Source organism: Microbulbifer variabilis (assembly GCF_056232115.1).
The window spans coordinates 3,645,298-3,760,226 of record NZ_CP174325.1; the positions used below are offsets into that span (position 1 = coordinate 3,645,298).

General features: G+C 47.3%; 121 protein-coding genes and 1 tRNA gene (1 of these 122 running past the window's edge). 82 read left to right on the top strand and 40 right to left on the bottom strand.

Annotated features, from left to right (window positions below):
* Positions 1-152: 152 nt before the first annotated feature.
* Complete coding sequence (locus ACJJI7_RS16255) at positions 153-1,226, bottom strand: 3-deoxy-7-phosphoheptulonate synthase (protein ID WP_020415149.1); 1,074 nt, start codon at positions 1,224-1,226, stop codon at positions 153-155.
* Positions 1,227-2,199: 973 nt separating this feature from the next.
* Here ACJJI7_RS16255 and ACJJI7_RS16260 point away from each other — a divergent pair.
* Positions 2,200-2,583, top strand: a complete 384-nt coding sequence (locus ACJJI7_RS16260; RefSeq protein WP_020415150.1) for a hypothetical protein — start codon at positions 2,200-2,202, stop codon at positions 2,581-2,583.
* A 212-nt stretch (positions 2,584-2,795) separates the two neighbouring features.
* On the opposite strand, the gene ACJJI7_RS16265 is transcribed toward ACJJI7_RS16260, so the two are convergent.
* On the bottom strand, positions 2,796-4,049 hold the full coding sequence (locus ACJJI7_RS16265) for an NRAMP family divalent metal transporter (RefSeq protein ID WP_444901732.1): 1,254 nt from the start codon (positions 4,047-4,049) through the stop codon (positions 2,796-2,798).
* Between the two features lie 4 nt (positions 4,050-4,053).
* Positions 4,054-4,959: a LysR family transcriptional regulator gene (locus ACJJI7_RS16270; RefSeq protein WP_282950789.1), complete on the bottom strand. Its 906-nt coding sequence runs from the start codon at positions 4,957-4,959 to the stop codon at positions 4,054-4,056.
* A 185-nt stretch (positions 4,960-5,144) separates the two neighbouring features.
* Here ACJJI7_RS16270 and ACJJI7_RS16275 point away from each other — a divergent pair, with 185 nt between their 5' ends.
* The 6 genes from ACJJI7_RS16275 to pyrF all read left to right on the top strand — a co-directional run bounded on the left by ACJJI7_RS16275 (position 5,145) and on the right by pyrF (position 13,096).
* A complete protein-coding gene (locus tag ACJJI7_RS16275) occupies positions 5,145-6,812 on the top strand; it encodes an amidohydrolase family protein (RefSeq protein ID WP_020415153.1) in 1,668 nt (555 codons plus the stop codon).
* 18 nt (positions 6,813-6,830) lie between these two features.
* A complete protein-coding gene (locus ACJJI7_RS16280; protein WP_282950788.1) occupies positions 6,831-7,967 on the top strand; it encodes a dipeptidase in 1,137 nt (378 codons plus the stop codon).
* A gap of 16 nt (positions 7,968-7,983) precedes the next feature.
* On the top strand, positions 7,984-8,568 hold the full coding sequence (locus ACJJI7_RS16285) for a hypothetical protein (RefSeq protein ID WP_020415155.1): 585 nt from the start codon (positions 7,984-7,986) through the stop codon (positions 8,566-8,568).
* Positions 8,569-10,021: 1,453 nt separating this feature from the next.
* Positions 10,022-11,188 (top strand): iron-containing alcohol dehydrogenase, encoded by a 1,167-nt coding sequence (locus ACJJI7_RS16290; RefSeq protein WP_282950787.1) that lies wholly within the window; start codon positions 10,022-10,024, stop codon positions 11,186-11,188.
* On the top strand, positions 11,185-11,622 hold the full coding sequence (locus ACJJI7_RS16295) for an acyl-CoA thioesterase (RefSeq protein ID WP_020415158.1): 438 nt from the start codon (positions 11,185-11,187) through the stop codon (positions 11,620-11,622). Before ACJJI7_RS16290 ends, ACJJI7_RS16295 begins: the two co-directional genes overlap by 4 nt.
* Positions 11,623-12,403: 781 nt before the next feature.
* The gene (pyrF, locus tag ACJJI7_RS16300) at positions 12,404-13,096 is read left to right on the top strand and encodes an orotidine-5'-phosphate decarboxylase (protein ID WP_444901731.1); all 693 of its coding nucleotides are present in this window, start codon (positions 12,404-12,406) and stop codon (positions 13,094-13,096) included.
* Positions 13,097-13,369: 273 nt separating this feature from the next.
* Here the strand turns inward: pyrF and ACJJI7_RS16305 are convergent, their stop codons facing one another.
* Positions 13,370-14,224, bottom strand: a complete 855-nt coding sequence (locus tag ACJJI7_RS16305) for an SGNH/GDSL hydrolase family protein (RefSeq protein ID WP_444901730.1) — start codon at positions 14,222-14,224, stop codon at positions 13,370-13,372.
* A gap of 540 nt (positions 14,225-14,764) precedes the next feature.
* Here ACJJI7_RS16305 and ACJJI7_RS16310 point away from each other — a divergent pair.
* Positions 14,765-15,019: a hypothetical protein gene (locus ACJJI7_RS16310; protein WP_282950784.1), complete on the top strand. Its 255-nt coding sequence runs from the start codon at positions 14,765-14,767 to the stop codon at positions 15,017-15,019.
* A gap of 175 nt (positions 15,020-15,194) precedes the next feature.
* Positions 15,195-15,557: a hypothetical protein gene (locus tag ACJJI7_RS16315; RefSeq protein WP_282950783.1), complete on the top strand. Its 363-nt coding sequence runs from the start codon at positions 15,195-15,197 to the stop codon at positions 15,555-15,557.
* Between the two features lie 832 nt (positions 15,558-16,389).
* Here the strand turns inward: ACJJI7_RS16315 and ACJJI7_RS16320 are convergent.
* Positions 16,390-17,442 (bottom strand): DMT family transporter, encoded by a 1,053-nt coding sequence (locus tag ACJJI7_RS16320; protein WP_282950782.1) that lies wholly within the window; start codon positions 17,440-17,442, stop codon positions 16,390-16,392.
* Positions 17,443-19,239: 1,797 nt separating this feature from the next.
* Complete coding sequence (gene trmA, locus ACJJI7_RS16325) at positions 19,240-20,328, bottom strand: tRNA (uridine(54)-C5)-methyltransferase TrmA (protein WP_282950781.1); 1,089 nt, start codon at positions 20,326-20,328, stop codon at positions 19,240-19,242.
* Positions 20,329-20,382: 54 nt separating this feature from the next.
* Here trmA and ACJJI7_RS16330 point away from each other — a divergent pair, with 54 nt between their 5' ends.
* Positions 20,383-20,787, top strand: coding sequence for a secondary thiamine-phosphate synthase enzyme YjbQ (locus ACJJI7_RS16330; protein ID WP_282950780.1), 405 nt, complete (start codon positions 20,383-20,385; stop codon positions 20,785-20,787).
* 74 nt (positions 20,788-20,861) lie between these two features.
* Here the strand turns inward: ACJJI7_RS16330 and ACJJI7_RS16335 are convergent, their stop codons facing one another.
* The 10 genes from ACJJI7_RS16335 to ACJJI7_RS16380 form a co-directional block, all read right to left on the bottom strand.
* The gene (locus ACJJI7_RS16335; RefSeq protein ID WP_282950779.1) at positions 20,862-21,902 is read right to left on the bottom strand and encodes a Gfo/Idh/MocA family protein; all 1,041 of its coding nucleotides are present in this window, start codon (positions 21,900-21,902) and stop codon (positions 20,862-20,864) included.
* Between the two features lie 184 nt (positions 21,903-22,086).
* A complete protein-coding gene (locus ACJJI7_RS16340) occupies positions 22,087-22,422 on the bottom strand; it encodes a TusE/DsrC/DsvC family sulfur relay protein (RefSeq protein WP_020415167.1) in 336 nt (111 codons plus the stop codon).
* Positions 22,423-22,430: 8 nt separating this feature from the next.
* Positions 22,431-22,724, bottom strand: coding sequence for a sulfurtransferase complex subunit TusB (gene tusB, locus ACJJI7_RS16345; RefSeq protein ID WP_020415168.1), 294 nt, complete (start codon positions 22,722-22,724; stop codon positions 22,431-22,433).
* A 1-nt stretch (position 22,725) separates the two neighbouring features.
* A complete protein-coding gene (tusC, locus tag ACJJI7_RS16350; protein ID WP_444901729.1) occupies positions 22,726-23,088 on the bottom strand; it encodes a sulfurtransferase complex subunit TusC in 363 nt (120 codons plus the stop codon).
* A gap of 2 nt (positions 23,089-23,090) precedes the next feature.
* The gene (gene tusD, locus ACJJI7_RS16355) at positions 23,091-23,522 is read right to left on the bottom strand and encodes a sulfurtransferase complex subunit TusD (RefSeq protein ID WP_444901728.1); all 432 of its coding nucleotides are present in this window, start codon (positions 23,520-23,522) and stop codon (positions 23,091-23,093) included.
* A gap of 26 nt (positions 23,523-23,548) precedes the next feature.
* Positions 23,549-24,232: a Bax inhibitor-1/YccA family protein gene (locus ACJJI7_RS16360; protein WP_020415171.1), complete on the bottom strand. Its 684-nt coding sequence runs from the start codon at positions 24,230-24,232 to the stop codon at positions 23,549-23,551.
* 193 nt (positions 24,233-24,425) lie between these two features.
* A complete protein-coding gene (locus ACJJI7_RS16365) occupies positions 24,426-26,849 on the bottom strand; it encodes an endonuclease/exonuclease/phosphatase family protein (protein WP_020415172.1) in 2,424 nt (807 codons plus the stop codon).
* Between the two features lie 9 nt (positions 26,850-26,858).
* Positions 26,859-28,133, bottom strand: coding sequence for a glycosyltransferase (locus tag ACJJI7_RS16370; protein ID WP_020415173.1), 1,275 nt, complete (start codon positions 28,131-28,133; stop codon positions 26,859-26,861).
* The gene (locus tag ACJJI7_RS16375; RefSeq protein WP_282950776.1) at positions 28,130-30,373 is read right to left on the bottom strand and encodes a hypothetical protein; all 2,244 of its coding nucleotides are present in this window, start codon (positions 30,371-30,373) and stop codon (positions 28,130-28,132) included. The genes ACJJI7_RS16370 and ACJJI7_RS16375 overlap by 4 nt, the downstream gene beginning before the upstream one ends.
* The gene (locus ACJJI7_RS16380) at positions 30,373-31,080 is read right to left on the bottom strand and encodes a TVP38/TMEM64 family protein (RefSeq protein WP_020415175.1); all 708 of its coding nucleotides are present in this window, start codon (positions 31,078-31,080) and stop codon (positions 30,373-30,375) included. Before ACJJI7_RS16380 ends, ACJJI7_RS16375 begins: the two co-directional genes overlap by 1 nt.
* A 368-nt stretch (positions 31,081-31,448) precedes the next feature.
* On the opposite strand from ACJJI7_RS16380, the gene ACJJI7_RS16385 reads away from it, so the two are divergent.
* The 7 genes from ACJJI7_RS16385 (at position 31,449) to ACJJI7_RS16415 (ending at position 39,575) form a co-directional block, all read left to right on the top strand.
* Positions 31,449-32,771 carry a TolC family protein gene (locus ACJJI7_RS16385; RefSeq protein WP_020415176.1) on the top strand — a complete coding sequence of 441 codons (1,323 nt, stop codon included), beginning with the start codon at positions 31,449-31,451 and terminating at the stop codon, positions 32,769-32,771.
* A gap of 78 nt (positions 32,772-32,849) precedes the next feature.
* Positions 32,850-33,878: an efflux RND transporter periplasmic adaptor subunit gene (locus tag ACJJI7_RS16390; protein WP_157533703.1), complete on the top strand. Its 1,029-nt coding sequence runs from the start codon at positions 32,850-32,852 to the stop codon at positions 33,876-33,878.
* A gap of 16 nt (positions 33,879-33,894) precedes the next feature.
* On the top strand, positions 33,895-37,590 hold the full coding sequence (locus tag ACJJI7_RS16395; protein WP_444901727.1) for an efflux RND transporter permease subunit: 3,696 nt from the start codon (positions 33,895-33,897) through the stop codon (positions 37,588-37,590).
* A 132-nt stretch (positions 37,591-37,722) separates the two neighbouring features.
* Entirely contained in the window at positions 37,723-37,989 is a 267-nt protein-coding gene (locus tag ACJJI7_RS16400; RefSeq protein ID WP_020415179.1) for a hypothetical protein, read from the top strand.
* 317 nt (positions 37,990-38,306) lie between these two features.
* Positions 38,307-38,795, top strand: coding sequence for a hypothetical protein (locus tag ACJJI7_RS16405; protein ID WP_282950772.1), 489 nt, complete (start codon positions 38,307-38,309; stop codon positions 38,793-38,795).
* A 197-nt stretch (positions 38,796-38,992) separates the two neighbouring features.
* Positions 38,993-39,214 (top strand): Rossmann-fold NAD(P)-binding domain-containing protein, encoded by a 222-nt coding sequence (locus ACJJI7_RS16410; protein WP_444901726.1) that lies wholly within the window; start codon positions 38,993-38,995, stop codon positions 39,212-39,214.
* A 73-nt stretch (positions 39,215-39,287) separates the two neighbouring features.
* Positions 39,288-39,575, top strand: a complete 288-nt coding sequence (locus ACJJI7_RS16415) for an NAD-dependent epimerase/dehydratase family protein (RefSeq protein WP_353375467.1) — start codon at positions 39,288-39,290, stop codon at positions 39,573-39,575.
* A 371-nt stretch (positions 39,576-39,946) separates the two neighbouring features.
* On the opposite strand, the gene ACJJI7_RS16420 is transcribed toward ACJJI7_RS16415, so the two are convergent.
* Both ACJJI7_RS16420 and ACJJI7_RS16425 read right to left on the bottom strand, forming a co-directional pair.
* Complete coding sequence (locus ACJJI7_RS16420; RefSeq protein ID WP_282950771.1) at positions 39,947-40,501, bottom strand: hypothetical protein; 555 nt, start codon at positions 40,499-40,501, stop codon at positions 39,947-39,949.
* A 469-nt stretch (positions 40,502-40,970) separates the two neighbouring features.
* Entirely contained in the window at positions 40,971-41,339 is a 369-nt protein-coding gene (locus tag ACJJI7_RS16425) for a putative quinol monooxygenase (protein WP_282950770.1), read from the bottom strand.
* A gap of 446 nt (positions 41,340-41,785) precedes the next feature.
* On the opposite strand from ACJJI7_RS16425, the gene ACJJI7_RS16430 reads away from it, so the two are divergent.
* Positions 41,786-42,640: an FAD-dependent oxidoreductase gene (locus tag ACJJI7_RS16430; RefSeq protein ID WP_475717085.1), complete on the top strand. Its 855-nt coding sequence runs from the start codon at positions 41,786-41,788 to the stop codon at positions 42,638-42,640.
* Positions 42,641-42,915: 275 nt separating this feature from the next.
* On the opposite strand, the gene ACJJI7_RS16435 is transcribed toward ACJJI7_RS16430, so the two are convergent.
* Positions 42,916-43,716, bottom strand: a complete 801-nt coding sequence (locus tag ACJJI7_RS16435) for a potassium channel family protein (RefSeq protein WP_282950768.1) — start codon at positions 43,714-43,716, stop codon at positions 42,916-42,918.
* A 165-nt stretch (positions 43,717-43,881) separates the two neighbouring features.
* On the opposite strand from ACJJI7_RS16435, the gene ACJJI7_RS16440 reads away from it, so the two are divergent.
* From ACJJI7_RS16440 to ACJJI7_RS16460, 5 genes are all read left to right on the top strand, one after another.
* A complete protein-coding gene (locus ACJJI7_RS16440) occupies positions 43,882-44,184 on the top strand; it encodes a hypothetical protein (protein WP_282950767.1) in 303 nt (100 codons plus the stop codon).
* A 960-nt stretch (positions 44,185-45,144) separates the two neighbouring features.
* Positions 45,145-45,672 carry an SMI1/KNR4 family protein gene (locus tag ACJJI7_RS16445; RefSeq protein WP_282950766.1) on the top strand — a complete coding sequence of 176 codons (528 nt, stop codon included), beginning with the start codon at positions 45,145-45,147 and terminating at the stop codon, positions 45,670-45,672.
* Positions 45,673-46,059: 387 nt separating this feature from the next.
* Entirely contained in the window at positions 46,060-46,797 is a 738-nt protein-coding gene (locus ACJJI7_RS16450) for a hypothetical protein (RefSeq protein ID WP_282950765.1), read from the top strand.
* Positions 46,798-47,057: 260 nt separating this feature from the next.
* Entirely contained in the window at positions 47,058-47,741 is a 684-nt protein-coding gene (locus tag ACJJI7_RS16455) for a hypothetical protein (protein ID WP_282950764.1), read from the top strand.
* A gap of 30 nt (positions 47,742-47,771) precedes the next feature.
* Positions 47,772-48,035 carry a hypothetical protein gene (locus ACJJI7_RS16460; protein ID WP_282950763.1) on the top strand — a complete coding sequence of 88 codons (264 nt, stop codon included), beginning with the start codon at positions 47,772-47,774 and terminating at the stop codon, positions 48,033-48,035.
* A gap of 145 nt (positions 48,036-48,180) precedes the next feature.
* Here the strand turns inward: ACJJI7_RS16460 and ACJJI7_RS16465 are convergent, their stop codons facing one another.
* The 8 genes from ACJJI7_RS16465 to ACJJI7_RS16500 form a co-directional block, all read right to left on the bottom strand.
* The gene (locus ACJJI7_RS16465) at positions 48,181-49,332 is read right to left on the bottom strand and encodes a hypothetical protein (RefSeq protein WP_444901725.1); all 1,152 of its coding nucleotides are present in this window, start codon (positions 49,330-49,332) and stop codon (positions 48,181-48,183) included.
* 102 nt (positions 49,333-49,434) lie between these two features.
* On the bottom strand, positions 49,435-50,286 hold the full coding sequence (locus ACJJI7_RS16470) for a DUF2971 domain-containing protein (protein ID WP_444901724.1): 852 nt from the start codon (positions 50,284-50,286) through the stop codon (positions 49,435-49,437).
* Position 50,287: 1 nt separating this feature from the next.
* A complete protein-coding gene (locus tag ACJJI7_RS16475; RefSeq protein ID WP_282950758.1) occupies positions 50,288-50,761 on the bottom strand; it encodes a hypothetical protein in 474 nt (157 codons plus the stop codon).
* 458 nt (positions 50,762-51,219) lie between these two features.
* Positions 51,220-51,435 (bottom strand): hypothetical protein, encoded by a 216-nt coding sequence (locus ACJJI7_RS16480; RefSeq protein ID WP_282950757.1) that lies wholly within the window; start codon positions 51,433-51,435, stop codon positions 51,220-51,222.
* Positions 51,435-51,953 (bottom strand): hypothetical protein, encoded by a 519-nt coding sequence (locus ACJJI7_RS16485; protein WP_282950756.1) that lies wholly within the window; start codon positions 51,951-51,953, stop codon positions 51,435-51,437. The genes ACJJI7_RS16480 and ACJJI7_RS16485 overlap by 1 nt, the downstream gene beginning before the upstream one ends.
* Before the next feature lie 621 nt (positions 51,954-52,574).
* Positions 52,575-53,744, bottom strand: coding sequence for a PIN domain-containing protein (locus ACJJI7_RS16490; protein ID WP_444901723.1), 1,170 nt, complete (start codon positions 53,742-53,744; stop codon positions 52,575-52,577).
* Between the two features lie 84 nt (positions 53,745-53,828).
* Positions 53,829-54,857 (bottom strand): phage integrase, encoded by a 1,029-nt coding sequence (locus ACJJI7_RS16495; protein ID WP_444901722.1) that lies wholly within the window; start codon positions 54,855-54,857, stop codon positions 53,829-53,831.
* Positions 54,847-55,179: a helix-turn-helix domain-containing protein gene (locus ACJJI7_RS16500; RefSeq protein WP_444901721.1), complete on the bottom strand. Its 333-nt coding sequence runs from the start codon at positions 55,177-55,179 to the stop codon at positions 54,847-54,849. The genes ACJJI7_RS16495 and ACJJI7_RS16500 overlap by 11 nt, the downstream gene beginning before the upstream one ends.
* Positions 55,180-55,383: 204 nt before the next feature.
* Between ACJJI7_RS16500 and ACJJI7_RS16505 the strand changes: the two genes are divergently transcribed.
* From ACJJI7_RS16505 to ACJJI7_RS16535, 7 genes are all read left to right on the top strand, one after another.
* A complete protein-coding gene (locus ACJJI7_RS16505) occupies positions 55,384-55,596 on the top strand; it encodes a hypothetical protein (RefSeq protein ID WP_444901720.1) in 213 nt (70 codons plus the stop codon).
* Positions 55,597-55,606: 10 nt separating this feature from the next.
* On the top strand, positions 55,607-58,339 hold the full coding sequence (locus ACJJI7_RS16510) for a toprim domain-containing protein (RefSeq protein WP_444901719.1): 2,733 nt from the start codon (positions 55,607-55,609) through the stop codon (positions 58,337-58,339).
* 256 nt (positions 58,340-58,595) lie between these two features.
* Positions 58,596-58,868: a hypothetical protein gene (locus ACJJI7_RS16515; RefSeq protein ID WP_444901718.1), complete on the top strand. Its 273-nt coding sequence runs from the start codon at positions 58,596-58,598 to the stop codon at positions 58,866-58,868.
* Positions 58,865-59,305: a hypothetical protein gene (locus tag ACJJI7_RS16520; RefSeq protein ID WP_444901717.1), complete on the top strand. Its 441-nt coding sequence runs from the start codon at positions 58,865-58,867 to the stop codon at positions 59,303-59,305. Before ACJJI7_RS16515 ends, ACJJI7_RS16520 begins: the two co-directional genes overlap by 4 nt.
* Entirely contained in the window at positions 59,298-59,540 is a 243-nt protein-coding gene (locus ACJJI7_RS16525) for a hypothetical protein (protein ID WP_444901716.1), read from the top strand. The genes ACJJI7_RS16520 and ACJJI7_RS16525 overlap by 8 nt, the downstream gene beginning before the upstream one ends.
* Positions 59,541-59,559: 19 nt before the next feature.
* Positions 59,560-59,799: a hypothetical protein gene (locus tag ACJJI7_RS16530; RefSeq protein ID WP_444901715.1), complete on the top strand. Its 240-nt coding sequence runs from the start codon at positions 59,560-59,562 to the stop codon at positions 59,797-59,799.
* Positions 59,800-60,023: 224 nt separating this feature from the next.
* Positions 60,024-60,578, top strand: coding sequence for an SMI1/KNR4 family protein (locus tag ACJJI7_RS16535; RefSeq protein WP_444901714.1), 555 nt, complete (start codon positions 60,024-60,026; stop codon positions 60,576-60,578).
* Positions 60,579-60,633: 55 nt separating this feature from the next.
* Here the strand turns inward: ACJJI7_RS16535 and ACJJI7_RS16540 are convergent, their stop codons facing one another.
* Together ACJJI7_RS16540 and ACJJI7_RS16545 are read right to left on the bottom strand one after the other, a co-directional pair.
* Positions 60,634-61,311 (bottom strand): hypothetical protein, encoded by a 678-nt coding sequence (locus tag ACJJI7_RS16540; RefSeq protein ID WP_444901713.1) that lies wholly within the window; start codon positions 61,309-61,311, stop codon positions 60,634-60,636.
* A 299-nt stretch (positions 61,312-61,610) separates the two neighbouring features.
* The gene (locus ACJJI7_RS16545; protein ID WP_475717086.1) at positions 61,611-61,904 is read right to left on the bottom strand and encodes a helix-turn-helix domain-containing protein; all 294 of its coding nucleotides are present in this window, start codon (positions 61,902-61,904) and stop codon (positions 61,611-61,613) included.
* 316 nt (positions 61,905-62,220) lie between these two features.
* Here ACJJI7_RS16545 and ACJJI7_RS16550 point away from each other — a divergent pair, with 316 nt between their 5' ends.
* Positions 62,221-62,469 carry a hypothetical protein gene (locus ACJJI7_RS16550; RefSeq protein ID WP_444901711.1) on the top strand — a complete coding sequence of 83 codons (249 nt, stop codon included), beginning with the start codon at positions 62,221-62,223 and terminating at the stop codon, positions 62,467-62,469.
* Here ACJJI7_RS16550 and ACJJI7_RS16555 read toward each other — a convergent pair.
* The 3 genes from ACJJI7_RS16555 to ACJJI7_RS16565 all read right to left on the bottom strand — a co-directional run bounded on the left by ACJJI7_RS16555 (position 62,466) and on the right by ACJJI7_RS16565 (position 65,632).
* Positions 62,466-62,753, bottom strand: a complete 288-nt coding sequence (locus tag ACJJI7_RS16555; RefSeq protein WP_475717087.1) for an Ogr/Delta-like zinc finger protein — start codon at positions 62,751-62,753, stop codon at positions 62,466-62,468. The genes ACJJI7_RS16550 and ACJJI7_RS16555 overlap by 4 nt on opposite strands.
* 50 nt (positions 62,754-62,803) lie before the next feature.
* Positions 62,804-63,745, bottom strand: coding sequence for a phage portal protein (locus ACJJI7_RS16560; RefSeq protein ID WP_444901709.1), 942 nt, complete (start codon positions 63,743-63,745; stop codon positions 62,804-62,806).
* Positions 63,746-63,871: 126 nt separating this feature from the next.
* Positions 63,872-65,632 carry a terminase large subunit domain-containing protein gene (locus ACJJI7_RS16565; RefSeq protein ID WP_444901708.1) on the bottom strand — a complete coding sequence of 587 codons (1,761 nt, stop codon included), beginning with the start codon at positions 65,630-65,632 and terminating at the stop codon, positions 63,872-63,874.
* 14 nt (positions 65,633-65,646) lie between these two features.
* On the opposite strand from ACJJI7_RS16565, the gene ACJJI7_RS16570 reads away from it, so the two are divergent.
* From ACJJI7_RS16570 to ACJJI7_RS16705, 28 genes are all read left to right on the top strand, one after another.
* Positions 65,647-66,654 (top strand): GPO family capsid scaffolding protein, encoded by a 1,008-nt coding sequence (locus ACJJI7_RS16570; protein WP_444901707.1) that lies wholly within the window; start codon positions 65,647-65,649, stop codon positions 66,652-66,654.
* A gap of 49 nt (positions 66,655-66,703) precedes the next feature.
* Complete coding sequence (locus tag ACJJI7_RS16575; RefSeq protein WP_444901706.1) at positions 66,704-67,750, top strand: phage major capsid protein, P2 family; 1,047 nt, start codon at positions 66,704-66,706, stop codon at positions 67,748-67,750.
* A gap of 70 nt (positions 67,751-67,820) precedes the next feature.
* Positions 67,821-68,528, top strand: a complete 708-nt coding sequence (gpM, locus tag ACJJI7_RS16580; RefSeq protein WP_444901705.1) for a phage terminase small subunit — start codon at positions 67,821-67,823, stop codon at positions 68,526-68,528.
* A 111-nt stretch (positions 68,529-68,639) separates the two neighbouring features.
* Entirely contained in the window at positions 68,640-69,395 is a 756-nt protein-coding gene (locus ACJJI7_RS16585; RefSeq protein ID WP_444901704.1) for a DNA-methyltransferase, read from the top strand.
* A 4-nt stretch (positions 69,396-69,399) separates the two neighbouring features.
* On the top strand, positions 69,400-69,864 hold the full coding sequence (locus ACJJI7_RS16590; protein WP_444901703.1) for a head completion/stabilization protein: 465 nt from the start codon (positions 69,400-69,402) through the stop codon (positions 69,862-69,864).
* A gap of 2 nt (positions 69,865-69,866) precedes the next feature.
* A complete protein-coding gene (locus ACJJI7_RS16595) occupies positions 69,867-70,355 on the top strand; it encodes a phage tail protein (protein ID WP_444901702.1) in 489 nt (162 codons plus the stop codon).
* Positions 70,356-70,374: 19 nt separating this feature from the next.
* A complete protein-coding gene (locus ACJJI7_RS16600) occupies positions 70,375-70,992 on the top strand; it encodes a phage virion morphogenesis family protein (RefSeq protein WP_444901701.1) in 618 nt (205 codons plus the stop codon).
* Between the two features lie 8 nt (positions 70,993-71,000).
* Entirely contained in the window at positions 71,001-72,110 is a 1,110-nt protein-coding gene (locus tag ACJJI7_RS16605) for a DUF2586 domain-containing protein (protein WP_444901700.1), read from the top strand.
* A gap of 56 nt (positions 72,111-72,166) precedes the next feature.
* The gene (locus ACJJI7_RS16610; RefSeq protein ID WP_444901699.1) at positions 72,167-72,613 is read left to right on the top strand and encodes a phage protein; all 447 of its coding nucleotides are present in this window, start codon (positions 72,167-72,169) and stop codon (positions 72,611-72,613) included.
* Between the two features lie 9 nt (positions 72,614-72,622).
* Positions 72,623-72,832, top strand: coding sequence for a TraR/DksA C4-type zinc finger protein (locus tag ACJJI7_RS16615; protein WP_444901698.1), 210 nt, complete (start codon positions 72,623-72,625; stop codon positions 72,830-72,832).
* A 5-nt stretch (positions 72,833-72,837) separates the two neighbouring features.
* Positions 72,838-73,422: a hypothetical protein gene (locus tag ACJJI7_RS16620; RefSeq protein ID WP_444901697.1), complete on the top strand. Its 585-nt coding sequence runs from the start codon at positions 72,838-72,840 to the stop codon at positions 73,420-73,422.
* Entirely contained in the window at positions 73,419-73,901 is a 483-nt protein-coding gene (locus ACJJI7_RS16625) for a hypothetical protein (RefSeq protein ID WP_444901696.1), read from the top strand. The genes ACJJI7_RS16620 and ACJJI7_RS16625 overlap by 4 nt, the downstream gene beginning before the upstream one ends.
* Entirely contained in the window at positions 73,901-74,164 is a 264-nt protein-coding gene (locus tag ACJJI7_RS16630; RefSeq protein ID WP_444901695.1) for a hypothetical protein, read from the top strand. The genes ACJJI7_RS16625 and ACJJI7_RS16630 overlap by 1 nt, the downstream gene beginning before the upstream one ends.
* A 34-nt stretch (positions 74,165-74,198) precedes the next feature.
* Complete coding sequence (locus ACJJI7_RS16635; protein WP_444901694.1) at positions 74,199-74,507, top strand: putative phage tail assembly chaperone; 309 nt, start codon at positions 74,199-74,201, stop codon at positions 74,505-74,507.
* Positions 74,508-74,521: 14 nt separating this feature from the next.
* Entirely contained in the window at positions 74,522-74,689 is a 168-nt protein-coding gene (locus ACJJI7_RS16640) for a DUF6890 family protein (RefSeq protein ID WP_444901693.1), read from the top strand.
* A 4-nt stretch (positions 74,690-74,693) separates the two neighbouring features.
* Positions 74,694-76,610 (top strand): phage tail tape measure protein, encoded by a 1,917-nt coding sequence (locus ACJJI7_RS16645; RefSeq protein ID WP_444901692.1) that lies wholly within the window; start codon positions 74,694-74,696, stop codon positions 76,608-76,610.
* Positions 76,610-76,933 (top strand): DUF2590 family protein, encoded by a 324-nt coding sequence (locus ACJJI7_RS16650; RefSeq protein ID WP_444901691.1) that lies wholly within the window; start codon positions 76,610-76,612, stop codon positions 76,931-76,933. Before ACJJI7_RS16645 ends, ACJJI7_RS16650 begins: the two co-directional genes overlap by 1 nt.
* The gene (locus ACJJI7_RS16655) at positions 76,930-78,099 is read left to right on the top strand and encodes a baseplate J/gp47 family protein (protein ID WP_444901690.1); all 1,170 of its coding nucleotides are present in this window, start codon (positions 76,930-76,932) and stop codon (positions 78,097-78,099) included. The genes ACJJI7_RS16650 and ACJJI7_RS16655 overlap by 4 nt, the downstream gene beginning before the upstream one ends.
* Positions 78,096-78,620: a phage tail protein gene (locus ACJJI7_RS16660; RefSeq protein WP_143732637.1), complete on the top strand. Its 525-nt coding sequence runs from the start codon at positions 78,096-78,098 to the stop codon at positions 78,618-78,620. Before ACJJI7_RS16655 ends, ACJJI7_RS16660 begins: the two co-directional genes overlap by 4 nt.
* Positions 78,621-78,629: 9 nt before the next feature.
* Positions 78,630-80,408, top strand: coding sequence for a phage tail-collar fiber domain-containing protein (locus ACJJI7_RS16665; protein ID WP_444901689.1), 1,779 nt, complete (start codon positions 78,630-78,632; stop codon positions 80,406-80,408).
* An 8-nt stretch (positions 80,409-80,416) separates the two neighbouring features.
* On the top strand, positions 80,417-81,061 hold the full coding sequence (locus ACJJI7_RS16670) for a hypothetical protein (protein WP_444901688.1): 645 nt from the start codon (positions 80,417-80,419) through the stop codon (positions 81,059-81,061).
* A 3-nt stretch (positions 81,062-81,064) separates the two neighbouring features.
* Complete coding sequence (locus ACJJI7_RS16675; RefSeq protein WP_444901687.1) at positions 81,065-81,265, top strand: hypothetical protein; 201 nt, start codon at positions 81,065-81,067, stop codon at positions 81,263-81,265.
* Positions 81,266-81,271: 6 nt separating this feature from the next.
* Entirely contained in the window at positions 81,272-82,177 is a 906-nt protein-coding gene (locus ACJJI7_RS16680; RefSeq protein ID WP_444901686.1) for a hypothetical protein, read from the top strand.
* Positions 82,174-82,731, top strand: a complete 558-nt coding sequence (locus tag ACJJI7_RS16685; RefSeq protein ID WP_444901685.1) for a baseplate complex protein — start codon at positions 82,174-82,176, stop codon at positions 82,729-82,731. The genes ACJJI7_RS16680 and ACJJI7_RS16685 overlap by 4 nt, the downstream gene beginning before the upstream one ends.
* Positions 82,718-83,428, top strand: a complete 711-nt coding sequence (locus ACJJI7_RS16690; RefSeq protein WP_444901684.1) for a hypothetical protein — start codon at positions 82,718-82,720, stop codon at positions 83,426-83,428. The genes ACJJI7_RS16685 and ACJJI7_RS16690 overlap by 14 nt, the downstream gene beginning before the upstream one ends.
* Positions 83,404-84,363, top strand: a complete 960-nt coding sequence (locus ACJJI7_RS16695; protein WP_444901683.1) for a hypothetical protein — start codon at positions 83,404-83,406, stop codon at positions 84,361-84,363. Before ACJJI7_RS16690 ends, ACJJI7_RS16695 begins: the two co-directional genes overlap by 25 nt.
* A 356-nt stretch (positions 84,364-84,719) precedes the next feature.
* Positions 84,720-85,265, top strand: coding sequence for a carboxymuconolactone decarboxylase family protein (locus ACJJI7_RS16700; RefSeq protein ID WP_444901682.1), 546 nt, complete (start codon positions 84,720-84,722; stop codon positions 85,263-85,265).
* 170 nt (positions 85,266-85,435) lie between these two features.
* On the top strand, positions 85,436-85,678 hold the full coding sequence (locus tag ACJJI7_RS16705; RefSeq protein ID WP_444901681.1) for a hypothetical protein: 243 nt from the start codon (positions 85,436-85,438) through the stop codon (positions 85,676-85,678).
* Between the two features lie 126 nt (positions 85,679-85,804).
* Here ACJJI7_RS16705 and ACJJI7_RS16710 read toward each other — a convergent pair whose 3' ends face one another.
* From ACJJI7_RS16710 to ACJJI7_RS16730, 5 genes are all read right to left on the bottom strand, one after another.
* Positions 85,805-86,881: a hypothetical protein gene (locus tag ACJJI7_RS16710; protein ID WP_444901680.1), complete on the bottom strand. Its 1,077-nt coding sequence runs from the start codon at positions 86,879-86,881 to the stop codon at positions 85,805-85,807.
* Positions 86,882-86,911: 30 nt separating this feature from the next.
* Complete coding sequence (locus ACJJI7_RS16715) at positions 86,912-87,370, bottom strand: hypothetical protein (protein ID WP_444901679.1); 459 nt, start codon at positions 87,368-87,370, stop codon at positions 86,912-86,914.
* A 434-nt stretch (positions 87,371-87,804) separates the two neighbouring features.
* A tRNA-Ser gene (locus tag ACJJI7_RS16720) sits at positions 87,805-87,892 on the bottom strand.
* A 165-nt stretch (positions 87,893-88,057) separates the two neighbouring features.
* A complete protein-coding gene (rne, locus tag ACJJI7_RS16725) occupies positions 88,058-91,075 on the bottom strand; it encodes a ribonuclease E (protein WP_282950755.1) in 3,018 nt (1,005 codons plus the stop codon).
* A 625-nt stretch (positions 91,076-91,700) separates the two neighbouring features.
* The gene (locus tag ACJJI7_RS16730) at positions 91,701-91,880 is read right to left on the bottom strand and encodes a hypothetical protein (protein WP_157533707.1); all 180 of its coding nucleotides are present in this window, start codon (positions 91,878-91,880) and stop codon (positions 91,701-91,703) included.
* Here ACJJI7_RS16730 and rluC point away from each other — a divergent pair.
* A complete protein-coding gene (rluC, locus tag ACJJI7_RS16735; RefSeq protein ID WP_444901678.1) occupies positions 91,879-92,874 on the top strand; it encodes a 23S rRNA pseudouridine(955/2504/2580) synthase RluC in 996 nt (331 codons plus the stop codon). The two genes, ACJJI7_RS16730 and rluC, sit on opposite strands and share 2 nt — an antisense overlap.
* 13 nt (positions 92,875-92,887) lie before the next feature.
* The gene (locus tag ACJJI7_RS16740; protein WP_282950753.1) at positions 92,888-93,532 is read left to right on the top strand and encodes an HAD-IA family hydrolase; all 645 of its coding nucleotides are present in this window, start codon (positions 92,888-92,890) and stop codon (positions 93,530-93,532) included.
* Here the strand turns inward: ACJJI7_RS16740 and ACJJI7_RS16745 are convergent.
* The gene (locus ACJJI7_RS16745; RefSeq protein ID WP_020415199.1) at positions 93,507-94,121 is read right to left on the bottom strand and encodes a Maf family protein; all 615 of its coding nucleotides are present in this window, start codon (positions 94,119-94,121) and stop codon (positions 93,507-93,509) included. The genes ACJJI7_RS16740 and ACJJI7_RS16745 overlap by 26 nt on opposite strands.
* A gap of 108 nt (positions 94,122-94,229) precedes the next feature.
* On the opposite strand from ACJJI7_RS16745, the gene ACJJI7_RS16750 reads away from it, so the two are divergent.
* The 21 genes from ACJJI7_RS16750 to ACJJI7_RS16850 all read left to right on the top strand — a co-directional run bounded on the left by ACJJI7_RS16750 (position 94,230) and on the right by ACJJI7_RS16850 (position 112,114).
* Positions 94,230-94,772 carry a YceD family protein gene (locus ACJJI7_RS16750; protein ID WP_444901677.1) on the top strand — a complete coding sequence of 181 codons (543 nt, stop codon included), beginning with the start codon at positions 94,230-94,232 and terminating at the stop codon, positions 94,770-94,772.
* Positions 94,773-94,846: 74 nt separating this feature from the next.
* Positions 94,847-95,041, top strand: coding sequence for a 50S ribosomal protein L32 (gene rpmF, locus ACJJI7_RS16755; protein WP_020415201.1), 195 nt, complete (start codon positions 94,847-94,849; stop codon positions 95,039-95,041).
* Positions 95,042-95,044: 3 nt separating this feature from the next.
* Positions 95,045-96,091, top strand: coding sequence for a phosphate acyltransferase PlsX (plsX, locus tag ACJJI7_RS16760; protein WP_282950751.1), 1,047 nt, complete (start codon positions 95,045-95,047; stop codon positions 96,089-96,091).
* Between the two features lie 53 nt (positions 96,092-96,144).
* Entirely contained in the window at positions 96,145-97,089 is a 945-nt protein-coding gene (gene fabD / locus ACJJI7_RS16765; protein ID WP_282950750.1) for an ACP S-malonyltransferase, read from the top strand.
* A 46-nt stretch (positions 97,090-97,135) separates the two neighbouring features.
* A complete protein-coding gene (fabG, locus tag ACJJI7_RS16770; protein WP_020415204.1) occupies positions 97,136-97,891 on the top strand; it encodes a 3-oxoacyl-ACP reductase FabG in 756 nt (251 codons plus the stop codon).
* A 223-nt stretch (positions 97,892-98,114) separates the two neighbouring features.
* Positions 98,115-98,351, top strand: coding sequence for an acyl carrier protein (acpP, locus tag ACJJI7_RS16775; protein ID WP_020415205.1), 237 nt, complete (start codon positions 98,115-98,117; stop codon positions 98,349-98,351).
* Positions 98,352-98,542: 191 nt separating this feature from the next.
* On the top strand, positions 98,543-99,784 hold the full coding sequence (gene fabF / locus ACJJI7_RS16780) for a beta-ketoacyl-ACP synthase II (RefSeq protein WP_444901676.1): 1,242 nt from the start codon (positions 98,543-98,545) through the stop codon (positions 99,782-99,784).
* A 47-nt stretch (positions 99,785-99,831) separates the two neighbouring features.
* Positions 99,832-100,602 (top strand): aminotransferase class IV, encoded by a 771-nt coding sequence (locus ACJJI7_RS16785; RefSeq protein WP_282950747.1) that lies wholly within the window; start codon positions 99,832-99,834, stop codon positions 100,600-100,602.
* Positions 100,599-101,660: an endolytic transglycosylase MltG gene (gene mltG / locus ACJJI7_RS16790; protein WP_282950746.1), complete on the top strand. Its 1,062-nt coding sequence runs from the start codon at positions 100,599-100,601 to the stop codon at positions 101,658-101,660. Before ACJJI7_RS16785 ends, mltG begins: the two co-directional genes overlap by 4 nt.
* A 5-nt stretch (positions 101,661-101,665) precedes the next feature.
* Complete coding sequence (gene tmk / locus ACJJI7_RS16795) at positions 101,666-102,289, top strand: dTMP kinase (protein WP_020415209.1); 624 nt, start codon at positions 101,666-101,668, stop codon at positions 102,287-102,289.
* Between the two features lie 78 nt (positions 102,290-102,367).
* Positions 102,368-103,390: a DNA polymerase III subunit delta' gene (locus ACJJI7_RS16800; protein WP_282950745.1), complete on the top strand. Its 1,023-nt coding sequence runs from the start codon at positions 102,368-102,370 to the stop codon at positions 103,388-103,390.
* A 126-nt stretch (positions 103,391-103,516) separates the two neighbouring features.
* A complete protein-coding gene (locus ACJJI7_RS16805; RefSeq protein WP_020415211.1) occupies positions 103,517-103,870 on the top strand; it encodes a PilZ domain-containing protein in 354 nt (117 codons plus the stop codon).
* 7 nt (positions 103,871-103,877) lie between these two features.
* Complete coding sequence (locus ACJJI7_RS16810; protein ID WP_282950744.1) at positions 103,878-104,654, top strand: TatD family hydrolase; 777 nt, start codon at positions 103,878-103,880, stop codon at positions 104,652-104,654.
* Between the two features lie 28 nt (positions 104,655-104,682).
* On the top strand, positions 104,683-105,309 hold the full coding sequence (locus ACJJI7_RS16815; protein ID WP_020415213.1) for a dUTP diphosphatase: 627 nt from the start codon (positions 104,683-104,685) through the stop codon (positions 105,307-105,309).
* 131 nt (positions 105,310-105,440) lie between these two features.
* On the top strand, positions 105,441-106,421 hold the full coding sequence (locus ACJJI7_RS16820) for a malate dehydrogenase (RefSeq protein WP_282950743.1): 981 nt from the start codon (positions 105,441-105,443) through the stop codon (positions 106,419-106,421).
* Between the two features lie 173 nt (positions 106,422-106,594).
* Complete coding sequence (locus tag ACJJI7_RS16825; protein WP_040629442.1) at positions 106,595-107,116, top strand: DUF2244 domain-containing protein; 522 nt, start codon at positions 106,595-106,597, stop codon at positions 107,114-107,116.
* 85 nt (positions 107,117-107,201) lie between these two features.
* On the top strand, positions 107,202-107,678 hold the full coding sequence (gene bcp / locus ACJJI7_RS16830; protein WP_020415216.1) for a thioredoxin-dependent thiol peroxidase: 477 nt from the start codon (positions 107,202-107,204) through the stop codon (positions 107,676-107,678).
* Between the two features lie 413 nt (positions 107,679-108,091).
* On the top strand, positions 108,092-108,538 hold the full coding sequence (locus ACJJI7_RS16835; protein WP_020415217.1) for a helix-turn-helix domain-containing protein: 447 nt from the start codon (positions 108,092-108,094) through the stop codon (positions 108,536-108,538).
* Positions 108,539-108,649: 111 nt separating this feature from the next.
* On the top strand, positions 108,650-108,982 hold the full coding sequence (gene yajC, locus ACJJI7_RS16840; protein WP_020415218.1) for a preprotein translocase subunit YajC: 333 nt from the start codon (positions 108,650-108,652) through the stop codon (positions 108,980-108,982).
* A gap of 338 nt (positions 108,983-109,320) precedes the next feature.
* Positions 109,321-110,346 carry a D-cysteine desulfhydrase family protein gene (locus tag ACJJI7_RS16845; RefSeq protein WP_020415220.1) on the top strand — a complete coding sequence of 342 codons (1,026 nt, stop codon included), beginning with the start codon at positions 109,321-109,323 and terminating at the stop codon, positions 110,344-110,346.
* Between the two features lie 109 nt (positions 110,347-110,455).
* A complete protein-coding gene (locus ACJJI7_RS16850) occupies positions 110,456-112,114 on the top strand; it encodes an alanine/glycine:cation symporter family protein (RefSeq protein ID WP_020415221.1) in 1,659 nt (552 codons plus the stop codon).
* 113 nt (positions 112,115-112,227) lie between these two features.
* On the opposite strand, the gene ACJJI7_RS16855 is transcribed toward ACJJI7_RS16850, so the two are convergent.
* Positions 112,228-114,360 (bottom strand): M4 family metallopeptidase, encoded by a 2,133-nt coding sequence (locus ACJJI7_RS16855; RefSeq protein WP_444901675.1) that lies wholly within the window; start codon positions 114,358-114,360, stop codon positions 112,228-112,230.
* 425 nt (positions 114,361-114,785) lie between these two features.
* Positions 114,786-114,929 carry the end of a glutamine synthetase family protein gene (locus ACJJI7_RS16860; RefSeq protein ID WP_020415223.1) on the bottom strand. 1,191 nt of this gene lie beyond the right edge of the window, so 144 of the gene's 1,335 nt are visible here — the last part of the coding sequence; its start codon lies beyond the right edge, outside the window; its stop codon occupies positions 114,786-114,788.

Sequence of the window (114,929 nt, forward strand, 5' to 3'; positions counted from 1 at the left end):
TCACAAAATGGTAACTCCTGCTGCAGCATACTCCTGTAAATGAAGAATGTCAGCGATTGTTAGGTGGAGGACTAGGGAAGGGAGGTAGTGGGAGTTGATAGAGCGAAGGTATCAAGACCTCTAGAAGGCCCTGATACCATCAAAGGGTTTGATCAAGCGTTACGCCGCTTTAGCGGGTCATGCAGTTGCTCTGCCATTCCCAGCAGTAACGACTCGGTAGTTTCCCAATCGATGCATTTGTCGGTAACGGAAACGCCGTATTCCATATCATCCAGCTTCGGCAGGATTTTCTGGTTGCCGGCTTTCAGGTTGCTTTCCACCATGATACCGATGATTGACTGGTTGCCGTCGAGGATTTGATGGGTCACATTGTCCACAACAAGGGGCTGTAATTCGTGGTTCTTGTTGGAGTTCGCATGGCTGCAATCCACCATAATATTTGGCACGATATTAGACTTGCGTAACTCCTGCTCACACATTGCAACACTTACCGAGTCATAATTTGGCTTGTCATTACCACCGCGCAGTACCACATGGCCGTATGGGTTGCCGGACGTGTGAATGATCGCAACTTGACCGCGCTTGTTGATACCGAGGAATCGGTGGGGATTAGCGACAGACTGCAAGGCGTTAATCGCCACTTCCAAGCCGCCGTCGGTACCGTTCTTAAAGCCCACAGCGGAGGATAGGCCGCTGGCCATTTCTCGGTGAGTTTGGGATTCGGTAGTACGCGCGCCAATAGCTGACCAGGAAATAAGGTCTTGCAGGTACTGGGGTGAGATTGGGTCCAGCGCTTCTGTAGCGGTGGGTAACCCCAGCTCGGCGACATCCAGGAGCAGTTTGCGGCCGATGTGCAGACCTTCCTCAATCTTAAAAGAATCATTAAGATGAGGGTCGTTGATCAGCCCCTTCCAGCCAACTGTGGTACGCGGTTTCTCAAAATAGACACGCATCACTATCAGCAGAGTATCTGAAACCTTATCAGCTACCGCCTTAAGGCGCTTGGCATACTCCATCGCAGCGCCCACATCGTGAACGGAGCAGGGTCCGATTACCACCATTAGGCGGTGGTCTTTGCGATCCAGGATGTCACGCACGGCGGAACGCCCTTTGGCGACAGTTGCTTCGGCGGCATCACTGATGGGGAGTTCTGATTTCAGCATCTCCGGGCTGATCAGAACTTCCTGGGAGACGACATTCAAGTCGTCGAACTGCTGTGTGGTCATAGCGTCTTCTGATTACTCTGTTCCATAGTACCGCGCTGCACTTGCAGGCGGATGACTTATCCTACTGTGCCACAAAGAATAGGGCGAGGGTTTCATTTGCAACCAAATATTTGGCCCGATTTTGGGATATTCATTTACCTTTATCCTGTGACAGTTTGGCACTTTGACAGAATTTAGGGAGCTCAGTTGAGTCCGTTGTGGCGAATAGGGCCTGCGAACTGAGAAGATAATCACGTGCAGCTTGGGAATGCTGCCACTGAGGAAAGGAGACCTTGAGGGAGTGAACTACTCGTTCACCGGTAGGGTTGGTTGGAAGGGCTGCAGTAGAAGGGCCTCTGGCTTGGTAGATTAAAAGTCACAAATTTGAACCCCTTTGAGCAATCAGGAATGAAATTGAAGTCGATGGTGTGGATGCTCTCATATGAATCTTTGCAGTTGCTTTAGGTATTAGGCTTGAATCAGCACTCAGAATCGTAGTTGGGCTCTACCTTTCCGAACATGCGCCATTCTGACTGTTTTCAAGAATGTGCTCTACTTTCGTGGCTGGATTGAGGGGAGGATACTCTGCACATGAAACGATGTTTGCGAATAATCGCTTGCCTAAAGATTGCGGAATTCTGAAGTTTCTGCCCATGGGCTTGGTGACCCATTCGGAAAGGTTAAGATGCTAATGGTCAATTGGTCAGTTTATGAAAAATAGCTTCAGGGATGATGTGGAATCAGAAATCAAACGGAATCAAGAGCCAAACGGACTGCTGAAGATCTAAGAAGGCTCGTGAGGCGTGACCTTCGCGGGAATATTTGTACTGCTTTTAACCCGCCCTTAATAAGACATTAAGTTAGTCTTGTTCTATAATTTTACTGATCTATGCTAACGCATCAATTTGCTTGCATATCTTGCTAAATTCAAATGTGGCAATCCTAGTGAATCACTGCTACCCCTTTGCTTGAATAAAACTTTGAGTAAAAAACTATGAGGCTACCGATACTTTTAATGCTAGTTATTTACTCCAGTGGCCTTATTGCCGAAACATTCAAGGAAAAAGCAGTTAGTAAAATATCCGCATATTACTGCAGTGGAAATCAAAATTTTCTTTACTGTATCAAGCCTGAGATACTATCAGACTTACAAGATTGCGTTACATATTTTGTAAAAAATACAACTGAATGTTCTTCGAAATACCTGGATTTAGGTATGAGTCTATCTGATGAAGAGCAGATGAATATTACGATGGAGTTTGGGCAGTGCTCATTGAGAGAGTTAATGAAGGCAGAAGATATAAAGGAATCGGATTTTGATGAGTGTTTTAGTAGAAACTATGATGAATCTAAACGAAGTCCAGTCCTTGATAGATAGCAAAAAGGGTGTATTAGCTAGCATGAGTGCATTTAAATTTTTCATGTAAAATATGCTTAGGGAAAAGTTAATATGTGGGTGTTATAAGAATAATTATTTTTCTTAGAAGTCTTAATGAGACTTCTAAGAAAAAAGTAGAGACATTAATGGTGTGTGGTATGGCGATGTTATCCATTAGTGAGGAATACTGATGGAGATTCCATGATTAGTAATCAGTCACTCAGAAAGCGCCAATAAACAAAATATAAACTAAAGCAGATCAGCAAGCCCAAGCAGGCAAAAGTATAAGCCAAATACCAGCCTTTTAAGTGATACTCTCTTGGTACCCATTTACCATTCATGACCAAAATATTGAGTAGTGCAAAGATTGGTGCGCAAACGAAAGATAAAGTGGTGACAAAGTCGATAAGGCTTTTTAGCTGATTGGCAAATAGGGAAATAATAAACCAGCTTATAAGGCTTAGCGTAACTAGGCTTATTATGTAGACCCTATGCTCAGAAATCTGGTTGCCACCTGAGCCTTTTAGGGCGCTTCGCCAAACTTGAGGGAATCCATCGGAGACCGCAAATGTTGTTGAAAAAAGTGCGAAAAAACAAATAATACTGATTATTAAGTGGCTCCAATCACCTAGAGATTCGGTATAAATATTGATTAGTTGTCCGGCAAAAATGCCAGCAGACTGGGATAGTTCTATACCTTTCCCAAACATTATTAATGCGCCTAACCACACAAATACTATTGCTAATAGCAAGCTGGTGAAATAACCAACTTTAAAGTCAAATACTAAAGACTTCTTAGCATACTCTCTTTCCGGAAGTTCTTTTATTTTTCGTTCTGACCAAATAGAGTGCCAAACAGAAACTTCAATAGATGTGGGCATCCAGCCGACTAAGGCAACGACAAATGCGATACTCATAGCTGGGCCTAAATCAGTCAATAAATATGTTTTAGGGGGGAGAAGGCCGTACTGACTTATTGCAGCAATGAGCGTGATTAAGCTGGCGATAGCTAGTATAAGTACCATCCATTTTAAGGATTCATTTAGCCACTTAAATTGGCCAGCAATCAGTATTCCGCATGTGATGATCAGAATGACGGCGGACCACTCCGAAACATTTAAGACATCACCAAATAGATTCAGAGCCAAGGCTGCAGTGACAATCGTAACCGCCGCCTGTACAAAGAACATTGTTAAAAATGTGAGTACCAGATAACTATAAAAGCCCAATCGACTGTGTTTTTTGTAGCCTTCTAATAGACTCTCGCCAGTTACAGCAGCATATTCTGGACCGATTTTGAAAAAAGGATACTTGATTAAATGAGCCAGAAAGATAAATCCAATTAAAGCAAAAGCGTAATCCGCTCCTGCCCGGGTAGACTGTACGATATGAGATACGCCAATACTGCTTGCAGCCCAAATGATTCCAGGGCCCAGATTTGAGAAAGTGCGTTTAAATACATCCATTAAATTAGAACTGCTCAGAATGGTGTTTTGCAAAATAACTTTTTGCCATGTCGATAAAAGTTTTAACTTTCAAAGATAGTTCACAACGATGAGGGTAGAGCGCAAAGACTGTTAGTGGTTTTATTGTGAATTCAGGCAAAATTTCAATTAGTTGCCCAGATTCGACATAAGATTTGACTGAATAAAATGGGGCTTGAATAATCCCTTGTCCTTCTGCGGCGGCTTCATTTAATAGTCTTCCATTATTGGATTGCCATGCCCAGGGAAGTTTTATTTTCTTGACTTCTTCTTTATCTAGAAATAGCCAATGGTCGCCGCGGATACTGTGGTTAAAGAACAGTAATTGGTGCTTCTTTAGTGATTCCAAGCTTTCAGGCAGTCCATTTTCTTCAACGTACGAGTCACTCGCCCAGAGTGCTAACTTGGTCTTTGCGACAGATTGGACGATATAGCTAGAATCGGGTAACTCTGGTGCGATCCTAAAAACAAGATCGATTTTATTGTCAAGTAAATCGAGAGGATCATTGCTAAGGTGAAAATCCAGAAACACTTGAGGATAAAGCTCGCGATAATTTGCGATCAATCCGGAGAAGTATTGACTGCCCAGTTCTACGCTAGTGGATATCGAAAGTCTACCCTTGGGCTCTTGATTATATTCTGACATCGCCTGATTGACGGTATGGAGTTTTTTTAGTATTGGTGAAATCTGTTTATAGTAGTTCTCGCCTGCTTCGGTTATCGATACTTTGCGCGTATTGCGCATCACCAATAGGCAGCCCAGCTCTTCCTCTAATTGCTTTATGTACCTGCCAACCATCGCTGCGGAGATTCCGAGCTCACGAGCAGCAGCTGCGAAGCTCTGCTTTTCGCAGGCCAAGCAGTAGGCTTCAAGTGCGTGTAATTTATTCATTGACTTTCCTCGCGGCCAGTCAGCTTCATCTCTTATCGTCGTGGACCGGAATTGAGTATACCGATACACCAAATAAACTTATAGTTTATACACTATAAAATAATATGGCATTTCAAATATGACTTTAGTGGCGCAAAATAGCGCGATTAGATTAAAATCCTGCAAGCTTCCCTTTAGATAACTCCATGAATATAAAGAAAATATTGACTCTGGTAGTTCTATTTATCACCACCAATAGCTACGCCTTAGCTTCCGAAGATACTCTAGAGCCAGTTTTGCTCATTAACGCCAATATAGTGGATGTTAAATCACTTAAAATCGCCAAAGATCAATCGATCCTCATCGAAGGCGACAAGATTAAGAGAATCGCTTCTACGAAGAAGCTGTCCAAAGTGAAGGGGGCGAGCGTTGTTGATTTAAAAGGTAAGTTCGTTATACCAGGTCTAATAGACGCTCATGTTCATCACGCTACAGATCCGGATGACTGGGATAAGCTTTCGATTACTACTGAGCGACTTAGATATCTGCTTCGCGGCGGCGTCACGTCTGTGAGAGATATGGGAGGCGATGCGAGAGCACTGGCGTACTTAAAACGTCAAGCTGAGGTGGATTCGATCGCGTCGCCGGATATCTACTTTTCAGTCATAATTGGTGGAGAATCCTTTTTCTCAGATCCTAGAACCATTGCATCAGCCAAAGGGCGCGAACCTGGGCACACCGTCTGGATGAGAGCGGTAGGCGAGCATTCCGATATGGATTCAATAATGCTCCAGGCTAAAGGTGCTGGTGCAACAGGCATCAAGATATATGCAGACGTTGAAGCTGAGACGGTTCCATTACTCGCTAGCGCGGCCAAAAAACACGGCTTAAAAGTCTGGTCGCATGCTTATATTGGCCCTTCCAAACCCCTACAAACCGTTAATGCTGGCGTTGAGACTATTTCACATGCCTCTGATATATCCGCACAGTTAGTTGACAACTTCAAGGAATGGCGAAGAAAAACTGCTGAACTGGATGGCTCAAAGTGGGAAGAAATCCTACAAAAAGATAGCTATTTAGATCTTTTTGACGCAATGAATGAGAATGGAACAATTCTAGATGCAACACTCACCGTTTTTGAACAAAGGAATGAATTAAACGAAAAATATAGGCTGCTTGATCAGCTTAGTACAAAAATGACACAATTTGCCTATCAAAGCGGCATTACTATTGCCGCGGGCACAGATGCATTTAGTGACCTGGAAAATGACACAACACCGATGATTCACCATGAGTTGAAGCTACTCGTAGGTGAGATAGGTATGAAGCCTCTCGAAGCAATTCAAGCAGCTACTTTAAATGCCGCAAAGGTGATAGGAATCGAAGACTCTGTCGGTAGTGTTGAAGAAGGTAAGAAAGCAAATTTGGTGGTGCTTTCAGAAAGTCCCGAGAAGAATATTGAAAATAGTAAATCGATAGTTCATGTTGTAAAGAATGGTCGTTTTATCTTTATCGGCGACGACCCACAGTTGCCTTTCTCTTCTTCACGTGAAATGAATGGAACTATTTGGCTATCCGGACAGATCGGCAATCATCCTTCAACTTTAACCTTGGCAGGTGAAAGCCTAGAAGTTCAGATGCATCAAACAATGAAGAATATTGGCCAAGTTCTTGAGAGCAAAAATCTGGGTTTTGATGATGTGGTTAAATGTACTTTGATGCTTGCTGATATTGATGACTGGCCAGAGGCGAATAAAGTTTATATTCAGTACTTCAATGGAAAAAAGCCTGCAAGGAGTGCTTTTGCAGCAAGCGGACTTGCACTTGATGCAAAAGCGGAAGTTGAGTGTATTGCTTCACGAAGTACTGATTAATTCTGGCGAGGGGGTTTTATGAGCGATATAAATAGAAGAGCATTAATTAAATCTCTGATGTCAGGTAGTCTTGGTTCTTATCTGGCTATTAATTCGGGCATATTAAATGCTTTTTCAGGGGTTGATGCAGGAAAATCAGTGTGGAATCAATACGATTCATCGATTGTAATTGATGGGCTCAGTGTAGCATTCTCGCTCAAGGAGCCTGTTTCCCAGAAGTCGCTGGGGATATTCAAAAGCTCAGGGATTAGTGCCTTGAATATGACTGTTCCCTACCCAGGTGATGACTATGGAGAGACTTTAAAAAAGGTCGAAAAAACTAAAGCTATCATTGAGCATAATTCGAACTACTTAAGCTTGATTCTATCCGCATCAGATATTCTAAAAGCTAAAGAGGAAAAAAAGCTTGGTATCATAATGGGATTTCAGTCAACTGAAATGCTTGATGAAACACTTTCAGGTATTTCAGAGTTTGCCAAGATGGGTGTTAAGATCATGCAGGTCTCTTACAATGGCCCTTCAATTCTTGGTAGCGGTGGTCTTGTCAAGGAGGATTCAGGAATTACCTCGCTCGGCAAGAAAGCCATAGAGATAATGGAATCAGAGAGGGTGCTGGTCGATCTATCACACTCAGGAAAGAGAACTGTTGCCAGTGCCATCAGGCAGTCAAAAAGACCGATTGTGATCTCCCATACTGGCTGTAATACGATTTATAAGCATCCTCGAAATAATGACGATACAGAGTTGAAAGCAGCAGCAGACACCGGCGGCTTGGTTGGTATCTATTTAATGCCATTTTTGGAAGGCGGTGAGCATGAAATTAAGGCTGATATGGTAATTAAACATCTATTGCATGCCTATAATATATGCGGTGAAGATCATGTTGCTATCGGTAGTGATCAAGGCGTAGTGCCAGTCAACGACGGCCCTGAGTATCGGGAGAGTATTCGCAAAGAAGTTGAGCGTCGTATTGCGGCAGGAATTTCAGCGCCAGGAGAAACCCCACATCGTCCTCCATTTATTCCCGAACTGAATTCTGAGAGACGAATGGAGCTTATTGCTTATAAGCTAAGTCAAAAAGGGATCTCTGATCGAGTAGTAGAAAAAATAGTTGGTAAAAACTGGTTGCGTGTTTTTTCTAATGTATGGAATTAAAGGAAGATAAGCTTAAATGGATAAATATCTAAAATTTGATAATATTTTAACTCGGCTGGTTGCTTGTGTTACGCTTCTCTTTTCACCTTTGCTCTCTGCTGAAGAGCTTAGCACTTACTCTGAATTCCCAAAAGGTTCAAAGACTGAAGTAATTCCTTTCCCGATCGAATTTGCTTCAGATATCACCTTGAATGGTATTGAAGAGCTTGTGTTTTTACCTGGCATGTATAAACAAGAAAAAGAAGATTTTTTTAGTTATGCTTTTTCATGGACCCATAAGCCTGAGAAGAATCAAGTTATTGGAAAGACCAAAATTGAGAATTTTATAGCCTCCTACTATAGGGGGTTGTACAAAGCCGTCACTGAAGGCAAAGAATATGAGCCTGCTATTACAATTGAGCAGGTTGATGGCAAATATACTGGTCAGATAAGCTGGATTGAGCCATTTGTAACCAAAAAGGAACAGACCCTCCACTTTAAAGGGGACCAAATCCATTGTGAAAAAATTAATGAGCTTCGCTGGTTTTTCCTTGTCTCTCCACAAGATTCTTCTCATCCCGTTTGGAAAGAACTTCAGTCGATAAAACCCTCTGATTGTTAGTGGTAGAACCCTAGATTTAATCACCTCTTTGACAAATACGTCACTAAAGAGGTGATAGCGGATAGAGAGTTTGGTTTTTATAGTGAGATGCTAGTTCGTTTGTTACTGGGTCCCACAGGTAGGCAGGCCCTTGGCGCTCCCACACCTTGAGTCAGACCAGGTTATCTGCATGAGGGACTAGGACGGCTAAGCCAAAAACTCGACCCAAAAAATAGTGGACTTGGCTGTTGGTAAACTCATTTCTGTGTAAATTAGTACTTAATTTTACCGGTAATCTACCTTATTTCTATCCTTTTAAGCTCGGATAATGGCCAGCTGGGTTGCTATGTGAGGTATGCTTGTCTTGTCTTGTCTTGTCTTGTCTTGTCTTACTCTGTATTTTGTATATCCCAATTGTGTGTATTTAGCACAATTCAGTTACAGTCCTCTATAGGAAAGCTAAAGTAACTGTCAATGGCAGTCCGGTATGGAAAAAAGTACATTCGATTCCATAGGGCCAAAGAAAGTAATGAGAGCTATCGCTATGGGTACCGGAGCCCTAGACAGTTACTGCGGGGGGGTACTTATTGCGGGCTGGGCACAAAGTGCTTTTTGTCGCCCGTGGAAGCAACTGCGTACTTCTAGGAAGCGTGGTTTAATGGTGCTGCTTTTTAAGGCGGGAGCCCTTTACAATTCAGATTGATGCTTCGGAGAAGGTTACTTTATTTGGGGTAGGAGATCTGATCCTATTTTGCAATAAGGTCTACGATACTGGAAGTGTCGTGAAACTTCCCCTCGACGCTGTAGATGAAAGTGCAAAGGTCCTTACTCCCGAATGGGCGCACCTCAAGGGTTAATAGAGTAGTTTAAGAGCCAGGCTTAGTAGGGCAGGGCCTCTCGTCTTTATCAATGTAAATGCAGCAGATTTTTCAATCGAGGTCACATTTTCCCTATCTGGAATAGTTGATCGTTGGTAATACCGTCGAGCTTCCACTCCAGCATATGAAGGCTGGGTTGCCTGCTGGAGTGCTTCATAAGATACTCGGCTCTATGTACATCAATATATCGTTTTAAAGGCGTCTTTACCCCGCGTGCCTCAATGGTGGAGTAGCGCGAAGGGGAAGAAAACTAGGTATTAACCTCGGTTAACAGTCCAGTCTATACGGCATTGAAACCTTGGGTCTATCGCTGGCCCGTACCCAATCTCGTGGGGCAAGTGAAGAAGCCTTATCTCCAGATACGCTGGACGCGGGCTCACGTTGGGAAAGAAGGCTGGAGAGGGAGGTTTAGCTGCCAGATAATCTAGATACGTCAGCGTATCTACACTGGTGACTTGGTGATTAATTTATCGTAGTCTTTACTGATAACTGATTAGTACCAAATTTACTCTGAACTAATCAGAAGTTCCCTAGGGTTTGAAATGGAACTATTGCCAAACGAATCAGCACATAATAATTAAGGCGGTGACAATCCTATGTTAAGTTTTCAATTTAATACTACAAAATCGATTATAAATGGCCCTGGTAGGTTAAATAGAATTAGTGAGATATGTGACCAACTAAATATAACTAAGTTGTTAGTGGTCACTGATCAAGGTATTGTAAATTGTGGCTTGGTTGAGAAACTGAAGGAGCAATTACATAGTAAATTTGCGACCATTGTCTTTGATGAAGTTAGTGCTGATCCTAGAGAGCAGATAGTATTGTCGGCAGTAGCCTTAGCAAAGCAGCATAATGTTGATGGTGTAATTGGATTTGGTGGTGGCAGTTCAATGGATACCGCCAAAGTTGTTGCTGTTATGATGGATTCTCAGCAATCTCTAGAACAGCTATATGGGCTTGAACGAGTTCAAGGAGGTCGCGTACCCTTGGTTTTAATACCTACCACTGCTGGCACCGGTTCAGAAGTAACACCCATCGCGGTTTTAACAACGGGAGAAACCACCAAAGATGGCATCGTCTCCAAACAATTATTGCCAGATGTTGCCTTATTAGATGCACAATTAACTCTAGGGTTGCCAGCTCATGTTACTGCTGCAACGGGCATTGATGCTATGGTGCATGCCATAGAGGCATATACGTCTAAGCACAAGAAAAATGCCTACTCAGATATGCTAGCCAAGCAGGCGTTGCTATTGCTTTCAAAAAATATAGAACAGGCCACACATCATGGAGAGGACATAGAAGCAAGACAAAATATGTTATTGGGTGCCTGCCTTGCAGGTCAGGCTTTTGCCAATGCACCAGTTGCCGCTGTACATGCGCTAGCATACCCATTAGGGGGGCATTTTCATGTACCTCATGGATTAGGCAACTCGTTAGTATTGCCACATGTGATGCGCTTTAATCAGAGTGATACAGCCAAGCTCTATAGTGAATTGGCGCCATATATTTGTGAACACATAAATACGTCTCAATCAGATCAAAAAGTGTGTTCTGATCTCATTATCTTTATTGAGCGGCTAATTGAACGATTAAAATTACCCCGGACCTTAAAACAGTTAGATATTGGCGAGCATCATTTAGAGATGCTCGCCACCGATGCAATGCTACAAACTCGCTTACTAATCAATAATCCGAAACCGCTGTCTCATGATGATGCACTCCTGATTTATCAGGCTGCTTATGAGGAGGCTTTGTGAGTAAGCAGGCTGTGTTACGTACAGATTATTTTTGTTTTGAAGAGTTAACTACCAGATGGATGGATAATGATGTGTATGGGCATGTAAACAATGTCGTTTACTACTCATATTTTGACACTATTGTGAATAGCTTTTTGATTAATAAAGCTGGATTGGATATTAAATCCAGTGAGAACATTGGTTATATAGTAAAATCTGAATGTAATTATTTGGCTGGTATTTCATATCCTGAAAAAATACTTGGTGCTTTTAGGGTTAATCGAATAGGCAATTCTTCAGTAGAATATGGTGTCGCAATTTTTAAAGAAAAACAAGAAAATGCATGTGCGCATGGCTCTATGACGCATGTCTTTGTTAATCGGAGTACCGAACAGCCGAGTAAAATTTCTGGTCAATTGCTAAAGGCATTACAAAGTGCATGTATTAAGAATTGAAAATTAAATATATGTATTAAGCTGGGCCATATACAATACAGAACAAACGGTTTTGATAAAAGACTGCTGATTGCCTGGGGCTTTTATATGACATTTGTCTTGCCCATGTGAAAGTTTATCAGCCTATCGCCAACTAGTTTCTGGCGTTCTTTCAAGGTACGTCGGTAACTACATAAAATGTTGAAATGAGCTTTAAGAGGCCACCAGGAGAGGGCAATTAGGATTGAAGCGAAGTATCCGTGGTTGGTACATTTCTTGAGTAAATTTGGGCTGTAAACGGTACCCTTTGTATGGACTGATCCATGTTGCATGCTGGTTTTATCTTGAGAATATGCTAAGAGCCACTTACTGTGCATTTAGCCAGGCTAATTCTAGCTGCAATTTGATATACATTATCTCTCAAACCTTGATATGTTAATGGTGATAATTACAGCTTGGATGACCAAGTCATATTTATCGCTAGCGATTGGGCGAAGTTAATTGGGCTATCTGACTATGGATGATTTCAGCAAACCCTGGAGCAAATCCTTAAATACCTTGTGCATGAAGGTTTGCCTGGCGGAGTGGAAAATATTACGCTTAATCAGGTGATGAATATGCTTTCCATATTTAGAGTAAGTGGCGATCATCTTGAGCTCATTTGGGGTAATAGCTCAAAACTTGAGGTGATAATATTGCTCAAGTTTTTTTACAATTTAGTGAGGCTATTTCCGCTAGGAAGTACGTTCTATGTTTTTATTAAATTTCATAGAGTTACAAAGAGGAATTGAAGTTGTTAATAGTGGCCCTGGATGTATTTACTCTGAATGAAATGAAGGATATCGTTGAATCAATAAAATCAGAAGTTAATATTTATAAAATTGGCCTACAGCTGCTTACTTCAGAAGGCCCTGAAGCTATCCGATACCTCAAGAGTCATGGAAAAACAGTATTTTTAGATCTTAAGTTGCATGAAATATCTAGCTCTGTTTCATCCGCAATCAAATCTGCAGGCAGACATGGAGTAGATATGATTACCGTCCATGCTTCTGGTGGTCAAAAAATGATGGAGTCAGCAGTAGAGGCCGCATCAGAGTTTCCCCGTATGAAAGTGCTAGCTTTAACCGTTGTAACGGGGCTAAATGATCAGGATCTGATCGATATTGGTTTTAGCCGTAAAAGCCAGGATCAAGTTATAAGGCTAGCTCAGATTGCGCAGCGTAGCGGCTGTCATGGAGTTGTCGCTTCCCCACAAGAAACGGAAGCCCTTCGAGCGCTGCTGGGTAAGGATATGATTATGGTTACCCCAGGAATTCGCCCAGAAGGCGGCGATATACAGGACCAATATAGAATTGGTACACCTGCCCATGCAATCAATAGTGGAGCTTCATATATTATTGTTGGGCGGCCTATAGTTCAGGCAGACAATCCTGAAAAAGCGGCTAAGGAAATTAACCGGCAAATATATCTGGTGGTAACAGATATATACAAATAAATGAGCATCTTGATCCGCTTGCTGAAAGGCTGTAGTGTTCTCATGTAACTCACCGGAGTTCTTGGTGGAGGTTATGACATATTAAATATTACAACCGACCCGATTAAGCACTGTCAACTTCGGTAAAACTCATGACAAACCGCTGAATGTAAAATCATGTTGAGGTAGTGAAAGAAGAATCGTCTTATCATTACTATCAAGAAGGTACTATCAAGAAGGTACTATAAAGGCAGTCACTTGGCTGCCTTTATATTCCGCATTAATATCAAGGAGCTATTCAGAAACTCCTGAATTGTGAAAGAGAATATAGTTGGCGATTCGGCGGGCTGCTTTCTGTGTAGTTTTGTCTGTTGGGTGCAGTCCATCAGGTAAAGGGTGAAAGCCCTCCCATATATTCAATACCTCCGCCCCAGGGAGCTCACTGCTTAAACGGTTATAATGAAGATCCCGCAATTCGTTATACTGCTGTTCATTCATAATCCAATGCAAACCGAATAATGCTGCGGTTGTTGACAGGTCAATATCCTCCCAAGCTGGCATTATGTCATAGATAGGCGTGATACCTTTATTGAGGGCAGTCTGCCCAACAGCTATTAATCTATCGATATAGGCATTCAGTTGACTTGTATCACATGGTTGAGCCTGGTCTTGAGGAATACCAAAGGCATCCGAGTGTAGGCAGTCATTTGCTATGGTGATAACAACATAACTCGCATTGTATTTTACGCCAGATGGTTGGGAGGGGTCAGGTACAGCGACTCTCATTAGCGCTCGGTTAAGTTGGTTTTCATAACCAAACCAAAAACCTGGACCACAATCCGGTCCAGGGTTACAGCCTAGGCGGTTGAAGGTTGTCGCCCCGGCCTGGGCTTCATTTATGACATAGCCGGATAGACTTTTCTGCCGAATAAGTGCTTGATGTAATGATAGATATTTACCGGCACTAATCGCGATTCCACCAAGGGGGGAATTGAAATCATCATTAATTGGTATTCTGCCATCGGTGAAAGATGCTCCAATAGTTAGGATAACGGTATCATCTCTCATCTCCGCCAAGAGACTTTCACTTAGAATGATACTGCCAATGAAAGCAAGAAATAAAAATTCTTTATTCAATTTTAATTTCATAATAAATCCTTTTTCGTAAAAGTCGGTAGTGAAGCGTCTGGACAACTTAAGCTCGATAGAGTGTGATATTTCATTTGTCTAGCTTATCTTTAAAAGTATATTAAGTCATTATTTTAAATGTAAATAGCACATAAATTGACGGCTAACTCACCAATATGAGTATTCTATTAAATTGAATGTGCTTCTATTTCGAAGTTTTTTGTTTGTCAGTAACGAGTAATCCTATCTGAAGGTTGATGAGCTAAACAGCTTTGTCCGTCTGACATTGTGTTATGTATGTTCTACCAACAGCTTGCTTGAAGAAAACCAATAATTTCATTGATTCTTAATGGCTTCTCGATAAGGTATGTGGCAATGAAAGTACGGAATTATAATATCCTTCTTTCTTAATATGTGTAATAGTTAAAGGTAGCTATTGAACTTCGGTACCTTTTTGGATGGTTAGGCTGAAGAGCTTTGGAATTAAAGAAAAGGATGATATATTGATACTGCTTTGAATTAGCTATTATGTTTCAATTAATATCAGTTAGTTGTTAGAAAATGAGTAGTATAAAAAAGAGCCTTGATGAAATAAAGGCAAATAATGAGGAGTGGCGAAAGATAGCGTTTGCATTCTATTCAGTTGCTCATAATGATCTAAGAGAATGGCAAGAGCTACCTGATGATTTAAAGGCAAGTGAAGTCGGTGATATCTGTCAAAAATACATCGAATCTAAAGACATTAAGTATCTTGAGGAAGCAGGTCAAATGATTGCTGGTAAAGACTGGTTTATAGCGCTCGGTAGATCATTTTGATACTTTAGACTATTTTACAAACATAAACATAAACATAAGAAGTCGCAGCAACGGACCGACAAAAGGCGTCACTCAAATTCCTACGCAATTACGAACCCCTTTTTTGGCGGCTGTATGTGACATTATGCAATTTAATTTTTAATTCTGATTTTGCTAGATATACACGAGAAGAACTATGGCCAAATACCCGGAAGCTCTTGACCACATGCTGGCAGCATGGAACGAACCTGACTCTTCTAAAGTACGCCTCCACCTTGAAAATGCCCTGAGCAGCGATGTTCGGTTTGTTGATCCGTCTATTGATGTCTCTGGCATTGATGGATTTGAGAAAAATGTCCATGAAGTAAAGTCTAAGCTCCCAGGAGCTATTTACTCTCGAACTAGTGGTGTAGACTCCCAACATGGGTTTCATCGGTACCATTGGGCAATTCATCAAAACGATAAGTTGCTCCTAGCCGGGTTTGATGTAACAGAAATAGATGAGAACGGTAAAGTTTGCTGTGTAATTGGTTTTTTCGGCGAAATTCCCGAAATCTAAGGGCGATGGCGTTAGCTGTGACAACGATTTGGTGCATAAAAAACGCTGTTGTCAAAAAGCTTTATGCTGCGCTCCTAATTTGTCACAGCGTTTGACGTTAGTGCGATAATCGGAGCTTGATGTTTCTTACTGTCTAATAAGGTTTGAGTTCTATAACTGAGGTCCGGGTGGAGTCTCCTTATTAATCGTACCGCACTCTCTGGCCCTGCTAAACTTTTAAAGCAGCCTCCGAAGTCTCATTGGAGGTGAAGCCAGTATTTTGATGATATCTTCCAGCTGCTTGAGGATAGAGGAGAGTTTAAGTAACAGCATACAGCCTTTTAGGGGCTAGATAGCGACCACAAAAATTTATTATCTATTCATATGAACAGGTAAACTTTTAGCATATTCGGGCGCTCATCTTGCACAAGAGGCAGTGGACTTCTGGTCTGCTCACCTATGATTGCTGTATGAATACGTTTTTGAATAGAAGGGTAATCAGAATTATTAGGAGTCTCGGCATACAGGCACGGTTAGGATTGAAATCTCAATTGGCCAAGTAGTTCCAAGGACCTTTTCATTCAGTAAAAATAGCCGTCCTAGAAGCGGCTGGCACAGGCGCCTTCAATAAAGACCCGGCGAGTGATTGATTTATTTAAACAGCGCATGAATCGGCTAGTATCAATCAAGCGTTCTAGTCATAAATAGTCTGAAAGCAATAGCTTTACGTTTAAATTATGCACATTGTTTCTTACCCTGCTTTGCCACTGTTTACTGATCAGCTGCACTGTTCTGCTTAACGAGGCTTCCTAAGATACTAAGTTACCTAATAAGGCGCTGCTGCTTGAAAGCGCTATACCCCCTTAAATGAGCACGGTTTTTCATACTTAATTTCGACGACTTTTTGTTCTCGATATTGGCCGAGTAGTGAGATTCCTATTCCTGCCATGATGATGATTCCTCCAACGATTTGAGCAAAGTTGGGAATCTCTTGAAGAATCAGAAAGGCGAAGAAAGTGCCTGCTACGGGAGTGATGGCTGTAGCGATAGAGATATCGGCAGAGCTGGCCCCTCCTTGGAGTCCTTTAAACCAGGTGATCTGCCCAAAGACTATAATGATCGCGCCGTATACCAGCATCCACACCCAGAGGAATGGAGAAAAGAGGTCGTCAAAGTGATGGGGGCCAAATACAGAGAGGACAATGATCGAAAAGAGTATCACTCCTGCAAGCATGCGGAAAACTGAAAAGACGCCAATAGGGATGCGATCAAGCAGCTTCCGACTTACCTGAACGGCAATGACTCCTAAGAGTGTTGCTACAGCGGTTAAAATTTCTCCTGCTTTGGGAAGGGTTTCTAGGAATTGGTTCATTGCTGGATTTCCAAGGTTCAGCATTTTCATGCTCATTGGATCTTCCATCGGAGGTTGATGTAGCACAAAAATTGCAATAACACCAACTGTTACCACAAGAGCACCCACTATTGAGAACCCGGTGGGCTTTTCCCTGAACATTAAAAAAGCTAACAAGAGTCCTAAGGGAGCATCTAGAGTTGCAATTAAAACGACATTAGTCACCTCTGTGATCATTAGAGCAATAAAGAAGAAAGCAGGGGCAAGAACACCAGACATCAAGATAAGCACAAACATGTAAAACCAGTCTTTGAAAGGGTACTGTTTTAAGATGCTGAGGCGCCAATCTTTCCTATAGATTATTAAAAGGGTGATACCCGCCAAGAGATTTCCTGCAAACAAGAGGTTGCAAAATGATATGGGATTATTTCCATTAATGGGGTGATAGGCACCGAGCTCCCCGATTTTCGCAACAACAGAGTTGGAGGCAGCAAATATAAGAATCGAAATCCATAGCCAAAATCGGGTACTTTTTACGGTGTGTTGATTTTCCATCTGGTATCCCCTGAGTGCTACAGTAAGCTTTAGCGGATGTACCTTGCCCCTGGCTAAGTACGCCTTATCTGATAGTGGAAGTAGGTCATTCTGATCTGGATTAGTTTAGACTAAATCTCATAATCGGCTGCCTACAAGCAGTTAAAATATATCTATGTATCAACGTCGGAGTGGTTATTCTTGTCAATGTTCGAGGCAATGTTACGCGTATTCCCTCGACGTCCAGTAAAATATTCGAATTTAGTTCGGAAAATTTGATTGGGGTATCTGACTGAGCGATGGGTTCATGGACGTAATTTCATCTCTTATGCTGCTGAACGTGGAACTTATGTTGATGGTATACCATCTGTACAGTTAGGAGTTGATATCCAAGGATTTGCTGCAAGGGAGCGGGATTGCCAACCAAAGAACTATTTCTTAGTCAACTGAAAGGACTTCCAATTAAGCCAAACTGATAAAAAACAAAGGCAGCCAATGTCAAAATCTGAGCTTTGCCTGGATTTTTAGGCAAGTATTTTAGGAATTGCACAGGTAAAGAATGAGCTTTGAAGATAGACCTTACTTGAGGCAAATACAGTTCAAGAGGAATGATATTGGAAGCTTCGGCCCATATCCTTTTTGTATTCCAACCATAAATGAACTTGTTTTTTGGGTTTTCATCCAGATGTAACCATTGATACACAAGGCGCAAAGTGGAAAAAATAGTAACTGCTTTTTATTGATCTGGTGGTATAAAGAATAATTGTGAAGTGCTATTCAAGTTTGCTGCTTGCTGCTTGCTGCTTGCTGCTTGCTGAGCCTGATTTGTTATCCTGGATAAATTATCCATGCAATCACGTAGGGACGAAGCTAGCCTGGTTATATTCAAAAGAATCCAAAGTTAAAGTGGCCGTTTTCAGCTTGATATAAGGCATTAAAGTTAAGGAAGTGATTGATACTCTCGATAATCATTCCTTCATGCTGTCACGATGTTGAAAAAGAGTGTCAGGAAGTGAAGATTTTGGTAGATGAACGCAGGGATTTCACTAAGGCATTCGCTAGAGTAAAAAATGAACTTTCTGAAGTGCAGCGTTTAGGGATAGAGAATCCTAAGTTGAAACAGGAGGTTGATATACTAGGAAAGTGGCAATGGTTTTTGCGGAGGAACATTAGCAAGATATCGATTTGTCCAGTGGTTCGATTCATAACTAGATATCAAACTATCTTACTGGTGACTCGGAGTAACACACAGTGGCCATTATGATTGGCTGAAGAGTTCGCGATCAGACCGAGAATACCAAGGTGATGATCTTAAGGTTCAAATCTCCCATTTTATTTATTTTTATATCGTTACTTTGCTCTGCCTAGTTTATTGGCTGCTTAAGAGGATTGTGCCTAAGAAAGCTAGATAACACCTAAGAAAGTAAATTGCTTTTTTCACGGTCACCTGGTGTCTTAAGTTATTCTGTGTTTAAACCGGCGTAAAAATTAATTTTTATCTGTAGCTAATGAGTTTATTTTTCTTTTTCAATCAATTTTTAGAGGTTATGAGTGTGACTTATGAATGGTTTTTCCAAGTTTTGGAGCAGGTGGTTTCGTAAAATGTTATTAACGTAGGATAGGGTTAATCAAGATAGTCTATGTGATACGAGTATATGTGACGCCGAGGGGGGAGTCACATTTTGTCGGGTTTATTGATTAGGAAAGTAAGTGTTAAATTATGAGAAATAGTGAGTAAAATTTTAAAAGCGAGCTGTGGCTAGCCCGCTAAAAGGTAAGCTTACTTATTGAGACGAATAATTTTGGGGTATTCGCTTTTTACTTGCGTACAAGTAGTAATCCAGTTTCAGTGTGGTCCGTATAGGGAAATTGATCGAATAGAGCAAAGCGTTCAATGTGATGTGTTTGACTTAACAACTTGAGGTTTTCCAGCTGTGTCTCTGGATTACAGGAGATGTATAGTATTCGTGGGAAACGAGCAACCATTTTGCAGGTTTCCTGGTCCAGGCCTGCACGAGGTGGGTCAACCAGTACGGTATCGAAATTGTAGTTGTCCAGGTCTATGTCGGCGAGCCGGCGGAAAGGGCGGACCTTATCGATAGCCTGTGTGAACTCTTCGCTGGACAGCCGCACAATATCCAGATTATTAATACGATTTGCGCGGATGTTTTCCTGCGCGGAGTTAACAGAGACTTTGGATATTTCTGTGGCTAGTACTTTCTGGAAATTCTCACTGAGCGGAATGGTAAAGTTGCCGTTCCCACAGTATAGCTCTAGCAGATCATTGGCGCTTTCTCCGCAAGCACTTTTGGCCCAATGGATCATAGAGCGGCAGATCTCACCATTGGGTTGGGTAAAGCTACCTTCCACCTGCTTGTATTGGTATTGCTTGCCACCTATCTCCAACTGTTCGGTGACATAGTCCCGCTCCAAAACCACCTTTTGCTTTCGAGAGCGGCCGAGGATTGGGAAGCCGAGTTTATCTTGCAGTGCACGGGCTTCCTGCTCCCATATTTCATCCAGCTTTTTATGGTAGATCAGGGTAATCAGGGCATCACCACTTAGAGTGGTGAGAAATTCAGCGGAGAACAGGCGCTTGCGTAGAGTCTCACTGCTGTTTACGGCCGCCAGGACCCTTGGCATCAGTTTATTCATGAGTTCTGAGCCGACAGTAAACTCGTCAATAATAAATGGCTTCTTGTACTCGCCCTGACGATACATGGCGTAGTTGGCTACACCGCCTTCATGCCAGACTTTGAATTCTGCACGCTGCCTGTAGTGGATGGGTGGTGAGGGAAATAGCTCTGGCTCCAGATTAGTGAATTCCCGGTAAGCTTCACTCAGGCGCAGGGCCTTCTTGTTCAGCTGCTCTTGATAGTCGTTGGTGTTAACGCGGTACAGTGCCATATAGAATACGGTAGTCTCAATAATGGAGCGGGCGCGAATTATATAGGAATCTGTATGGCAATAGGTGAGATAGCAATCAGGGTACAAGGGCAGGGGTTGCATGAGTTTACTGATCAGGTGACTGACTGGGTCTCTTGTCAAGGGGCAAGGGAAGGACTCTGTACGTTGTTTATTCAGCATACTTCCGCGAGTCTGTTGATTCAGGAGAATGCTGATCCAAGTGCGTGTAGGGACTTGGAACAATGGCTGAATCGCTTGGTACCTGAGGATGATCGCCTTTACACCCATACCATGGAGGGGCCGGATGATATGCCGGCCCATATCAAGTGCGCTTTGACTGCAACCAGCCTCTCAATCCCGGTGCAGGGTGATCGCCTGATGTTGGGAACCTGGCAGGGTATCTATCTGTGGGAGCATCGCCACCATCACGGAGATCGGCGAGTAATCTTGCATATTTGATTGGAGACTAAGAGCAGTCCTGCTTGGCTAGTGGCTTAATGGTCATAGTTTCACAGTCTGCATTCCCTTTTCCTTTAAAAGTTGGATGTTTCGAGAGTCACTCCAACCGAGCTGCAGTAGTGGTCGAGCAGTTCCTGGGTGTGAATTGCGCGTGCAGCAGCGGCGTTGCGAAGCTCAATATCTTCAGTTGTAGCCATATGACAAAAATGTTCAATCATGTAAACGACTTGGGATTTTTGGGTGTCAACAGCAAAGTGTTCAAATTCTCTGGGAGTTGCCATTCCTTGTCGTAGCGTAAAGTCTGCTGAGTAGTTGGGGTTGCCAAATACAAAGCTATCCTTCCAGTCCAAGACAAAGTCATTGAGCTGAATCAGACCGTTGTCTCCCAGGATATTGAGGTCCATATCGCAAACACCAGCGTCGTAGCCAAAGTCGAAAGTTGAGGTTTGAGCACTGGAAAATTCGATCATGCCGGTGCCACTAATAACGGCACCAGTTTTTTGGTCGCGTTTTACCGCTCCGGCAATAGATTGGATTGTTCCTGCCGGGCGCAAGAACTCTACGATAGCTCGCATGTTGTACCAGCCGATATCTGCAATTGCGCCAGTTGGTTCCAACTTTGGATTAAAGCGTATGTTGTCGCGTTCTACGACGGGGAAGAGGAAAGCGGAGTATATGCGCTGAACATCCCCGATAGACTTCTGTTGCTGCTTGATGATCTGTTTTGTCCTCGGGTGGTGGGTGAAGTGAGTGGCATCCATAAAGGCAAGCCCTCTCGACTGGGCCTGATTGGCAATTCTGCGTGTTGAAAGTCCATTGAGGAATGGTTTTTCGCTAATCAGGTGATTGCCATTTTTGAGGGCTGCCAGACAAATCTCTTCCCTGCAGATAGTTGGGGTTGCTACATAGACAGCATCGATATCCCTTGCCTCTACAAGCTGTTGCCAGCTTTTAAACACTTTGGCAATTTTGTGTTCACTGGCGAATTTTTTGGCCCTGTCAAAGTGTTTACTTGAGACCGCGACAGCTCTGGCTCCGGTGGCTTGGTCTATCGCCTTGGCTGTTACACCGGCGATCATACCACTGCCGACGATTCCGAATCGGATATCTGGCATAACATAGATTCCTGGGTGTCTTGCTAAAAATTGCGGAGTAATTTCAGGATGTGGCTGTGAAGCGCAGTGTAGAACAAGGTTGTGCGAGGTGTTGTATGAGAGGGCTATGATCAGCCTGGCTAGATAGCCAGGCCGTTGGAGATAGTTGGCCTGGTCTGAATTCTTAGAAGTTGAATAGTAGGAGTTACAGGCAGTTGGTGGGTTTGGGTAGGCCAGCGATTTTACTGGCTACCTTGGCTGGGCTTGGTGGAAAAAGCTGCATCAGGTAGATGCTACGACCTTTGTCTGCACCCAGGTGCTGGCCGATAAATTTCACCAGGGGACGCATGGCGGGAGACAGGTCGAACTGGCGATAGAAGTCCTGTAACAGCTCGATAACTTCCCAATGGGCATCTGTCAGCTTTATGCCTTCGGCTGCCGCCAGCTGTTCTGCTACATCGGGGCTCCAATCTTTGAGGTCCCGCAGATAGCCCTCTTTATCTAGGGGAATTTCTTTACCATTAGCTGATAAGTGATTCATTTCAACTTCTACCGGAACCAGCTGACGATGGGGTTATGCTGAGTACAGAGTTTTACCCAGCCAGCATCGTCAATCATTTTGATACCTGACACAATTGCCGCCAGCTCCCGCTGGCCGCGTGCTGCGGCATCGGCCTCCAGACAGTAAACGGCTGAATTCTGTAGTGTTTGCAAAGCATCATGGCGCAGGGCATAAACGCCATCCTCGATTAGAAGTAACGCATCTCCTTCGGCAAAGCTTTGCAAGCAGTCCCGCAAGGCGCTGGAGCTGAATGGAGATTTACTGACTAAATGTAATGTCATATCAAAAGCTCAATACACATTGGTAAGAGGCAATTAAAGCGCCCGGCTGCTCAATTGTCTTGATCTCTACTCCAGGAATTTCTATCAGTTTGGGCTTAACCCCCCTTTCTGCGAGACTGCTTGCGCAAACATAGAATTGTTCCAGTCCAAACATAGGGAGTGCCAGCAGGTTTCGGCGTTGACTCTTTTGTTGGATTTTTTCCGGCGATTGGTTGCCCAGCAACTGGAATATCCCGTCACCGATAAATAGCAGGTCTACTTCCTGCTCCATAGCGGCTGATGCAAGCACTGCTTCGAGACCTTCGCGAGCCAAAGCACTCCCGTAGGGAGCCGTGCGGCATAGGGCGAGAGTTTTGTTACCCATGATTAGCCTCCAAAAGTTACAAGCCGCTCAGAACTGGCTACAGCGTCAGTTAGTTGGCCTAGGCCTGCCAACTCGAATCCTTCTGCGAGGTTTCCTGATAGCTTCTCCTGTCGCTCCGCTTCCCGTTGGCTTAACACGCCGCGCCTCTGCGCTGCTGCGATGCAAATAACAAGGTCAAGATTGTATTGCCGCTGTAAATCTTGCCACTCGCCGGTTAAGTCGGCTTCATCCTGGGGGGGCGCGGCGATGCTATTGCCATTTTGTATTCCATCGCAATAGAAAAAAATCCGGTAGATTTCGTGCCCTTCAGAAAGCAGGGTTTTGGCAAAGCGCAATGCGCTTGCGGCGGACTGGGTTGAGTGGGGCGCAGAGTAGACTGCCAAGGAAAACTTCATAGCGGGCCAAATAGTAAAATGCCCCGCACTGCGGGGCATAGTATTGACTCAACAGCAGCTGCTGATTAGTCGTCGGAAGAAGCGAATCCGATGATGTGCAGCAAAGCAGTGAACAGATTCAGGATGTCCAGGTACAGGGAAGTAGTGGCCATCAAGTAGTTGGTTTCACCACCGTTGATGATACGACTGGTGTCATACAGAATGAAGCCGGACATCAGCAGGGCAATAACCCCACTCAGAGCAACACTGGCCAGCGGCATGTAGATGCCAAAGAAGCTGGCAATCACCATGCCCAGGCCACAAACTACGGCGGCAATCAGCCCTACAAACAGGAAGCCACCCATAAAACTGAAATCTTTGCGGGTTGTCAGCACATAGGCGGAAAGGGCAAAGAAGATCAGTGCGGTGGTGCCAAGGGCTTGCATAACAATCTGGCTACCCCCGGCTAGGCCCAGGTAGTGGTTCAACATTGGGCCAATGGAAGCGCCTAACAGGCCGGTGAAAGCGAAAACAACGCCGATACCGGCGCTGGAATTTGCGGTGCGCGGCAGTACAAACCAGATCAGGGCCAGGGCTCCTAGAGAGCAGATCAAGCCCATGCCACGGCCCATGCCAACGGCCATGGCGATTCCTGCAGTGACGGCACTGAAAAGTACAGTCATTGCCAAAAGGGCGTAGGTATTGCGCAACACCTTCGCCGATTCCGAGCGGTCCAGTGCGCGGGTATTTGTATAAGCTTGTGGTTGCATTTAGCGACTCCTGCTATTTAATCGATACCGGAATCATATAGCTCGCGGTGGGGACCATCAAGTCGGGAAATCCCTTTTAAGCGCTGGCTATAATTCTTGTTAAATTCGAAAAACCTCAATTTTTACAGGGTTTTAGTCGAATCTTCTCCTGCAATTAATAGGGGCATAGCGGGCCTTTTCAAGGGGATTTACGTTACGAGGGTCGAAAAGGCAGCTCAATATCCACGATTAACGGTAGATGATCAGAGGCCTGACGGGTGAGGGCAGTACGGGGAACACGCACCCTTTTTACTGCAAAGCCGGCGCTCAGGAAAATATGATCAATTCGCACTTTTAAGAAGGTACCTTTAGGTGTATGCCGGGGGGCCTGCTCTTGAGCATCACGCAGGTAACCTCCGAGGCGCTTACACTCCGCCGAGGCCGGTAGGGCGTTAAAGTCACCCAGTAAGATGCGTTCGCCTTTGCAGCGTGGGTTGCTAAGCCATTCAGGCCCCAGCAGTGCATCCACCTGACGCAATCGCTCGGCTCTGGAGAGGCCAAGGTGAGTGTTAATGATCTGGATCTTGCTGCCGTTGTGCTCAATCTCCACCCAGACTGCGCCGCGGGGTTCATCAGCAGCTGGATTAAACAAGCGCCCCTTACCTTTAGGGGGGCCTGGCAGTATCCCTTTCTTGACCAGTTTCACCGGGAGGTGGGTGAGGATGGCATCGCCGTAGCGCTCTTCGTTGAGGTTGATTGCCGGCTGGAAGTGCACATCCATCGCCAGCAGTCGCGCCAACCGTTCCGCCTGGTCCAGGCCGCCACTGCGCTTACGCTTTACATCCAGTTCCTGCAATGCCACCACGTCTGGGCGGTAGCGGGCGATTACCCTGGCTATACGTTGCGGGGAGAGGGTGCCATCCACACCCCGGCAACTGTGTACGTTATAGGTCATGATTCTTAGGGTACTTTCTGGCGATCTGTGTTCGTCCAGCTTCATCGGACGTGCGCCACGCAGATAGGCCCGGGCGGCAGAGCGTAGATCCTGCGGGCGCCAGTAGCCCAGCCCCGGATCTGGTGGCTGGATATCCTCTGGCATCAGCGCGAAAGCATGGGTTTCGTTGGGGCCAGCGGCGCCATGGCTGCCATTTTCCATAGCGAATGTCAGCGGCTGTTTTTCACTGGAACACCAGCCATACATCATGAAATCGCCGGAATCCGGATGACTGCAAAGGCTGATCATGTCGTCGATAGCCTGTTCGGGGTAGGGGTGCTCGTCCCCCATCAGCTCGCGGCCATCCTTTGGCAGACTCACCGGGCCATGTTTCCACCAGCCGTGGACAGGGGATGAGGGAGAACTTGGGTCCACCCGGTAGAGCACCAATGGCACGTGGGCCTTCTCTACAATCATGCGTGCCACATCTGCGCGGCTGTTACCATCCAGGTCCAGGTTGTAGAGCATTGCCAGGGGCCCCAAGGCGGTCAGTGCCAGCGGGGTTTTACTGGCATCTTGTTCCGGAGCCCGCTCAAGTTCAACCTTATCCATCCATTCGCTGCCAAACAGTCGCGCCCGCTCCAGCTGGACTCCACGTCTACTCTGGCCTGGCTCGATTCGTGGTGGTTTTGGCAGTCCGGAAAGGATTTCTGAAAGGGCATCGCCAAGGCTGCGGCCATACAGCTCCTCATAGGGTTGGGTTTGTTCCTGGCCATGGTCGGAGAAGATCCATACATCGTAGTGGCGGCGGTCTGAGGCATGGGCAGCGCGCCAGATACGCGCTATGGCATCGTCTATACCCTTCAGTACCCAATGGGCGAAAGCCGAGCGAGGACCGCGGCGGTGCGATTGCTCATCGTAACCCAGTAGATTGACATAAATAATGGGCAGGCCGCGGGTAATATCGACTTTGGCGCCCATAGTACAAAACTCTCGTGTGAGGATTGTGATGCCGACCCGCGTTGGGATAAACATCAATTCCTTTATGAAGTTTTGCCCCTGCATTAAACCGCGTACGCAATCTATGAGGGAAAGAACCAGTTCCACCACGATCAAAGCGCCGGTGCGAATCAGGCTCCATAGATTACTGAGCACCAGTATGCAGATAGTTAGTGGGCTGGCACTGCGCAGTGCGGGTCCCCAGCCCTGGTCGGCGGGGCAAAAATGGGCTTCACCGGTTTTGGTTCCGGCACGGAACAGACTGAGATAACAGCTGCCACCGCTTAAAAGTGGGTCGCGCTGCTGGGTATTGATCCTTTTTTCGACTAATGCAGCCACTTCCGGATCGTACATGCGGCCAAGCTTTTGGGTCTCGTGTACCAGAAAGCCGAAGGCGGGCACCGCCTGGCGCACTCCATAGAAGAGTTCCGCTTGAACAGCGGGCGTGGTGGAGGGAACTCCAGGGTACATATGTTCTAGACGGTAATGTTCCTTCCGGATCAACCGTTTTAGGAAGGGCATGCGGCCTCTGGCCAGAGCTTTGAGTAACTCGGGGTAAGCCAGTCCATCAATCTGGATCAGGATCAGCCCCGGTGCATGGGGTTGGCGTCCGCTGGTGGAGAGACCCAGTAGAGAGGCAATCCACTCACTGCGACTGAAGCGACGGCGCCAACGCCTGACGGAGAGTCCAATACGGCTTAACATTGCTCGGGATTACTGCTCCGGTGCCTGCCTCAGTGCTGCCCCAGCGGCTCCGGTTAGGCCTTCGATAATTTCCCACTGTGCCCCCATTAACTTGCATATCCTTCCCCATTGATTTGGGTGGATCCGACTTGGCTGGGTATTGTTTTTTACCAGGGGTTGGTAAAGGTCAAGCGCGCGCTGGGCGCAGCTTCTCATGGAGAAATCCCTGGCGGTGTTTACCGCCTGGTAAATTAACTCTCTGCGGCCTCCCGGAGGTAGGTCATGTAGCCAGTGAATGGCAGAGACAAAATGTTCAAGGTCGGTGTTGTTGAGTAGCCGTCCATTGATTCTGTCTTTGACCATTTCCCGGGTTCCATTGGCCTCCAGAGCTATGACTGGAACCCCGCTGGCCATTGCTTCAGACAGGACAAGGCCCTGAGTCTCTGTTGTTGAGGAAAAGACAAAGGTGTCCATGGCGGCGTACATATCTCGCCGTGATGTACCGAGAACCTTGCCTGGCATGTGTACACGTTGTAACAGGCCTTGCTGGGTGAAAAAGTCACGCAGGTCATCTTCCAGTGGCCCACTTCCCGCCAATAGGAAGTGGGTATTTTCCCGGTCGTGCATAAAGCGGGCTACTGCTTCACAGAGGAAAGGCAGATTCTTCTCCTGGCCAAATCTGCCGAGGTGTCCCACTACAAATGCTGAGTCGGGAATATGCAATTGGTTTCGGATACCCCTACCATCACCGCCGCAATATTCTTCCACGTGAACTCCAGTAGGCACCTCTGCAATAGGCGTCCGTACGCCGCGTTCATGCAGTAGCCGCACAACACTGAGACTTGGAGCGAGTACCAGGTTGGCAAGGTTAGCGTAGCGTGTAGCGATTTCTATGGCGAAACGCTTAACAACCGGGGAGCTGGCCATCACATTATGGGTGTAGTGTTCATATAGTGTGTGGTGAGTGAAAACCAGCGGTAATTCTCGTTCGCGGGCAATTCGCAGTGCCGTCAGGCCCAATAGGAAGGGGTGGTGGGAGTGGATAATATCCGGTTTGAAGTCATCGAGCCTTTCATTTAGGGCGAGAGAAAAAGGTAGAGCGATAGAGAAGTCGCTACCGTTAAAGTTTTGTATCGCATGGATCCGTAATACATGTTCCTCGCGGGCTACCTGCTCGGCGAATTCCGGGGCAATAACCAGCACTTTGTGACCGCGCTTGCGGTATTCTTCGCTGAATGCTGCGACCGAGTGCGCCACGCCACCGACGTGGGGCAGGTAGGTATTGGTTAACATCACGATGTTCATGGACTTTTCAACTCTACGGAATTCAGGCCCTCGCCAACCAGGGTGGGTGAAAAGCCGAGGGGTTTGATGGCGATAGCCGGTGCCTTTCCGTACCATTCTCCTTTCCAGGATACTTTCGGGATGACGCCAGGAGTAATTTCCAGGGAGATGACGCCAAACCGGGTTGGTGCTGGGCCGAACAGAATAGGCTTCCTGGCAGAAGTATCCTTGAGCCATTCAGGCGGTAGCCCGGATATCAGGATTAGGGCATCCTGCTCCTCGCGAACAAAACAGTTCCGTTGCATTGCTATCCATTCAGCTGCGGCCCAGGCGTGTTGACCATCCCCCATGCAGCCTCCTAGGGAATGGGGGTGGATGGCTTCCGGCCATTGGCCTGTGGGGGAGGCCAGCTGTGCCACACTACGCATTAGGTCCAGGCAGCGCCGGTCGCCGGCACGCAGCAAGACCTGGGCGATATGCAGGGTCAGGTAGGCGTTGATCCCCGAGTGGATCATGTCCTGGAAGAAACCTCCGCTGACAAAGCAGTTATTGATTAGGAAGTCCGCTAGATCAGTGAGTCTGGCATCATCCGCTGGATAGAGTTGCAGGGGGTAACCGGCAACAACAGAGCCAATGGCACCGGCATCCAGGCGGCGATTGGGAGAGGCGGGCATTGCTGCGCGGCCAATTCTCTTCTGCGCCTCGGCAAGGCTGCGGTCAATGGTGTTTTGAAAGTCACCGGCTGCGGTATTAAAACGGTGGGCGTTATCGTCGATGCCCTCCCTGGTGCAGATTGAAGCTGCGGCATGCAGACCAGCCACTCCCCAGAAGTCATCCCAGTAATAGCAGTCGTTGGGGCCCAAGTGCTCTGCGCTGAATCCGGCGGGAAGCAGACCGGCGCAGAGACTTCCGTCCTTGGGTAGGCGCTTATTGATAATCCAGCGCGCCCCCTTGAGTATTGGTTCACACCAGGCCTGTTTTAGTGGCCTGTTACTCAGCTGGCAATAGAGATCGAAAATCCATAGAGCTTCGCCATTGGAGTCCCATTCGCCATCCTGGGAGTGGAAAAAACCATCGCGTTTTTGTCTCTGGGGAAATTGATCCAGGGCTCGCTCGGCTCTACTGGTGAGCCCAGCGAACAATAGGGATTGAATCATAAAGGCCGCATCACGGAACCAGAAACGCTTGTAGGTATAGGGCCCTGGGTAGACATCACAGGGAGAGTGCAGGATCAATGTGCGGATTGCCGAATCATATAAGAACTGGAAGTCCCTATCCGGGACCTGCAGGGTACAATGCCCTTTTAGGCTTTTTTTCCAAGTTTTCGACGGCTGGCCTGTATGAGATTCCTCTCCTAGGGGAATGGATACATCCAGTTTGAGTGGCTTATGTCGTTCAATCCGGAACATGGCCGCTGCCGTGGCCATTCCAACGTCGCACTCACCAGACATACATCCATGTTCATCCTTCAGGTGCAAATAGATATCGCCTCCGCGATAGTTGGATGCCAAGTGTTTGTCCACTGCTTGCCCGAATTCAACAGCGGGCTGGTCCTCAATTAGCCAGCGCCTTCCGCTCTCTTCCAAGCTTACCTTGTGCACGAAGCTGACTCCTTCGGGATTGCAAGGCCGCAGTGCCACCAATAACCATCCGCTATCACGGCAGCTGGCAGTGAGATCCATCACGCAGTGGGGTTTTCCATGTCGGGTCTCAACCCGGATACAGTTGCGCAATTTCAGGCTTTTTAGGGCTGATTCTGTCACCACCGAAATATCGTCACCTAGCTCCTGGTGTTGCTCGCAGTAGGTGAGGCTGGCGGGAGTCAGCACATCGCCTGTATCACTGATTACCCAAGCATCGATGGACCAGCCATCGTAATGGGGAGTGAGTAGGCCGCGAGGATCGATAACCGGCAACTCATCGCAGTCTGGTAGTCCTACTGCCGTCCAGTTGCGGTGGCTGAGGTTGCAGTGAGTAATGGAAAAAGCGCGGGGGATGAATGACTTGTCCCTTGGATCGAATTGGCGCTGGATCCAGTATGGCCAGACCCAATCCAGGTTGTGTTGGATAACCTTACTGTTGATTAGGGCGCGGGCATGAAAGACTGCCCCAGCACGCAACAGCTCAATTGGTTCGCTGACCTCAGAGGGCTCGGCAAAGCGCTGCAGGTGTGCCATTAATGTAAGCGGGTCAAGGAAACCGTGGGCAGTTGCGAATCTGCGAACGAAGAAACGCCACGGTAACCATTTCATCCAGGGCATCACAGGTCCTCTTCTTTTACGATTCGTTTTAATGCGCGCCGCGCCATGCGAGTCAGGCCGATCAGGGCGATCACTGCGAGAACAAACCCCATGATGTAGAGCGTCCACTGGACTGCGGTGCGTTCCTCCACTTTGCCAAGTGAGGCTAGATCGGCGGCGATAGAGCCCACATAGACGTTGTGTAGGGTGAGGGGAATCACTCCAAGAGTGTTGCCTAGGATAAAATCCCTCAGCCGCACCGGAGTCAGGCCGAAAAAGTAATTGGACAGCTTGAATGGAAACAGCGGCACCAGGCGAGTCAGCATAATCATCTGCCAGCCCTCCCGCCGGATGACCTCGCCAATGGTGGCGGGCTTGATGTGCGACATCACCCAGCGTGATGGCCTTTCACCAAACAGGTAGCGGGCAATAAGGAAAGCAATAGTGGCGCCGAGAACTGTGCCGGCCACCACCAGGATAGTGCCTTTAATAACCCCAAAAACAAATCCAGCCCCCATGGTGAAGATCACGCCGGGTAGCAGTAAAACGATTGCTGCGGCCACGATGAGGATATAGAGAAGGCTGGTTTGCCAACCCCGTTCATTGAGCCATTGCAGTAGTTCTATCAGCCGTTCATCCAAATCAAAATAAAAAATCAGGCTCAGTGCCCCAGCCACGGCGATCAGGCAGATGAAAAAAACGACTATTGGAAGAAACTTCGCCGCCATAGAACTGCTCGGGGAACCAACAACGGGCGGTTTTGATTGCCGCCAGTTATTAGCCTAGCCAATGGATAACGGCAGGTGAAACTTCCTTGTGGCGTGACAGTGATGGAATTGACCTCTTAGCGATTACCCATCTATTTTTTGGCCTATTCCCGTTAGAAAAGAACTGGCGTCGCCATGAGATATTAAATAAGCCAGCCTAATAAAAGCTAAGTCCATAATTGCGAAAAGAAATTTAAAAAGGGCGACAACAGGATGGCGTTGGGATGGACCCCACAGCTTAGCGCAAGGCGATCAGCACATATACTTATTCGATCTTAATTATTTGCGCATTGACCAGTTTTGTGCCGTTGCCGGAATAGGGGTGATCGTTGTTCAAGGGCGGGTTCGCAATATGGATATTCTTCGGCGCTGCCTGGAGCTCTGCCCCCGAGCCTGTGCTTCCTTTAAATGAAGCTGTGCAAACAGCAATTAGGACCAACTTGCGAGTGCAGGGCGCTGCGCTGGAAGTTGATGAGGCTGGAGATATGGTCGAAGCGCTCAAAACCCGTCGTTACCCACGCCTTCAACTGGATGCAGCTGTGGAGCATAACCTTACTACTCAAAACTATACATTTCCTCAGGGCAGTTTGGTTCCCGATTCAGAAATTGGGCCTATTCCACCGGTAAATGTCGAAATTACCTCTGAAGAGGGAACGACCGAGTTGGTTTCACTCGGGGTCCGCCAACCCTTAACCCGCTTGTACACCATTGCTTTGGAAATCTGTGAAGGTTACGTGAGTACCGAAATGGCGGCACAAAAAGTGCGGTGGACCCAACAGGATGTGGCCTATTTAGTGAAATTGCAGTACTTCGAGGTGGGGAAAATACTCGGAGACTTACAGGCCATAGATGAGTCCATACTTTTTCTTAGTTCCTTGAGTGATTTGGTTAAGAATTATGTCGACCAGCAAGTGGCTTTGGAATATGAATTGCTGGATGTGCGAGCCCGGCTTGCTCAGCGAGAGCTAGAGCGTCAACGGCGTGTTGATGAGATGATCACCGCCAAGGAGAGGTTAAATGCGTTACTTGGCAGAAATGTAGAAACACCGTTTAGTATTGAGCACCTTTCGGTACCCCCTCCGGCTCTCTTTGATATGGGGGAGTCACTTCAGTTGGCTTTTGAACAGCGGGCTGACTTTATTGAGTCACAGCTGGCAATTGAAAAAGCCGAATACAGTTATGACATCAAGAAATCGGAATATATACCGGATATAGATATTCAATTTCGCTATCTCAAACTTTACAACGTACGCTTGATTCCAGATGCCGAAGCTTATGTATCCCTGGATATGCGTTGGGAATTTTATGACTGGGGGAGGAAGAGGGACGAGTTGGCAAGTCGCGCGAGCAAAATTGCGGGCGCTGAGGTGCAAATGGCAGAGGTACGTAATCGTATTGAGATAGAGGTGCGGGAGAGTCTCCGTAAACTGCGTACTGCGCAGGAATCTGTAAAAGTTGCACGTGATCTTCAAGCGGCTTACCGGGAAAAAGTCCGGGTAATGATTAATCGCTATCGGGAGCAAACCGCATTGTTGACCGATGTGCTGGAGGCGGAAACCCAGCTTGATCGAGCCAATAGCGATTACAACGGCGCTGTACTTTCAGTTTGGGGTGCCCTTGCAGAGTATGAAAAGGCATTGGGGGAAGTTTAAGTGCTTAAACCTTTAGCCTTATTTTTTTTTACATTTTTGCTTATAAGTTGCCATGGAGAACCGCCTGCAAAGCAGCCCATGCCTGTTCAGGTAGCTGTAGCGCGCACTGAGCGCGGTGCTGAAGGGTATCCCTATTCAGCTGTAGTCAATCCTTACACTCAAGTGGATGTGGCATTTAGGACAGAGGGTTATATAGAAGATATTCCAACCCGCAAGGCACAGGGAGAAATTCGGATTTTACAGGCCGGGGACCACATAACAAAGGGGGAGATACTTGCGGAAGTTAATGATGAGCAGTACCGGGATCGGGTAATTGAAGCTGCAGCCAATGTAAGTAAGGCTGAGGCGGAGCGCCGAAAGGCGGACTTAGATTACAAACGCGCTTCAGCATTATTTGCCACAGCCAGTATAACTGCACCAGATTACGATACCGCGCGTGAAGAGTTCGAAGTAGCTCAGGCAGCGGTGGTTGGAACTAAAGCACACTTGGATAAAGCGAAGGAGGATCTGAACGATACTGTATTACGCTCACCATTAACGGGAATAATTCTACAGCGCAAGATAGAAGTGGGCAGTTTAGTACATGCACAAGCAGTGGGGTTTGTTGTTGCTGATACTTCAAGAGTGAAAGTGGTTTTTACTGTGCCAGATGTAGTGCTTAGCTATACTAAACTAGGCAGCATTCTTTCAATGCGCACACAATCCCTACCTGAGAAAATCTTTACCGGTATAGTAACTGAAGTTTCTCCAGCGGCGGAAGTCCGTACTAGGGTTTTTGCTGTCACCGTAACTGTTGCTAACTCAAATGCAGAGCTAAAAACTGGCATGGTGATGTCTCTTGCGTTGGCAAAACGAAAAAGCCCACCAAATCGGGTGGTTGTACCACTTTCCTGCTTGTTAACGAATCCAGTCAAAGGAAAAGGATTCTTTGTGTATGTTCTTGAATTAGAGAAAGAGATACTTAGGGCGCGAATTAGAAGGGTGACTCCTGGTCCCGTTCTTGGCAATAGTATCGTTATTTTAGATGGCTTGTCGATGGGGGAGCGCGTTGTTTCTAATGGGGCTGCACAGCTGCGGGATGGTGAAAAGGTAAGAGTAGTGCCTTGATAAGGAGTTGAGAAACTTGTATCAGGATAAAAAAACAAGAGAGGAAGTACTTGAAGCGGAGAGTGAGCATAGATTTAATACTGCTCGCTTCTTTGTTGATAACCCCTCTATTTCCTGGGCACTTTTAGTAGGCGTCATGCTTTGGGGGATTTTCGCTTATTTTTTTATGCCGAAGAGCAAAGATCCAGATATTCCTGTTCGTATTGCAATGGCAACAACCACGTGGCCCGGACAAAGTGCGGTCAAGGTAGAGGAACTAGTTACCAAACAAATTGAAGATGCTATTGCTCAAAGTGAATATTTGTATCAGCCTGATGCTCGCTCTTTTGGAGTTAAGTCCTTAACTTTAAATGGTATTTCCATGGTGCAAGCCCAGCTTGCTCCTCATACGGATGTCACAAAAGCTTTTAACGACCTCAACTTGAAACTAATTGATGCGCAAAATACTTTGCCTGCTGGGGTAGAGTCTACCCAGCTGAATACTGAATTTGGTGATACTGCTGCAGTTTTGTTGGCTGTTGCTAGCCCGCCAGCAGGAGCGGATGAAATAGCTTTGCGTGCTAAGACTATTCGCGAAGCCCTATCTAAAATTCGCGCTAAAAATGCCAGTAATAACAGGGATAAAGAGAAACAAAAAGTAGGTCAGCGTGTTAGTATGGTAGTCGCGTTACCACTTTCTGTTGCGGGTATTAATGCAGAGGCAGCACTTCAAGTTTTTTCTAACTGGATGGAGTTAGAGGGCTACGGGGCCGATTTCAAAATACTCCATGGCCCAGGTTTTGTAGGTGTGGATTTTTTCTCTGATAAAAGCGATAAGCAACTTGCAGAAGCCAGGAAATTATTTCTAATTCAGCGATTGAGCGCACAAACTTTTTTTCCTGACGCATGGCAGCCAATTATTGTAAGGGATTTAGCTAGCACTCGCGCTCGTTTGTCTATGGTAGCTGGAGCTAAGTATAGCTATCGGCAGCTGGATGATTTTTCGGAGCTTGTTGCGGCGAATATTCGCACACTTCCTCAGGTGAAGCGTGTCTTGCGTTCAGGTGTATTACATCAACAGGTTAATTTGATTTATTCCCAGGAGCGGCTGGCTTCTTATGATTTGCGTCCAGATATGATTGCTCCAATCTTGAATGCCAGGAATAATATAATACCCGGGGGTACTCTAACTGTAGAGAATATGGACATCCCTATATTTCCCAGTGGAGACTTTAATAATTATAAGGAAATTGGCGATGTCCCTGTTGCATTAAGTGAGGATGGAACCCCGGTATATTTGAGGGGGATTCTTGATGTTACGCTGGGTTATGAATCACCGCCGACTTTACTCAATTATTATATCTATAAAAATAAGCAGGGTAATTGGCACCGTCACCGCAGTATTAACTTGTCTGTGCAGATGTTAGATGGTGAGCAGATAGGTGAACTTGGCAAAGCTCTGGATAAAGTCCTTGCGCGGGTTAAAGTCGACTTGCCTCCAGATTTAATCATTGAGAGAGTGTCCGATCAGCCTCGCCAGGTTAAAGAGAGTGTGGGTCTATTTATTGAGGCATTAATTGAAGCAATTATCCTCGTGGTAATTGTTGCTTTCATCGGATTTTCAGATTGGCGCTCAGCAGTATTATTAATGATTTCAATTCCTATAACCTTGGCCATGACCTTTGGTTTTATTCAGTTTATGGGCGTGGACATCCAGCAGGTATCAATTGCCGCGCTTATTATCGCACTTGGCCTGTTGGTTGATGACCCCGTAGTGGCCGGGGATGCAATCAAACGACAAATGGCGGCAGGAAAACCTTCATTTTTAGCCGCTTGGTTGGGGCCAACATTGCTTGCAAAAGCGATATTCTTTGCAACATTGACCAATGTGGTGGCCTATTTGCCATTCCTGCTGCTCACCGGTAATCAGGGAGATTTTTTACATAGTCTGCCAGTTGTAATGGCTTGCGCTTTGATAGCGTCGAGAATTGTCTCCATGACCTTTTTGCCATTTATTGCCAACATTATATTGCGACCACCAAAAGTCAAGGAGCTGAGTCTTGATCTGAAGCGTAAGCAAGGCCTTACAGGTCACTATTATCGTTTGGCTGGTTGGGCAATAGATCATCGAAAACTAGTTCTACTGACCACCACGGTTATTCTAGTTTGTGGATTTGCATTAAAAAGCCAGCTTAAAAATGCGTTTTTTCCAGATGATGTTCAATATCTTTCCTATGTGGATATCTGGTTGCAAAATGATGCCAGCATTGATGCTACAGATAGTGTGGCAAATAAGGCGGAGCAGATTATTCGTGAGACAATTGCCCAATATCAGAAAGAGATAGGGAGAGATGACTCAATTTTGGAAGCCCTAAGTACCACTGTTGGTGGAGGGGCGCCGAGATTCTGGTATACAATTAACCCGCAGCAACAGCAGCCTAATTACGGACAAATTATCATCAGGCTGAGTAACAAAGATTTGACTCCGGTGCTGGCCCCTAAGATTCAGCAGGCGCTAACTGAAAATATTCCAGGTGCCTATTTAGATGTGCGCCAGTTGCAAACTACTCCAGTGACTTATCCATTTGCAATTAGGGTTTCCGGGCGTGTTACAACTGGTTCAGTGCAGGAAGAGCAAGATATTCTCTTGCTTCGCCAGACAGCTGAAAAAGTAAAAGAAATAGTGCAGCAGTCGCCTTATGCGAGAACAGTTCGCCAGGACTGGTCAGGTGAAAGCCTGACTTTACTTCTGAATGTAATGGAGGATCGTGCAGCAATGTCTGGTGTGACCAATGCAGATATAGCACTCGCATCCTCAACCGGAATTAATGGCACAGAAGTGGCTACCTTGCGACAGGGAGATAAAGAAATACCTATTGTCGCTCGCTTACGGTTGGATCAGAGAGGTCAGCTTGAAGATATTAATAACCTCTATGTCTTCTCTGCAGATAGCGATGTTCGGGTGCCACTAGAGCAAGTAGCACAAACAAGTATCCGATTTAGAACTGAGAGAATTCATCGCCTTGAGAAATTCCGAACAATAACGGTCTTTGCTTTTCCATATGCCGGTTTTATTTCCTCTGATATTATGGCAGATGTAAAAGATGAACTAGATGAACTGGAAAATACTTTACCGAGCGGATACCAGTTGCAAGTCTCTGGAGACGCGGCAAATGCGAAACATGGATTTCTGCAACTGCTGATGATTCTCTGTGTATCTTCCAGTGCAATATTTTTGGCTCTAGTGTTTCAGTTCAGTAATTTGCTTAAACCATTAGTTGTTTTTGCTACGGTGCCACTTGGAATGGTGGGCGCACTACTGGCTCTTTATGTAACTGGTCAGCCATTTGGTTTTATGGCCTTTTTGGGCATTGTCAGTCTTGTGGGAGTAATCGTCAGCCATATCATAGTGTTATTTGATTTTATTGAAATTCGTCATGCCGCAGGTGACCCCTTCCGCGAAGCCTTGCTGGATGCCGGCATTATGCGTTTGCGTCCAATTCTGATCACTATTTCAGCTACTACTTTTGCTCTGGTACCTCTGGCTGTCCATGGTGGTCCTCTGTGGCAGCCATTGTGCTTTGCTCAGATTGGCGGCTTGATCCTGGCCACTTGCGGTACGCTGCTGTTGGTGCCAGTTTTGTATACGATCATGGTCGTGGACTTGAAGTGGATCCGTTGGGAGGAGCGCGGTGTAAAGGAAGGAGATGGCGACATCCCTGTGACAGCTTAATCTTCTCATTTTTTCCGTAAAGTATAAATATAGGGAATTGTCGTCGATTGCAGCTTGACGCTATCGGCATTAGCTATGTTTGGACCCAGTTCTCTCTACACAAAAATGTGAGGATTCTCCATGCGCCTTCTAATGAAAATTCTGATACCGGTAAAACCAGGTAACAATTCTATAGCTGACAAATCCATGTCTGCTGTTTTCAATGAATTTGTCGCTTCAGCAGATCCGGAGTCGTCATTCTTCTTTCTAGAGGATGGTAAGCGGGCAGCAATTTTTATCTTTGAGGAAAAACGCCAAGATAAATTAATGGCCTACAATGAAAATTTTTTTGCGGTGTTGGGAGCAGAGATCTGGGTAACCCCGGTACTAACCCATAAGGAACTGAAGAAGCATATGTAGTGGAGAACCGGATAGAACTAAATTACTTTGGAAACGTTATCCCTAGACACTAGAATTTTCGCTTGAAATTCTAATATGGATAGCTCCGGAGGGTTTTCCTATTGCTGGCTCGTCCACGGCCATCGCAAACCAGCTATCAGCCCCGGATAACCAGGGGCCTAGGGCTTTTCAAATCAGCAATTGGATTGGGCACAAAGCTAGTTCTGAGTGCCCATATCGCTGTTTTTATTGTATTTCTAACCGTATTATTTACTCCTGTACTTTTTGCCAGTACTGCAAGTCTTGAGGATTGTAGAAAGGTAGAAGGGAGAGGGCCATTGATCAGTTGCCTGGAAGCTCACGCCGGCCTGTTAGACCTGGAAACTGTTGTGATAGCCCCGTCACTTCTCACTTATCATGGCCTTGATAGAAGTTGCTCCCGATATGCCTCGGCGGAATTATTGGGAGCTGTAGTAATTCGCTCCTCTGGGAATGTAGCTAAACAACGCAGCCAGAGAGCGCCGGCAATCAGGCATTTCGATGCTGTGACTGAGAAGGACTTTAAGGCACAAATGGCCCATAAGCGTTATCATCATATCTGTGATCGCAAGTCGCCAAAGGGGCTCTCTTCTTGCAATAAGGCAAAATGGCACTACCACCAAGCTATCTCCTGCTTACGCGCTCGTGAAGCCTGGGAAAAGCGCTGGGGTACTTGGGAAACAGCCGAACCCCACGAACGGGCGTTGGAAAATGTAAGGGCCCGGTTGAAGAATGCGGAAAGGAACCGACGACGTAGTTGTGACACAGACTTTTCCGATATTCACTGATCTGTGTTTTAAATGAATCTTATTCTATAGCTCCTTCTATTAATTACATTCCTCGCATGAGTTGTTATGGCAAATTCCGATTAGTCCCACACGATGACTTGTTCTCAGCCCAAAGGTAAACTAACAAACAAATACTATTTTTGGGGCGCGAGTGGTCTTTTGGAAAATATCTACTATTAACTGGGGCCAGTGGCTTTGTGGGGAGTGCTTTATTACCGACTTTAAGGAGGAAGGGCTATACCGTAACCTCGGTATATCGTCAGGCAGTAGAAGGTGGCTTCCAGATAGACAGTTTGAGTGCTGAAACTAACTGGTGTAGGGCTCTGGAGAATATTAATGTGGTGATTTACTCTGCCGCCAGGGTGCATGTGATACAGGAAGTTTCTGCGGACCCCCCTTCAAGAGTTTCGAAAAGTTGATGTTGAGGTCACCTTAAAGCTGGCCAGTGATGCAGCCTCTGTTGGAGTAAGATGTTTTATCTAACTGAGTTCGATCAAGGTTAATGGGGAATCTGCTGAGGGCCGGGCTTCCTTTAATGCAGATGAAGGGCATCACCCTTTCGATCCCTATGGAATTTCCAAGAAAGAAGCAGAAGATGCCCTATTGGCGTTGGCCGAGGAGACTGGAATGGAGGTAGTGCTTATCCGACCTCCGTTAGTGTATGGGCCTGAAGTGAAAGCGAACTTTCAATCGATGATGTCCTGGCTCAAGTGGGGTTTACCTCTATCACTAGGTGCAATAGATAACCGTCATAGTTTGTGGTTTCTGTTTATAACCTGATCACTACTTGTTTTGCGCTCCAAAAGGCTGCAAACCAGGTCTTCCTGGTTTCTGATGATATGGACATGTCACTCTCCGACTTGTTAACCCGGCTTTCAAACGCTTTGGGGTACCGTTCCCGACTGGTACCAGTGACAAAGTCCCTGTTGATTATGGGGCTTTCTCTGCTTGGAAAAAGAGCTATGGCTGAGCGATTATGCGGTTCCCTACGGGTGAATATAAAGAAAAGCAAAGAGGTTGTTAGGTTGGAGGCCACCAGAAACGGTAGAGAAGGGGTTAAAGAAGACTGTGCGGGCGAGATAGCCAGGTCGTGCCCAGAGGGGGGGGGGGAGAATAGGCCGCGAATAGGGTTTGCGCGGCCCCAGTTGCGCTTACCCCTGCCGATTTACAATAGCAGCGTAAAAGCCCATTAGGTAGGATGTTGGGACCTCAACTACGGAGCGGTGACCCGACTTTGCCCTGAGCTTCACCCTGAGGGACTCTCTGCGCTTGAGCGCGCTGACTATTTGCTCTTCCTCTACAGGAACCTCTAATGTCTCTTCGAGCATGCAAGTGGTAACACCTGTGCAGTTAAGGACGCTTTTCTCTAATTGGGTCACATTGACTTTTGTTCTACCACTAAAGGTTGCGGATACGTAGTTACGCCAACTTGCCCTATAAGTTATATCGATGACCAAGCGGTAACGGATGGAACCGCCAGTTTCAGGCTCAAAAGCACGGAGTTCGTAGTAGACCAAATTGAGGTCTGAACCGTCAGTGGTCGCCTGCATTGGAGGGCCACTGTAGGCGATTCCAGGGTTCCCAATAGTACTGTGTATTGTTGTCACGCCCTGCCGGACCTCGGCAGAGCTTTTCTGTGTAAGGCTTGTTGTCGCACTGCAGCCGGCTAACAAGAGAGCCGTCAGAGTGATTGCGAGCTTGGTCATATACCTTCCCTGATGCGATGGATATTTCATGGCAAGGGATTATCTCATATTTGGTGTCGCATGCAGGAATTAAGCCTCTTTTTTGGTCGTCTAGTTGTGGAACTCTAATTGCTCAAGATTTGTACTTTCAGGCTTGGGAAGGGGTGGGCTCCTAGTGGAGTTGCCATATTACTGGTTCTGAAGCATAGCCGCATAGCCCACTTTTCCGTCCTCTGTTAACGGCATCAAGTACCACAACTACTAAGTGCTCAGTGGTGATGAATGACAAATTACCGGTGATATATAGGGCAGAAAATCATGGGTCGGGAATGATAAAGCCAACAATTCTAACAAGAGCTGGAACGCCTTCAACAAAGATAGCAAAGGCTAATTTTTGTTGTAATGGTTATGTTCACCAGCTGGTTGTGCTTAATAAAGCAACCGACCAGACTGGTGAAACTTTGTCAGGTAAAATTAGGTTGTGTTGAACTCAGTGGAGTTTTCCCTCGGAACGATCAAAGCCTGCATAGGGATGATACAGGATCGATTTCAAGCCTGAGTGGCGTTCTCTTAGCTCCTTGGGCATATCTCCCAAGTGAACAAGGCGTGTTGGCTCAGCAGCCGCCATCCACCGTTCGGCGAAGGCATCCCAGGAATCTATGTGCTTATGAGCGGACTCCGAGTCCTTGAAATGTTCATAAATAAGCACTTTCCCATCATCAGTCACATAGTACTGATAGTTCAATGTCCCACCTTCTTTTTTAGTTGCATCTACCATCTCATCGACGATAGCTTTAAATTCGGCTTCACGTCCTTTCTTGATCTTCCCTTCGATAATCCAACCAACATTGTTAAACATGCCCGCTACCTCATTACCGAAAGACATTACTACTTACACATTTGCCAAGAGAGTGAGAAATAGTGCTCTTGGTATCCTAAAAACTGTGTTAACACAGCTGTATTCTAGATGGGACTTTTGGATACATGGCTCTTGTCCTTTAAAAATCTCCTTGTCGGTCTCACCCCTTTTGCGGGACAGGTGCTAGGCAATTAATCACTGCGGTCAAGAGAAGTTACAAAACTCATTGGTAATAAACAGGACACTCTCTAGAGCTGGCCAATAAGGATGACGAGTAAGTCAGGTAATATATTTTGAGCTTTTATTAGATATGAGCTATTAGTGGTTCGTAAGGTTAATTGCAGAATGTCCCCCCGCTGATCGTGCTATCTTTTTGAAGAGGTAATTTGCCGGAACTTTATGAAGGTATTAATTGTAGGTGCAGGTCTAACGGTCTTACGCTTGCGGTGGAACTAGCCCTTAGGCACATTCTCGCAAGGATCATTGATAAACGTGATAGCTCGTCAACGTTAAGCCGTGCCGTGGGTATTACCTCTCGCAGCCTTGAGCTGCTTTCTCCGTTAGGCGTTTCCAGGCAGCTTATTGAGGAGGGTATTGCTATCCAAGAAGCCCGCATTTATCAGGGAACACGCCTGGTTATGAGAATGCCTCTCCATTCCTGCTCCTCTTATTTTCCTACAATTCTGGGGTTGCCCAAGGATAGGATAGAGATGGTCCCCTCAGCAACCTTATCGGCCATGGGGGTTCAAGTCGAATATCAGCTTGAACTTTTACAGTTCAATAAAGAGGGTAATCAGGTAGTGGCGGAACTTTCCAATGGAGAGAATGAAACGTTCGACTATATTGTAGGGGCTGGTGGTATTCACAGCGCAGTCAGGGAATGTGCCAATATTGCCTATCCGGGTTTTGACTTGAAAGAGAAATGGTCAATAGCTGATGTTGAAGTTGAAAACTGGCCATACTCAAAAACATTTACCTTAACTCAGATGAAACCGGGTTTAGTCGCGGTATCTGTGCCGATCGGAGAGAACCGCTTTCGTTTTGTATCCAGTTGTGAGAATGCTTTGGAAGCATTTCCGCTGCCTCTGAAGATACACAAAGTTCGAAGCGAGGGTGTTTTTAAAGTCTCAGTTCGCCAAGCTGAGAGCTATTCAAAGGGCAGGATACATTTGGTTGGGGATGCCGCTCATTGCTGCATCCCAGTAGGTGGACGGGGGATGAACCTGGGGATTGCAGATGCAGTTGAGCTGGCTAAGCGTATGGCTGGAAATCAGATGGATGGATATTCAGAGGTTCGGTAGAGGGAAGATAAAAAAGTTATAGCGATCACTGAGTGCGGTAGAAAAATCGTCACTGCGAAAACATTGGTTGCAAGAATGGAGTTCAATACAGTATTGGCGGCAGCCAAGTACTTACCATTTGTTAAGAGAAGGCTCAGCCGGTTTGTTGTAGAGTGTTAATCATTTGAACTGAAGTTTGATTCACTAATATGGCCATTATAGGATTTTCGTTGCTGGTTGGTCTTATCTATCTGGTGGAAGATATTTAAAGTTTGTATAGCGACACTATTAATGGTCTAAAGCTCCTTTCTGACATGAGATTCTAGGGAATTGATATAGTCCATATATACATCATGATCGCGCCTGACTCCATCTGGGCTTATGCCCGCCATAATGTCGTTGATTAAATTTAATATAATTTCAGATAGTGTTTCCGTGGCGCTACTCAGTCCTTCAAGCCGTACAGATTGGCTTATATGACTGTAAAAGAAATCTAATAGCTTTGTATCGTGAAGGTTTATGCTTAAGCAAGCCAGCTCTATTTGCCTGGCATATATTTTATACTCAGTCATTATCATTAGTCGGAATCTGGAATTTCTTGGTAGTATTTGCTTGATAATATTGATATTTACTTTGTTATTTGCCTCAAGATATTCCCTAAAGCCCATCATGTCATGCGGTGCTGGAGTTTTTTCTTTGTGTGTTGCCGATTTTATTTCGGTGGTGCAGTAGTCAGCTATGTGAACCCTAAAATAGTGGTATGCATTTTTCAGTTGTCCAATTCTTTTAATTTGTCTTAGTTTTTCCTGACGAGCAGACTGATATTTGGTGAATTCATTGAGAAGTAAGCCGAAGGTTGCAATTCCAAGTAGTGTTTCCATGGAGGTCAGCAGAAAGCCAAATTTGCTGACCGGATAAATCTCTCCATATCCCAATGTCGTAATTGTTACGATGCTGAAGTAGATACTCTTTGAAAAGCCGAGTTGCTCATTGAGGCAGGAGTTGCAGCTACTATAGATGGCAGCAAAAATAAAAATGACTGAGAAGTAACCTAGAAGTATTTTCTTCCAGGTCAGGAAGGAAAGAAAACGAGTCATTTATCCATTCCATGATCTCTAGTTTAAGGCCCTTATTTCTATTCTAGACTCTCCATGTGTAAGTAAAACATGCTTTTCCCTTAGTCATGCCCATGCGGATCAGGATTGCCGCGAGCATACCTTAGAAGACCGTTGGTGGCACCCACTGGTGGAGGTTTACTTATCATGGGAAACCTGGTTTTCGGCACCTTCACTATTCAGGGGGCAGATTCTACAATATCAAAATGCAGGCCAGCAAAGCTGGTGTGCCGTGTCTTACCCAGCGGTGAAAACAGCAAGCCGGGCTATTGCATCGCACTCGCCGGCAGCAATAGCCCCTGGTACAGCATCACAATGGCACTGTCGCTCGACAGTGGGCAGAAATTTGTCGAATCCAGCAGCACTAATGTGCAAGCGGTTGTGGGCGAGCTGGTAACCACTCTGGTCAAGCACAAACCAGAAATCCCCGACACATACAACTGCGTATAGGTGTAGTTGTATGATAGAGGCCGGACCTTGGAAAACTGCATCCTCGGCGAGTTGGTAAACCACCAGAGTGGGGCGCTGATCGGCAATTAAATTGTCATCTTTGGCGAGGCGAATAAATCAGCTCAGGCATTTGGTAATTGGGCTATTTCCTGCGCGGACGTCTCGGCCCCACTATTGCAGAGCACCCAGCGGCGGCCGCTTTGTATTGATCGAAATTACATCAGTACAGAGCGATGCAACCTTAGCTAGACGCTAAGCTCTCGCGCTACCAGTTCAGGCTTGGCCAAGGAAACTACAACCAACAGCCAGTTTACTGGTGCCAGCCAAGGGTATATTTAGGGAAATTGATGTTCCTTCTATATCTAAAGAAAGTGTATTCATTTGAGAAAGAAGGATTTCCTTAAGGTTAGTGGAGGATAAACAGTTACCGAAGATCAAACAGAAGCATATGAAAAAAATTGTTTAATCACGGAAAGAGCCAAATTTCTATTAGGTATTGGTGTGACGGCAGAGCCCGACCTCGAAGTAGGTAATTCTGTTTTCCGTGCATGTGTGGGAAGTTTGCATTTGCTTGTCCATGGTGATTCAAAACTAACAGCTATAAAAAGTGCTAAAGCCTGGTTGGAGAAAATAGCAACAAAAGTTGAAGAGAATAAACAGCGAAGTTCTTGATGTATCCAATTGGCGTAGCCGCCCTAATATTTTGTTCTGCCTCAGTAGTTTTTATCATAGGCTTATAGGTATCCATTTTTTCTGCTGAGGGCGTGCCCAGTTCTGCGAATTCTCAAGGATAAATTTAAAGGGGAAACAATTTTGTTAGCCCCGTTTTCGAGTATTTTTGCTGAAAGGAGAGATCTAGTGAAAAGAGATAGTCTTATCTTAGCTTCTTATTGATTTAGGTAATGATAAAATTTGCCTTTAAGATTCTTCTTAATGCAGAATGTGACCTTGGTGTTACAATTGAAGGGTTTTAATATGGGACTTTCGGCAAAGTTATCTGAATATGCAGCAGCACTTGCAAGCTCTAGATATAGATTCGACCCAAATGAATTTGGGTCGGATTTACAAGCTATTTGTGAGGTCGAAAAAAGTATAGGGTTAAAATTTCCGGCAGCCTACGTTGATTTCCTCAGTGTTTTTGGAAGGGGCCCAAAGTGGTTAGATGAACTACGCGGGTTTCAGCTTATTGATGAGCTGGTAAAGTTTCAAGAGGAGGTTAGGGAAGAGTTAGAAGAGGAGGGTGATAGTGATAAATTACCAGGTAGTAGTTTCGTTTTTAGGTGTATAGATGGTGCTGAACTACTTTTCTTCGAGTGTGGTGGCGACGCTAATCCAATAGTACATGAAATAAGTTATGGAAGAGATGGAGCGGAAGTTAACCCCACGGGGGAAACATTGGAAGAGTACATAGAAATCGCAATTAGAGATCTAGTACGGGAAGCTAACGTAGATCCTAAGAAGTACATCCATCTATTTCCATACCTGTAGCGGTTCAAAGTTGATCTGACATTATCAATTTTTTCTATTGGTAGTAGTCAGGTCAGGTTTAATATACTATTACTCCCCTCTAGGCCTTTTTATCGTGATGAGTTCGTGCACTAGAATTTAGCGCATGATTCAACTTGCAGTTTGAATAACCATGTCAAAGACAGAATTCCGCTTTGAGGGTGAAATAAATATTTTATTCGACCCTCGTTACTATATCGTATTATTTTTGATTATATGCGAAAGTATTTAGATGTATAAATCGCTAATGTAAGCAGAAGTATGGCTTCCTTTAATTGTTGACCGACTATGTATGATACTTTAATATTTTTTAATCGAATTATATTCTGAAGGTTCCATTCCACAAGGATCTCCCCAAGGAGGGCGGAAGTGTCATTTATAAACGAATTGAAATCAATTGGCGATGAATTGGTTGGATATGGTGTTGCCCGTGAAACCGTCAAAGTCTTAATGACGGGTGTTGCTGCTAGGATATCTACCGATTGGAATTCTACCTTGAGAGATTTGCCTGGTCATTTGTACGAAATCACAAAGCTTAGGAAGCTTTACAGGACGGGTAGAGATGCATTGGAAAATGACAGCTATGGTGACCAATATTACGGGTCTGGACAAGGTGTTACTGTTACCCAGCAGAAGTGGTCCACGGCGACTTCTCAAAGAGGAGCCTTGAAAAATGTTGGTCTTGCATTGACACAACTTAGTGGTGCGAATGGTGAGTTGCCGCCTCCAGCCTCAAACAGGTTGATTGCGGATATAGTTATTGGAAATATCTCCGAGGAAAACTTTGAAGGGAAATTGAATAGTTATTTGGATACAGGTATCAAGAGTTTTGTAAAAAATGATATGCCAGAACAATATAAGAATAAAAACTGGGGAATTCGAGTTACTCACATAACTGATAGCGAGCAGGGTTTAAGTAGAAAGAAATTTTATTCATTTGATGCAGATGGCAATGTAACTCTAACAAAAAGTCAGGAAAAACAAAGAGAAGATATCAACGATGTTATTGGCATAATGATACTAGCTACTGATGAATATAATGAAAAGGGCAAGGACATACTTAAGAGGGAGGTTCAAGAGTTGGCCCAAAGTTTCCTGGTGGTTTAGACTTGACTTTGATAGGACACCTTCTGAATAACTACACACTAGTAAATTGTTAACGTGGACTGCTGTGCAGTCCCTTCTTTTTACCCTCTCTCTTTTTTCCATGCTTATAAACTATTTCCAGATGATTAAGAGCTAGTGTCTGATGATCTTGGTTTAACTCCGATAGGGTTCTCGTATAAATCAGGGTTTCTTCTTCACGGGCTCTGCTTGTCCCCATTCTGCACTATGCGGGGGCCTTTGGTTTTCCTCAACCGGGCACAGTGGTTGAAATAGATTTCGCCTATGGCCGGGCGGATAAACCATTTATTCGCACGGTGTTATCGCATGGGGTAGGGCTCCCAGCGCTCGACCGTGAAGATTTAATTTGGCAGCAATGCGACTCTGTACGGCAAAAGGTGGACGCCAGCGCAGAATGGAGCCGGGAAACGCACGGTGACATACGCGAGAAATCATTACGCAGAATTACAGAGGCTGCTGAAGTTAAAGCGAGCTGCGATAGCGAACATCGACAAGTGCGGGAACATTCCGTAGAAGAGGTGGCCGGCGTAAAAATAATTGAAGCCCTTGGAGCTTTACGTTTCTTATCTGCTGGCGGTCTGAACTTATCCGCTCTCGACAATCTAAATATTACAACAGCCAGTGATATTAATATTTCAGCGGGCCGTGACATAAAGGAGCAAATCGGAAATATTCGCGAATCAGTGGCCAAAGTCCGCCAAACTATCAAAGTAAAAGATGGCGGCAAGGTTTGGTTGGGCAGTGAATCTTTAAACGTGCTGAAAGTGCTAGAGGATTTAATAGGCGTAGTGTCTGCCCTGGCCGCCACCCTTGCGACTCACTCGCACCCTGGGAATGGGCAGAAGCCAACCCAAGAGGCGGCAATTAATGGGCACAAGAGCAGTGCAGATAGTTTGAAATCCCAGCTTAGCGCGGTGCGGGCTTAAGCTGGTTATACACTTAAAAGGAGAGAAGTTATGAATAATAGAGTAAACAGGTATGCCATTTTTGCCGAACGAGTCCACCTGATGAATGGTGGAGCGAAAAGCTATAGAGACTCTGCGCCAACTCAAGAGGCGGCAAAGGAGCTGGCGGAGGAGATTGCGAAATCAAAGAAGGCGGAGTTTTATTCCTGGCTGCAAATTCTGGATATTGTGACAGGCAAGTTTACTGAGTACTCGATTGAGCGGGGCGGGGTACTGGTGGAGAGGGAATACCCATGCTTAGGTGTGGGCTTGTGAATTTATAACTAAGTAAAGCACCACAGTGATCCGTGGTGCTTATCAAAATTATCACCCCGGAATCAGGAAAAGCCCCCGCATGGGATAAACGCTGTACCAGCATCGTATGTGGGTTAGAAGTTGCGAGCTAATACTGATTTTATTTTCATTGGGTGGCTTGTTCCCATTCATCCTCATCTATGATGTTGATCTCAACACATTCGTCTAAACTGCCTTCCGCTATTTCTTCACGGGTTTCAAATGAAGGATATAAATACTTCTCTGTTTTTGGACAAGAAAAAAATCTAAGGTGGTAGTCTATTTCTTGGTTAGAGTATGTATATCCTATAGCTGGCCCATCTAGCGCTTCATACCATTCACCAAATATACATATTAAAACTCGGTCATTTGGTGTTTTTTGGCGTCTATTGATTTGCCTAAACAAAGATCCAGAACGTTCATATATTTCTGCCATAGTAGATAAAAAGCTATGCATTGTAATATCGTTGGAGGATATTTCTAGTATCCCCTGAGTTATTTCTAGCAATTTTTCAAAGCTACCGAGTGTAAAAGTATCATCCTGAATGGATTTTGATATGTGGGAGTTTTGAGGAATTCTTAAGTCGTTTAAAGCTTTAATTAAAGTGTATCTTTGGTGTGCTAGCTGGATTTCTGAAAATGCATATGTGATCGAGCATTTACTAGCTTCCTTTGCAAATGAAATTAGATGTGTTGATGCAGATATTGGCCCTCCAGAATAATCGTATAGTCGTGTGTCAAAAGTGGTTACAGTACTCCCGGAAAACCAATCTTTATACATCGTTGGCTTGTTGTGAAAGGTGATCTGAAATTTTTCTTCATAAAAATTTATAAGAGAAAAAAATGTTTCTTTGTGTTGAAAAAACTGACTAAAGGCTGTCTTAGCTTGTTCGTGCTCCCAGAGTTCACGATTTCTTGATAATTCGTAATTATGTGTCTTATTGGCATTTGAGATTTGAGTGGCTGTTTGCTCACTACGAAATACAAGGGCAATAACACCAAGGACTGCAAGAAAGCCTGTACATATTTTTATTGCGGGTGAAAAATATATAAAGAAATTGTTGATGCAGTTCATAGATATGCAAGCTTCATATCTCGCACCCTCTCCGGTTGTTTGAATTCCCAGTAATATAGAAATCGTCACTATTGAAGTGAGTGTGACAATTATTCCTATATACAATGTGTATGTAAATAAGGGGTATTCCCAGAGTGAGGCGTCTTCTTTTACTTCAGATTTGGTTAGTATGCTGACCATTTTTTCGTGAAGACTTCTGTGCATATCAAGACCCTTCTTTAACATCCTTTATGTTTATCTAGAAACGGTTGCTTTAATTCTTTGTTTTCTGTGAGTGGGGGGCTTTGAGGTTCTTGTTCCCTTTTCTTATCGAAGTGGTGTGTTTGACTTTTCTATATCGAATTTCAGTTTTTTATTATGATTCTTAAATTCTTCAAGTGCCAACATGTTTAGGTCTGTATCACCCTGTGGCCCGATGTGTACTTTCTTTACGAGGGTGTCGATACCCTGAAGTTTGATGTAAGGCACTAAGCCTCCTTTCGACTTCCTGAAGTGAACTTCTGGATCTTCTTCTAGTCTTGCTCTAAATTCACTGTTCTTGCTTTCTGTTTTTGGTTTTGCGAATTTAAATATCCTTGTTTCCCTTTCATCTATGTAGTCAGGGTGTTTGTTAGTCATCTTAATTTTATTTATTTCTGCTGAATAGCGAATTCCCGGAATTATACGGTATGCTTTTTCCCAAGCAGATTCATGAATTATATATTTCTGTGGTCCGGCACCTTTTTCATAGTCTGCATTGATGCGATTTGCTAAATTTTTCCATTGGTTGATAGTCTTTTTTTTGTTGTAATTGCATTTTTCAAGTTGAAAGCCAGATATATCGTTGAGTTGAGCCATGTCAAAACCTATGCAGTATCCACCTTCTTTCGGGCAGTAACCACGCCACTGACTTAAAATGTTTTCTTCAGAGAAAGATCCAACATATATTCTACCGCCCCCATCTATATGATTTTCTTGCATTAGCTCTGAAAGAATATCTATGCTGTGATCTTTGTTACATTCACTTAGTATTTCGCTACTAAATTCACTTAGTATAGCTTCTGCGTATTTTCCTTCAGTGTGATCATTGAGGAAACGATTGTCAGTCAGCCAAAATTCACCTTCACCGATAATTCCGTGAAGTCCATTGATATCAGTGTAGTGATAGATTAATCCCACTTTACATCTGTCCTTTCGTTTTTAACTGGTTTGATAATGAGGTTTCAAAGAGTGTGAAAGCTAAAAAATGATTGTTGCCTGGATCAGCTAGTTGAAGGTCAATAGTAATTGAATCCTCTTCAAGCCTTAGAGCAAGGGAGGTGAAGTGCTTGCGAGACTGCTTGAAGTGTTTACCGTTCCATTGGCAGCTGGCTTTAACTCCTCCGGGTTGATCCTCTAAGGAGTTGTACATAATTTTTGACCCTAATTTTTTATTTTGGATTTGAATATTACAGCGGTTGCTAGATGATTCACCTAGCGTAATCTGGATGCCGTCATCAGCGCTCCTGGCTTCTATGATTTTGAGTCGATCTGATTCAATTTCTACTAGGTTATCTATCGTTGGATAGATTTCAATTTTCTTCATTGCGTCTTGGCAACCCGATAAAGCGACCAAATACGCACTTACCTTTAAAAACCCCGTAAAAATACGCATTACCAGTTCCCTCTGATTATCTGTGATCAATAATTGTGCAGCAAAAAGGGGCGTCGGTCACTCCTCCCCACGCCTGCCGATTTTGGGCACTCTTTTAGTTGATGAAATGGCACAAGAGGCTAGGGCCTGAGCTGGTGCGGGGCCTGCAGCCAATGGGGATTTCACAAAATGAAAGGTTTTGAAGAGCTTTGAACAGATTTTTCACTGATCAGAACCTCAGAATACTGGTACGGGCTACAAGGGAAGAGGGCGACAGGAGCATCTTTGTAGCTAGGGCTGGCGCGCTCTGGCTTGATTCGTAATGGCAGCGTTGGACAGGCGGTTATCTTGTGCCTTTACCTTTCTTGATCTCAGCTAACGCCTTTGAGATTGCTTTCTTTGCCTTTGTGTACGAACTTTTGGGATCTGCTTCATTGGGCAGAACAGTGAACTGTTTTTCTTTGTCGGTTAGCGCCTTGTTACTCATCGTCATGGTCCTTATCGAGATCAATGATCATTTTTCCGTCTTTGTCACTTTTGCCGGATGCCAAGCCTTCAGGCTCTTTGATCTTGCCTTTCTCTGCTCTCATTTGTTGAGCCAGCTTCTTTAGCCCAGCTTTTGCTCGCTCTTCTTTGGAAAGCCCTTTGAGCTTTTCATCATGAGCAGTATTGAAGTCTTTGATTTTGTCATTCATCAAATAATTCTCCGGGTACAGCTGTCGCTTTTGGGGTCGTACTGGAACCCTTTGTTTTCATAGTAATCTCGGACATCACTATTTATGGGGTGCATGATTTTCACATGCGTAGCGCCGAGAAGAGTGGCATAGGCGTATAGGGCCAAATAGGTTAGGTCTAAATGTGGTTCCCCAGCTTCTGGTGATTTCTCGATGTAGTCCAGCCTTAGCCCTGTAGCATGATAGGTTGGGCGCCCCATAGCGAAGCCTACTAGACGGTTCCCAGCCCAAGTAGCAGATTCAAATCGTTTAGGGAACTTGAGTTTCCAGCTTATCCAGGAAGAAGGCCAGTCCCAATCAACCTTCCGGTTGGGATGATTCTCCCAATGCCGGAAAGCCGCGTAGGAGGCGCTATCGACAAGTGCAAGGCGGGTATCCGGTAGATCCAGTGCCTCATTGGCCATTTGGATCGATTGCCGTCTGAGTTCGGTATACCTGCGCTCTAGTTCCTCGCGCATGCTTAGCTTATAGGCTGCCATATAAACTCCTTTTCAAATGGCTTTCTGCTTTTTTCTTTCAGCTTGGAGATGGGTACCGGCGCCATGAAGGCATGCACTTCCCGCCTCCTTGGCAGTAAGAGATATTTTTGCGTTGAGACTTTGTTGAGACGTAAACGAAAAAGGGCGGTACCAAGGAAATTGGTACCGCCCTTCGATGCTTGTAAGTCTATGATTTACAAGACTTTATATGGCGGTGGGGCAGGGATTCGAACCCTGGGACCTGTTACAGTCAACGGTTTTCAAGACGGATCAATTGTTAATCATTAGTGCTCAACATACTGTAATCACTAGAAAAATCTAGGGAAGAGCAACCTACGTTGATCTCTATTGCTCGCCAGCGTTGACACTTTGTTGACACTTTTGCAGGCTGCTGAGAGCGCTTTCGCTAACTGCATCTTCCAAATGCTCGGGGGCCAAATACACGTAACGTATGGCCATCTCCATAGTGAATTGGTCCTGCATTTTGTTCAGTTTTAACAGGTGTCGGTCATTCAGCATGTAATGGCTGGTGAAAGCGCGTGGATCACTTGGTAAGGATTGCTCTGGTAGCAGCTTCCTGAAATAAACGGAAATTGGTGCCAGGGAACAGGCGGTATAACTTTAATCCGCCAGGTCATCACCCAAATAATCAATTTTTTCTAATTTTGGTTTTAGTAAATTTTTTGCTGGTGACAAAGTAGTACTCCAGTGGATTTCAAAGAGATCATGTCCGGTATAATCGATCATCTTTGTCTCTGCTTCTCCCGAAGATTTTGTTCCCACAATTAATTTGGAAATGAGGCTCTCTGTAGCTTTCAGGTACACTTCATTGGGGTTCGTAATGGAAGTAATGTTCTTCCAAAGCCTACTACTATCGGTATGTATATAATGATATAGGTTGAATTCAACTTTAATTGGAGACACCCAATGTATTTTTGATTTTTCTTTTTTGATGAAAACTGGTTCGAAAATCACCCATTTTTTTGTTTCTTTATGAAGCTTTTCAATCGGTGAAGCTGTTAGTGTTTCGTGAAAATCTTTAGTTATCTTTTCTTTAATACTACCTTTATAATAGAATGAATTTTCACCCACATCAAAGAAAAGCTTGTTGGCTTTTTGTGTGAGTTCGGTAGCTAACTCTTCCGGGATGGATGAAACTAGTGTGTTGATGAGGCTTTCTAGTTCATCAAGGTTTGCTAAAACTCGTACGTTTTTGTTTTCCTTAGTGTTTTCGAGGATGTATTCTTTCAGCCTATTGTCATTCGCGACTAATGCTAGTCGGCACACATTGGGCGTTGATGGTGAAGAGTCGACTAGTTGCAAAAAGCTATGAGCGATGACTGAATCTCTAAACCCTTTTTCTTTTTCATTATTCTCAAACGGCGGCAGTCTATTAATAGAACGATCAATTAAACCTTGCCAGTCAACCTTGCTAGTCTTAATGTCAGATACTATAAAGCCAAGTTCCTTAATGCTGGCGTCAATTGCGTTTTGCACATATAAGGAAAGACTGTCTTCGCCAATTGCGAAACTATGTCCTACAAGCTTTTCCATTTTCTGCATGGAAGGCAATAATTCCTTTGCCTTCTTGAGCATTTGGTAGCGTCGCTCTCCGATGGCTACATTTGGGAGATGCCAATCTATATCCAAGTCATTATGCGATGAGTTTTCTGTAATTAGCTCTTTGACGCGATGACTTACCAAATCAGAGGCAACTTGTGTATACAAAACACTAGAATCGAACATCACACATAATTTGGGGTTCTTTTTTTTGCTTGTTTTCTTTGCCATTCTCTTAATTTCTGTGGTTCTTTTTTAGTTATGTTAAAGGTGCGTTAACTTGCCTTGTAACTACAATCGTTATCTTGATCTTACTCAATCGGATCGACACTTTTCCAGGCTACTAAGGGCGCTTTTGCTAACTGCATCTTCCAAATGCTCTGGAGCTAAGTGGGCGTAGCGCATGGTCATCTCCATGGTGGAGTGATCCAGTATTTTGTTCAATCTTAATAGGTCTCCGCCGTTCAACATGTAATGACTGGCGAAAGTGTGGCGAAGGATATGCGTCGCTTGACCTCTTGGTAAGGTCAGGTTTGCTCTGGCGACGGCCTCCTGGAAGGCACGGAAATTGGTGCCGGGGAAAAGGCGACCAAACTTCGGGCGGCCGGTTAATATTTCAGCTTCTAGCTCCTTGCTGATTGGGATACTTCGATTCTTACCATTCTTGGTGTCGACGAACTCTATTTTGCCATGATGGACTCGCTCAGCCTCTAGGTTTTCAGCTTCCGACCACCTTGCCCCCGTAGCCAAACAAATTCGGGTGATCGTTCTTACATTCCGGTTTCTGGCATTGAGGAGGGCATCATCTAAAGCTTGTAGCTGTTCGACATTTAAGAAGCTAAGAGGAGGCTCTTTTACTCGGAGCTTGGGCACCCCCTTCAAGGGGTTGGGTAGAGTCCATTTCTTTAGCGCAATCAGCCGATTGAAAACCGCATTTAGGTAGGTCTGTTCATGGTTGATAGTTCGGGCGCAAGGTTGCCGGCCCTGATCGTTTGGAGCTTCTAACCGCCCCTTGCGATAGAGAATCCAGTCCTCAGCAGTAAAGGTGACCGCGCGCGGATCACCCAGCCACTTTACGGTATTTTGGAGATAGTTCAGGCGCCCGGAATGGTCTTTGAGCGTGTGGCCGTGCAATGTGTACCATTCCTCCACCAAGCTAGAAAGCGGGCGCTTATCTCGTTGCGGAGGCACCCATTCTCCTTTGTCAGCAGAGGCAAGCTGGGCACGCTCCCAGCGAATACCTTCAGCCTTAGTATCAAACGACTTGCGGACACGCCGCCCGCCACGCCCTTGAGGCTGAATGTCGACCTGCCACCGTCCGCTGGCAAGCTTTCTAATCGCCATCCTTTTTTTCCAAGAAAGTTGCGTTAGTAACCATGCCAATATTGATTCGGACTACTAACAGTTGGCAAAAGTCACTTTTACTTTGCGCTAGTTGCTCGAACGAAACTTTGCCTCCGTAAACCACCCAGGGAAGTAGTTCTGGCATAGCTCGTCCAATCACGGCAAATACTTCTTCTGGAATTCTTGATGTGCCGTACTCGATATTCTTAATTTGATAAACCTTTAGGCCGAGTTTCTCAGCAAAATTTGCTTGCGTTAACCCAATAGCCTCTCTAACGACTCGCAGCCTTCCCCCCGCGCTGTCTTCCGTCGACTCGCTCACCTTTGTTCGCCTTTGTTATTTGTTAGGCCCTGAATTTAGCCCAGAAAGCATCAGCTTCAAACCAAAAAGTCATTACATCAATGCTTACTTGTTGAATATGACGCCAAAGTTAACATTTCAATACCAAAAGGTATTGAATCTAAACCTTATCGTGTTTAAAAATATGCTCGTTAGTAGTCATTAAAGAGCGAAGGACAACAAGAAATGAGCGAAAAACTCGACCCACCACCACTTAAATCCCCCGTTACCACTCAAGAGCAATACGCGATTGATACGGGTCTTACACTTTCCACGGTGCGCGGCCAAGTACAAAGGGGGTACCTACCAACCATCAAGATTGGTCGCTACAACTTGATAAACGTGATCAAGCTAGCCCAGATCTGTTTAGACGACGACGCCCATATAACCCAAGAATAGGGCGTGACCTATGGACTACAGCCAAATAAACCGAGATGTTGTCGAGTCGCTAGAAAAGGATTTGAGTTTTAAATTCAAGCGCAGTGGCAAGTATCTAAATTCTGGCAACTGCCCAGATTGCGGCAAGAAGTCAGCCTGGATTCAGATTGAAAAACCAATCGTCGTGCGCTGTAACCACAAAAACAATTGTGGTTATGAAGAATCTGTCCGGGATATTTACCCGGACATTTTCGAAAATTTTTCTGAAAGATTCCCGGCAACCCCTGAAGAACCCAACGCAACGGCCCGCGCTTATATTGAACACGTTCGCCAGTTTCCACTTCTTAAAGTGGGGGACTGGTTCGAACAGGCCGCGCGGCCTTTACCGGAGGGGAGCTATGCGCCCGTAGTTCGTTTTCAACTATGGGATGGCTTCTACTGGGATCGCGTAATCAATAAAACCCATGAACGCGAGCTGGGCGACAAGAGCTTTTTTAAAAAGTATATAAAGTACGGGGGTAAATGCTGGCAGCCACCAAGCCAGCAGATAGAAAAAGGCGATACCGTATTTATTGTTGAGGGTATCTTCCACGCTATCGCCCTATGGCTGTGCGGCTATAAAGTGGTCGCTGCATTTTCTAGCAACAACCTACCTACAGAACTAATAGAAGAACACAAAGCCCAGGAGATAACCTGGCGTCTTGGCTATGATGATGACCCTGCCGGTCGTTCCATGGCAAAGAAATATTATGATCGTTTGCGCAAGCAAAAAGAAAAGGTCGATGTTGCCCTGGTGGGCGGCGGTAACGACTGGGATGACCTATACCGGGCTGATAAATTAACCCCAGAATTTATTGAAGACTGCCTTTACCGGGGGCGCCTATTCACCGCCAGTAGCATTGAAGAAAAAGCCTATCACTGGCACTGCAAAAAACGTCGTAATTATACGGTACTGGATTTCAATAACCGCCTGTATTCAGTCCACATCGAAGACGATATTAACCGGGAACTGTCGAAATCTATTGATGAACATAACCAGACAGATATAGAAGATGACAAAACTGAAAAAGAAGTAGTAAAAACCCTAGAAGATGCCTTGGCCACAGAGAGGGGGCGGGAAATCTTCAATAGCAACCTCAACATAAATAGTATTAGTAACTGTCTGCCAAAGTTCCTTTACTGCGAGATAGATCAAGAGACAACAGACGTTGCCTATTTTTTCGATATTTACCTTCCCAAAGGCAAGGGGTTACAAGTTGCCCTCACTGGATCAAATCTGGAGAGCCCAAAATCCTTTAATAAAGCACTACTCAACCAAGCACCGGGGAGCACATTTGATGGCAGTGAAAACCAGCTCAAGATGTTGCGTGATCGCTGGTTTGATAATGGCGTCAAACAGGTGCGGACAATCAGTTACCAAGGCTATGACAAGTCTTGTCAAACCTATGTCTTTCAGGATTTCGCCTTTCACAATGGCCGGCGCTTAAAGGTCAATAAGCAAGGCTATTTTGTTGCCGGTAAAGACCGCATTAAAACTGGCTTTAAAAGTCTCTACATCCACAACAACAAAAGCTTTGATCCCAGCTGGATACAGGACTACCACTTGGTTTTCTCTCACCTGGGAATGATGGCGTTGGCGTTTTGGCTGGGCTCACTGTTTGCCGAACAAATCCGCGCAGAGCTAAAAGTATTCCCATTTCTGGAGCTAACCGGGGAGCATGGCGCTGGTAAAACCACGGTAATTGAATTTCTATGGAAGCTATGTGGTCGTGACGACTACGAAGGCTTCGACCCCAGCAAGGCCACATTTGCCGCCCGTGCCCGTGCATTCTCACAGCTGTCCAATATGCCGGTGGTATTGATTGAGTCAGACCGCCAGAACGATTCCGCCAAGAAGGGCAGCTTTGATTTTGAGGAGCTGAAGACCGCCTACAATGGCCGTGCCATTCGCTCAACCGGTGCCTTTAATCGCGGCAACGAAACCGTAGAGCCGCCGTTTCGCGGCGCCATTGTAATTGCGCAGAATGACACCGTAGACGGTAGCCCCGCTCTGCTATCGCGGATAGTCCACGGCCACGCGACCAAAGCGCACTTTTCAGAGAAAACCAAACTGTTAGCCCAGCAGTTCGAGCGAGCCGCAGTGGAAGAGGTCAGCGGCTTTCTACCCGCTGCCTTTCACAAAGAGAAAGCCATTGTTGGCAAAATCTTAGAAGACTATCCGAAGTTTGATGCGGAGTACGCCCACCGGGGCGAGATCCACGATCAGCGGGTTGTAAAAACCCATGCCATGGTCTCTGCCATGGCTGGAGCTTTGCCCATTCTGTTTCCCTCGCTCACCGCCAATACCATTCAGGACATCCAGCACTTTATCTATACACGCGCGGTAAACCGCCAGGGCCGCTTAAGCGCGGATCACCCGGAAGTACAGAAGTTCTGGGAGATATACGACTACCTCAATGTTCGCCTAGTGGCGGACACAGAGGCGCTTGCTGTGTACACCAATAACGCCGGCAAAGTAGAGGCGCAGACCCTCAACCACAGCAAAGACAACGGCCTGATCGCAATCAATCTGATTCATTACAAGCAGCAATGCGAGCTGGCCAAAGTGGATCACCCGGACATCAGAGAGCTGAAAAAGCTATTGCCCAACAGCCGCCGCCACAAGTTTATCGCCTGTAAAAACGTGAAGTCGGGGATAGACGGCGACCGCACTCGTTATTGCTGGGTTTTCCAGCATAGAGACGCCAATAAGGGCGCCGATTAAGAAACGGTAGGGGGTTTCGGAAAGACCGAACCGAGCTAACCGAAACCCAAAAATGCCCGCAAAGCCAATAACCACGCGGGATATAGAGAAACCGGGAAAACGAACTTTTACCTAACCAGGACCGAACCAAGTTAGGAAAAACAAAAACTAGAAACCTAACTTTTTACTTTAAAAAAACCTTTATAAATCAATTGGTTAGGTTTTTGGTTCGCTCAGGTGCGGTTTTCAACTGAACCGAAATTAGGGAGCTAAGTGTATGGAAGATAAGGACTTTTCATTGGTGCAGAGGGAGCGGTTAGCTCGGTTCGGTCTTTCCGACACCCCCCCCCTTATATCTGCCGCCACAGACACTTATAGCGAGTCCCACCGCCGCAACTGCCTCGCTTGGCACCTGCTATGCACCCGCACCCGATCTGAGATAGGGCAGTGGCTGAAGAAGCAGAGCGGGGGGATGGCCGAGGATATGCGCAGCCGCTTGAACCAACTGAAACAGCAGGTGCAGGAAATGCGCCGGGAGGCTGAGGAATGAACCAGCGGGGGTTACGCCTTTACCAGACGGTTACTGAATATCAGGTTTACAACGCTTGGCTCAATAACACACAGGTCCACGCCGCCTGTAGTTGGCCAGAAGTCGTGCGCGATCAATTGCTTTTTGGTTGTCTCTACCGCGAGGCCGCCTACACCCATCGCGGGCAGAGCCCGCAACAGTTTTCAAAATACAACAATGAGGAAATCGCTATGTCCGCCAAAGAAGTTTGTGTACTTGATCTAGCTGAAGTTCGCCAAATAAAGCTTGCGCTCGCTTTATGTCGTGAGCGTATCGCCTGCCCGGAAACAACCACTGTAAATAGGCAGGAAGCAGTTCGGGAATTAAGAGCTGCACAAGATATTTTTGTGGCACATGAAGACCGGGTTTCAGACATTAGAAAGTTAAATAGTGAACTGGGAGGGGCCGCACATGGATAAGAAAACCGTTGCTATTTCAACAGACTTGTTGGACCGGATTGAATATTTGGTTGAGCTTTTAAATGGGTACGAAACGCATCTTGTGAACGGAGGATCACTAACGCCTGAGATAGAACGTAATAGTGATTGGGCAAGAAGCCAATTGACTGATTGCGCAATAGACATCTTCGAAGAAATCAGCCTGCCACCTATACAGCCCCAGACCATTCATAAGGTTTCTGGAAAAATTCACTAGGGAAGGTGAGGGATAGCAAATGACTGATGATCAAATGGAAGCCTTGGGAAAAATCAAATCTGTATCAGATAGGGCCAAATTCCTTTTAAGTATTGGCGTGACTGCTGAACTAGGCACTGAGGAATCAAATTTAGAATTCCGGGCTTGTGTGGGAGATATGCGTTTGCCGATTACCGGCGCTTCAAAGCTAACAGCAATAGAGAGGGGTACATCCTGGCTCCAGGAAAAAGCTAGGGAAACTGAGGAGGGGCAACAGTGATTTTATGGAAATATTTGATGAGAATTGCCGCCCTATTATTTGTGGTGCCTCCGTAGTATTCATCGTAGGTTTATAGGTGTCCGTTCTCTCTGCTGAAGGCGCGCCCAGTTCTGCGAAAGCGCAACAATAAATTTAAAGGGGGAACCTAGCGAAAAGAGTAAGTTTTATCTTAGCTTCTTATGGATTTAGGTAATGATAAAAATTTGCCTTTTAGATTCCTCTTAATGCAGAATGTGACCTTAGTATTACAGTTGAAGGGTTTTAATATGGGGTTTTCGGAAAAGTTATCTGAATATGCAGCAGCACTTGCAAACTCTAGACATAGGTTCGACCCTAATGAATTTAGGCCGGATTCAGAATCTATTTGTGAGGTCGAAAAAAGTATAGGATTGAAATTTCCGGAAGCCTACGTTGATTTCCTCAGTGTTTTTGGAAGGGGCCCAAAGTGGTTAGATGAACTGCGCGGGATTCAGCTTATTGATAACTTAGTAAAGTTTCAAGAAGAGGTTAGGGAAGAGTTAGAAGAGGACGGTGATAGTGAAAAATTACCAGATAGCGGCTTCGTTTTCAGGGTTATAGATGGTGCTGAACTACTTTTCTTTGAGTGTAGTGGTGATGCTAATCCAATAGTATATGAAATAAGTTATGGAAGAGATGGAGCGGAAGTTAACTCCACGGGGGAAACATTGGAGGAGTACATAGAAATCGCAATTAGAGATCTGCTACGGGGAGCTGACGTAGATCCTAAGAAGTATATCCATCTATTTCCACACATGTAGCGGAGGTGTAAATTATTCTGATAATCCACAAGGTCAATACCAGGGTGAATTGCTACTATTCAGGGATGGCATCCTTAATAAGTTCTCCACCTATTTGTACTGATACAATAGATAAGCCTTGTGTTGGTGCAGCTGAATATATATCCGCTGCAATTAATATTATGCCGGCCATTCCGAATCCTACTCTTCTCATTAGCGCCAATTTTCGTTCCCTTTTCATTTCAATGTCTAAATTTTCTTTTATACGCTTTTCTGCAATACATATATATCCTCTCAGACGATGGAGGTTCGCTATAATATTTGACATGCTCATATCTTCTTCAATCGATGACATCGCATAGGAGGCGTAGGTTGATATCCTGTAAATCGAGTTATCAGAAAGTCCAGCTGATTTTAAAATTTCAATTTCTGGCACTAAAAAATTTTCTAGGAAGAGGGTCAAATTTTGTTTGAGCTTTTCTATATAGGGTGGCAAATCGGGTGATGTGGTTTTGAATTTTTCTACATCATTTAAAAAGGAGGTGTTTCCAAGTAGCCTCTCTAGTGTTGAGCAAGATTTTCCAATAATAGTAGCTAATTCTCGATTACTTGGTTCTTTTTCTTGGTTTAGGGTGTCAAAAAATTCATTAGTTGTTTTAACTAAGTAGGGTAGTTTTTCGGAAACATTACTTGCATTGCTAAACGCTGGGTAAGATAAAAGTAGAAAAGTTAATATGGAGAATATGTATTTCACAATTTAATGCTCCAAAAATTAGATCTGACCTGTGGCTTAAAAGTGTACTAGTATTTAGGGTAGTCTATGGGTTATATGGTGGGTGAATATATTTGACCCTACATTATTTTTCAGTCAGTGCAACTATTCCCACACCTGTTTCAAAGTTGATCTAACATTTGTCAATTTTTTCTATTGGTGGTTAGTTAGGTCAGGTTCAGTATGCTATTTCTTCCCTCTAGAATTTTTAATCGTGATGATTTCTTGCGCTAGAATTTAGCGCATGATTCAACTTGCATTTTAATTTAATACCTTAGTATTCATGTCAAAGCCAGAATCTCTCTTTTTTCATGCTTATAAACCATTTCCAAATGCTTAAGAACTAGCGTCCGATGATCTTGGTTCAACTCCGATAGGATTCTCATATAGAAAAGGGCCTCCTCCTCATGGGCTCTATCTGTCCCTTCCGGGTAAAGAATTGTAGATACAGAAATCTCCAAGACACAGCACCAATCAGCAAGGAGCTCAGCGGGTATAGCTTGGTCTCCGTGTTCCATTTTGGAAAGGCTGGTCGGATGGACTCCAAGCTTGTTGGCCAATTCTTGACCTGTCATGCCAGTCTGCGTTCGGGAGCGCCGTAGCCGGTAGGCGATTGAGGATCTTTTGCTTGAAAAGTCAGGAACGTGAGGTTTGGTCAATTAATGTACACCTTGATTCAACAGTGGGCTGCTTACAGACTGTGCAAAAATCACCCAAAATTTCGATATTAGAAATCCTTTTCACGCAAAATTTCGATATTAGAAACATAAAATAAATTCCATTTACAGATGTGATTCTTTGATGGTAAAAGATTTTTACGTTAGCCACTTGGAAGGAAAATTTTCCTAAAGGGTGGGTGTGAATGCTTAGTTTAAAGATGGAGTTTTAGACATGACTAACGCAAAACGTAAGACCGTTATCCTGCCAAATTCTCTTGTAGCTGTAGTGGAGCAACGGAGAATACAGTTTGTGAATGAGCTATCTGATTTGCGGCTGGCTCTTAAAATGTTTGGGGGGGATGCTCCGCAAGAATCAAGAGCAGCCTATCTAAATCTGATTGATCGGGAATTAATGCGGATACAAGAGGGGGTTAATGATGACCTGCGACAATTACCAGATTGGTTAACAAGCCAAGTTTAGCTTGTAACCAGTTGTTTTAGCAGCTCGTTGCGCTCCGTAGTGGGCATAGCATTTATCAGGCCTACAAGCAGGGCGCGACGATCTGTAGCGGGCGGGGAAATAGTGTGTTTAAAACTTAGGTCCATTACGAAAGTGTGCCCGCAGTCAGTGTTTTTACAAGCGCAATAGAGCTGTGAAAGCTTAGGGTCAAGATCTTTTCTGCTGGTTATCGTTGCTTTGCTACCACACTTGATACAGTTTATAAGCATTCCACCATCACCTTCTTCTCTGAAGCATCCGCTCATTTTACTACCTTGGTATAAAATGTAAATTAAAAAGCATTGTAATTATACTTTTAGTTTTGAGTGTGGGCGAAATCTGGTTGAGTAAACTCAATCTTCTTTCCCCTTGGCAATAATTCATTAAGCTCTAAGAAAACATGCTGCATTGGTAGCACTTCGTTTTCGTAGTAAACGCGATCTATTTTTTCAATATCACCAAAGCCCGCATTGTTTTCTGGCATAACCCCAGCAAGGGCGGGTTGGATTCGCCAGCTGCTGAGGATGTCGTTTCGGCTCAAATCCTTAATTTTTGCAAACTCATCTTTAGTGGCAATGTCACCCACAGGAATAATCTGGACGCTCTTTTCTTTCCCGTCAGGAATGTTGATGAACATTGAACGGAAGTTACCGACCCCCTTGCTCTGTTCAATCTGTGATTGGATACGTTCTTTGTCTTTTTCACCCAGGTTTTTATCAGCCGTATAGAAAATGTACCCCATGTGCGCCCCGTTGTTGTAATACTTGCGCCGGAATAGGGTGCTATCTTCATTCAGCAGAACAGACTGGACCCCGCCCAGGTACTGGGGCCTGCCGTATATCTGCTGGGTTGGGTCATATTCTTTCAGTTGGACCACTTCGCCCGGCTCAAATGGGATTGGATCTGCTCCGTTCGGTTGCAACATGCAATAGCGATCTTTTTCTTTCATCCGGCGAATATTAAATGCCGGTAAGTGTGCCAGGCGCAGGAAGTGGCCAAACGGGTTAAATATCCTTTTGAAATAACAATGCCCGAATACAGAGTGATCAAAGCCAGCGTTTGCTAAACACTCAGGCCGGAGGGCTTTATTTGGGGTATACCATTTGCGTAACAGGTTGCGTTTAAAAAAAGGAATAGTGCCATGGTGAGCATTGGCACCTAATAAGCTAACCAATCCCTTCTGGCTTATAGGTGGCTCATAGTAGTCACCATTAGGCTGTAGAAAAGTGCCGAGATAGTCGCCCCAGTTACCACCCAATACCGGTTCAGGCTCGCCAAAGCTGAATAACAGAGGGTTATTATCATTCCTGATTTCTGCTTTTAAAGTCTGCTTAGCGGCTTTTGCTTTGAATCTTTTGTTTCTACGTCCCATAGTCTGTTCTCATTAGCTGGCAAAGGCCACGGTTGTTGTTTGTCGTTGACGGTTTAGGGGTTCGTTGCTGAGGGCGTGCATTAGTGCCCAGGCCACGTCCGCGTGTCCGGTGCTGCTGGTGCGGTTGGCTGCATAAGTGATTTGATCGTTACCGGTGGTGGTTTGGTGAATCTGCATAAACGCTTGTGGTAAATCGGTGTGCTCTGCGTCCCACTCAACCCGGCCAGATTCGATAACATCTTGAGCTTTTAGAACTAGATTGGTTTTCGTGCTGATACCGTAAGTAATGGGGGTAACGCCGGGGAAGAAACCCTGAACCATTTCATAAACACCATGCCCAGGCCCAGTACAGTCAACCCCGATAAAATTAACATTGTATTTTTCAGTAAGCTCTTTGATTCGCTCTGCCTGCCATTGCCAAGCGCGATTGCGCATAACAATTTTTTCCAGAACCCGGAATTTGCCACCGGGTTTCAGCGGGGGCGCAACTACAATTACAGCCGCGCCATCGCCACTGCGCGATGGATCGTAGCCAATCCAAACGGGATGATTACCATACGGGCGGACCTGCTTTGATTTGAAGTCAACCCAAGTAACATTGGAATCAACGGCACAATTAAGTAGATCACCAAGATTGAAGACGGATAGCCCCGCCTCCATAAAGGCACACATAAAGAGATTGTTGAATTCTGCCTCGCTATACTCATCGCGAAGTTCATCAATATCGAAAAGGTCACAACCTTGTTTTGCGGCATCTTCTACAGTAACAATATTTCGCCAAATCTTGTCTTGACCTAATTGTCCATGCTTCAAAGACTCATGACTTAGATCAAACTTAACTTTATTTTTTCGTCGGTCGTTGTAGCGCTCACCACTCCACATGGGGTAGGCGCCATGGCTTTTTACAGATGGTGTAGAGAAATAGGTTTTACGCCATTTCTTATGTGCAGCCATGCCGCTAGCTAATTTATTGAGGTTCTCAAAGTCTGGAACCCAAAACACTTCATCTACATAAAGGTGGCCGTGGTATCCCATAGCCGTTCGACCATTAGTAGATACAAAGCGAAGTTCAGCCCCATTAGACAGTTCAATAAAGTCTGAGCCTTTCAGTTCAAGATCGAAATATTCACGGGCAAATTTTATGATGTAGGCTTTAAAAATCTCTGCTTGGTTGCGGCTGGCAGATAGAAACACCTGGTTGTCACCCGATAGAATTGCGTCCTCCAAGGCTTCCCAGGCAAAGTAGTAGGTAGCCCCGATCTGGCGTGACTTAAGAATAAATCGGGTTCGTTGATCCTTGTTTTCGTGCCAGCGGTGCTGATATTCATAGAACAACTCCTTACGGATTTCCTCAAGTTGTTCTGCGGTTATCCCGCTAATATCGTTTCTTGTCTTTTTCTTTTTGTCTTTTACGTCTCCGCGCTCCCCTCGTGAGGCTGCGGCTTTCTCTTTGGCTGCGCGCGCTTTCTTTATGTCAATACCGGCGAGTTTATCTAGCAGGTTGCTGAGGCGCTCTATCTCCTTGAAATCTTCATTAGTTTTATTGGGCTTTTCAATCAGGACAATAAGGCGGCGGGACGTTGCTTGCTCCACAGTCTCATGCTGAAGCATTTCATCCCATTGACCCTTTTCCGCCCATTGATAAACGACCCGCGAATTATTCAGGTTTAACTGGTCCGCTATTTCTCGTGCGCTCAATCTGCGCAACCACATAATTTTAGCGGCTTGTTTGATTTCGTCTGAGTAAGTAGCCATGCCGCGCAGTTTACGCAAGGAAAGTCTTTTTTTTGCGTAGTTCTATTCCTGAAAATTCCTATATCTCAGAAATAGGAATTTGTAGGAATTTATCTGATTGTTTGCCCTTTCCAACCTCTTTAAATTTGGAGTCCTCAGAGCGGCAGAGTCCGCAAAGTAAAAAATACTCAAACTTTTATACCGGGCAGACAATGGCAAGAAACCTAAAAACAGGATGGGTTGTTTTGGCTACCAGTGGATCGGTTGTGCATGGGGCTGAAGATGGTCGCACGATAGAGAAGCAATGGCTGGAAGATATGGCAGAAACCTATAACGCCAAAATTCACACAGCCAGAATTTGGCCAGATCATCGCCGTTACGTTAATGGTGGAAAAGTTCTAGCCCTGAAGGTCGAGCCAGCAAAAGAAGCTGAACTTAAGGGTGAGATACAGCTCTATGGGATTCTTGCTCCAAATGACTTCTTAATTAGCGCAAATCGCCATGGCGACTATACGCATCCTTCCATAGAGCTTGGAGATAATTACCGCGGAACAGGGAAATTCTTTCTTAGTGGTCTTGGCGTAACAGATCAGCCAGCAAGCTGTGGTGCTTCGGAACTTCTCTTTTCCAAGCAAAATGGAGAGGAGGAAAAGGTAACTGTATTTTCAGGTGATCAAATCAATGTTGCAGAATCCTTGGAAGAGGATAACAGCATCTTTAAACGTATTTTCAGTAGGCAAGCCGAACAAAAACCAAATACCCATCAATTACAGGACGGTGAAGACATGCCATTAAGTGAAGAGCAAATGGGCGAGTTGAAGAGTTCTATTAAAAGTGAAGTCGAAAACGCTTTTTCCAGTTTGAACTTAAAGCCGCCGGGCAACAAAGAAACAGAATCCGATGATGACGAATCGGAAACCGTGCCGCGTAGTGAATTTAATCAGGTGAAGCAGCAGCTGGATGAATTGAAAACGCAGTTCTCAGAAGCATTGGAACGGGAAGCACCCGGTACGCAACCCCCCGAAAGTACGGGTGGCGACACTCAAGAGCGGGTTCTTTAACGATACCGCTGAATCTAACCCTTACAACTAATTACCGGACAGAAAAAATATGAAACTTAAAACAAGTAAGTTATTTGCGGCAATGTTGACTGCCATGGCTACAACCTATGGCGTAGCCAGTGTATCTAATGAATTTAGCGTTCAACCTACAGTAGCCCAGGAACTATCGGACGCAATTGTCGAAAGCCATGAATTCCTTCAAGAAATTAATGTTTTACCTGTTGACGAAATCAAAGGTGAAAAGGTTCTGGGTTCGGTTACTGGGTTGGTTGGTAAGCGTACCGATACTGAAAATGAAGATCGTCAAACGAGTGAAGTTCTTTCACTTGGTAGCAAAAGCTATGAGCTATTCCCTACAGAATTTGATACCCACCTGCGCTGGGTGACGATTGATTCTTGGGCAAAGTTTCCAGATTTTTCTAAACGTTACGGGGAATGGTTGCGCAAGGCAATCGCACTTGCGCGTATTCGTACTGGTTGGTTAGGAACGCACGCAGCAGTCAAGACCAACAAGGCCAGCTACCCAAATGGTGAGGATCTTAATAAAGGCTGGCTTCAATTATGTCGAGATTACGACGGTGGTAGTCATTGGTTTGACGGTTCAACAGGAACCCAGCAAGCAAATAAAATCCGCATTGGCGCTGGTGGCGATTTTGTAAACCTGGATTCAGCAATTCACGCAGTATTACAAATGATTCACCCCCTTCACAGGAGTGGTAAAGATTTGGTTGCGATTGTTGGTGAGGAACTGATCGCTGAAGAAAAGGCTGCGCTTTATAGAGCGATGGGGTCAACGCCGAGTGAGAAGGAGCGGATAGAAAAAGAGGTGGTTACTAAAGTCTATGCCGGTCTGCATATTAGAACTGATATCCCCTTCTTTCCGGCACGAGGTATTTTTATTACCAGCCTGGATAATCTCTCCATTTATTTCCAGTCAGATAGCTGGAGACGTGAAGTGGCAAATGCTCCCAAGCGGAAGCGCGTTGAGGACTACAACTCTGTAAACGAAGGCTATGTGCTGGAAGATGAAGAAAAAACAGCGGGCCTAGAATTTGCCAATGTACAACTTCCTGACGGCAGTGGCGGCTGGTCATAGGCCAGCGGTGTTTCCCTCGGCCTACGGGCCGGGGGCTTTTTAAAGTTCAAAAATATAACAGGTTAGAAAAATGCCGTTTATTACTTTGCAACATCAGGCCAAGTGTAAAGCCAAAGTGAAAGCAGAAAAGATTCAGGAAGATTTGGAGCAAGGCACGGTTGAGCCTGAAATTTTGGTTGAAGCTGCTGAAGATGATAGCTCGCGCGATCTGGTCCAAATATCTCTTGATCGGGATCTTGAGCTTTTAAAAGAGCGTGCCGACATTAAAGAAAAGATTGAGCTGAAGCGTCAATTGTTGCCTAAGTATCTGCCGTTGGTCGAACAATACCGCGAGAAAGGCGAGCACTACCAGAATTGGCCCCTGGTGTACTGCACTATCTGGGCCTTGGATGTTGAGCAAATTGAAACGGCTTTAAATCTCGCCAAGTTTGCAGTTGAGCAGCAGCAAAAATTACCAAGCTTCTTCAAGTCTGCTGACTTGCAAACTTTTATGGCTGAAGGGTTCCATGATTGGGCCTTAGAGCAATTCAAACAAAACGGCAGTGCTTCCCCTTATCTCGATGAGGTTGTGCAGCTGGTAAAAACTGAGGCGTGGCCAGTAATCAACAACATTGTACTCAGCAAACTATACAAGGTGGCCGGCCTGTTTGCGGAGCGTGCGGGTGAAATTAAAACCGCCGTGTCATGGTTCGAAGTCGCAGAAGAATCTAACCCTGGTAAAGCGGGTGTAAAAACCCGGCTTCAGGTTCTCTATAAAAAACTAGAAAACAATTCGTAAAAGTTCCACCACCCGCGCGGGCCAGTGGGGCGCCTGTCGCCCTGAGCGTTCAAGCAAACCACTTGGCGCCGCGTTTTTAAATAATGATCAGCAGTAAAGGTACTTGGTCAAATGGGCATAAAGCGTTTTGCGGTTGGTAATGTGACTCTCTTTCACGGTGACTCCCTGGAAGTTCTGGAGAAACTGAAAGGAAACAGTATCGGTGCTGTGATTACAGATCCCCCCTATGCAAGTTCCGGGGCTTCTTCACTAACCAAAGCACAAGCGCCAAGTCAAAAGTATCAGGGTGACACTAAGAGAAAACACCCAGAATTTTTTGGAGAGAACCGAGATCAACGCAGCTTTGGCTTTTGGGCCTCTTTGTGGGTTAGCCAGTGTTACCGGATTGTAAAAACAGGTTCACCCATTTGTGTTTTTACTGACTGGCGCCAACTGCCGATGACTACAGATTATGTACAGGCCGGGGGGTTCTCTTTTAACGGTATTGTCCCGTGGGATAAAACCGAATCGACAAGACCGGCAAGGGGAAAATTTCGTTGTCAGGCTGAATATGTTGTGTGGGGTTTTAAAGGTAAATGTATAGGGGATAGAAACCCGGTGTACCTAAAGGGTGCTTTACGTGAGCGGGTGAACCCTAAAGAAAAGCTACACATGACGGGTAAGCCCGTAGCGGTAATGGATCACCTGGTTCAAGTGGTCCCCCCTGGTGAGATTGTAATAGACCCGTTTATGGGTAGCGGTTCCACGGGTGTTGCTGCAATTAATGCTGGGCTTCCCTTTATCGGTATTGAAGCAAGTGAAGAATATTTTGAGGTTGCCAAAAAACGATTGCGGGCAGCCTATAGGGATTCGATCAGAAGGGGATAGTTTTATGAGCTTTACCGGAAGACCTAACACCTACTTGGAAGCCGTTATAGAAAACAACGGTTTTTTCCCAGACATTACATTGGGTGATTTCCAAAAAATGTACGGTGTTCCGGCGGACATAATGCAGGAGAAGACAGAGCACCTTTTGCGGCTGTCAATTCTTGATGTCAATGACAGCTTGATCGATGAGCAAGCGGCATGGCAGGCAGCGGGACATGCAACCCTGGAAGCTGTACCGGCGCAGAAGATAGGCGGAAAGAGCCGATTAATTATTCAGTACCAGCGCGCCGTATTTGCACAAGCAACGGCGATGGCTTTTCGACAATCAGCGACTATTACCCGGCGCGAGATTGGAGAAAACAAAGCGGCGGAAAGTTTGGAAACAGAGCAGATGTACCGCGCACAGTCTGACAAGGCGATACGTAAACTGCGCGGCATTGAAACCAATATCACTGTGGAGTTGATCTAGCGATGTCCGGCAGAAAACTACAAGCCATTTTTTCCCACTTACGTTCAGCAGACTTGGTAGCTGATGCAAAGATTGAATCCTTTATGGATGACGTAAAGGTGGAGGCATGTAGTAAAGATCTTGGGAATGGTATTCGCGTAAGCCGTGTTGAATATACGGCGGAAATAATCATTGAAGGATTTGTTGGAGATTCGGCTTTTGTATTCGCCTTAGTCACTACCTGGCTTATGGAGCACGACAGCGAACGCCACCACGACAGGGTTGCTGAACCGACAATCGAAGTCACGCCAGTTGATAAAAAATCCGTAGATATTGAAATTTCGATTCCATTTTTTGAGAGCGTTGATTTAGTTCCGGATGACAACGGACCCATTAATTACTTGGGGGAAAGCTGGGCGGTGGCCGTTGTGCCGATTGATGAACCAAGCCAAGTAGCAGTAGGGGACAACAAAGACTTACCAACAGACGCCCCGTACCCCAATGCAAATTGATCTAAGCGGACATTTAAAAGTGCGGCAGCAATTACAGCTGCTGAAGATGCCACCAGCAAAGCAACGGCGCGTGGGGGCAATCCTGGCCCGCAAGGTTCGAACCTACAGCCGCAAGCGGTTGCGCGAGCAGAAAGGGTTGGATGGTAAAGCCTGGGAGAAGCGCAAAAAAAAGAGCCGTAAAAAAATGTTGCGCGGCCTTAGTAAAAAGATGCGGTCTAAGGGCGTTGAGTTAGGTGGTGAAGTTTTCTTTGCCGATGGTAAAACCGCCGAGATTGCGCACCAGCACCAGTACGGCGAGCCGGAAGAGTGGACCAGCCAGAAAGCAGAAAAGGTTTATGGCCAGCCGGACTACGGCGCACCAGCGACACGGTATCAGGCGCGGGCACTGAAGAAAGAAGGCTACAAAGTGCGCTTGCCCGGTGGACGAAAAAAGAAACCCACCATGCGATGGATTACGGAAAACCTCAGCCTTGGGCAAGCGGGATTGATATTAAGAACGCTGCGCAATGACCCACGATTAAACCGTTGGGTCATTGAGTTACCAGAACGTAATTTTTTAGGGGTTACAGAACGGGAAGTCTCCGAACTGGCCAGCAAAATATTTGATGAAACAAGCGGACGCGTTAAAGGCGCATAGGGGGCCAAATGGCACTGGGCAAGGTAACAGTCAATAACTTGAATTTGGGACAGGGTAGCTTTGACGAAATTGAACGCAAGGCGCTTTTCCTGGGTGTGGGCGATACCAGTAAGGGAAGTGTGGTAGCGCTGAACTCTCAAAGCGACCTGGACCAGATGTTAGGGGCCAATGAATCGCAACTGAAAACACAGGTGGCCGCCGCACAGGCAAACGGCGGGGAGAACTGGCAAGCCTGGGCCTTTCCCCTGGATGTATCCGACGATTGGAAGGTGGGCCTAGATACGGCCATGCAGAGCGTCTCCCCTGAGCTTGTGGGGGTCTGTACCCCAGCTTTGGCCGCTAACGACCTGGATGTGGCCTTTGCCAAGGCGGAGAGCATCAGAACCAGCATGGGGCGCCGTGTGGCAATACTTGTGGCTACCCCCGGCATCGATGACACCAGCCAAACGTGGAGTGACTACCTAGCAGCACAGGCGGCCATTGTGGAGCCGGTGAGTGCCTACCGCGTGTCACCGGTCCCCCTGTTGCATGGCAATAACCTGGGCGTGTTGGCGGGGCGTCTGTGCAATCGAGCGGTCAGTATTGCCGATACCCCTATGCGTGTTGCCACCGGGCCGGTGCTGTCGCTGGGATCGGTTCCGAATGATAAGGACTCCATCCCCCTAGACAATGCCATGCTTGCCAGCCTGGATGCGCTGAGGCTATCCGTACCCCAGACCTATACAGATTATCCCGGCACTTACTGGGGAGACTGTAACTTACTGGACGCTGAGGGCGGGGACTATCAGGTAATTGAAAACCTGCGTGTCGTGGATAAAGCGGCGCGAGCGATCCGGGTATTGGCAATCGCGCGCATTGGTAATCGTCAGCTGAACAGTACCCCGGCTTCTATTGCCTCAAATAAAACTTACTTTTCCCGCCCACTGCGAGAGATGTCGCGCAGCACGCAAATCGGCTCAACGGTATTCCCCGGCGAAATCAAACAGCCAAAGGATGGCGATATAGAAATTGTATGGCCGACGCGAAATAAAGTGCAGGTCTATTTACGGGTTACGCCTTACAACTCACCGAAAGAGATTGAAGCGAATATTGCGCTCGACCTGACAAACGCCGGGTAATTTTTAATTCTCAAATTCACAAACACTAATCATTAAATATTAGGGGGTATTTACTTATGTCCAAATTATCTGGGCGTGATGTTGACGTAATGATAGGGAGCTATCGAGTCAATATCGAAGAGTTTTCTCTTTCAATTGAAGACGGTACAGCGACCACAAAAACCCGTGGAGTTCCTGACGGATATATTGAGGGCGATGTATCCGCCAGTGGTGAAATAAAACTAAATACCGGTCAATTTCAAATTATTGTGAAAGCGGCAAAATCCGCTGGCAGCTTTCGGGATTTACCTACTTTTGACATCGTTTGTAATGCTGAATCAACAGACGAAAAACTTAATCTTGAGGCGTTTGGTTGCAAGTTAAGTCTGACGGATTTGGTCAACGCCTCACAGGGCAATGAACGCTTGATGCACACGATTAGCTTTGAGGTGACGGATCGCGAATTTATAAATATTAATGGCGTGCCGTATCTGCGCGCCGAAGAAATTGAACGGCTGAACTAAGGGCCAACTATGCCAGACCAATTTGACCGGGCATCACAGCTTGAAGAGGAGGAGCGCAAGCGCTCGCTGGACGCACAGCGCAACCGCACCAACTTCGACAAGCCAAGCCTGGATAACTGCGAGGATTGCGACGGCCCTATACCGAAAGAGCGGCAAGCCTTCGGCGGTGTAACTCGGTGTGTTGAGTGTCAGGGGTTCTTTGAAAAAATAGGACGGTAATTGAAATGCGGATACGTTACGGAAAACTGCAAACGGCAATGATCAGCAAAGGCTATCGCTTTTTTGACGAAGGTGATTTTAATTTGAACTTGATTGGTATTCGCACAGCGGACAACCAATCCAATTCTTTCAACGATCACTTTGCCGTTGCCTGGCGTTTTGATGGCGTACCGCATTGCTTGGTGTTTCCGGCTACCACCGACCCCGGCACCTTTTGGAGAGAGAACCCGATAAACACGGATGGCACCGCCATTTTGGTTCCTGGGCAGTATCCGGGCCTATGGCAACTGGGATTGCACCGGGGCCAGTATCGCGCCCTGGTACAACGTAAGCCGGCGCGAGTGTATCGAGACAATAACCGGGATTCGGTTATCGATATGGATGCACCTATCGATGACGGCTTGTTCGGTATCAATTGCCATAGAGCCAGCGGAACCCGTGAAAGCCTGCGGGTTGATAAATGGAGTGCTGGTTGCCAAGTGCTGGCTAATCCTTTCGATTTTTCACTGCTGATTGCCTTGTGTGACCGGGCGGCGGAACAGTGGGGAACCACTTTCACTTACACACTATTGGATGAGGCGGACCTATGAAGCTGTTAAAAAAATTAGTGGATGTTGCTACAGGTGGTATTGGGAAGTTGGCTTTTGATGTGGCTCAGAAATATTTCCCGCCGAGTATGAGCGAGGCAGAACGCTCCAAGGCACGTATGGATTTTGAAAGCATGGAACTCCAACGGGCTAGGGAAGCCGACGCGGCCGCGTTGGAAGCGGAAAAAGCGCACACAGAGAGGGTGCGCATTTTGGAGGGTTCCGCTAATGACCTTAAATCGATACCGCTGTTAGGTCCGGTGGTCCTTTTTCTAAGGGGTTGTCAGCGCCCATTCTGGGGTTTCGCCACAATCTATTTGGATTGGCTTTGGTTTAGTGAATGGGATCTAACAGAGAAGCAGGAAACCGCATTAATTGTTATTAACTTCTTAGTTTTAGGTTTTCTTTTTGGTGAGCGTGCTGTGCGCAATGTAATGCCAATGATTACAGAAGCATTTAGGGCGCGCACGGAGGGCAGATAGTGGCAAACCTCTCTGAGCAGGAAGCAGAAGCAATTGCGAAGCGGGCGGCAAAGGAAGCCAATGACGAACTATTGCAAAAGCTTGGTGTGGATACGGAAAACATTCTGGAGATGCAAAAGGATTTTGCACACTTACGGCGGCAGCGGGTCGCATCAGATCAAGTGGGGGTATGGACTAAGCGAATAGTTCTAGGGATTGTTCTTTCTGGACTGTTTGCAACTTTATGGGCTGGATTTAAAGCAGCCTTAAATATCAAGGGCTAGTTAATTAATAAACTCAAAACTGAGGAAAGTAAAGATGGCAAAAGAGACTAAGAAAGCGCAAGAAGCTGATGGTGAAAATACACAAGACTTTAGTACTCGTGTTGAGGGGCAATATTTTAATTTCAAGGTTACACGTAGCGATTATAACTCGCTGTTAAATGCGCTGGGGCCGGGTAATAAGGTAAACGCATTCCACAACTTCCTTGTGGATACCGTGGAAGATAGTAGTGAAGCGGAACTTCTAAAAATTCTGGCTGCTAAACCCGGAAGCGAAATTGCTATTGGCACTCCAATTTTTGATGCCTACACACCAGATCTGAAAGTTACTGTAAAAAAGCTCTAGCCCTTTCCGCTGCGATGGGGGAAAACGGGTACAGCCAGTTGTGCGCCTATGCGCGCAAGTGGCTTCCTGGGGAGCCACTGACAGAGGATACCTTGGCGACCGCAAATCTATTAGAGCGGGATTACTGGAAAAACTTTGAAGCGGCTGTAATCAACGGAATCGGCAAAGCCTGGAAGAAATAGCGTAATGAGCACTAAATTTGAAAAGCTGATGTTTCGTATTGGGTTAATTGATAAGGCTAGTGGCCCTATCAATAAGATCGATGCACAAATGCAACGGCTTTCCACCCGTGCCACCAAAGGCGGCGCCATGCTCGGTGGTGCAGCTGCCGGCGGCTGGGCTTTACAGCGCTCACTTTCCGGGCTCCTCGGTCCCTCCATCGAACTTAACCGCGCAATGGGCGAAGTACGCAGCCTGGATGTACACGGGGAAGCCCTGGATAAACTACAGCGAACGGCTATCTCTTCTTCTATTAAGTATGGAACCGGTGCCGCTGATTTTATCCGGGCCTCTTATGATATTCAGAGCGCAATAGGAGGATTAGAAGGCGGCGAGCTAGCCAAGTTTACCGAGGCCAGCGCAGTACTTGCGCAAGGCACCAAGGCAGACGTGGGCACCATCACGGATTATATGGGCACCATGTATGGCATTTTTCAGAATGATGCTAAACAGCTGGGCAATGCCAAATGGGTTGAGATAGTCGCAGGACAGACAGCCACAGCGGTGCAGATGTTTAAAACCAACGGTGCCGAAATGGCTTCTGCCTATTCCGCCTTGGGTGCAGAAGGGCAATCACACAAAATACAAATGGCTGAACAGATGGCCATTATGGGCCAACTACAGTCCACCATGAGCGGCAGTGAGGCCGGCACAAAATACAAGGCGTTTTTACAGGGGGTAGGCAAAGCACAGGGCCAGCTGGGGTTGCAGTTTACCGATAGCCACGGACGGATGCTGCCGATATTGGATATTCTCGGCAAGCTAGAGGGCAGGCTTTCCGGTTTGGGTTCGGTAGAGCAGGGCCAGTTGTTAATGAAGGCATTTGGCCGTAAAGAGGCGGTATCCCTGATTCAACAGCTGATGCTGGATACAAAAGGGCTGGCCAATAATATTCAAGCCCTGGGCAACGTAAAGGGTATGGAGAAGGCGCGGCGCATGGCCGCCGAGATTGCCGACCCTTTCGACCGCTGGACCCAAAGTAGTAAAGCGGTGCGCGCGGTGATTGGTAATTCTCTATTGCCTGTTATTACTCCACTTATTGATAGTTTCACTCAGGGAAACGCTACCCTGGTTGACTGGTCCTATAAGTTCCCACACCTCACTAAAGCTATAGGAATTACCACGCTCGTTATTGTTGGGCTTATCAGCACGGTATTGTTATTCGCCGCCGTGGGTGGCGTGGTGCAATTAACCATGGCTGGGTTGATAGGGTGGCAGACGGCCTGGACTGGAGCGACAGCTCTATGTACCGGTGCTTTCGGACTGCTTACCAAAGGGCTCAAGGCCGCACGGATCGCAACTCTATTATTTAGTTTATCCCTTTACGCCAACCCTATTACATGGATTGCAGTTGCTGTTGTCGGTTTGATTGCAGGGCTGGCAATGCTGGTAATTCATTGGGATACCGTCAAGGCCGCAACCCTTGGGTTTATTAATGGATTTGTTGAGCGCTGGGGATCTATTCGCAAAGCGATAGAAAGTAATCCAATTACGCGCTTTTTGGCGGCGCCGTTTCTGCTGGCCGTTGATAGCGTTAGCTTCCTGTTTAAACAGGTAATGAAGATCCCCGCGCTATTTACTCGCCTTAAGAATTGGTTGGGCAAATTGAATTTGTTCGATGCGCTGGGCAGTGCTGCGGATTGGGTAGTAGAAAAATTAAATCTGATACCGGGTATCAATATTGAAGCCAATGTAGAGCGGGAACGCACCAGCATTCCCAAAGCTTTAACGCCTCAGTATCAGCCAAGCGCTGTGCCTGTTGGGGGAATCTCTCAGCATATCCAGAACAACCAACGCGGCGGAATGACTATAGAAAAAGTGGAAGTCTATAACCCTGCTAGTGGTTATGGCTTTGTTGACGAAATGGAAATGGCGGCGGGCTAATGGCTGAACCTAAATATCAAGACCTGTTGATTGTTAACAATGATATAGCACTCGACTCGGTGGGTGTGCCCATAGGTATTAGCGATCGTGCATCGATTGCGCAGGATATTAAACACATGATCCGCGAAAGCGGTTTATTAGTGGAATTGGTCGGTGAAAGACAGGCTGATAAATGGGCCTTGAATCTCTCGCGTTTGGAAAATCTGGTGGAGAGTGACACGCGCATTCAACCGGGAACGGCAAAGCTAACCCAGCTGGACAAAGAAACCGTTTTAGTTTTTGCGAAAACTGTCGAGTATCAACATATAGAGTTCACCCTATGAGCGAGCAAGAACTTTTCACAAATCTTCTGAAAGAGGGTGGCGTTCCAACCACTGAAGAGGAAGTGCGCACGATATTTGAAGGCGACGTTGATGAGGAAAAAGTCGCTTTTACGAATAAGCGGGATATATCGCCCTGGTGGCGTATGGTGACTGAACTCATAACCACCCCGGTTATATGGCTGATTCGAGCGCTAATTAAATCTGTGATGCCACAAATGTTTGTGAAGACCGCAAGCGGTGAATTTCTCGCACTACATGCCGATGGGGTAAACCTTGAGCCCAAGCAAAAGGGCAAGGCGCGGGGGTTTGTACAGTTCACCCGTGCTGATAGCTCCGGCTCTCTTGATGTTGTCCAGAATACAGCGATACAGAGCCCGGTAATTAATGGGCGAGTGTATACCCTACGTACCACAGCAAAAGTTACCTTTACTGACGGTCTGGAAACGGTACTGGCACCAGTTGAAGCGGAAGAGGCCGGCAGTGCTTATAACCTGGCAGCGGGCTATTACTCTGTTTTGCCGGTGCTGTTGCCTGGTGTTATTGCTGTAACTAATTTGTCCAACTGGCTAACACATCCCGGCACTGATGACGAAGACCCAGAAGAGTTACGCAAGCGCATTCGCACACAGTATCAGGCTGTGAACCAGTGGCATACAGACGCGGTTTACCGGTCATTAATCGCCGGCTTTGATGGGGTGAACGATGAAAATGTATTTTTTAATAGCGATGCACCACGCGGCCCAGGTACTGCGGACGCCTATGTGATGTTTGAGATAGGCAACCCGGATGCCACTTTTATTCAAAGCATACAGCGAAAAATATCCGATGAAGGCAACCACGGGCACGGCGACGATTTAAAAGTGTTTCCCATGCCGGAATCTCAGCATGACATAACCGTCACGGTATACGCGATTGATGGTCTCAGCGGGGATACCAAGGATCATATAAAAGCGGATGTAGAGCACTTTATTCGCGCGGCATTCCGTGAGAATCAAGACTACAAGCCCACCCTGGTTAAACCCTGGAGCCGCTTTTCTTTCTCATTCCTGGGGGGAGAGTTACACAACCAATTTGAATTGCTGCGCGGTGTTGATTTCAATCTTGATTACATCGTTAGCCAGATGAATTTGCCAAGAATCAATAGCCTGACGGTGACAGTGGCATGATTAAATTAAAATTATCCTTTTGGTTGGGTGGTCCGCAATTATCAAAACTGGAAAGAGCCACCCAGAGATTCTGGGAAAGGGTGGAAGGCTGGCTTTATTGGCCAGTACGACAGCTGGACCCTGAAACCTGTATACCGGGCGTTTTAGATCTTCTGGCATGGCAAAAGGGGGTAGCGCGGTTTGATGGTGAATCAATGCGGCTGTATCGATTGCGGGTGAAATATGCGTTTGTGAATGCACAGGACGCGGGCAGCGTAGCTGGGCTTAAACGGATCTTTGAACGTTTGTTAATTGGATACGTGGAAATTGAAGAGCGCCTACCGGACAGGGATTGGGATGTAATCAAGTTGCATCTGTCAGACCAGCAAATGGCAGATAACCCGGAACTATTACAAATCATTTTGCGCAAGTATGGCCGCTTGTGCCGTCGCTATGAGTTTGAAGTTTTAACACCACTACAAGTGCAATTGCGCACGGCGGATTGTGGGCACGATAACGGATTCTTAAAGGCTTCATTGTAGGAAAAGAATATGCCAGCAATTATTAATACAGGCGCGGCCTACATTGCCGCCAAGACCGGGGCCAGTGAGCCGGTAGAAATTACCCGGTTTGTGCTTGCGGATATTAGCGGCTTGGACCATACGCAGACGGTTAATCTGGCTGAGGCAATGCCAGCAATTAATGACATTGTGCATGAGGCGGCAGTTTCTCAAAAAGGCTATTTATCACTGGATAAGGTGGTTTATTCGCTGGCTATGGATACCAGTGTGGGTGATTTCCACTTTAACTGGTTGGGGCTGGTGGCTAGTGATTCAACTCTTATAGCGGTTGCCTATCTACCGCGAACACTGAAAACCGCCACGGCAAATGGTGCTCAGGGCAATAATATTACCCGCAATTTCCTTTTACAGTTTGCCGACGCGCAACAGGCTACAGGAATCAATGTACCCGCCGAGACCTGGCAGATAGATTTTACTGCCTGGTTAAACTCGATGGATGAGCGGGAACGACTCAGCAACCGGGATATATACGGACGGGCTACTTTCTTTGAAAGTGGTTGGAAATTGGTTGCGGACAATAGCAATTACAAAATATTGCCCGGTGTTGGCTATGTTGAAGGCATTCGTATTGTTAATACTGAGGATATTCTAGTTCCTGCCCCGAGTGCTCTACCAAAATCAATTTGTATCGATGTTTCTTTGCAAAAGGATGTAGATAAAGTTAATGCCGTGGTGACGGTTTACGAAGGCATTAAAGACGATTATGTCGATAGTGCCGGGGTGCAACATTATGTGGAAAGGATTTCTGCTATTGCTGCAACCGGAGGCGCAGCAGATAGGCGCACTTTTCACAATATTACCGAGAACGGGCTTCTTCAGTATTTGATGACCCGCACGGATACTTATGTTTCTCAACAACAATTCGCAACGACCACTGAGCACGGTATTGTCAAACGCGCAACTCAAACACAGGTTTTAGAGCGTGCAGACGATGCGACTTATGTTTCCCCGAAACAGTTGTGGGCGGCCCTGGACCATTTAGTTCCAAAAAATGTTGGGGTTTTCTGGCATGGAACACTTGATGATATACCCGATGGTTGGGCGCTTTGTGATGGTCTAGACGGGCGGCCAAATACAATCAGCCGTGTAATCGTTTGTGCGGGTGCTCAGTATGCAATAGGCGATATGGGCGGCGCCGATACGCAGACAAGTTCCGTCAATGGTGGCCATACGCACACCGCCTCTTCAAGTACCACGGGTGCGCATACGCATTACGGTGACACTGCGGACGGCGGCTACCATACGCACTCGGCCTCAAGTGGCAATGCGGGCAGCCACTCGCACAGTGCTTCAACTGGTAGCGCTGGGGCGCACGCCCATACAATTTCAGTTGCAAATCACACCCTGGCAACCTCGCGTATCCCAGCCCACGGGCACAGCATTAATAGTATTTCAATGCTGAAATATCCCGGTAATGAATCCTCTTGGTTTGGCCCGGATTATGACCCCAGTGACCGCGACGGCGCGACGGTAACAGGCGCGAATAATGGTAGCGGCGGCGCGCACAATCACTCGGCGAGCAGTAATAACACAGGGGCGCATACCCATACGGTAAGCGTTGCCAGTAACGGCACACACAATCATTCAGTGTCGGTAAATAAAGGCGGGACGCATAAGCACAGTTACGTAACTTCAAATAATGGCAGCCACGCACACACCATAACAGTCGGTAGCGTTGGCAATCACGCTCATTCTGTTGACGTGCGTCAGCGCTATTACGCCGCCGCGCATATTATTCGAATCGCTTAGGGGGATTTATGAAACTAACCATCATTAATGGCGATGCCGGGGACGATACCGTTGTAATAGATGGCCTTGCCTTTAATTTCGATTTGGCGGGCCTCATCGATGATGCGATGTGGGCGCTACAGTGGAGTGATGAAGGGGTAAAGCCTGCGGGTGAAATTGAAATGCGCGATGGGTCGCATAAAAAGATCACATCTATTCGGCAATTTAAAAAAGTGATTGATCGTTGGCAGGAAGAAAAAGCCAAGGCTGATGCCAAAGAGCAGGAACAGCAAGACCTTATAGCGAGCCGGCAATTTGCCCTTGATGTGATTGATAACACAGCGGGGAAAACGCGTCTTAAGTTTGTGCGTATTGGCTTCGGCATTACCGATGAATACACACGGGTAAGAACTGAAGCACAGCGTTTCAAGGATGCCAATTTTACAGGCGATGTCCCGGCAGTCGTACAGACCCACGCAGAAGTTAAAGGCGTGGAGCCACAGGAAGCCGCAGAACAGATTCTAAAAGCGGCCAGCAGTTGGGATAGCGCTATCGATAAGATCCGCGATATTCGGATTAAAGCGAAAACCAAAGTCAGAGATGCGGAAGAGGATGCTGATTTTATGGCTATTGCTCGCCCATTTTTGCAATCATTAAAAACACTGGAGGTTTAAACCATGTCTAACAAAATCTGGGAATTTATCCGCTGGCACTTTCAACCGCGCCATATATTCACGCCGTTTGCGACCATCAATATTTTGCACCATATAAATCCATTGCCAGACAATAAAGGCTTTGTGGTTAACGGTCGCCAGCATATTTATATATTTGGTATTCGCGTCGCCTGTATCCAACGCACCACTCCCTGGGAAGGCTGATAGCCGATGACTTGGCAGAGCGCACAAATACAATTCCCCCCCACCGCCAAGGGCCTTAGCGACTCGATAAACACTGCCCTGGAGCAAGGTAAAGGGGAAATCAACACGGCACTGTCACGACTGGGGGAGATTTCCCCCAGCTTCGCGACTAACCCAACCGCCAGCACCGCAACCGGTAGCGCGGCAACACAGAATACCCTGGTAGATCTATTCGGGGCTGAGTTGCGCGCGTTAGTGGTTCACCCTTATCAAGAGGGCGTAGGGCAGGGGGAAAGCTACAGCCGGCACCTATCGGCACCCAATGCACAGCAGGCACTGGCAGCCAAGCTGGGGGACGCCTGGGACAGCTTCAAGCCTGGGGGCACCCTGGAGGCCGTGTGCGTGCTCTTTGCGGAACAGACGCTATCAGCCTTTGCCGAGCGCTTGAAAGCGGTGTGTCAGTTGTTCCCGCTCTCTGAGTTGTGCGAGGCGGAGCACCGCGCGGAACAGCTGTTACGCCTGGAGTCTGAAAAGTCGGTACTCCCTGGCGCGCCCCTGGGCGGCCACTGGAGGCCGCGCAGGCTTACCCAACTACAGACTGCCCGTTGGGCTTCGCAAGCGATAGGGGCGGAGATTGCCAGCGCCCACGGTTACGAGGTGGAGAACACCAACCCTGTTCAGGAGCTGCAAGCCCTGGCGAATAAGAAGCGCCAATACCTGGACGCAGTGCGGGCAAATACGGAAACCCTGGCCGCACAGTTTACCGGGACCGGTAATACCTATTGCCTGTTTGCTTCCGGCACAACCCGGCAGATAGCCAGCCAGATTAGCGCCACACACCCCTTTGACCATGACCACGGTTTTAGCGCGGCCATGCTCTTTACCGGTTCCCCTGGTGAGCTAACCATTCTGCAGGAGTTGTTCGGGTTATGAGATTAAACGATTTCACAGTGCGCGGTACTGAGCTAGCCGTAAATGGTGTATTGCGTATTGAAACCGAATCACTAGGCGGCAATACCAGCAGCAGCGACCGGGCCAAAAACGGTATTAAACCAAAGACGCTGACTGTCTCCCTGGTTATCAATATGGATAACCCCGACGATTTATCCGAGTTGATACAGCAAGCGGAATCCGTGGATGAAAACGGAAAACTCACGGTATTTGATATTGTCGATGAAACCGCACGGGCTATGAATATTCGCCAAGTTCAATTTAATGAGTCTGTAAACGCGCGCAAGATCCCAGAAAAAACCGCATGGCGGGTGAATTTCACCCTCTCGGAATATTTATCCATACCCGAAAAGGTCGAGCAGCGACAGAAAACCGAGACTGCCCAACAGCAGAGCGCCAACGGTGAACAGGTGGCCGCAACAGGGGTAGAAGATCAAGAAGAAGCCGAGAGCCTGACCAGCTTTGAAAGAGTATTGAAGTTTGCTGATGACGCATTAGCACCGGATGAAGAGGAGAGCGCCGGTGCAGTTGCATAAACGGCTAACAGTGAATGGCGAAGCGGTGCCCCTCATCAATGACGATGTGCGCCTTGATTTATTTTCCCCTGGGCGCGCAGCTTTTACCGTGAGCAGTAACACCCAATTAAAAGGGCTGGTGCAATTGGATATGGGATACAAGCCCAACCAGTTACAGCGCTTTTTTATGGGCTATGTAACGAATTGCACAACAGTAGATAACGACCGAAAAAAATTAATGTGTCGCGAATTTACTGCCTCACTTGCACAACTGGTCCCACTGGCAGAGCGCTATATAACCCTGGCTGGGGTGTTGGGTGTTGTGTCTGCAATTACCGGTTTGCAGTTCATAACCGGTACAGGAAGTTATACCGATAATAAAGCACCGGCTTTTTATAGTGCGGGTACTGGTTATTGGATTATGGACCATCTAGGGCAAGCCTTCGGGATACCGCAATACACCTGGCAGCAGCAGGGCGACGGTAAAGTCTTTGTGGGTAGCTGGGCTGATAGTTATTGGGCGGGCCGCGCCCTGGAGCTGCCAGCAGGGTTTGCCACAGACTTTGGTATTTCCAACCGGGCAAAAGTGGCCTGTATTCCACGGCTGCGCCCTGGTGTTTTATTAAATGGACACTACGCAACCAAAGTAGAGCTCACCGGTAACTTTATGAATTTAACTTGGAGCGCGGACCCATGGAACAGCAAACAAAGCGCTTAATCAGTCGGCTCTACCCAGAAATAAAAAGCGGATTACATTTGCCGATACTGGCTAAGGTGGTTGCAATCAGTGACCCCATGGAAAAGTCAGAGTTAGCGGAAGAATTCCGCCCACGTTATGGGGTGGATGTGCATGTGTTGACCCCTGAAGGCAAAGCCGATGAGCGCCTGCCTATTTTCCGTAGTGTACCGCTACCTCTGCAATATGCAGGCAATGAGCGTGGCGCCTTTGGGTTTCCGCAACCGGGCACAGTGGTTGAATTGGCTTTTGCCTATGGCCAACCAAACCAGCCATTTATTCGCACGGTGTTATCGCACGGGGTAGGACTTCCAGCGCTCGACCGTGAGGATTTAATTTGGCAGCAAAGCGACTCGGTGCGGCAAAAGGTTGACGCCAGCGCAGAATGGAGCAGGGAAACCCACGGCGATATACGCGAGAAATCATTACGCAGAATTACCGAGGCCGCCGAAATCCAAGCGATCTGCGATAGTGAACACCGACAAGTGCGGGAACATTCCGTAGAAGAGGTAGCTGGCGTAAAAATAATTGAAGCCCTTGGAGCTTTACGTTTCTTATCTGCTGGCGGCCTGAACTTATCTGCGCTGGACAATCTAAATATTACAACAGCCAGTGATATTAATATTTCAGCGGGCCGAGATTTAAAAGAACAGATCGGAAATATTCGCGAATCAGTGGCCAAGGTTCGCCAAACCATCAAAGTAAAAGACGGCGGCAAGGTTTGGTTAGGTAGTGAATCTTTAAATGTGCTCAAAGTGCTAGAGGATTTAATAGGCGTAGTGTCTGCCTTGGCCGCCACCCTGGCGACTCATTCGCACCCTGGTAATGGACAAAAGCCGAATCAAGAGGCAGTGATTAAGGGGCAGCAAGGGGAAGTTGATGAATTGAAGGCTAGCCTTGGTGCTGTGGTGGGTTAATGCCATTTGAATCAAATTTATTTTGTGTGCTTTGCAGGAAATGGAATACGGTAATATCAAGATAATCTTACATAATTATCTGTCGAATTACAGTGTACTTAATTCTATTTGCTCTTGTGTACTATTAGTCGTCACTAAGTCCTTGTTTGAGTGTATTTAAAATTGCCAGACCAGTTAGTCATTACTGTTAAGAGGTCGGTCGACTACAAACAAAGAAGCAACCAGCAGACAATTTGCAATTTACCTTGCTGTGTTTGTTATTTTGATCCTAAGCGAAGCTAAACTAAAATTGCTATCGTTTATTGATCCGGTCAGTGCTCAAATATTTTTCAGGCTTGTCTTATTGGGATAGTCACATGAGTAGAATACCTTTGGCGTCGTCGCAAGATTTTGACAAGAAAACCCAAAAACTATTGAGTGGGTTGCCGCCAGTCAATATAGCATTAATGCTGGCCAGAACAGGGATGGCTACTGAGATTTATTCTATTGTGTCGACATTATTTAGTGATGGCTATTTGCCGGATGATGACCGAGAAATTATGCTTTACAGAATATGTAAAGATAATCAATCTCAGTATGAAATTAATTTTCATCGAAAGACGGCTGCTCTCCCAAAAAATATTGTCGATATAGTGCTTTCTGAAGATATAAGCGCTTTGGATTCTTGGCAGAAGACTCTTTGTATTGCATGTGATGAAATTACTAATGATGCGAAGATGACTGAAGAATCTGTGCAAGCCTTTGTTAAGCATTATCGGTCATACGATATAGCATGCCGGGCCATTTTTCTTTTAAGTTGGTTTAACATGCTGACTAGATACTCTGATTCTACTGGCGTGCCCTTTGAAAGTGATCAAGTTCTAAAGGGAATCTCCTCTCCTACTAGAATGCACAAACATTAGGTAATTGTCTTATTGTTCGGCTTGGGTTTGAAGAATTTACTGTTTCTGGATTTTCCATTGATGTTAATCAAAACGTTGCATTCAACACTTCTAGCAGTGTGGATAGTTTGAAATCTCAGCTTAGCGCGGTGCGGGCTTAAGCTGGTTATACACTTAAAAGGAGAGAAGTTATGAAAAATAAGGTAAACAGATTTGCAATTTTCGCTGAGAGAGTCCACCTAATGAATGGTGGAGCGAAAAGCTATAGAGACTCTGCGCCAACTCAAGAGGCGGCAAAGGAACTGGCGGAAGACATAGCGAAATCCAAGAAAGCAGAGTTTTATTCCTGGCTGCAAATTCTGGATATTGTGACGGGGAAGTTTACTGAATACTCGATTGAAAGGGGCGGGGTACTGGTGGAGAGGGACTGTTAATTATAATTGAAAATTATGAATTAAAGGTTGTGTGAGGTTGTTTCGAATGGGCACTCTGAAGATCTGGCATCGTTCTAAGACGCCAGATTTTATTTGATCTAAGGGAGTTTTTATATGGAGCTATCTTCAAGCACTGATCATATTGTCGCGCTGTCCTTCTTTGTTGTTTTCTAGCTTTGCCCTTAGTTCTTTTGTAGCCCCATTTTTTAGTTCTGTTTCCGACACTTGGTGAATCTCTATATCGAAATTTTTAGAATCAAATTTGATGCCTTGAGGGGGGGAGGCGCTGCCAAATATAATAACTATTTTGTCATCTTCCTTAATGTTCCTGGCTGTGCAGGCATTTCTATATTCATACTCAGCTCTTTTATATATTTTCAACATGTCCGGATCTATTTCTTTGAGTTCTATTTTATTATCCGATATTTTTAGGAGTGGGTTTAGAACTGCATATGTTATTTCTAATTTTTTTTGAATGATTTCTTTGTTTTCGATAAGCCCAATAAAGTTGATTGCTTCAGAGTTTGCATCAACCCCTAAGTTGGCTAGGCTTCTTTGAATCAAAGAATATTGTGCGTTGACAGATTCCATTTCGAAAATGCAATTTTCGGCATGACTAAGAGCCACCTCTGATGCTTCCTTTAGTTTTTTATATGCACCTATGGGGCCCTTATCTGAATCCCCCAAGCTTATGTTGAAATTGTGAATTTTACTGTCTGGGAACCATGCGTCATATAGTCCCGACTTGTTTAAAAACCTAATTTTATATTCTTTTTCTAGGCGGTTTAAAAGTTCAATAAACATTTTGTTGTGTTCAAGATATCGAGAGAATGCCGTTTGTCTCAGTTCATGATCCCAGATTTTATTGGAGTGAATCATTTGTTCTGTTGTTTGAGTGCTTCGATAAACCAGGCCTATCAACCCTAGCAACAATAATGTTCCAGTTGCAATTTTTATTGGGGGGCTGTAGATGTCAAAAAAAGTTTTCCAGCACAACGATGATCCGCAAAATTCATACTGCCCATAAATGGACTTAGTAATGAAACCGGTAACTACAAATGCTGCTGCAATGCCTATATATGCTGCCCACTTAAAATAAAAATAATCTTTAAGTGGTGTTGGGGGTTTGCCAAAGTTATTGTTGGTAGGGTTTTCTTTACCTTCATTTTTTGTATTAGTTTTTCTTGAAAACATGATACGCACTAGGTCCTCCATGAAATTAAAAAAATATTTTCAATATTTATTTGTTGTTGCGGGTAGCTGTAAATCTATAGCCGTAATTGCGAGATATTGCTTGGATTCTAAGGAAAACACTTGAATGTCTATTGTTGCATCCTCTTTTATGTTTAGAGCCACCGGGGTTAGATATTTTTCAACTTGTATATATTTATGCCCTTGCCATTTACATTGTGCCCTTATCCTACTGCTTTCCTCAATCGAGCTTATTGAGAACCCGTCTTGAAGAGTTACACCCGCAACCTTTATCTCACACCTTCGACTGGAAGATTCACCAACTATGATTAATACCCCGCCCGTAATACTCCTAGCCTCAATAATTTTGAGTCGATCAGGCTCAATTTCTATCAGGTTATCTGCCGTCGGGTAGATTTCACTTCCTTTCATACCTTCCTGACAGCCAGTCAAAGCTATGAAACACGCTCCAGTCTTTAAAAACCCCTTAAAAATTCGCATAACCAACTCCCTCTGATTTTCGATGATCAATAATTGTGCAGTAAAAAGGGGCTCTGGTCACTCCTCCCCACGCCTGCCGATTTGGGGCTCTCTTTTGGTTAGTGAAATCGAAAAAAGAGCTTTGCCGTTAACTTGCGCGGGTTGTAGAGCCACTTTGAATTTCACACTTTGAAGAGATTTGAAGGGAAATGAAGTTTTCCTTCGTCGCTTCAGGCTGGCTTTGGCACTTGATTAGACCAAGGGCAGAGTAGGGTCTTAGCGGGGCGAGAAAAGCGACTGAGAGCGTCGCTAGAGGCTCAGCCTGCCAGCTCCTTGGCAGCAGTGGTTCAGTTTACGTTGACACTTTGTCGACACCTGAACGAAAAAAGGGCGGTACCAAGGAAATTGGTACCGCCCTTCGATGCTTGTAAGTCTATGATTTACAAGACTTTATATGGCGGTGGGGCAGGGATTCGAACCCTGGGACCTGTTACAGTCAACGGTTTTCAAGACCGCCGCTTTCGACCACTCAGCCACCCCACCAAATTGTGCTGCGCATTATACATAGCTTCGTGCTACATACAAGCGCCATTGTGATTTTTTTTAATTAGTTCAATAGGTTAGGTGGTTTATTGACCAGTCCCGACAAACACGTCGGGCATAAATAGCCGCCAATCCCAGGGGGGCTGGCGGCTCTAGTGGCTTTATTTAGCCAGCTTCTGCCGAATTGCGGTCGCTACCATCCTCGGTGGTTACCCGTGTCGTCTGGCGGGCCAGGCGCGGATCATTGGCCGGGCGGGACAGTGAGCGCGGGCTGTGAGAGATCGCTGCAGGTTGGGCGGTATCCAGTGGTTGCTGGGAGCCTACCTGGCGGTGCTCAGTCACAATGGCAAGTTCAAGCAGGGGCTTGGGGTTGATGCGAGGGTCATTGCTGGCACGGCCTTGAGCGGCGGGAGTGGTAACTTTTTCAGAAGCTTCAGCTTCTGCGGCCACAACTTCTACCTGGTCCGTAACTTCGCTGGTTTCGCTGTGCTGCTCCAGTATTTCTGCTACCTCATTGGCTTCGGACAATGCGATTTCCTCGGCATCTTCCGGTTCAGCCTGGGTTGCTTCTGCTGCAGTCAGAGTTTCTGCGGTTGGTGTTGCCTCAACTGCCAGTTCTTCTCTGGCTGGAGCTGTGCTTTCTGTTTCTCCTTGAGTCGCAGCAGGTCCTTCAGCTGGAACTTTTACTGCAGGTTCTGGCTTGGCAGCGAGAGTTGTTTGTTCTTTTTCCTTTGTGGGTGCCGGAGTCGCTTCCGTAGCAGGGGTAGAAGCCCTTTCAACTTTTGCAGTAAATGCAGCGTAGGGTTCAGCTCGCTTGGGCTCGATAGGGGCTTCCGCTGCGACCTCAGTTTTCACAGGCGCAGGTGAACGCTCAGGGATCTCTACTGCTGGCTTGGGTTGCGCTTGGGTAGATTTTGGCTTTTGTTCCCGGCGCTCGCTCTTGCGCATGGGTGTTTCGCCATGGTTTTCTGCAGTAAATTCCTTGGACTTCCTGGCTTCGCTTTCCGCTTCATCAATGGCTTCATTGACTTCGCGATTCAGCTCTTCCTGGCTCTGGGCTACGGCAGCTGCAGCAGTATTTTCTGTGCGGCGGCCGCGGCGGCGGGCCTGTGGGCGACCGCGTACATTGCTTGGGCGGCGCGCAGGGCGCTGTTCGCCGCTATCACCTGTCTGCTCAAAGGATTCGCTAGTGCTCTCGTTCTCAGCCACTACACTGCGGCTTTCATCCCGGCGGCGATTGTCATTGCTGCGACGACGACGACGGCGGCGCTGACTCTCGCCACGCTCGGCGCCGGTTTCGCGATCTTCAAATTGCTTGGTCTGTTGTTTCTCTTCCCGCTGATCTTCACGTTTGGAATCATCACGGCGATCGTCTTTACGGCGCGTAGGGCGGCCATTGCGGTTACCGCGACCACTGCGTTGGTTGCGATTACGGTTGCGGTCGCGCTGGTAATCCTTGCCGCGGTTTTTAGATTTTTGGTGCTTTTTAGGCTCTGCCTCTTCGCTCTTGAAGAGAGAGGCAATTGCAGTCATCAGGCGGCTGAACAGGCCCGGCTCTGGCTTTTTCTCCGGAGTGGGGGCAGGTGCGGTGTGGGCAATCTGCTGTACGGCCGGCTGGGCTGGAGTGCGCTGCGGCTTCTCATCTTTTTTGGTGATGGTTTCTTCCACAGTACCGGAAATCTTGTAAGAGGTTTCCAGGGTGGCGGTGTCGTCATCACGCAGACGCTGCACTTCAAAGTGCGGGGTCTCGATATCCGCATTGGGTACTACAACTACACGGGTTTTATTGCGGGACTCGATTTGGGAAATAGCCTTGCGTTTTTCGTTGAGCAGGTAGGTGGCGACATTCACAGGGGTGATGGCGCGAATTTCTGCGCTACGCTCCTTTTTGGCTTCTTCTTCCACCAGGCGGAGGATAGAGAGAGCCAGGGATTTGGTGCCACGAATAGTGCCCTGGCCGCTACAGCGGGGGCAGACGCGGAAGGTCGTTTCCCCAAGGGAGGGGCGCAGGCGCTGGCGCGACATTTCCAGGAGACCAAAGCGGGAGATGCGTCCAACCTGTACTCGGGCGCGATCCATGCTGAGCGCTTTTTCCATGCGCTTTTCAACTTCGCGCTGGTTGGATTTGCTCTGCATATCGATAAAGTCGATAACAACCAAGCCGCCCATATCGCGCAGACGCAGTTGTCGGGCGATTTCGTCTGCTGCTTCCAGGTTAATGCTGCGGGCCGTTTCCTCGATGTCTCCACCTTTGGTGGCACGGGAGGAGTTGATGTCGATGGAAACCAGTGCCTCGGTAACATCGATTACGATAGAGCCGCCGGAAGGTAGTTTCACTTCCCGCTCGAAGGCTGTCTCTATCTGGCTTTCAATCTGATAACGGTTAAAGAGGGGAATGGCATCTTCGTAGTACTTTACTTTATTTGCGTAGTGAGGCATTACCTGACGGGCAAATTCTGCTGCCAGTTCGAAGGCGCCTTTGTCGTCAACAATCACTTCGCCAATATCGTCACGCATATAGTCGCGAATAGCGCGGATGATGACATTGCTTTCCTGGAAAAGAAAATGCGGTGCTTTGGAAGTGTCCGCCTCTTCTTTTATGGCTACCCACAGTTTCAGTAGGTAGTTGAGGTCCCATTGCAGCTCTTCACCGCTACGACCCACACCTGCGGTGCGCACAATTATGCCCATGCCTGAGGGTACCTCAACGCTGGCCAGAGCATCGCGCAGTTCCGAGCGCTCGTCACCTTCAATGCGGCGGGAGATACCGCCAGCGCGAGGATTGTTTGGCATCAGTACCAGGTAGCGCCCGGCAAGGCTAACGAAGGTAGTAAGGGCGGCGCCTTTGTTGCCGCGCTCTTCCTTGTCTACCTGTACGATAACTTCCATGCCTTCTTTGACGACATCTTTAATCTTGATGCGGCCTTCAATGTCTTTGGGCTGCTTGAGGAAGTATTCGCGGGAAATTTCTTTCAGAGGGAGGAAGCCGTGACGCTCTTCGCCATAATCAACGAATGCGGCTTCGAGAGAAGGTTCTACGCGGGTAATCTTGCCTTTGTAGATATTGGCTTTTTTCTGCTGACGTGTTCGGTTCTCAATATCCAAGTCATACAGCCACTGGCCGTCCACCAGGGCTACACGCAACTCCTCAGGCTGGGTTGCGTTGATTAGCATTCTTTTCATGCGTGTCGTTTTCCTTGCGTTGCGCAAAGGTTTGACACCGCTGTTCGCAGACTTGCTTGTTGGCCGCCTACCGGAGAGGACCGGAAAGCGGGGCAGGGAATTGGGTGGCACTGGCTCTGCCGCAAATTCGATCTACGCGGCTTTTTGAGACGAGTGTTCGCCCATTGTTCTCACTGCAAAAACTCTGGATAAGCCTCACGATGCTGCTATCCGTTGGCGCTATTGGTTAGCACCGTTCTTCCTTAAGTACCTTTTGCTAGTACTGCCCTGTACCTGTGCCATAGGCTTCCATGGCCGGGTTGGGCGCCACCCTTCGGTCAGTTTCTAGCTGGGTGGCAAGGTTTGCGTCATCAATACGGGCTCTGTAGCTCGGCTTTTGGCCGATCTGTGTGTTCTATATTTTGTTCACCGGGCACGTGGAAGCTGGAACACCCGGGTAGCCAGTGCGGTCGCTGGCATTATTTTCTACAAAGCGGGACGCAAGTTTATGAGTCGTCCTTTCAAGCGCTGCGGGTCACGGCCCGTCTTACCTTCGCGATATTTACCCACCTAACAGTGGGCTGTTTTGCTGCTGAGGCCCCCATAGGGTTCTCGTTTTGGGAGGCACTCATCAGCTAAGTTTCTATCAATGACGCGGCATTCCCGCGCACCGGCCGAACAGCGGTATTTTCTCTGAAGCCATGGCTGTCTCTTCATGTGGGAAGTTGCCAGTGGCCGAAAACCAGCGGAATTCAGGCCGGCCGAATATAGCACGGGCAGGAGGGTGCTTCAATTGTCCCTGCTGCGGCGCTATGATGCGCGTCATGCGAAGTATACCTCCCCAAAAACCGGCTGAGGCCGATAGCCCCTCTGATACCTGGAACCCTTCTGGCGGCGTGCAGTTTTTAACTGTGCCGGATGAGTTGGCAGGGCAAAGGATTGACAACTTTTTACAGGCGCGCCTTAAAGGTGTGCCCCGTTCAAGAATCTATCGAATCCTGCGCAAGGGTGAGGTAAGAGTAAATAAAGGACGGGTTAAGGCGGAATACAAGTTGGTGGCGGGGGATGTGGTACGTGTGCCGCCAATCCGTGCAGCCGAGCAAACTCCGGCCCCTGTTGCAGGAGAGCAGCTGCGCCAGCTGGTGAAAGAATCCATACTATATGATGATAATGGGTTAATGGTGATCAATAAGCCTGCAGGCCTTGCGGTGCATGGCGGCAGTGGCGTGCGCCTCGGCTTGATTGAGGTGTTGCGGCAGATGTATCCGCAGAGTCGCTTTATAGAGTTGGTACACCGTCTCGACCGTGATACTAGTGGTGCCATTATGGTGGCGCGCAAGCGTGCCATTTTGCAGCATGTGCAGTCAGAATTGCGTAACGGCCAGATAGGCAAGTCTTATCTGGCGCTGGCCGTGGGCAAATGGCCTCGAGGTCGGCGGTTGGTTGAGGCTCCCCTGCGTAAAAACACCCTAAAGAGTGGGGAGCGTATGGTGTCAGTACACCCTGAGGGTAAGCCCTCAGAGACACGCTTTCAGTTGCTTGAACGTTTCAAGGCGGCCACTTTGGTTTCGGCGGTGCCAGTGACCGGGCGTACTCACCAGATCCGGGTTCACGCACAGTTTGTGGGTTGCCCTTTAGCTGGGGATGCTAAATATACCCCAGATGTCACAAACCGGGAGTTTCGCTCCCGCGGGCTAAAGCGTCTGTTTCTCCACTCCGCTTCGGTCCGTTGTTCGCTCCCCAGCGGTGAGAGGGTGCATGTTGAAGCGCCCCTGCCTGGCGAGTTAGAGGCGTTGTTGAAGAAATTGCGGGAAGAATAGGTCTGCTGGTTGTATGTTGGTTATTCTCGATTGGGATGGCACAGTTTGTAATTCTGAGTCGCGTATTGTCGCTTGCATGTTGCGAGCGGCTGAGCGGGTAGGGTTGCCGGTCCTGGCACCTGAGGCGGTAAGCAATATTATCGGACTCGGCCTGCCGGAGGCTGTGGCAACACTTTTCCCTGAAGCTGTAAGTGAGGATAAGCTGGCTTTGCGGCAGTTTTATTCAGAGGAGTGGATGGCTGCGAGGGTGGAACCCTTGCCGCTTTTCAATGGGGTGTTGGATACCCTCGATAAGCTGCTTTGTGCCGGACATCAGCTGGCAGTGGCGACAGGTAAAAGTCGCCGGGGCCTCAATCGCGAGTTCAAAGAGCATGGACTGGGGCATTTGTTTGTCGCTAGTCGCTGTGCCGATGAGACTGCCTCCAAGCCTGATCCACTGATGCTAAGCGAGTTGCTGTCTGAAACCGGCCATAAGGCTGAGGAAGCTGTCATGGTTGGTGATACGGTTTACGATTTGGACATGGCAGCGGCTATTGAGATGCCGTCCATCGGTGTTAGTTATGGCGCCCACTGTCCTACCAGGCTGCGGGAATGTCGGCCCAAGGCCATAATTGATGAGTTCTCAGGCCTGCTTAGCTGGCCGCCTTTGGTTCCCTAGTTGCTGGTGCTAGTGGGCTGATGCCGAATTCACCAAGGAAATCTACCAGGCGAATCAGGGGGAGGCCCACCAGAGTGTTGATATCTGAGCCCTCTAGTTTTTCAAAGAGCGTGATACCTAGCCCTTCAACTTTGAATGAGCCCGCGCAATCGTAGGGCTCCTCCAGATCTATATAGCGCTCTATCTGCTCCATACCGAGCTGACGGAAGTAAACGGTGTAGATTTCTACTGAGCTCAGTTGTCTCTTGGTCGTACTGTTAAGTACGGATAACCCGGTAAAGAAGGTAACTTTGTTGCCGGAGCAGGCGCGGAGTTGGGTGATTGCCCGTTCGCGGTTACCTGGCTTGCTCAGGATGCGGCCATTGCACTCTGCTACCTGATCGGAGCCAATAATCAGCGATTGAGGGTTCTTTGGCGCCAGTGCGTGAGCTTTTTCCTCAGCGAGCCTCAGGGCTAAAGCGTTGGCGCTCTCCCCGGGTTTTGCCTCCTCATTTATCTGGGGTGCAATATGTTCAAAGGAGAGGTGCAATTGCCCTAGTAATGCTCTGCGGTAGGGGGAGCTTGAGGCCAGTATCAGTGAAAGAGACATTCCAGGGGGTGTTTCCGTAATTGATTGGTCGAAGTTTGTGACCGCGCGATACTGCAGCGCCTTAATTGTTTTGACAAGGGTAGAGTGAGTCCATAGAATTGCGCGCTTATGTCGATAGCCCCCTCAAAATCAGTATTACCAAAGAGCATTGATGCTCGGAAATTGGTGCAGCGTGAACAGTATTTAGACGGTATTTTGCCGTGGGAACCACTGGATCGACTGCGTACAGCCGTGGAATCTGTGGATGGGGAGGTCGTGTCTGAATTGCAATTTGGGCGCGATCTGCAAGGTCATCTCACTGTAAACGGCAAAGTGTCGTGTACTGTTGAGCTGCTGTGCCAGCGCTGCCTGCACCCAGTGCGTGAGCAGATTGAGGCACAGTTTTGCTGGGGTATCGTTTGGTCTGAGGAGCAGGGTAAAGCCCTCCCCAAGGATCTGGATCCGGTGATCCAGGAAAGCGAGGAGCTAAACCTGCACCAGATCCTTGAAGATGAAATTTTGCTCAATCTGCCGATGGTGGCTTATCACGATGAGGAATGCGTCTCCAGGGACAGTTTTCATATTGGTGAGGAGAAAGCGGAGGCGGGTGAGCAACGAGAAAACCCCTTTAAAGTGCTGGAGCAGTTGAAGGGTTCTTCGGGTAAGTCCTAGATTTATTCGAGGAGTTTGGGCTCGCCGGTAGGCGCCCCGGTTCCAGTGAAATTTGTTTATTTTAGGAGCTAGCAATGGCTGTTCAACAAAACAAGAAGACTCGTTCCCGTCGCGGCATGCGCCGTTCTCACGACGCCCTGGGTGCTGGTGCAACTCTCTCTGTGGACCCTACCACCGGTGAGAAGCATCGTCGCCACCACGTGACCAAAGACGGTTTCTACCGCGGTCGCAAGGTGATTGAAATCGGCGGCGGCTCCGAAGAAGAGTAAGCCTTGTCCAGCCAATTGCGATTGGCCGTGGATGCAATGGGCGGGGACTTAGGTCCCCGCTCTGTCGTTCCGGCCTGTATTAGATTTCTTCAAAATTTCCCCAATGCGCAGCTGAAGTTATTTGGCCCTCGCGCGCAGCTTGAGACTCTGATCCTTGAGTTTCACAAAACCCGATTTTCTAACCGTCTTGAAATAGTCGATTGCGCCCAGGTTGTTACGCAAGAGTGTAATCCGCTGCAGGCCGTGCGACGCAAGCGTGGCTCCACTATGGCAGAGGCCTTGAAGGCGGTTGCCAGTGGTGATGCCCAGGCTATGGTTACCTCGGGAAATACCGGCGCGCTGTTGGCCCTTAGTCGTAGCATACTGGGTAATATTGATGGCGTTCGAAAGCCCGCGCTGGGCAAATCGGTCCCTTCCGGCCACGGCTCCTGCTATCTTTTGGACCTCGGTGCGAATGTTGGTTGTAGCGCGGAAGATTTGTTGCAGTTTGCGCGTATGGGTATTGAAGCTCAGCACATTCATACGGCTATCCCCCGCGAGAGTATTGAGGTCGCTTTACTGAATATTGGCTCGGAGGCACACAAAGGGACTGCTGAGATTCGTCGCGCTTCAGAGCTGCTTGAGGCGGATCCAGAGGTCAACTATGTGGGCTTTGTGGAAGGGCACGACATATTTACCGGTTCTGTCGATGTGGTTGTCTGCGATGGGTTGATGGGAAATGTGGCGATGAAGTCCGCTGAGGGTGTGATTCGACTAATGGGTCAAAAAGCGTTCACTATCGAGAAAAAGGGGTGTTTCAAGCGTTTTTTTGGCCAATTAGCCATAAAGCTGTTGCGAAAATGGCGTACACAGGTGGAACCCGCTCGCTATAATGGCGCCAGCTTTGTAGGGGTGAAGGGCAACGTGATCAAAAGTCACGGAGGAGCCAGTAGCGAGGCTTTTTACCGGGCAATGGTGACGGCGAAGGAATGTGCTGATGCCAACCTGGCCGCCAAGGTTGGTGCCGCTATGGCCCAGGCTGGCGAGCGAAACTCAAAGGAAATGGGGTAGGAAGTACGTTCCCCCTCCTACTGAAATTTGCCAAATAGGTTTAAGGATATCTTATGACCAATGCTGCGCTTGCATTTGTCTTTCCGGGGCAGGGATCTCAGAAGATCGGTATGCTTTCTGAGATTGCTCAAGAGGCTCCCGAAATCCAGGCCACTTTCGCCGAAGCTTCAGAGGTTCTTGGTTATGATCTGTGGGATCTCTGCCAGAACGGTGAGCAAGAGGCGATCAATCTCACTCAGCGCACCCAGCCTCTTCTTTTGACTTCCAGTGTAGCCCTGTATCGCCTGTGGCGTGCCCGTGGGGGAGCCCAGCCTGCTCGTATGGCGGGGCATAGCCTGGGGGAGTGGTCTGCCCTGGTTTGTGCTGGAGTGCTGGTCTTTAAAGATGCAGTGCATCTTGTTCGGGAGCGCGGTCGTTTGATGCAGGAAGCGGTTCCTGTGGGTACAGGTGCTATGGCTGCAGTGATAGGTCTCGAAGATGAGGCTGTGGAAGCTGCTTGTGCCAGTGCTGCAGAAGGTGAGGTGGTTTCCGCTGTAAATTACAACTCTCCTGGGCAAATAGTGATTGCCGGCAATAGCGCAGCGGTTGATCGTGCTATAGAGGCCTGCAAGGCTGCCGGCGCTAAGAAAGCAATGTCCCTGCCGGTAAGTGCCCCGTTCCACACAGAGTTGATGCGCCCAGCGGCGGAGAAGCTTGCTCCCCAGATTGAAGCGGCGGAATTTAACACACCTGAAATTCCGGTTGTGCACAATGTGCATGCGGGAGTTGAATCGGATCCTGCCGCAATTAAGGCTCTAATGATTGAGCAAATCTATCGCCCGGTACGCTGGACTGCATGTACCCGCAAGATTATCGCCGATGGCGCTGCGCAGTTGGTTGAGTGTGGGCCAGGCAAGGTGCTGGCTGGATTGACAAAGCGTATTGATCGCAGTGTTGCTTGCCACAACATCGACAGCCCCAGTAATTTCAATGAGGCACTGAGAGCTACAGCGGTCTGAGTAGTGTTTTGGCGACTGCCATTGGTTGAATAAGGATAAAGCGAGTATGAGCCTAATGATTTCCCTGGAGGGCAAAGTAGCCCTGGTTACCGGTGCCAGCCGCGGTATTGGTGCGGCAATTGCAGATATGTTGGGTAGCCTGGGGGCAACAGTGGTCGGCACTGCCACCAGTGAAGGCGGTGCTGAAAAAATTAGCACGCGCTTTGCTGAAAAGGGCATCAAGGGAGCTGGTATGGTGCTTGATGTTACCAGTGCGGAGAGTATTGCCGGACTTCATGCTGCCATAAAGAATGACTTTGACGTGCCAACGATTTTGGTAAATAACGCAGGTATCACTAAAGATAACCTGCTGATGCGCATGAAGGACGATGAGTGGGATTCTGTTGTTGAAACTAACTTATCTGCAGTTTTTCGTATGACCAAAACCTGCTTGCGGGATATGACCAGGGCTCGCTGGGGGCGAATTATTAATATCAGCTCTGTAGTCGGTAGCATGGGTAATGCCGGACAAAGCAATTATGCGGCTACTAAAGCGGGTGTTGCTGGTTTTGCGCGGTCCCTTGCAGCCGAGATTGGTTCTCGTGGAATTACCGTAAATACTGTGGCTCCGGGTTTTATTGATACAGATATGACCAAGGTGTTGCCAGAAGCTCAGCGCGAAGCGCTACTTGGTAAAATCCCCTTGGGCCGTCTTGGTCAGCCCGAAGAAATCGCATCTGTGGTAGCCTTCCTGGCAAGCGATGCCGGAGGATATGTCACTGGTGAGACAATTCATGTCAATGGCGGCATGTATATGACCTGATGTTTGTTTAAAAATACTTCTTTAACTCATTGATTTTAGGAGTATTTTGTTATTTGCTGATGGTGGTGCAGGGCCGTACATTACATCCCTAAAAACTTGGGGTACAATGGCCTCTGAATTATCCAAAAGCTGTGTGAGCCGGTCGTTATCACCGTCAATTAAGTTGGTGAAATAACAATAACGACTAAAACAGATTTTTACCCACTAGGAGTTAAATTGAATCATGAGCAGCATTGAAGAGCGCGTTAAAAAGATCGTTGCTGAACAACTGGGCGTGAAGGAAGAAGACGTAAAGCCTGAAGCCTCTTTTGTTGAAGATCTGGGCGCGGACTCACTCGACACAGTTGAGCTGGTTATGGCTTTGGAAGAGGAATTCGAAACTGAAATCCCTGACGAAGAAGCCGAAAAAATCACTACTGTTCAGCTGGCAATGGATTATATCAAGGACAACCTTGGTTAATTCCTGCTGGGTAGTTTAGGCGCGAACAGCATAGTGTCTGTACGTAGCCAAGCGATTCTGAGAGCCGTTCTATGTTACATAGCGCGGCTCTCTTTTTATGAGCACTATGGAATTGTGACTGCTGGCCGAATGTTGTTTCCCTCACCGTACGGGGGGAGTGCAGCGGCCGCAAGAGTTTCGGGGGGACCGCAGTGTCGCACAGAAGAGTTGTTGTAACCGGAATGGGCGTAGTCAGCCCGTTGGGTAACACCGTAGGAGAAACTTGGTCTGGCATTCTGAAGGGGGCCATTGGCGTAGCTCCGATAGAAACCTTTGATGTTTCAGCTTTCTCAACCCGCTTTGCAGCTACGGTAAAAGATTTCGATCCCACTCCTTATATGCCCGCGAAAGATGCGCGCAAGATGGATACTTTTCTGCAATACGGTTTGATTGCAGGTATCCAGGCTATGCAGGATAGTGGTCTGGAGGTGAGTGGCGAGGGTGCCCAGCGCATGGGGACCTGCATTGGCTCCGGAATGGGTGGCATTATGGCCATCGAAGACAATGCGATGTTAATTGCGGAGAAGGGGCCTCGCCGCGTATCGCCTTTCTTTGTGCCTGGTGCCATTATTAATATGGTCGCTGGTAATCTGTCTATTAAGTACGGCCTGCGTGGGCCGAACCTTGCGGTGACCACGGCGTGTACAACAGGCACTCATGCGTTGGGCCTTGGCATGCGTACGATTCAGTATGGTGATGCCGATGTGATGGTGTGTGGTGGTGCAGAAATGGTGACCACTCCTGTCGGGCTCGGTGGATTCTGTGCAGCTAGGGCGCTCTCGACACGTAACGATGATCCCCAAACTGCCAGCCGTCCTTGGGACAAAGGCCGGGATGGTTTTGTTCTGGGTGAGGGGGCTGCAGTACTTGTGCTGGAAGAGTATGAGCATGCCAAAGCACGTGGTGCGAATATCTATGCGGAATTGAGCGGTTTTGGTATGAGTGGTGATGCCCACCACATGACGTCGCCACCGGAAGATGGTGCGGGTGCGGCGCTATCTATGCAGAATGCGCTCAAGGATGCAGGCATGAATGCTGATGAGATCCAGTATATCAATGCCCATGGCACCTCCACTCCTCTGGGGGATAAAGCGGAAATCGAGGCTGTTCAGAAGGTTTTTGCAGGTAACACTGAAAAACTAGCTGTTAGCTCCACTAAGTCTATGACAGGTCACCTTTTGGGCGCTGCCGGTGCGATCGAAGCGGTATTCTCTGTGTTGGCGCTACGTGACCAAATAGCCCCGCCCACGATGAACCTCTATGAACCAGATGAGGCGTGCGCCGATATTAATTTAGTGCCCCAAGAGGCGCAGCCAACAGCCATTGAGTCTGTGTTATCCAACTCCTTCGGGTTTGGTGGCACTAATGGCTCGCTGATTTTTAAGCGAATCTGACCCTGCCTGCCCGCCGTAGGGCGGGCAACTCTCACCCCGAGGAGAGTATGTCCAAGTTGCCGCAGTTCTACCGAAAAGGGCGCCGGGCTAGCGAACTGGTGCCCGATAGTGACTATGCAAATGGAATCCTAGAAACCATGCGTTGTCACAACGGAAGTCTGCCGCTGTGGTCTCTACACCGATCTCGGCTGGTACGCAGCTCTGCCCTCAGCGCACTGCTTCTTTCTGATATTGACCGCTTTATTAAAAAATTGGCTGCTAAATGTAGTCAAAATGCAGCAGTTGCACGACTTCGTGTAGGGTTTGTCGATGGGCGTGAGTGCTGGGACTTAGCTTTCCTGCCCCTGATGCGAGGTCTTGAAGAGGAGCTTGGTGCTCGCCTGTATCCTTGCCGCACTAGGCTGCTCAGCTCGGAAAGTAAGAACTTGGGCTGCAAATTTTTGGATCGCAGTCGATATAATGCTGCGAGAGCCGAGCTGCCTGATGGTGAACGCCTCGACGGTTTGATATTTGATGATTCGGGCCGAGTAATTGAGAGCCTGCGCTGTAATCTCTTGGCGAGATTTGGAAATACTTGGGTAACTCCAAATTTGACCAGGTGTGGTGTTCATGGGGTTATGCTGGATTGGCTTTCCGGTCATATCCGGTGGCAGGAGCAGGATATGAACATCGAGACATTTTGTGAGGCAGATGAAGTGGTCCTGTGCAACAGTGTTCGCGGAGTAATACCTGTTGTCGAGATTATTGGCTATAAAAGTTGGTCGATAGGACCTGGTGCGCGGAGGTTACAGCAGTTGATCGTGGAAGCATTGTGGTGAAGAAAAAGCGGGCCGGCGCCCTCGGTAAGTTATGGAAGGCCTTTTTTGCCAGCGTTCTCCTGGCGTGCGTGCTGGTGGCAGCTTCTGCATGGGTGCTGCAGGCAGCCTTGGCGACACCGCTTCAGCTGCAGGAAAGCGGTTTACAGTTGCAGGTAGAAAAGGGCGGTAGTCTTTCGAAAACCCTCCGGGAATTGAAGATCAAAGGTGTAATCAACTGGCCGCGCCTGGTTCTCGCCTACGCCTACTGGGAAGGTAAAACCGATATTCACTCCGGGGAATATCTGGTGCCCCACGGTAGCACTGCTATGGATCTGATTGCGCGCCTGAATAGAGGAGAGGTCACCAGTTACCGGGTGACTCTGGTTGAGGGCTGGACGTTTCGACAAGCCCTGGAAAAAATCAGGTCCGGGCGGAATATTGTAAAATCTGAAGCGGGCAGAACTGTCAGCGCTGCAGCTAAAGCACTGGGGCTTGACGAAGGCGCTGTGGAAGGGTGGATCTTCCCGGATACTTATGTTTACCGATCCGGTACTACCGATATCGAACTCTTGCGAGAAGCTTATGAGCGAATGCGGCAGGTTCTTGAGGAAGAGTGGCAGGCTAAAGGGGATGACCTTCCTTACAAGTCCCCCTACGAGGCACTGATTATGGCTTCGCTGATAGAGAAGGAAACCGGGCAGCCTTCCGAGCGCAGCGAGATTGCGGGGGTTTTTGTTCGCCGGTTGCACAAGGGAATGAGGTTGCAGACAGACCCCACCGTGATTTATGGGCTGGGAGAGGATTATGATGGTAATCTTACCCGCGCCCATTTGCGCCAATCGACTCCTTACAATACTTATGTAATCGATGGGCTTCCACCTACACCGATTGCTTTGCCTGGACGTGCAGCTATTAGGGCTGCATTAAACCCGAAGCCGGGCAGGAGTCTTTACTTTGTGGGGAAGGGGGATGGCTCCCATCATTTTTCGACAACTCTGACAGAGCACAACCGTGCAGTGCGAGAGTATCAGCTGAAGCGACGAGCGGATTACCGCTCCAGTCCAGCAAAAGGAAATTAGTTACAGTGTCGCGCGGAAAATTTATAACCCTGGAAGGGGGTGAAGGTGTTGGTAAATCTACCAACCTGAAATTTATTACCCAATGGTTAACAGACCGTAATATTCCGTTTATTCAAACCCGTGAGCCTGGCGGTACGCCTTTGGCAGAACAGTTGAGAGAATTGCTCCTGGCGAAGCGTGAAGAGCCTGTGAATCCGACCGCTGAGCTGCTGATGGTGTTCGCAGCACGTGCCCAACATCTGGCCCAGGTGATCCTACCTGCGCTGGAGCGTGGTGAGTGGGTAATCTGTGATCGCTTTACAGATGCCACTTATGCGTACCAGGGTGGTGGTCGCCAACTGGACCGGCCACTGATTGAACAACTGGAAAATACTGTACAGGGTACATTGCGTCCCGACAAAGTATTGCTTTTGGACCTCGATCCGGAGATTGGCTTGCAACGAGCAGCGAATACCGGTGCTGCCGATCGTTTTGAAAGTGAGCATTTGGGCTTCTTTCAACGAGTGCGTCACGCCTATCGCAAACGTGCCGAGGCTTCACCTTCCCGCTACGCCATCATTGACGCCGGACAGCCCCTGCAGCAGGTCCAGCGGGATCTTGGTCAGGAGCTGGAGCGCCTGCTGATTTGATTCGGATATCCGCTTTCTTTGGCAAAGTGGGCGTGTTCATTTAAAAAAATTTCCTGGATCTAAACTTGGCAATTGTCAGTGTCTGAAACATTTCAACATATACCTATCCCCGAGCTGTTGCCCTGGCAGGCCTTGCAGTGGCAGCGCATTGGAGCCCAGTGGCGGGCAGGGCGCTGCCCACATGCTTTACTGCTAACAGGGCAGGCTGGCCTGGGTAAACGCGCATTTGCTGAAGCTTTTTCTGCGTTGGTGTTGTGTGAACAACCGCAGGGTGGCCAGGCTTGCGGAGGCTGTAAAGATTGCCGCTTGTGGCAGGCTGGTTCCCACCCAGACTTCCTGAGAATAGAACCGGAAAAAGCCGGTTCTCCACTTAAGGTGGAGCAGGTTCGCCAATTGGGTGATTTTGTCTCGCGAACTAGTGGCCGCGGTGGGGCGCGGTTGGTCTGGCTGGCACCGGCGGAAGCGATGAATATCAATGCTGCTAATGCCCTGCTAAAAAATCTTGAAGAACCGGCGGCATCGGTTATTTTTTTGCTGATTAGTGATTCTCCTTCTGGGCTGTTGCCAACGATCCGCAGCCGTTGTCAGTCGATTACTTTTCCCTCTCCAGCAGAGGAAGTGGCTTTGCAGTGGCTGCACAATCAAGGCCTGGAAGAACAGCTGGCACGGCGTGCGCTGGCTCTGTCTGGTGGTGCGCCCCTGTTGGCGGCTGAGTTGGCAGAGCCCCAAGCCCGTGAAGTACGTGAAAAGTTCCTGCGGGAGCTCACGAGTATTGCTGAAGGGCGCGCCAGTGCTGTTGCAGTTGCCGGGCGTTGGGAGGCTCCTCCGGAGTGCACAGAAATAGAGCAGCTTCTGCAGTTTTGGCAGCAGTGGATCTCGCAAATGGCCCAGGTACGCAGTTGTGATTTGACCGGTGATGCCCAATTAATGGCGCTTTTACAGCGTTTACCTGGTGGTGGGGAGGAGGGTTTGCGTCCTCTCTTTGGGTTCTATGATCACCTACTGCAAGCGCGCAAAGGGTTAAAGAGCGGGGCTAACCCCAATCGTCGCCTGCTGCTTGAGGAGTTGATGATTCGCTGGGCAAGGCTCTTTACTGTCTAGTGCCGCTTTTCAGTAGGTTGCAAATTTATAATTACAGGTGCGAAAAAGATGAAAAAGCGCTGTTTCTGGACAGAATCAGTACGCTCAGATAAGTTAGCGCATCATTGAAGAACATTGAGGTTGAGCATGAAAGCCATGGGAGGCGGTGCCCGCAACGGCATCCTATCGCTGAAGATTCAAGACAAGTCAGTTCTCTACGCGGCTTATATGCCCTTTGTGAAGAATGGTGGCTTATTTATCAGTACCGATAAATCTTACAGTCTTGGCGATGAAGTGTTCCTGCTGCTGAGCCTAATGGATGAGCCGGAAAAGATCCCGGTGGCAGGTAAGGTGATTTGGATTACTCCGAATGGAGCCCAGGGTAACAGAACTCCCGGGATTGGGGTTCAGTTTGGCGATAAAGATAATATTGCGCAAAACAAGATAGAAACCTATTTGGCCGGTACGCTTGAGTCCAGCCGACCCACTCATACGTTGTAACTTACACATGCTCGTAGATTCTCACTGTCACTTGGACAGGTTAAAGCTCGATAAATTTGATGGTGACCTCGATGCGGTGCTTGAATTGGCGCGCGATCGTGGTGTTGGTAAGTTCCTTTGTGTTGGCATCAGCCTCGATAATGTCGACGCAGTTGTTGAAATCGCTTCTCGCTACCGCGATGTTGTCTGTTCGGTAGGTATCCATCCGCTCGATGTGGAATCTGGTTTGGCCGGTGTTGACAAGTTGATAGCAATGGCCGAACGTCCCAATGTGGTAGCGTTGGGAGAGACCGGCCTTGACTACTATTACAGTACAGAAACCAAAGATGTTCAGCAGCAGAGTTTTATCGCCCATTTACAGGCTGCAGGGAGTGCGCAATTACCGGTAATTGTGCATACCCGCGATGCACGTGAAGATACTATCGATTTGATCCGTACACATGGAAACCTGGAAACAGCTGGTGTACTGCACTGTTTCACTGAAAACTGGGAGATGGCAAGATCCGCCTTGGATCTTAACTACTACATCTCTCTGTCTGGTATTGTCACCTTCAAGAATGCTGGGGAGCTGCGCGATGTTGCGCGTAAGCTACCACTGGACCGCTTGCTGGTGGAGACTGATTCTCCTTACTTAGCGCCGGTTCCCTACCGGGGCAAAGCCAATATTCCAGCTTATGTGCGTGAGGTGGCAGAATTTATTGCCGAATTGCGTGGCATCCCCTACGAACAGCTGGCTGAAATAACTACAGAAAACTTTTTCAGATTATTCCCGCGGGCAGCCTAGCCTGATCCCGACTATAGGAAGTACCCGAATGATGAAGCAGCAGTTGCAGGTCATGCTGACCCTGCAAGATGAAATTAATACCGTGGTCAATGAAAATTGGCGGGCCCAGAATTTTGCCTGGTACCGGGCGATCTGGGTAGAGAGTGCAGAGTTACTTGATCACTATGGCTGGAAGTGGTGGAAAAAACAACAGCCGGAAATCGACCAAGTAAAGCTTGAGCTGGTAGATATTTGGCACTTTGGTCTTAGCCTGGAGTTGCAGCAGGGGTCACCTGAGAAAGTGGCTGAAACTATGCTGGGTGAAATAGAAAAGGGATTGCGGGCCCCAGGTGATTTTCGCGAGAACCTGGAATCTTTCACGCTCAATACTTTGGCCAGTAAGCAGTTCGATCTGGGTGGTTTTGCACAATTACTTGCAGATGTGGCAATGCCCTTTGCTGAACTGTACCAGCGATATGTTGGTAAAAATGTACTCAACCGTTTTCGTCAGGATAACGGTTATAAAGAAGGCACTTATATAAAGAACTGGGCTGGTCGAGAAGACAATGAACACCTGGCAGAAATTGCCGGGCAGCTCGATCCTTCTGCGGCGGATTACAGTGACCAGGTCTATTGCTCTCTACAAGAGCGTTATCGAGAAATTGCACTGGCATAATCGTTCTTTTAATGCGTTGGTTGGACGATAAAGAAATTCACCAAGAAATTGAGCCAGTAATTCTATCGCTTGAGGTGAAATTTGCACACGAGGCCCTATAATGCGGCCGCTTACAAACGAGGAGAACTATCGTGAAAGCACCTGTTCGTGTTGCTGTTACCGGCGCCGCCGGTCAGATCAGCTATTCGCTGCTGTTCCGTATTGCTTCCGGCGAGATGCTGGGTAAAGATCAACCAGTTATTTTGCAGCTGTTGGAAATCACTCCGGCATTGGAAGCGCTAAAAGGCGTTGCCATGGAGCTCGAAGACTGTGCTTTCCCGCTGCTCGCGGGTATTGTACAGAGCGATGACGCTACTGTTGCGTTCAAAGACGCTGACTACGCTCTGCTCGTAGGTGCGCGCCCCCGTGGACCGGGTATGGAGCGTAAGGACTTATTGGAAGCCAACGCTGCAATTTTTTCCGCGCAGGGCAAGGCCCTGAACGATGTTGCCTCTCGCAACGTAAAAGTTCTGGTTGTTGGCAACCCGGCTAATACCAATGCCTTGATTGCCCAGCGCAATGCGCCGGACCTGGATCCACGCAATTTTACCGCTATGACCCGTCTGGACCATAATCGCGCATTGTCGCAACTGGCCAATAAGACTGAGTCCAGTGTTAATGACATTACCCACATGACCATCTGGGGCAACCATTCCTCCACTCAGTATCCAGACCTTCACCAGGTTAAAGTATCTGGCACCCCGGCAATGGATAAAGTGGAGCAAGACTGGTACGAGAACGACTTTATCCCAACCGTGCAGCAGCGCGGTGCCGCTATCATCAAGGCACGCGGTGCATCTTCTGCCGCTTCCGCGGCTAACGCCGCTATTGACCATATGCGCGATTGGGCGTTGGGTACTGCTGAAGGTGATTGGACCAGCATGGCTGTTTACAGCGATGGTTCCTATGATATTCAAGAAGGTTTGATTTACTCCTTCCCTTGCACCTGTAAAGGCGGCGACTGGGAAATCGTGCAAGGCGTAGAAATCAACGAATTCTCCCGCGAGAAAATGGCTGCTACAGAGCAGGAGCTGGCGGAAGAGCGTGATGCAGTAGCTCACCTGCTGCCATAATCGCAATGAATTGACAGCCTGTCGTTAGACAGGGTGGCATTAAAAACCCGCACAGCTAGTGCGGGTTTTTTTATGGTGTGACTTAAAGGTTGAACCAATGAGTCGCCCGCCGGATGTGGGCTTGGGATGCTGGCACTACACTGATTGTTAAGTGTTTGTCGGAAGCGTTTGCTATGGTCACAGAAGTCGGCCGCCACTCCTCCCGCTGTGCCTGTATTCTCTTACAGCCGAATCAATCCCTGTCGGTTTCTGGCAACTTATGGGTGTTTTTCTCTCTTGTTGCAGTCTCCTTGGGCATTAGCTTTGCCTTTGCCTTTGCTGGAGCCTGGATGATCCTGCCATTTGCCGGCCTTGAGATCCTGCTGTTGGGGGTTTTGTTTGCCTACGTGTGCATGGAGGGAACACGTCGTGAGGTTATACGAATTAATAATGAGCAGGTGGTTTTTGATTGCTGTAAGGGCTTTAGGCAGCAGAGTGTTTACCACCGCGAGTTTTCCCGAGATAAGCTGGCCCTTCTTGTTCGTATGGGGGCGAGCTCCGCTGAACCGGCCAAAGTGAGCTTCAGTGGGCCTGAGGGCTGCCTGGAAGTGGGGGAGTTCCTCACTGATGCGGAGAAGGCTGAGCTGGTACAGAAGCTGGGTCGGATCGGTATCATTGCTCGCAAGGAGCAGGAGTTTCATTTACGTCAATTCTGATTTCTCAGCAGTACTGGCGTCCTCCTTATCCACTTTTCGATATAATCCCCGACAATATTTGTAACTACTCCCCAGGGGATTTCTTATGGCTTTTCCCAAAATCGGCAATTTAGCACCGGCTTTTACTCTTACCAACCAAAGTGGTGAGAAGGTTTCTCTTAAAGACTTTCGTGACAAAAGTAATGTTGTGCTTTATTTCTACCCGAAAGCTCTGACGCCAGGTTGTACCACCCAAGCCTGTGGTATCCGCGATAGTAGTAGTGACTTTGAAAAACTTAATACCGTGGTTCTCGGAGTCAGCCCGGATCCAGAAGCCAAGCTGCAACGTTTTATCGACAAGCACGAACTCAATTTTGATCTCCTGTCTGATGAAGATCACAAGATCGCGGACAAGTATGGCTGTTGGGGCTTGAAGAAATTTATGGGTAAGGAATATATGGGGTTGATCAGAACTACCTTTATTATTGATCAGACCGGCCGCTTGCGTCATATCATTGATAAAGTCAAAACCAAGACTCACAGCGAGGATGTCCTTAACTGGATTGGGGAGAACCTTGATTAGTTAATTCGGCGTAAGTGATAGTTTAGCGGGTGCTCTGGGTGCCTCTGGGCCCTGCTTTTTGGTGTTTGGCATGGAAAACGAGCACTGCAGCCATGTATTTCTGCCCTATACAGCACAATAAGATGAAAAAAACCGCTGTCGTCCCTTGCATTCTCAATTCTTGGTCTATACTGGTCGTTGTAAAGGAAAGGTGCGCCGGCGAGAGAGTGTGTCTCTGTGGGGTATTGCCGGAGCGGTTAGTTTAAAAATTGTACATCTCTGTGAAGGATTCGATGTCTGTTTTTGGTGCATCCCGCATCGAGTGGTAGCCCGCTGAAGAAGTTGGTGTTGGAGTGGGCAGGGGCAATCGGGATTCGCTTGATGCGGACATAGAAAAATAACTGCGGCTCACGGAACTCAAAAGGAGCAGCTCGATGAACCATACTCAGCCCGACCAGACTTCGCTCTCTGAAGATAAATCCCTTCAGCAGGCTAGGATATCCGGTGATCCGAATATCCTCGACCAGCTGCTGGCTCCCCCCGAGGCTACCAGCTTTGGCATTGCTGCCAGAGTGATCGATGTGCTTGAGCAGCGCATCGGTAAGGCCTCTCTCGCAATTCGCCCCGTTGCTTCCGACTTAAGCATGTCTACCCGGACACTGCAGCGTCGTTTACAAGAGCACAATCTGAGCTTCGCCTCACTGCGCGATCATGTGCGTTTTCGCCATGCAGTGCACTTCCTGAAGGATACTGCGCTCAGTGTTGATGGAATTTCAAGGATTCTGGATTTCTCCGACAGAACCAGCTTTACCAGCGCTTTTAAACGTTGGACCGGTATGTCGCCTACTGGCTATCGACGCCAGGTTCGCCAGCGCTTTTAAGTGGAAATTGGTTTGGCCGATCTTGCTCTGGTCGGCCCGATCCGTTGCCTCGACGGGGTAAACCCGTTAGAGTTGGCGGCAATTTTATAGGCTGACTCTTTGAGGTTTTGCATGAGCTTTTTTATTCCCTCTGCGATGGCACAGCAGGCAGCGCCGGCACCACAAGGTAATCCAATGATTACCTTGCTGATGTTTGCAGGCCTGTTCGCGTTCATGTGGTTTTTTATTATTCGCCCTCAACGCAAGCGTCAAAAGGAGCACCAGGAGCTGGTTGGTGCCCTGAAAAAAGGTGATGAAGTGGTGATGAGCAGTGGTATGCTCGGTCGTGTTGATAAGGTGGATGAGGACTACATTGTTCTGGAAGTTGCGGACAACATGTCCTTGAAATTCCAGAAAGTGGCAGTTCACGCTGTTTTGCCAAAAGGCACAATTAAAAAGATCTGATAGCCTTTTGGCTTGATCTTACAATTGTCCAGTTGAGAAAGCCCGGCGATTGCCGGGCTTTCTCGTTTCTGTGAGATTGATTCTTTGCACTCTATGTTATCCCTTATAGAAAAAATCTTTTGGAAGAGCAGTGCAAGCTAATAGTCAGCGTGAATCGAAGCCCGCGATAATCCAAAAAATAATGGGCTTTTCAGAATTATACAAAATTCAGGTGGGTACTCGAATTATGACGAAGGCTGTTTTCGTCTTTAAGTAACCCTTTCTACGACCGCAATTTTGTAAAAACAGACAGAGCAACGACGCCAATATTAGCCCTGTCCATAGAAAAGGAGTCTCTTGTGCCCAAAAGCCTGCCTGTCGAGTTGCCTGAGCGCCTTTGTCTTGGCAACCTGCCAACACCACTGCAGCCTCTTGATCGAATCAGTGAGCGTTACTCCCTTCCTTTTGGTGGCCCCAGAATCTGGGTAAAAAGGGACGATCTGACTGAATTTGGGATGTCTGGTAACAAGCTGCGAAAGCTGGAGTTTGTAGCGGCAGAGGCACTCAGCCGGGGTTGTGACACTTTGATTACCTGTGGGGGGATTCAATCCAACCACTGTCGAACAACGGCACTTGTCGGTGCGCGCCTAGGGCTTGGAGTACACCTTATTTTGCGGGGAGAGCCTGATACTTTAGTGGATGGGAACTTGCTTCTGGACCATCTCGCTGGTGCAAAAGTATCTATCTATCCGCCCAAAGAATATACAGCTGAACTTGGAAGGAACTTTGCTTATTGGCAAGAGGAATATCTGGGCCTGGGGCATCGCTCCCTTTGTATTCCCACTGGCGCTAGTGACGGGCTGGGGATTTGGGGGTACCTGTCTGCTTCGCAGGAGCTAATAGAGGATTGTCACAGCCAAGGCTTTGAGCCAGAGTATATTGTAAGTGCCACCGGCAGTGGTGGAACTCAGGCAGGTTTGACCCTGGGTTGCCAGTTGCTTCAAGTTAAAACGAAGGTCACCGGGTACGCAGTATGTGATAGTGCAGCCTACTTCGAGGACAAAGTTCGCGAGGATATCTTTCACTGGAGCCGCTTGACGGGAAACGAGATCAATCTTTCATCTCTCGAGGTTGATGTAAATGCGAATTTTATCGGGCCTGGGTATGGAGCAGCCGGTCCTGAGGTCTACCAGACAATCAATGAGGTGGCCAGCCTCGAGGGAATTTTGCTTGACCCCGTCTACACCGGCAAAGCCTTTCACGGGCTTTTACATCAGTTGCGCAATGGTAGCTATGAAGGTTGCAGCAATATAGTTTTTGTTCACACTGGCGGACAATTTGCTTTGTTTCCCTACCGGCAAAACTTTTCATTTCAAACGGTTTAACGCCCCTTTACTGTTCTAGTGCTGCGTAAGCTGCTAACCTGCGCAACAAATTACGGCTGTTGCTGTATATAAAACAATCAGAATTAATTCAGAGGAGTGGGGGGTTAGCTTGGATTCCTTTAATCAACTGCTGCTGTCATTGGACGGCATGCTCGGTTCGGCACCTTGGTTTCCCTGGGTGTTGCTCGGGGTAGGTTTCTTTTTCACCATTTATCTTGGGTTCCCGCAAATTCGCTATTTCGGGCACGCAATCAAGATCGTCCAGGGTAAATACGATAAACCTGGTGATCCGGGTGATACCTCGCACTTCCAGGCTCTGGCTACCGCGCTTTCCGGTACCGTGGGTACCGGTAATATTGGTGGTGTAGGTCTTGCTATTTTCCTGGGTGGTCCGGCCGCACTGTTCTGGATGTGGATGACCGCCTTCCTGGGTATGACAACCAAGTTTGTCGAAGTAACGCTCTCCCATAAGTATCGTATTAAAGCCGCAGATGGCTACTACGCTGGTGGCCCCATGTTCTATATGGAGCGCCGCCTCAATATGAAGTGGCTGGCAGTCTTGTTTGCCATTGCTACAGTGATCTGCTCTTTCGGTACTGGAAGCCTGCCTCAGGTGAATAATATTGCTCAGGCAATGCATGACTCCTTTGGTATTGAAAAAGCCCTGACCGGTGGTGTACTCGCCATCCTGTTGGGTATGGTGATTATTGGCGGCATTACCCGAATCGCCAAGGTGACTTCCACTATTGTTCCTGCAATGGCGCTGATCTATGTGATTGGTGCACTGGGTGTGATTTTCTACAACATAGAAAATATCGTTCCCTCCTTTGTGGCCGTTTTCCGCGATGCCTTTACTGGCAGCGCTGCAGTAGGGGGCTTCTTGGGAGCCAGCTTCGCCTATGCCTTTAACCGTGGTGTAAACCGTGGCCTCTTTTCCAACGAAGCGGGGCAGGGCTCTGCGCCGATTGCTCACGCCGCTGCGCGTGCCGATGAGCCTGTTTCCGAGGGCATGGTCTCCCTGCTCGAGCCATTTATCGATACCATCATTATCTGTACCTTGACCGGCCTGGTAATCTTGTCTTCCGGTGTCTGGAGCGAAAAACATGAAAACCTGTTTGAGGGTGCGGATACTTATGTAGTGGAAGGGCGTTATGATGAAGGTAACCCCGAGGAGGTGAAGCAGTTATTTAACTACCTCAGTAGCCAGCCCAGCGATGTGAAACCCTATAATGGCTCGGTGGTTGTAACCGATGGTCGCCCGCTAAACGCTCAGGATTTTACCTTGATCCATGCGCGCTCTATCGCTGAAGACTTGGATTTCCGGGTGGGTGAAGATGAATTCAGCGGTGTACTTAATGTGGTGGATGGTAAGTTCGCCAATGAAGATGTGGATATTTGGGGGAAATCCCTGGTGCACTCAGTGGCGCTTACCAATAAGGCTTTCCAGCGCGGTTTCTTCGGCGAGTATGGTGGCTTGATTGTTACCCTGGGAATTTTGCTGTTCGCTTTCTCTACCGCAATCGCATGGTCTTACTATGGTGATCGTTCCATGATCTACCTATTTGGCCCCAAAGCGGTTATGCCATACAGAATTGTGTATGTTATCGCCTTCTTCTGGGCGGCAATTGAGGATACGACTGTTATTTGGAATCTATCCGCTGTAGCCATTGTCATTATGACTCTGCCCAACTTGTTCGGTATTACCGTATTGGCGAAAGAGATGAAGAATACGGTGAAGGATTACTGGAAGGATCCCAGCCACAAATAGTGTGGTTCTTAGGGACTCTAACCTGAAGCGAAAAAAGGCAGCCTGATGGCTGCCTTTTTTATTGTTCGGTTCCGCTGGTATGGCAAGGGAATCGAACTCCTCAGCAGATATATTTACTCTGCTTGAGCACTCAGGGTGACACCGGAGTATGACTGATAGCCACGAATGCTGATATGCCAGGTACCGCTTTGCGGGTTGCTGATGCTGCAGCTTTCATCATTGCCCCACTTGTATGGACGGCAATCCCAGGTATTGCGAGTTGGTGCTGAACCATGGCGAACATAGAGATCTGCGTCACCACTACCGCCTGACATCGTTGCATTCAAGGTTGATGCACCACTGCCTACCTCCAGGGTGAAGTGCTGCCATGCATTCGCAGAGCCGGAAAGGTTAGTTTCCTCCCAGCCGTCTGAGTTGCCACCTCCGTCGTCACCTGTGAAGCTGCCTACCAGGCTGACACCGGAGAAGGAACTATAACCGCGCACCATGACGTAATAGGTACCTGCTTGCACGTCTGCATCGTCTATATTACAAGTCTCATTATTGCCCCCGCTGAAAGGACGACAGTCGTAACTGGAAGTAGTTGGAGCAGCGCCGAAGCGTACATAGAGATCTGCATCTCCACTTCCGCCAGACATAGCAAAGCTCAGGCCAGTAGCTCCTGCTGGAACTTCTAGAGTGTAATGAAGTTCATCACCAGAGCTGCCGGATAGGCCATCCACAGACTGACCATTTTCTAATTCACCGGGAGGGGGGGGAGGAGTATCGTCACAGGTAACACCGACAGTATTGAAGGCTGCAGTAACGTCAGCCTTGGTGTATCCCAAGTCAACAGCCGCTTGCTCAACGCCACAGGCAGCTTCGTCATAGTCAGAGTTGGTTCCCCAGTACATCTGATTGGCAAGGACGAACACATCAAACGCCGTGCGGGTATTCCAGCCAGAGGTATTGGCTATCAGGTAGAATGCGCGGTTGTAAACCCCGGAGCTGTAATGCACATCCATGCCGTTATAGTAGTCATCGGCATGGCCGATGGAGCTTCCATCCTGGGTGGGGTCTTCAAAATAACGCAAGGCTCCACTGGACTTGAAAATCTGGGCTCCAACCAGCCAGTCGTTGCTACCGGTCATGAAGTACTCGGCGGCTTCACCTGAAATATCAGAGAAGGCTTCGTTGATACCGCCCGGCTGACCACTGTAAACAAGATTCGAGTTCTGCTCGGTGAAACCGTGGCTGACCTCGTGTGCTGTTACATCCAGGCTGACTAATGGGTAGAAGGTGTTACGGCCATCCCCAAATGTCATTTGGCTGCCATCCCAGAAAGCGTTTTCGTAATTGTTGCCATAGTGCACACGTAAACGCAGCTTCTGGGTCAACGGTGAGGTGTTATACCAATCGTTGAACATATTGAAGACCACACCTCCAAAGAAGTGGGCATCGTTCAGCGGTGAGTAGGCGCCGTTGATTTCCTTGTAATCATTATAAGGGCAGGTGAACTGGTGAACGCTGCCGCCGCTGGTACCGTGGTTCAAATCCACAGTTTCCACGTTAGTGGTATCCATGCGGCAGTTGGCATCCACTTCCATAGAGGGGAAGTCAGTGCCGTATTCATAGCGGCCAGTCTTTTGGTTGCCACCAGGGCCCTGAGCATCCTGGAACGTAAGGCCGTCCCAGTGCTTGATTACTTCGCCAGTCATGGCGTCAATGAAGTAGAAGGGGCGCCTGGGTTCTTCGCCGTATTCAACCCAGTTCACCAGATAAGCGAGACGAGCCTCATCTTGCTCATTAATGTAAACAAACAGCTCTTTTTTCTGGTTCTTGGCTTCCAGCTTCAGAACTGGCAGGGATAACGCTCCCTGCATAATTCCTTGTTGGGCTCGTTGAGTAATCTGGTGGTTCATTGCGCGATCGAGGGCGTTATCACCGTCAATAGATGCGCGGACAGTCGGTACTTCGATTTCCAGTCCTGTCAGAACGTCGCCGTGAACTTCAGTAATTAAACCCTGGCCTGAACTGGTTACGGTCTGTCCCCAAACCGGTATGCCTTTATGTGTCTGCTGATAGCGGGCAACAGTTTTTCCGCTTCCGAGGGTCCGCTCACGGACTTTTACCAGAGCCATATCGGACCCTGCGGCAGCGGTTAGCGTCTGCGGCGAGAGCATATCCGGTGTAGCGGGGATGCGATCGGCAGCCTGGGCACTTATAGCCAAAGCTAAAGTGCAGGTAACTCCTATTAGATGTTTCATTGCTAGCTTTCCCTTTATAACTTTTTATATGAAACCGGACGTCCGGGCCGGGAGATACCCTTATGGGTTACTACAAAAAAATGGCTGGTCGGTACGGGCCGGTCTTTTAGTGCGGTAAGACAGCAGAAGATAACCAGACGTCAGAGGTGGGACCGCACATGCGGTAATGACGTACGCTTTCTCAAACCTGTTACCCGATTTTAACGGGCAACCTGAGATTACCTTGCGTACGCATAGTGGCAACAAAAAGGTGATGATAAACCTATATATTTGAATTGTTTTCGATATTTTTGCTCAGGTAGTCACAAATCAGCAATTAATATCCTGCCGGAGAAATCCGAAAGATACGCCTAATTATTCCTGCTGAATGAGTGGGGTGCCAGTTAAATATTATTTTTAAAAAAATAATGTGATCATTTTTAAGGTTAAACATTTAGAAGGAGGTACTCCCTCTCCCATGAGCTAATTACCCTGTTGAACTCCTCGTATTCATCGCGCTTAATTGCACTCCATGCTTTTACGAATTTCCTGCCAAACATTTCTGCTGCTTCTTCACACTCCAATAAAAG

Bases quoted from the DNA above. Each gene is read 5' to 3' on its own strand.
- ACJJI7_RS16255 (WP_020415149.1), bottom strand. From the start codon at position 1,226: ATGACCACACAGCAGTTCGACGACTTGAATGTCGTCTCCCAGGAAGTT.
- ACJJI7_RS16260 (WP_020415150.1), top strand. From the start codon at position 2,200: ATGAGGCTACCGATACTTTTAATGCTAGTTATTTACTCCAGTGGCCTT.
- ACJJI7_RS16265 (WP_444901732.1), bottom strand. From the start codon at position 4,049: ATGGATGTATTTAAACGCACTTTCTCAAATCTGGGCCCTGGAATCATT.
- ACJJI7_RS16270 (WP_282950789.1), bottom strand. From the start codon at position 4,959: ATGAATAAATTACACGCACTTGAAGCCTACTGCTTGGCCTGCGAAAAG.
- ACJJI7_RS16275 (WP_020415153.1), top strand. From the start codon at position 5,145: ATGAATATAAAGAAAATATTGACTCTGGTAGTTCTATTTATCACCACC.
- ACJJI7_RS16280 (WP_282950788.1), top strand. From the start codon at position 6,831: ATGAGCGATATAAATAGAAGAGCATTAATTAAATCTCTGATGTCAGGT.
- ACJJI7_RS16285 (WP_020415155.1), top strand. From the start codon at position 7,984: ATGGATAAATATCTAAAATTTGATAATATTTTAACTCGGCTGGTTGCT.
- ACJJI7_RS16290 (WP_282950787.1), top strand. From the start codon at position 10,022: ATGTTAAGTTTTCAATTTAATACTACAAAATCGATTATAAATGGCCCT.
- ACJJI7_RS16305 (WP_444901730.1), bottom strand. From the start codon at position 14,224: ATGAAATTAAAATTGAATAAAGAATTTTTATTTCTTGCTTTCATTGGC.
- ACJJI7_RS16310 (WP_282950784.1), top strand. From the start codon at position 14,765: ATGAGTAGTATAAAAAAGAGCCTTGATGAAATAAAGGCAAATAATGAG.
- ACJJI7_RS16315 (WP_282950783.1), top strand. From the start codon at position 15,195: ATGGCCAAATACCCGGAAGCTCTTGACCACATGCTGGCAGCATGGAAC.
- ACJJI7_RS16320 (WP_282950782.1), bottom strand. From the start codon at position 17,442: ATGGAAAATCAACACACCGTAAAAAGTACCCGATTTTGGCTATGGATT.
- trmA (WP_282950781.1), bottom strand. From the start codon at position 20,328: ATGGCACTGTACCGCGTTAACACCAACGACTATCAAGAGCAGCTGAAC.
- ACJJI7_RS16330 (WP_282950780.1), top strand. From the start codon at position 20,383: ATGGCAATAGGTGAGATAGCAATCAGGGTACAAGGGCAGGGGTTGCAT.
- ACJJI7_RS16335 (WP_282950779.1), bottom strand. From the start codon at position 21,902: ATGCCAGATATCCGATTCGGAATCGTCGGCAGTGGTATGATCGCCGGT.
- ACJJI7_RS16340 (WP_020415167.1), bottom strand. From the start codon at position 22,422: ATGAATCACTTATCAGCTAATGGTAAAGAAATTCCCCTAGATAAAGAG.
- tusB (WP_020415168.1), bottom strand. From the start codon at position 22,724: ATGACATTACATTTAGTCAGTAAATCTCCATTCAGCTCCAGCGCCTTG.
- tusC (WP_444901729.1), bottom strand. From the start codon at position 23,088: ATGGGTAACAAAACTCTCGCCCTATGCCGCACGGCTCCCTACGGGAGT.
- tusD (WP_444901728.1), bottom strand. From the start codon at position 23,522: ATGCCCCGCAGTGCGGGGCATTTTACTATTTGGCCCGCTATGAAGTTT.
- ACJJI7_RS16360 (WP_020415171.1), bottom strand. From the start codon at position 24,232: ATGCAACCACAAGCTTATACAAATACCCGCGCACTGGACCGCTCGGAA.
- ACJJI7_RS16365 (WP_020415172.1), bottom strand. From the start codon at position 26,849: ATGTTAAGCCGTATTGGACTCTCCGTCAGGCGTTGGCGCCGTCGCTTC.
- ACJJI7_RS16370 (WP_020415173.1), bottom strand. From the start codon at position 28,133: ATGAACATCGTGATGTTAACCAATACCTACCTGCCCCACGTCGGTGGC.
- ACJJI7_RS16375 (WP_282950776.1), bottom strand. From the start codon at position 30,373: ATGCCCTGGATGAAATGGTTACCGTGGCGTTTCTTCGTTCGCAGATTC.
- ACJJI7_RS16380 (WP_020415175.1), bottom strand. From the start codon at position 31,080: ATGGCGGCGAAGTTTCTTCCAATAGTCGTTTTTTTCATCTGCCTGATC.
- ACJJI7_RS16390 (WP_157533703.1), top strand. From the start codon at position 32,850: ATGCCTGTTCAGGTAGCTGTAGCGCGCACTGAGCGCGGTGCTGAAGGG.
- ACJJI7_RS16400 (WP_020415179.1), top strand. From the start codon at position 37,723: ATGAAAATTCTGATACCGGTAAAACCAGGTAACAATTCTATAGCTGAC.
- ACJJI7_RS16420 (WP_282950771.1), bottom strand. From the start codon at position 40,501: ATGACCAAGCTCGCAATCACTCTGACGGCTCTCTTGTTAGCCGGCTGC.
- ACJJI7_RS16425 (WP_282950770.1), bottom strand. From the start codon at position 41,339: ATGTTTAACAATGTTGGTTGGATTATCGAAGGGAAGATCAAGAAAGGA.
- ACJJI7_RS16435 (WP_282950768.1), bottom strand. From the start codon at position 43,716: ATGACTCGTTTTCTTTCCTTCCTGACCTGGAAGAAAATACTTCTAGGT.
- ACJJI7_RS16440 (WP_282950767.1), top strand. From the start codon at position 43,882: ATGGGAAACCTGGTTTTCGGCACCTTCACTATTCAGGGGGCAGATTCT.
- ACJJI7_RS16460 (WP_282950763.1), top strand. From the start codon at position 47,772: ATGAATAATAGAGTAAACAGGTATGCCATTTTTGCCGAACGAGTCCAC.
- ACJJI7_RS16465 (WP_444901725.1), bottom strand. From the start codon at position 49,332: ATGCACAGAAGTCTTCACGAAAAAATGGTCAGCATACTAACCAAATCT.
- ACJJI7_RS16475 (WP_282950758.1), bottom strand. From the start codon at position 50,761: ATGCGTATTTTTACGGGGTTTTTAAAGGTAAGTGCGTATTTGGTCGCT.
- ACJJI7_RS16480 (WP_282950757.1), bottom strand. From the start codon at position 51,435: ATGAATGACAAAATCAAAGACTTCAATACTGCTCATGATGAAAAGCTC.
- ACJJI7_RS16485 (WP_282950756.1), bottom strand. From the start codon at position 51,953: ATGGCAGCCTATAAGCTAAGCATGCGCGAGGAACTAGAGCGCAGGTAT.
- ACJJI7_RS16490 (WP_444901723.1), bottom strand. From the start codon at position 53,744: ATGGCAAAGAAAACAAGCAAAAAAAAGAACCCCAAATTATGTGTGATG.
- ACJJI7_RS16495 (WP_444901722.1), bottom strand. From the start codon at position 54,857: ATGGCGATTAGAAAGCTTGCCAGCGGACGGTGGCAGGTCGACATTCAG.
- ACJJI7_RS16505 (WP_444901720.1), top strand. From the start codon at position 55,384: ATGAGCGAAAAACTCGACCCACCACCACTTAAATCCCCCGTTACCACT.
- ACJJI7_RS16510 (WP_444901719.1), top strand. From the start codon at position 55,607: ATGGACTACAGCCAAATAAACCGAGATGTTGTCGAGTCGCTAGAAAAG.
- ACJJI7_RS16515 (WP_444901718.1), top strand. From the start codon at position 58,596: ATGGAAGATAAGGACTTTTCATTGGTGCAGAGGGAGCGGTTAGCTCGG.
- ACJJI7_RS16520 (WP_444901717.1), top strand. From the start codon at position 58,865: ATGAACCAGCGGGGGTTACGCCTTTACCAGACGGTTACTGAATATCAG.
- ACJJI7_RS16525 (WP_444901716.1), top strand. From the start codon at position 59,298: ATGGATAAGAAAACCGTTGCTATTTCAACAGACTTGTTGGACCGGATT.
- ACJJI7_RS16530 (WP_444901715.1), top strand. From the start codon at position 59,560: ATGACTGATGATCAAATGGAAGCCTTGGGAAAAATCAAATCTGTATCA.
- ACJJI7_RS16535 (WP_444901714.1), top strand. From the start codon at position 60,024: ATGCAGAATGTGACCTTAGTATTACAGTTGAAGGGTTTTAATATGGGG.
- ACJJI7_RS16545 (WP_475717086.1), bottom strand. From the start codon at position 61,904: ATGACAGGTCAAGAATTGGCCAACAAGCTTGGAGTCCATCCGACCAGC.
- ACJJI7_RS16550 (WP_444901711.1), top strand. From the start codon at position 62,221: ATGACTAACGCAAAACGTAAGACCGTTATCCTGCCAAATTCTCTTGTA.
- ACJJI7_RS16555 (WP_475717087.1), bottom strand. From the start codon at position 62,753: ATGAGCGGATGCTTCAGAGAAGAAGGTGATGGTGGAATGCTTATAAAC.
- ACJJI7_RS16575 (WP_444901706.1), top strand. From the start codon at position 66,704: ATGAAACTTAAAACAAGTAAGTTATTTGCGGCAATGTTGACTGCCATG.
- gpM (WP_444901705.1), top strand. From the start codon at position 67,821: ATGCCGTTTATTACTTTGCAACATCAGGCCAAGTGTAAAGCCAAAGTG.
- ACJJI7_RS16585 (WP_444901704.1), top strand. From the start codon at position 68,640: ATGGGCATAAAGCGTTTTGCGGTTGGTAATGTGACTCTCTTTCACGGT.
- ACJJI7_RS16590 (WP_444901703.1), top strand. From the start codon at position 69,400: ATGAGCTTTACCGGAAGACCTAACACCTACTTGGAAGCCGTTATAGAA.
- ACJJI7_RS16595 (WP_444901702.1), top strand. From the start codon at position 69,867: ATGTCCGGCAGAAAACTACAAGCCATTTTTTCCCACTTACGTTCAGCA.
- ACJJI7_RS16605 (WP_444901700.1), top strand. From the start codon at position 71,001: ATGGCACTGGGCAAGGTAACAGTCAATAACTTGAATTTGGGACAGGGT.
- ACJJI7_RS16610 (WP_444901699.1), top strand. From the start codon at position 72,167: ATGTCCAAATTATCTGGGCGTGATGTTGACGTAATGATAGGGAGCTAT.
- ACJJI7_RS16615 (WP_444901698.1), top strand. From the start codon at position 72,623: ATGCCAGACCAATTTGACCGGGCATCACAGCTTGAAGAGGAGGAGCGC.
- ACJJI7_RS16620 (WP_444901697.1), top strand. From the start codon at position 72,838: ATGCGGATACGTTACGGAAAACTGCAAACGGCAATGATCAGCAAAGGC.
- ACJJI7_RS16625 (WP_444901696.1), top strand. From the start codon at position 73,419: ATGAAGCTGTTAAAAAAATTAGTGGATGTTGCTACAGGTGGTATTGGG.
- ACJJI7_RS16635 (WP_444901694.1), top strand. From the start codon at position 74,199: ATGGCAAAAGAGACTAAGAAAGCGCAAGAAGCTGATGGTGAAAATACA.
- ACJJI7_RS16640 (WP_444901693.1), top strand. From the start codon at position 74,522: ATGGGGGAAAACGGGTACAGCCAGTTGTGCGCCTATGCGCGCAAGTGG.
- ACJJI7_RS16645 (WP_444901692.1), top strand. From the start codon at position 74,694: ATGAGCACTAAATTTGAAAAGCTGATGTTTCGTATTGGGTTAATTGAT.
- ACJJI7_RS16650 (WP_444901691.1), top strand. From the start codon at position 76,610: ATGGCTGAACCTAAATATCAAGACCTGTTGATTGTTAACAATGATATA.
- ACJJI7_RS16655 (WP_444901690.1), top strand. From the start codon at position 76,930: ATGAGCGAGCAAGAACTTTTCACAAATCTTCTGAAAGAGGGTGGCGTT.
- ACJJI7_RS16660 (WP_143732637.1), top strand. From the start codon at position 78,096: ATGATTAAATTAAAATTATCCTTTTGGTTGGGTGGTCCGCAATTATCA.
- ACJJI7_RS16665 (WP_444901689.1), top strand. From the start codon at position 78,630: ATGCCAGCAATTATTAATACAGGCGCGGCCTACATTGCCGCCAAGACC.
- ACJJI7_RS16670 (WP_444901688.1), top strand. From the start codon at position 80,417: ATGAAACTAACCATCATTAATGGCGATGCCGGGGACGATACCGTTGTA.
- ACJJI7_RS16675 (WP_444901687.1), top strand. From the start codon at position 81,065: ATGTCTAACAAAATCTGGGAATTTATCCGCTGGCACTTTCAACCGCGC.
- ACJJI7_RS16680 (WP_444901686.1), top strand. From the start codon at position 81,272: ATGACTTGGCAGAGCGCACAAATACAATTCCCCCCCACCGCCAAGGGC.
- ACJJI7_RS16685 (WP_444901685.1), top strand. From the start codon at position 82,174: ATGAGATTAAACGATTTCACAGTGCGCGGTACTGAGCTAGCCGTAAAT.
- ACJJI7_RS16695 (WP_444901683.1), top strand. From the start codon at position 83,404: ATGGAACAGCAAACAAAGCGCTTAATCAGTCGGCTCTACCCAGAAATA.
- ACJJI7_RS16700 (WP_444901682.1), top strand. From the start codon at position 84,720: ATGAGTAGAATACCTTTGGCGTCGTCGCAAGATTTTGACAAGAAAACC.
- ACJJI7_RS16705 (WP_444901681.1), top strand. From the start codon at position 85,436: ATGAAAAATAAGGTAAACAGATTTGCAATTTTCGCTGAGAGAGTCCAC.
- ACJJI7_RS16715 (WP_444901679.1), bottom strand. From the start codon at position 87,370: ATGCGAATTTTTAAGGGGTTTTTAAAGACTGGAGCGTGTTTCATAGCT.
- rne (WP_282950755.1), bottom strand. From the start codon at position 91,075: ATGAAAAGAATGCTAATCAACGCAACCCAGCCTGAGGAGTTGCGTGTA.
- rluC (WP_444901678.1), top strand. From the start codon at position 91,879: ATGCGAAGTATACCTCCCCAAAAACCGGCTGAGGCCGATAGCCCCTCT.
- ACJJI7_RS16730 (WP_157533707.1), bottom strand. From the start codon at position 91,880: ATGACGCGCATCATAGCGCCGCAGCAGGGACAATTGAAGCACCCTCCT.
- ACJJI7_RS16740 (WP_282950753.1), top strand. From the start codon at position 92,888: ATGTTGGTTATTCTCGATTGGGATGGCACAGTTTGTAATTCTGAGTCG.
- ACJJI7_RS16745 (WP_020415199.1), bottom strand. From the start codon at position 94,121: ATGTCTCTTTCACTGATACTGGCCTCAAGCTCCCCCTACCGCAGAGCA.
- ACJJI7_RS16750 (WP_444901677.1), top strand. From the start codon at position 94,230: ATGTCGATAGCCCCCTCAAAATCAGTATTACCAAAGAGCATTGATGCT.
- rpmF (WP_020415201.1), top strand. From the start codon at position 94,847: ATGGCTGTTCAACAAAACAAGAAGACTCGTTCCCGTCGCGGCATGCGC.
- fabD (WP_282950750.1), top strand. From the start codon at position 96,145: ATGACCAATGCTGCGCTTGCATTTGTCTTTCCGGGGCAGGGATCTCAG.
- fabG (WP_020415204.1), top strand. From the start codon at position 97,136: ATGAGCCTAATGATTTCCCTGGAGGGCAAAGTAGCCCTGGTTACCGGT.
- acpP (WP_020415205.1), top strand. From the start codon at position 98,115: ATGAGCAGCATTGAAGAGCGCGTTAAAAAGATCGTTGCTGAACAACTG.
- ACJJI7_RS16785 (WP_282950747.1), top strand. From the start codon at position 99,832: ATGTCCAAGTTGCCGCAGTTCTACCGAAAAGGGCGCCGGGCTAGCGAA.
- ACJJI7_RS16805 (WP_020415211.1), top strand. From the start codon at position 103,517: ATGAAAGCCATGGGAGGCGGTGCCCGCAACGGCATCCTATCGCTGAAG.
- ACJJI7_RS16810 (WP_282950744.1), top strand. From the start codon at position 103,878: ATGCTCGTAGATTCTCACTGTCACTTGGACAGGTTAAAGCTCGATAAA.
- ACJJI7_RS16815 (WP_020415213.1), top strand. From the start codon at position 104,683: ATGATGAAGCAGCAGTTGCAGGTCATGCTGACCCTGCAAGATGAAATT.
- ACJJI7_RS16825 (WP_040629442.1), top strand. From the start codon at position 106,595: ATGGTCACAGAAGTCGGCCGCCACTCCTCCCGCTGTGCCTGTATTCTC.
- bcp (WP_020415216.1), top strand. From the start codon at position 107,202: ATGGCTTTTCCCAAAATCGGCAATTTAGCACCGGCTTTTACTCTTACC.
- ACJJI7_RS16835 (WP_020415217.1), top strand. From the start codon at position 108,092: ATGAACCATACTCAGCCCGACCAGACTTCGCTCTCTGAAGATAAATCC.
- yajC (WP_020415218.1), top strand. From the start codon at position 108,650: ATGAGCTTTTTTATTCCCTCTGCGATGGCACAGCAGGCAGCGCCGGCA.
- ACJJI7_RS16855 (WP_444901675.1), bottom strand. From the start codon at position 114,360: ATGAAACATCTAATAGGAGTTACCTGCACTTTAGCTTTGGCTATAAGT.